This is a genomic window from Trichococcus sp. TS_SC_9, assembly GCF_056156325.1.
The window spans coordinates 115,343-230,685 of sequence record NZ_CM149591.1; the positions used below are offsets into that span (position 1 = coordinate 115,343).

The window sequence follows — 115,343 nt, forward strand, 5'->3', positions numbered from 1 at the left end:
GTACGATCCAGTTGCACTTCTTCACGTCCCAACAAATCGACAACATCGATAGTCCGAAGGCGGCTAACGGTTAGCTTCCCCTCGAGGACGTCTTCAATACGAGGCATCTGATTGACTTTTACATTTGCCTGATTACAGTAATCCAAAATGGCTTCCAGCTCAGGTGGCTTCAATGATGGGATGGCAATCGTCACTTGATCGATGGCAAATTCCTTCACCAATGCCGGGATGTCTTCTTTCGTACCGACTACCGGGATGTCGAATAAGCGGGAATTCGCCTTATTCCTGTCCCCATCCACGATGCCGACGATTTCGATTTCACTGGGCTGCCGCAGGATGCTGTTGATAAAGATGCTGCCTCCAGCACCGGCACCGACAACCAAAGTCCGGACAGCCTTATCCATTGGCAACTTGTTTTTTTTAAGCTTCTTATCATTCCATTCATGATAGAATCTCCAAAGCACACGCGAACCGGGTATGAAGACCAGGCTGAACATGTACATCAGGAAAATATAACGGAAGCTGACACCTTTAATGAAGAATAACGTAATGAATGCCGAAATGGTATAGGAAATCGTCATTAAAATCGTGGATTTACCGACTTCATAGATGCTCGTATAGCGGACAATCCTTGAAAATAAGTGACTCTGCAGTCCAAGCATAAGGTAACTTCCGATGCAGACACTTACCATGACGAAAAAGAACGTATTCGGCGGTGCAATATAAGACTGGACCAACCAGTAGGCCAATAATGCAGATACGAAAATAAAAAATGAATCCAGTAAAATTAAAACACTCGATTTTTGTTTGCGTGATAACTTAAGCGGCATATCTCAGTACTCCTCCTCATGAAACTTTTCTTGACTATGGATAGCTTCCCACAACAACTCTTATGCAGTTTCAATTCAATAGGAGCCGTCATGAAAACAATATTCCTATTGAAAGAATCTTTTGCATTTTTTTGGAAATAGGCGGCTTTCTCAGGACCAAAATCAGCTGCATACCGAGAAAATACGTCTTTTGATTTTGCGTGATTTGACTTACGGTGTAGCTGGTGCAAGACTGTCTGTCTGGACCCGGTATTGGAGATTAGATTCTTGATAATTCCCACTGTAGAAATTCGTAACTATACCATTATTGAAATAACTGTAATTATTTCACTTAAATTCCATTTAAAAGTTTATGCGTAATTCCGTATTTAATTTTGCAAATTTTTTGCAGATTTTATCGCTGTGATTAAATGCAGAATATTATCTGTACTCACTTTAACAATGCAGATACCATCCTAATTTGCTTGTTCCTTTATTCGATGGAGAAATTGATGCTAACAAGCAGACACTCGCTAAAGTATTAAGTAATTAATATTTTATTCTTAAGTAATAACATCATCAGCAATGTTTAAGAATGGTACACTTAAAAAAAATTTTTTTTTCATGATAAGAAAAAAGTATACTTCAAAAATTTTTGCAAAGACGCGCTGCGTTTGGCTTAATGTGTCAATGGTATCCGTCAGTTGGATCTCACCACCTGCTCCCGGAGCATAGGTCTCAAGAATCTCAAAAATTCCCGGTGTCAACAGGTACCGGTCGATGATTGCTAAATTGTTAGGCGCATCTTCCGTTTTTGGCTTTTCAACGAAACGGCTAACATTGTATAAGCCTGATTCCAATTCGGAGTCGATATGGATGATGCATATTTGGATATTTCTTCCTGAGGTACTGCCATCATCGCGATATTGGAGACGTGTGTGCGTTTATAAGCATTTATCAATTGCTTTCGTCAACGGCACTTCATCCTGCATCAGATCGTCTCCTAGCATGACAACGATTGGCTCATCGCCAATGAAAGCTTTAGCCTGAAGGACAGCATGACCCACTCCCAAAGGATATGCCTGGCGTACAAAATGAATACGAACGCCTGTAGACTCCTGCACTAGCGCTAATAGCTCATTTTTTCCCTTTTCACGCAAGTTCATCTCCAACTCGATATTAGAATCGAAATAATCTTCTATGGCACGCTTGCTCTTTCCTGTAACGATCAGAATTTCTTCAATGCCAGAAGCAATCGCTTCTTCGAAAATGAATTGGATTGTCGGTTTATCAACGATAGGGAGCATTTCTTTCGCCATGACTTTTGTGGCCGGCAAAAAACGTGTGCCCAAACCTGCAGCTGGAATAACAGCTTTTCTCACTTTCTGCATATGAGCGATTACTCCTTCAAAATAACATTAATTTTCTGACCAAATCAGAAATAACTATCACATAACACGCTTATTCACTGTATGAGAAAAATCCAAAATAAGTTTCGACTTCAAACATATTCTGGAGGCTAACTCACAAACTGTGATATAGTTTGTCCTACCGATTAATTTTCGTGGAAAAGGTCCCTAGTATAAACCTTCTCAGCCACATCAGACAATTCTTCCGCAAAACGATTAGATACTATCACATCAGAGATGACCTTGAATTCATCAAAGTCTTTGATAACTTTTGAGTTGTAGAAATCATCTTCGTCAAGTGCAGGTTCAAACACTACTACTTCTATCCCTTTAGCCTTGATTCTCTTCATAACCCCTTGGATTGCTGATTGACGGAAGTTATCAGAGTCCATTTTCATGGTTAATCTATAGATTCCGACTACCCTAGGATTTCGCTTGATGATCATATCTGAAATATGATCTTTCCTGGTTCTATTGGCGTCTACGATTGCAGACATAATATTTTGAGGAACGTCAGTATAGTTAGCCAATAATTGCTTAGTATCTTTTGGTAAGCAATATCCACCATAGCCAAATGATGGGTTGTTGTAGTGTGTTCCGATACGTGGATCCAAGCCTACACCTTCGATAATCTGTTTCGTATTCAATCCTCGTACTTCTCCATAGGAATCAAGTTCATTGAAGTATGCTACCCTTAATGCTAAATATGTGTTAGCAAATAATTTAATTGCTTCAGCTTCAGTAGAATCAGTATATAAGATATCAATACCTTCTTTTATTGCTCCTCCTGCTAGCAGCTCTGCAAATACCCTTGCTCGTTCTGATTGCTCCCCTACGACAATACGCGAAGGATATAAGTTGTCATACAATGCCTTTCCTTCTCTTAAGAATTCAGGAGAAAAGATGATATTATTGGTTTCGAATTTTTCTTTAATGCTCTCTGTGTAACCAACAGGCACTGTAGACTTAATAACCATAACAGCATCTGGATTGATTGATAAAACATTCGCAATTACGGCCTCGACCGTTCTGGTATTAAAATAGTTTTTCTCTGCATCATAATTTGTAGGAGTAGAGATAATAACGTATTCCGCATCTTTATAAGCTTTGTAGCTATCGGTGGTTGCCGTTAGTTTCAAATCTTTTGTTGCCAGATACTCTTCAATCTCAGTATCTGCAATAGGTGATTGACGATTGTTAATCAGATCAACCTTTTCTTGAATAATATCCAGTGCGATAACTTCATTGTTTTGTGCCAAAAGAACAGCATTTGATAACCCTACATAACCAGTTCCTGCAATTGTAATCTTCAAGTTGTACATCTCCCATTAACTAGATTCATTTATTATTTCACATTATAATAATCAACGTACCAATCCGTAAATTGTTGTAGGCCTTCTTCAATCGAAGTTTTCGGTTTGAATCCCACAGCTTTTTGCAGAAGATCAGTTGAGGCATATGTTGCCGGCACATCACCAGGTTTAATTGGTTCAAACACTTTATCAAAGAAAACTTCACGATTTAGTGATTTGCTTAGACATTTTTCTAATGTTCCAATAAATACCATAAGTTTCTCTGGATTATTATTACCGATATTGAACACTGCACTGGGAACATCCTCGACTGGTGGATGGTCTATCAGTCTTACAATTCCTTCAACGATGTCATCGATGTAAGTGAAATCGCGATACAAATCATTTTCAAAGTCACCATTATTGAAAATCTTGATAGGTTCTCCATTAAAGTATTTATCAGTAAAACCAAAATATGCCATGTCAGGTCTTCCCATCGGACCATATACTGTAAAGAACCTAAGGCCAGTAGAAGGGATTTTATAAAGATGACTGTACGTATGAGCCATTAACTCATTTGATTTCTTGGTTGCTGCATACAAAGATACCGGATGATCTACAAAGTCGGATTCCTCAAATGGAACTTTTTTATTGGATCCGTATACCGAACTTGAAGAAGCATATATCAAATGGTCTACCGGATGGAATCTGCATGCCTCCAGAATATTGAAAAATCCTATTATATTACTTTGAATATAAACAGCTGGATTCTCAATGGAGTATCTAACACCAGCTTGAGCTGCTAAATTAATAACGATATCTGGGTGATAAACTTTAAAGACATCATTTAGTTTTATACTATCTGAAATATCTATTTTCAAAAATTTGAATTTATCGAATTTCGCCAGTTTTTCTAAACGATCTTTTTTTAAATTAATATCATAATAGTTGTTAAGATCATCAATACCAAAAACATTATTTCCATTTTTTAATAATTCTTCGGATACAAACGAACCTATGAATCCAGCGGCTCCTGTAACTAATATATTCTTTTTTTCGTTTTTTCTCATAAATTTTCTCCACCTCTATTTCACTATTTAAGTTAACTAACTTCAAAGTGGTATTATTTAGTACGTATTCTCAAGGAAAGAATTTGTGCACTTAATTCGATATCTATTTCAACACACAAAACATATAAATATTATCTCGAATCACACATTTTCGTTACGTTGTACATTATAATTTTTATGTATTCTGATTTTTATCAAGATCGTATAAAAATTAGTAGTATTCTTTCTAACTATAAACTATGATTTTTCGAAATATATTATATTGTTCACTCAATTTCAACCGCTTTCTGAACACGCTGAGGAACGAATCTTTTAAAAATAAATCTTAACTCATTTTTCAATCCAGGAAACAGCATAAGAACTCCAAAATAAAATAAAACACAAAGAATAATTGAAATAAAACTCCATATAAATCCCTGGCTAATTTGTTGTAGCGCGAAACCAAAAATTCCCATCAATACCGCTGAAATCCCCATTGGAAAGACATTAGTTAGATTCTTATGAATTGGTATTCCTAATGCATACTTTAATAAAAGGAAATGAACAAATACTAGCTGCAATTGAATTAATGACCGGGCGTAAACTAACGTCCAAAAACCATATTTTGCACTTATAACACAAGTGGGTACCAAGACAATCAAATGTAAACACTGGGCTAAAAATGAAAGCTTAGGCTTTCCTTGAGATCGATAAACCTCACTACTCACATTACCAAATACTATTTTTACAGACCTAGTTAAAGCCCATATTCCAATAACATTACTAGCCTCCATCCATTGGTTACCTAGCAGAATACTTGTTACTAAATCTCTGTAAAGATATACGCCTATACCTAAGGGAAAAACTATTACAGAAATAAATCTTTGAAATTTGAAATATACTTCATTAAATAATTTTTTATCATCCTGAATACTAGATAAAGTTGAAAAAAGCACCGGAACAATTGACGCCGTTACTAATGCGGTGAGAGAATTTACCATCGATGTTGAATTTTTATATAAACCTAAGTAATAAGAACTCAACATATTACCTATTATAAATGTGTCTATCCATAAAGACAGCCAAATCGAAATAGCTTCAATTAATGACCACGAACTGAAAGAAAACATTTCTCTCAGTAATTTTATGCTAAATTTAAACTGAGGTTTCCAAGGAGATTTTGCTGTCATTATGATTGCATTCGAAATTTGAATAGCTAGATTTCCAATAATTAATGCCCAATAATTGAATCCCAAAATTGCCAGAGGAACAGTTAGAACAATAGGAATAAAAATAGAGATTATTCGGACAATAAAGAGAGTTCTGAAATCGAAAACTTTCCTATATAATGCTACCTGTATACTCGAAAATGAAGTTAATGGTAATTGTATACATGCAATAGCAAGTACATTTCCTAGTCCTGGATTTCCTACAAGAATTGCTATTTTCTCTCTAAAAATAAATACAATTATGTATATTATGATTGATAAGAAAAAATTAGTCCAAAATGCCACGTTGGCATTTTCATATTTTTCATTGTCATCTTTGAACTTATGCTGCACCAAATATTTTTGAAAACCTGAATCAGTAAACATATCTGCGAAGCTAATAATCATATTTACGGATGCAATAATACCAAACGCTTCTGGTGCAAGTAATCTGGCAAAAATCATATTAATCAAAGGGTTAATAATTTTTGCTGCTAACTCAGCTGCGGCGGACCATTTAGTTGCAGTAGTTATTTTATTATGAAGATTATTTTTATCACTCATGCTTTCTCCTTATTTTTTGCAATAACATTTGCATACTCAAGTTATGGTACCTTTTAACGCTATTTGATATGTCTGGAAATTAGACCCCAAACACCAACATCTGTATCCAATACTATTATGATAGTCAGAGTAAACAAACATTTCATACAAATAAAATTGCAAAAATACTTTTTTACCCTATTTCATAAATTTAAAAAGGAAATATGTTGATCAGTTTAGTTTTTATAATTTCAAAAAAACAAAATTGATTTAACCCTTAATAATTTAATAAAATACTCATTCTTACGACTAATATCAATAAAGTGAATTCCTGACATCCACTTTATTGACTTTTAATCATCTAAAATTTAAAATATCTTTAATTCATATTTTTCATCCACTGTAGTATTCTACTTGCTCTATTATCCAGGCTCAAATTTGTAGCTGCTTCCAATGAAGCTTGGGATAATTCCATTTGAAGGTGCTTATTTTCTTTTAAATTTAAAACAGATTGCCGTATTTCACTAATGTTTTCAGGGTTGATCCTTATCGAATTGTGCTCATTTAAGATATCGTCATTAAATGGTAGATTAGAAGAAATTATAGGTAAACCACATGCCATCGCTTCTATTATCGCATTACAGCATCCTTCATTTAATGTCGGTAATACAAAAACATCTGCAGCATTTAAAAAAATTGGCATTTCTTCGGGCCTCACAATTCCCTTAAATATACAATTATCAATATCAGGTTCGAGTTCACCTTTACCTGCAAACGCTACACCGACACCTTCGAGATTATTTAATGCTTCTGCTACTCTCATAACCCCCTTTCTTTCAGTAAACTGGCCGACAAATGCTACTACAAACTGCTCTTTTTCTATTCCCAACTTTTCTCTGCAGTAATCTTTATCATACTTTTTGAATACTGATAGATCTACTCCATTTGGGAATACTTGAATATTTTCATTTTCTGTAATTCCTAAATCTATTAATCTCTTTTTATTTTCAGTAGAAACACTTATAAAACCACTTATTCCACTTAATTCTTCTTTTATTTTAACTACACCATATCCTTCAATAGACCACATGTTACTTTCACCGAAAGCTACATAGGATTTTATACCCATTTTCTTTCCTATCCTCGATGCACAAATTCCTGCTGGCGATAGAAAATGACTGTAAACAAGATCTACTTTTGGGGATAGTGTTTTCAATATACGGTGTACACTTCTTGAATAATTAGCCATTGATATATTTTGAACGTTTAAAGACATTTTTTTTGTAAATCCAAACCCTAAATATCTAGGGAAATATAAATTTACTTTATTGTTATTATTTGTATATTCTACAGATTGTAATGGCAAATTACTCAATTTACGATTTCTATAATCTACCGGAGATACAACGGTACAAGAATGCCCTTTGTCCGCAAAAGTCCAAATTAATTTTTGTAAAAATACATGTTTTGTAGGTGTTAATGATGTAGGATAGCTACTAGCAATAACTAATATATTCATATTTTACTCCATCTTTTTTTATTAATTATTTTTCAAATATTCTTGGGAAATGACTCAATTAACTGAATTTTTTTACTTTCAACATCATTAAAATTCACTTCATAATTTTTTACAATATCACTCGGCGTTACATGAATAATATCGTTACGATTTATTTGATTACAAGTTAATCCATATGATGAATAATAATCATCAAATTTAAATCCATCCCCCATTAATTTATCTGTAACTTTAACATAAACATTGGGTATGCCGAAACTATCTGCCACAATTAAACCATGTAGACTACTAGAGATGACAGTCTCACATTGTGATATTTTCTTTATAACTTCGATTGGATCATCTTTTAAATCAATGAGTACTGAATCTGAATTAGAGTTAATCAATTTTTCAAAAACATCATCATCTTGTTCTTTGAAATGTGGTATTACACCTAATGTATATTTTTTTTCACTTGCTTCAATTAGTTTAGATGCTAGCAATCCTCCATCTGCAAGTGGCACATTGACCTCTTTATTAAGTATTCTTTCAACTCGATTTTTGGTTTTTTGTCCTCGCAGGGCGTGGATATTGATGTCTTTTCTAAAGAAGCCTTGAGTTAATTCTTCGTTTGAATGTATAAATCCAGTTCCCCATACATGTAGCTCTCCCATTAATAAATGAGATATAATTTGCGGTACCACTTTTAAAGATTTTTTTTCCCATTGAAAGGAACCCAAACCACTCCCAATAGCTACCATTTGAGTAGAATACTTGTTAGCCGAAACTACATTATATCCAAATAACTCTTCAATTATTAACGGATTTAGTAAATCCCCCATGTTAGGTATTTCAGGATAAATCACTTGTAATTTTTTCATATTTTTCATTACTCCTTTGTTGTGTTGGTTTTGAAAGTAGAACTAAAACGAAAATCAAAAAAACATTTTGAATAGTAAAAGTTGATGTTAGCCAGGTAAATGATGATCCTCTAGGTAGAAGGAGAATATACTTAATAATTGACATGTATAAAGCGATGTTAATAACTCCTCTTAAATGCATATTTTCTAATTCTATAATTAGTAACACCAAGATAATATTACCAATTACAATACCTATGTATCCAAAATCATGGAATAGCTCAGCATTGTAATTACTGCCCATTCCTCTTCCTTGTATATATGTATTTGGAAACCTTAAATATGATAATACTTGATTTAACGAGTATCCTGAGTAAGCCATTTCGGTGGTATTTTGTTTAACTTGTTTTGTTCGAAAAATAGCACGTGATAAAATATTTTGTGATGCATAACTTCTCGCTGCGCCGATAGTATATACAGAATTATTAATACTTCGAATTTCTTTTTCATAGTCATACCCGTAGGCTAGTAATTTAACCGAGCCTCCCTGTGATATAAAAAACTCTTCAATACCTTCACTAATACTCATATCAACACTTATATTGTTTCTCTCATAGTGCAATACTTGCATCTGATATATAAATATAGGGGACAATATTGCGAATAAAAACACACTTTTTTTAGAAATGACAATATCCTTTATATTTTTTTTATTTCTCAAAGCAATATAGATGATGTAAAGTGCAATATTAGATATCGGCTCTCCTCGTTCTCCAGAAATCAAAATCACCATTGAAATTAAAAAGTATCCAATTGTGATCATTTTCAAATCTTTCTTTGCTGGCATAGTTGCGAAGTATATATATACAGATATGTAATAAATAGATGCTATATATTGAATCAGAGAAGGAATGTTAGAACTATAAGTAGTAAAGTATTCATATCTACTTGTATCTTTTACAAATATAGCCATTTCCAAAACCGTAATTAATTTTGCTATAAAAGAAATCATTGTAATATAAAACGATAATTTTCTAATTTTTATTTTTCGTTTTTCTTGCCAATTTTTGTCTTCTTTTATTAGCTTAGCTTTCACTGCTTGTGGTGTTGGTTTCAGAATAAAATAAGAAATAGATAACGTAGATAAAATTAAGTATAGACTAAAATACACATGGTTTATTGTGTGTAAACTAAAACCTGATAAAACCTCTATATTGTTTCCTAATAAATAAGATGCGACAATGGAACCTAAAATAAATAGAAAGAGAGTACAGTTAAAAAGCAAAAAAACGAGTCTATTTTGCAAATCTTTACTTGAATAAGTTATGTTAACAATCAAATAAAATAATGTACTTCCAATGTATAATACACTTTCATTTTGAATATTATTAGCAAACAACATAATAACAGTGTTAATAAGAATAAAAAATATACTCAAAATTGCTTTGTTACTATTTATTTTACTGAATGTTTTAATTTTATTTCCCTCCCATCTTCAACGTACTATGTTCATTAACATACCTGTTAATCACAAAACGATATAATTTAAGCCATAATCTAACAATTTTTAAAAAATTGGATAACAGGTTTGAAGACTATAGACATGTCTGACTTGGATTGAATATAGTTTCTTATTTCATTTGCTATTTTACTTCTGTTTTCTATTCCTGAATATATCTCATCATAAAACTCAATAACCTCTTTTATATTTATGGGCGTTTCATCTGGGGATACTTTTAAAAGATATTTAAAGTCACTCTTTAAAATATCTATTTCACATGAATTGATAATGGGTAAGCCCTTTGCACCATATTCTCTACTTTTCAACGAACTCAATACTGAAATATTTGTTCTATGGCGCGCTAAGGAATCCACCCCTACGTCACATAAATCGTAAATATTATCAAGTTCAGTTCCATTTAAATTCCCATGAAAAACCACATATTTATCTAAGTTATTCTCACTAACTAATCTTTTATATTTCTTACTTTCTTTCCCATCACCAACTACATGGAATAATACGTTTCTCTCAGTGGCATCCTTATAATAATCTCTTAGACCAAGAATAAAACGTTCATACCCATGCCATTCCCTCATAGAAGAAACTCCAATTATATGTATTTCTGAATCATCGCGTATTAGATCAGTATTGATAATTTTCGTTCGGGAGAAATCAAATCCATTTGGTATAGTGATTGTATCAATGCCGTGAATATTCATGCCTTTATCATAGAAAGTTACAATTTTATGGACATATTTTTTTAATCTACTTGCATATAACTTGTCTATATAATATTTCCCTTTATGCAATATTGAACTGGAATACTCATTTTTGTAGGGAAATGTCGGAATTTCTAAAACAATTTTCGAGCCCTGTTTATGTAATAATTGAATCAACGATAAAAAGCTCATATCACTCAAGTCATATCTAATGTAGCAATAATCATATTGTTCATTAGATATGTGTTCTTTTATGCATTTAATTTGTGCATATCTATCTAGCACTGTCTGTAATTTTTTATTTTTAACTTGCCTTGTTCGTGTACTAAGTACCACCGCAGGTTTGTTTACTTTTTCTAGTATAATATCTGCGTTATTTCTTTGTATTAATGTTGTGTCAAATCCTTCTTTTTCAAACATATTGCATTGACTCATAACCTTTTTTTCTATGCCATGGTGTTTTGCAGATTTATCTTTAAAAGCAATATATAGTAAGTTACTCATTTAATCTCCTCTTATATGAAGCACTTCTATGTTTTTTTATATAGAATTCTAATAAAAACTTTGCTGTTTCCTTTATATCATATCCTCTATTAATAATTATATCTTCTGTGTTTTCTCTTTTATGAGCTAATCCCATCTTTAGAAGCTCCTTTGCCCAAATATCAGCACTTTGGTTTAATGACATATATTTAATAAAGCCAGTAACATCTATTTCACTTGTCACAACATCGGTAAATAAACACGGTAGCCCCGCCCCCTGAGCTTCAATTCCTACTACAGGTAATCCTTCAAAATGAGACGGTAGAACAAAGCAATCCATAGCTTGCATAAGATTTGCAATGTCTTCACGTGAGCCTAGGAATTTTACTTTATCCTGTATTCCCAAACTGTTAACTTTATTCTTTATTTCCGGTAATAGACTACCCTCACCGACTAACAATAAGACCGAATTTTCTTTTATTTTTAGTACTTCTTTAAATATATCAATTAAAAAGTCATGATTCTTCTCATAGTAAAATCTACCTACATGTCCTATTACAAATTGGTCGTCTAGTGCAAGTTCTTCTCTCATTTCATTTCTTTTCCCCTCATCAAATGCAAATAGTTGAGAGTCAATTGCATTATTAATAATTTTTACTTTTCCGGCATCAAAGTCGCTCTGTTTAAAAATCCATTTACCAGCATTTTCTGAACAGGCAAAATAGTCAGTTGAATTCTTTCTTAAAGATAATTGCAACACATTTGTAAGATATCCTGAAAGACCTTTTCTTGCTCTTGATAAGTGACTGTGGGCAATACAACATGTTACATTTCCGTATTTTTTGGCAATAGGCATATATATAGATGCGGTATTAGTCATATGTCCATGTATTACTCGGTATTCTGGATGTTCTTGAAAAAACTTGATCAATGACTTTCTGTAATGGAAAAATCTATGATAGTAAGTTTTTTCAGTAGTTTTGATTATTGGCATTTCATAGATGCGCCCTCCAAGTTCACGAATTTCACGGTTATAGTCAGCATCAATTTTTCCATAATGTGCTAGAAAATCGAACTGGACTTTATCCCTGTCAATATTTCTATAAACATTCATAATCATGGTTTCTATTCCGCCACGATCCATTCTCCCTACTACATTTAGAATCCTTATAGGTTCCATGGCTATTCCCCCTCTTCAATTAATCTTATTGAATTCGAAAAATCAACTATATTGTAATCATTCCGATAATATCTAAATGAATCTCTATCATAAATTAAACTGCCGAATACTTTATTAAATAAATTATTTCTTTTATGATAAATCATTAGGTTAAATAATTTAGTCTTCCATAAATACTTACCTCGTATCTTAGCTATTTGCGTCACTATTTCACTCGTATTTACATATTCATTGTTTTGGGGACAAAAAACTCCTCTATCACAATTTGCAATCAGTAATCTTATGAATTCACACAAATTATCTATAAATATCATACTACGTTGATTATCAACTATAGGAAATATAGGTGTGTAATTAACAAATTTTGCTAATCTAGCATAATTGCCTTTACATCCTTTCCCATAAACCATGGGTGGGCGAATAATTGCTACTCTAAAAGAGTCATTCTCCAAGCTCGAAATGCATTTTTCACCCTCAATTTTTGATTTTCCGTAATGATTTTTTGGATTAGGAACTGTATTATTATCAATCATTCCTACATCCAAACCATAAACACTCATTGAACTCAAATAAATAAACTGTTTAACTTTATTAGCCTTAGATTTTTCTGCAATCTCATAAGACAAGTCTCTATTAACGCTATAATAAAGGTTCTCATTTTTTTTAGTTTCTTTTGTATGTACAATTCCAGCTACATGCAAAACCACGTCATAACCTGAGAACTCTATTTTTTCCCATTCCCCATCTCTTGTGCTAACGGTATCTACATAGTAACTATCTGGCCATTGCGTCATCCATTTTTCAAAAGAGGTGCCAATGTAGCTATTGGCACCTGTAATCAATATTCTCTTCATTTCTATTGATTACCTCCTTCACTTAGCGAACCTGTGCCGCCTTCAATAACGCCATCGCTTTTCAAGACACTTGTTATGGTTCCGACAAAGCATTTCACATCGAAAACGAAATTCATTTTTTGGATATACTCGCCATCCAACTCAGACTTGACCTTAATCGGTAGTTCATCTCGGCCGTTGATTTGAGCCCAACCGGTCAAACCAGGGCGTATATCATTAGCCTTGTATTTGTCTCTTTCGGTAATCAAGTCGAATTGATTCCACAATGCAGGCCGTGGTCCGATGATGGCCATTTCGCCTTTGATGATATTGAAAATTTGAGGTAATTCATCAAGGCTTGTTTTTCTCAGGAATTTGCCGACCTTCGTGATGTACTGATCAGGATTTCCTAATAAATGCGTGGGTGTGTCCTTGGGCGTATCGATACGCATCGTACGGAACTTCAATATATTGAAATGCGTTTTGTTGATGCCAACTCTTTTTTGTTTAAAGAAGATAGGACCTGGCGTATCCACTTTTATCGCAATTACTAGAATTAAGAATAATAAAGATAAGATAACTACGGCCAATAACGAAAGAACTACGTCAATCATTCTTTTTACTTTCAAATACTTCATATGGCACCCCTAATATTATTTTACCTTCATATATTTACCTGATACATATAATTATATGAAGAAATTATCTTTCAGTATGTTTTATGATAACATTTCTACAAGTGATTTTGCACAGAAATCGAAGTTTTTCCACAGATTTACTTAAAATTTACTTTCAAAATCCGAACGATAAGAAAGCAAACGGATACAGTGTGAAGAAAGTGTGAACTCGAGAATCTCAAATTCTTGATTCAGCTAGTAGGCAACGAGTAATTTATCCTAGTTCCACGGCAATAATTCATTTATAATCATCCTTTGATTCATTGGAGTAAACAAAAAAACACTATTATTATGTCTCCGCTACAATAAACAAATCACACCGCCAACTTCATTCAGATTCCATAAACAGAGAACTAACAAGCACAAGTGATAGAGTTTCTATTTTAAAGAGTTTAACCTCCCCTGTATTTCGGTACACAATGACGACAACTTCATTGAACCACAGGATCAAAATGGCAGATTTACAAAGTCTTTTGGGGCATGTTAATCCAATAACAACGATTCGATAAGTCAAAATATCTGAAAAAAGTAAACAGAGCGCACATAAAAAGGGCGTTCGTTGAACTTTTAGGCTCGACATTTCACGAAAGTTAATAATTGCAGGTTTTTCATTTCTTTTTTTCTGGCATAGGTTCCACCCCCATTATAGAACTTTCCTCGTAGTTTCTTTATTTTATATTCCTATAATCATAACTTCAGGTAGCGCATATCTGGCACTTTCTGTTCATTTCCGCAAGGGGATTTAATCGAATTCAATATTCTTCAGGGGCTAAAAAAAACAAACCCCCAAAGAGAAAATCTCTTTGGGGGTTTGTTAATGCGGCTTCTTTATTTCAACAGATAAAGATCTCACCCTAACTATTTTGTCAGCGCGGCTTATTTATTCGGAATCTTCATTTATCGACAATCTGTTTTTTCCACTCGTCATACCAAGCCTTTATATTGTCCGAAGGCTGGGTGTCGTACTCTTCTTTTAGCATGGCGACGAGTTTTTTGTAGCAGCGGATGACGCTGTCGCGGTCGCCGAGTCTGTCGTAGAGTTGCATTAGCCTGAAGGAAGTGTCCTCCATGTAGGGGTAGCGCTCTTGGATGGTGCGGTAGACCGTGAGGGCACCAGTGGTTTCTCCACTCTCCTTCAGGTAGGCGCCTAGCTTAGTCACGTGGTGCAACCAGAGGGCGCGCAATCTTTCGCGCTCGGCTTCCGCCCAGAGGTAAGCATGCTCGGAGAGGTAATCCCCGCTGTAGGCTTCGAGTACGGCCAGGTGTTGCGGGAGAGTTTCTTTTGCAATCAATTCACAGTCCAGCAGCCGCTGTTCCCAGATATCCGCATCTACGGGCATCCCCTGCAAATCCAAAAGATAGCTGTTATTGTGGCTGTTGATTGTCAGCGGCAATGCCAGCTTTTCCATCAGTTTGCGGAGCTGGTAGATGGTTGAGTACAGTTGCGCAACGCTTCTGGCGGGATCGCTGCCGGTCCAGATGACATCCAGGATGTGGTCCTTCCGTATCGGTTTTTGGCGATGATGCAAGAGGAAGGCGAACAGTTCCTTAGCTTTCGCAGTCCGCCACTTGACTTCCAGCTGATTGCCCTCATCGCCAGCGAGTTGGAAGCGGAGCGAGGAGAGCATGCAGATCTGTTCAAGCCTGGGTTGCTTGGTTTTTTCTTCCGATTCTGGATTGTTACGAGTCAGCCGCTGGAGCGTTTTTTCCAGTCGCTCCTTTTGAATCGGCTTCAGCAAGTAGTCGATGGCGTTCAGCTCGAAAGCCTGGATTGCGTATTCCCGGTAAGCGGTCACGAACACGATTTTGGTCCGGGGAGCGAACGCTTGGATTTTTTCAGCCAGACTGATGCCGTTGATTTCTGGCATCTCAATGTCCAGGAACACGACCTCTGGTTTCTCTTCGGCCACGCTGGCTAGCGCCTGGTGTGGATCGGTGTAGCTCCCGATCAGCGTCACTTCCGGTCGTTCCGCGAGAAGCCTTTCGAAATAATCCAGGCTGAGTGGTTCATCATCTACTATCATCGCGCGCATCTATCCTTCATCCCTTCATTGCTGTCTCGTTTGCGTCGTGGGGTTTGACGTTGAAGTTGGCTCAAGTACCTTTCATCTGTAGGTTCTTTAGTTATTGTTCTTTCTGTCTTTTAAGAAAGAAGAATCCGCCTAGCAGCAACAGGACACCCACCAGCAGGTAATTGAACAAGTCGGTGGCGGTATCCGGAAGCAAGGAGCCTTTTTGCTTCGTCTTCTGTTTCTCTTTGTTGACCGGCGTCTTCGCGTTCGTCACGGTCAGTTGGACCGATTTTTCTTGGCTGTAGACGATCGTGAAGCTCACTGGGGTCGCATCCCGCTGATAGCCGGCAGGCGCTTGTGTCTCGACGAATTGATAGTCGCCTGGGCGCAGGCCGCTGATGCTGATTTTACCTTCCGCATCCGTGACAAGGTCGGTTTGGATTGTCTTGCCGGTTGCGTCCTGCAGTTCGAAGCGCGCTCCTGCCAATACGTGCTGTTTGTCTACTGCATCGACTTTCGTCAATGCCACAGCGCCGGTAATCAGTTCGTTCTTTGCCAGAACGGTCAGAGCGATTTCCTGTCCTTTCGCGATCGTGAAGGCGATCGGCGTTTCGTCCAGTTGATAATGCTGTGGTGCTTTCGTTTCGACGAAGCGGTAGTTGCCCGGCTTCAGATCATCCACATGCAGTTCACCGTCTTTGTCCGTCGTCAAGCTTTCGCGGATGATTTCTCCGGCTTCGGTCTCCAAGCTGAATTCCGCACCAGTCAGGACGCGTTCGGGATCGTGTTTGTCGACTTTCGTCAGGATAACGCCGCCGGTCGTCAATTCGTTCGTGGCTGTCTTAATCAGCGTCTCCAATTGACCTTTTTCGATTGTGAAAAGGATAGGCGTTTCGTCTAAATCATAACCGAATGGCGCTTTGATTTCAACGAATTGATAGTCGCCCGGTTTCATTTCGGTTACGCGGATGCTGCCGTCTGCATCGGTCATCAACTTCTCTTTTAGCAGCTTCCCAGAAGCATCGCGCAGTTCGAAGACAGCGCCAGCTACTGGGAGGGTCTCATCATCGAGGTCGACTTTGATCAGTTCGACAGAGCCGGTCGTTAATTCGTTTTCGGCTTGCACTTGGACGGTTGTCGTCGGTCCCAATTCGATAACAAACGGAATCGGAGTGGCATCCAGATCATAGCCGAACGGTGCTTCCGTTTCGACGAATTGGTAGTTGCCAGGTTTTAGTCCTTCGACCAGGATTTGGCCTTCTGTATCGGTGATGAGACCGGCCTGGAGTGTCTTACCGGTTGCATCCTGCAACGCGAAGACAACTTCCGCCAACGGTTGGCCGGCATTGTCGCGGTCCACTTTTGTCAGTTCGACTGCCCCTGTCGTCAAGACGTTCGACGCGGCTGCGTTCACGGTTTTCACATCCGCAGTCGTGCGGGCTTTGGCGATTGTGAACGGAATCGGAGTGGCATCCAGATCGTAGCCGAACGGTGCTTCCGTTTCGACGAATCGATAGTCGCCAGGCAACAGACTCTTGACGGAGATGGTGCCGTCTTTATCGGATGTGAGTTCCGCTTGGATCACTTTGCCATCCGCAGTTTGGAGCGCGAAGACGGCACCAGCAAGTGGGGCACCTGCGTTATCCGCATCTGTCTTCGTCAACAGCACTTGGCCGCGAATCAGTTCGTTTTCGGCCGTCAGTTGGAGTGCTTCCTCTTGACTGTTCTCGATCACGAACACGATTTTTTCTTTCAACAATTGGTAATAGTCAGGTGCTTTGGTTTCGACAAGTTGATAGCTGCCTGGTCTCAGATCGGTGATGCTGATCTGTCCGGCTGCATCGGTCGTCAAATCTTTCTGCAGCACGTTGCCATCCGCATCCTGCAGTTCAAAGACTGCGTCCGCAAGTTTGTCAGCGCTGTGTTTGTCGACTTTCGTCAATACGACTGATCCAGGGATCAATTCGTTTTCGGCTGAGACTGTCACAGCTTTCTGTTTCTCGGTCGACGCACTTCTTTCGATCGTAAAGGTCAGTTTTTCGGCATCCAACTGATAGTTGGTTGGTGCTTTTGTTTCTACAAAGTAGTAGTCGCCTGGCTTCAGGTCTTCCACAAGCACGTTGCCCTCAGCGTCCGTCGTCAGGTTTTCCTTGATGACTTCGTCTTTTTCATTGAAGAGTGTGAATACGGCTCCGGCCAATGCTTCGCCGCTGGTGCCGTCAGTTTTGGTCAAGAGAACGTTGCCTGTGACCAGTTCGTTCGGCGCTTCCACTTGTACTGTTTGCGTTTCACCGGCTCTCACTTCGAAAGCGATCGGATCGGCATTCAGTTGGAAAGCATTCGGAGCTTTCGTTTCAACAAATTGGTATTTCCCAGGTTGCAGGTTCGCCACGAAGATTTGTCCATCGTCGTCGGTGCGCAAGATTGGGTGGATGACTTTCCCGTCTTCACGGAGCAGCTTGAACTCTGCAGCTTTCAAGGTTTCTTTCGCATCGTCTGCATTGAATTTGATCAAGGTAACCGATCCGAGCTTCAGGTTTTCGGCCTTCACTATGGTCGCTTCGGTTTGTTTTTCCGCAATCGTAAACACAATCGGTTCGGCCAACTTTTGGTAGCCTTCCGGTGCTACGATCTCAACGAAGCGGTATTCTCCCGCTTCCAAGTCGCCTTTATAGATGATGCCATCCTTGTCGGTCGTTAGGTTTGCGACCGTCTTGTAGGTATCGCCGACTTTCTGTTGCAGTTCAAATACTGCGCCTTCCAGCACAGCGCCGGTTTCTTTGTCCGTCTTGGTCAGTTCTACCGCCCGGATGATCTTTTTGTTGGCGATCGTGAGTGTGCTCTTCTCAGCATCGACGGTCGCCGTCTGTTGATCCTTGATGCCGACCACATAGCCTTCCGGCGCGCCGGCTTCTTTCAGGATGTAGTCGCCGTACAACAGATTGTTGAACACAGCCTTGCCGTCTTCGCCGGTCACGTACGTGCGCAGCGCGATTGAGCCGGTCTTGTCGTACAAAGTGAAGGTCGCGCCAGCCAGCGTTGCTTTCGTCTTGGCGTCGACTTTGGTCACTTCCAGGCTACCGATTTTCCCGTCGATCCCGCCTTCGATACCGGACATCTGAATCCGTTCACGGACAGAACTGTCCGTCGGCACGCCAACGGTCTCTTCGCCGTTGAAAGTCGCATCATTCGAGATGTAGCCGTCGTTTTTGTAAAGGATGTATGTTTTGTATTCCAAAATATACGCTCTTTCGATCTGTTTGTCCGTGAAGGCCAGCGTGAAGGTCTCCGATCCGTCTGCATTTTCTTTGAAGACGATCGTATAGTCTTTGCCTTCCTCAAGAACGGCGCTCTTTTGGATCTGGGACGCAGTTGTCGTCGTGGCGTACAGTCGGAATGAATCCTTCTGGATGGCTTGATTCTTGCTCGGCGTATCTGTCAGAGTGACGTTGGATACGGTCGATTGCGCATAGTTGATGTTGACTGACCAGTTCACGACGCGCGGGTTTGCCGCATCCTGGGCTGCCTGTTTTTTCGTGTATTCGCCGCCATAGGATGGAGATACCGTTGTCTTCAACTCGAAGGCCGGTTGATCACTTTTCACGATAGCGGTATTTGTGTAGGTTTTCTCTACCAATTGCTCTTTGAGATCAGTCTGGTAGGTGATCAGGTACGGCGTTGTGATATCGCCGAGTTTGACGCGGAATGCTGGTTCACCGTTCAGACCGGTGTAGGTCACTACTTCATATTCGCCTTCGTTCTGGCTGTTGCCGCGCGTCAGTTCCGCGCCTGCCGTGTAGCCGTTCGCTGATCCGGTCAGGTTCATCCGGTAGACGTGGATCGAAGCTGAATCGAAGTTCTGGTTGCCGGTAATGACATCCTCCACAACGACATCCTGCAAGGTTGCCTTGTTGTAGTTGACGCCGATCTTCCAGTCGATGACTTTGGTCGCCAGGTTGTAAGCTGCGCCTTTGAATCCATTAGCCTTCGTATACGTATCCGGATTGAAGGTTGCCGAACCGTTCGCTTCGCCGGAACCGCTCGAACCGTCGTTGGCCCAAACCATGTGGACGCTGTTTTTGTAGGATCCGTTCGTGTCCGGTTCGGTTTGGTCGTGGTTGATGTCGGTTGTGTAACTGATGACGACTTTTTTGCTGATGGTTGCAGCGAAGGCAATCGTCAGTTGGCGGGTATTCGCGTCAAAGGCCCAAGTGTATTGGTCCCCTGCCGTCCAAGCTTGCCCATTATGGGTGATCACAGGATCCCTCGGGGTGAAGCCTGACGGAAGCGTGTCGGTTACGGTTACGCCTGTCATGGTGTACTCATCGCCGTTCAGCGCGATTGTCCAGGCGGTCGTTTTGTCGTTGTAGTTGGTATTGCCGGAATTGTTCGCTTTCAGCAGGACTTGTTGGCCGATGCCTTGGGTTGCTTCGTCCTTGTTGCCGAATCCATCGGTGATGCTGTTCTTGACGGAAAGTCCCGCTTCTACGCGGTTCTCGGCGGTCGTCTTGTAGACGATCTTGTAGGCGTTCGTCAAAGCATCGTCGAATTGTAGGCTGAAGCCGGTATCGGTTTTGGTGATTGTGTAATTGTCCACCGCAACTTGGCCCGTTTCCGCGCCCGTATTCGGATCGATCGTCACGCGGTAAACAGTAAAACCGTCCTTAGGCGTGCTTGTGTAAACAAGTTTTTGATTCGATCCGAAGGTGTCCGTCAAAAGGGCCTTGTCCTGCGGAATCGCTTTTTCATTGTAATTGTACTTCACTTCCCAGCTGATCGTCTGGGTCCGGCTGTCGTAAGCTTTTGCCGTTTTGTCGAGCGGTACTCCGCGTTTGACCGCGACTGTCGCTTGCGCAGATACCGGTTCCTGATTTGAGCCGCTCAGGCTGACATTGTTGCGGTAGCTGGTCCCGGCATCATCCTGAATGACAGTTTCATAGACCAAACGATAGGCCGAATCGATCGTGCCGAGTTGGAGCGGGAAAGCCTCGCCGAAACCGTGGTCGGTCACTTCAACCGTCTTCGTTTCGTCAATCGTGCCGTCCGCGTTCATGGAAAGCTTGTAGACTTTCAGCGAGCCTGCCTTGAAAGTATGCTCGCCGACTGCCGCTGCGTCGGTTACGACGGCATCTTCAATCACGCTCAGATTCTTGTTGAGATCGACGGTCCAGGTAATGGCCTTCGTATTGTAGGCCTTGTCCGGCACACCAATCTTGGCGATTGCGTTCGCGTTCGGGATGAACGTGATCGGATAAGTGATCGTCGCCCCGCCGGATACAGGGAAGTTGATTTCCGTGTCCGCCTGGCCTTTGTAGTGTGCATCGAACTCGGAGAACAGTTTGATGTAGCCGCTGATGTCGGAGTTCTCTTCGATATTCTCGTTGAACGTAATCACGATTTCGCGGTCGCTCGTGACGATGAACGATCCGAAGACGGTGCCGTCTTGGGACTTCAGCTCGGTTGCCTCCGGATTCGGCAGCACTTTGAACACTTCTGGGATGACGATCGTGTAAGTTGATCCGTCACCATAGCTGTGCCCGTTCGGCAAGGCGAACGAGTAGTTGATTGCAACTTGGAAGACGTCGAACGGATTGTCAACCGTGATCTCTTCACCTGGGACCAGGACTACTTCGGTCCCGTCAGGCAGCCGTTCCAGCAAGTCGACATCCGTGATCAGGTTTTCCGTGATCACCTGCGCTGAATAACCAAGGCTTCTTGCCATCAACGCTGGTGTTGCGGCTGCAGGTTGTTCCACTTCCACGTCAGCTGCTTCAGGCTGTGCTTCAGTCGCTTCAGGTTCTGCTGCTGGGGTATTTTGGTCAAACTGCAGCAGAACCGTTTTTTCTGTTTCGGCAAGCTGGAACAACAGTGTGGCCTCTGTGGCTTCTGCGAGGACGGTCGCATCAAAGCCTGCTCGGATCGTCAGACTACCGAAAGCTTCCGGATGAGCCGCGGCCGCTGCGTTGAAGAGGATGGCCACTGTTCCGTCCAAATTTACCTGATAGGTCGCTATTTCGACCCCTTCATCCGACAGCAGGCTGCCTTGCTGTGGTTCCTTCACTTGCAGCTGCATCGGCAGCAGATAACTGAAGGTATCGTCCGTCTGCGCATCCACCCCGGTCAGCGACCAGTCATATGCGATCAGGACGTCAGCAGCGCTGGTGATGCTGGCCGCCTCATTCTGGCTTTCGCCGAGGACATTGCCTGTTTCGTCGGTGACATGCACATCAGTCAGGATGCTTTTTGTATTCTCGCTTGCTGCATAAATCGGCGCGAGGGCACCGGTCAATGTATTCAGCAACAGCACAAAGACTAAGGCGAAGGCACCCATTCTTCTTGGCCTGTATTTCCTACTCAGTTTCATTCTCTCTTCTCCTTTTGGCTAAACTGTTCATCTGGTTGTATCTTTGAAAATATACAGCTTTGAACTGCACAATATCTGCACATTCGTTTCAAGCGGTGCGCTGATTGCTGACTTGCGGATTCACTGCAGGTTTTCAATCCTGAGCGACACTGTCCTCGTCCACCGGATAAGCATAAATGATGTAGCGTTCCGGGGCGGGGCCGATGTAGCTGAAGGGATAACAGGTCGACAGCGTCAGCATTTCTTCCCCGCGCGGCGTGATGACGGTTGTGTCGTCGGCGGAGACGATTTCCGATGTGCGCATTTCGTATTCGAAGCGGCCGTAAACCATCTCGACGATGAACCGGTCGCCGGCCTGCAGTTCCCCAAGCCGTTGGAAAACCGTTCCGCGGTGGCCCGACAGCAGAATCTGTTCATTGCCGCCCGGCACCGCGGTCGTCGGATAATGGCCGACGCCCTTCACGAGCATCTCCTCGTCCGTCCCTTCGATGATGGGATACGTTTCGGCGAGCGCCGGAATCTTCAGGATGCCGATGATGTCGTCCGTTTGATAGTTCGACTCGCTTGTTGCACTGGCTTGGCCTGTCGTTGCTGCTTCTGCTTCAAGCGCATTCTGTCCGCTTTCATCCCGAGCCGCAATCAGCTCTTCGGCAACGGCCAACGCTTTTTCCGTGCTGGTGTGTTGCCAATGGAGCTGGTAAACGGAAAATCCGATCAGAACGATTCCGATTGCAAACAGACCGAAGCCGATTATTCTTTTCATAACACTCCCCCTTTCGGAACGTTTTTCTCAATAAAGTTTAAATAAATATATAAATTCTTATATCTTACAAACTAGCGCATTCATCTGTACAAATTCTGCACATATTTGACGGCTTGATTATTCATGTGACACAAGGTATCTTTGTGTAAGAAAGGAGCGGAGATACACGGGTATTTCCCTATCAATGGACAATGACAAATAAAAAAATATTTTGGAGAATTGCCTTATTCCTGTCGCTATTGGCAGCCTGCCGTCTGCTATGGCTCAATTCCTTCACTTTGCCAGACTCCCCTGTCGCCGAAAACGGGACACTCGATCTGCGGGATTGGGGGCCACTCACTGAACACACGCTCCCCTTGGACGGCGAATGGGCCTTTTATCCGGAGGCATTCTTGTTGGAGGACACAGGCGAATCAAGTACCTCCCTTCCGGAATACGTTTCAGTCCCGAGTATGAGCGCTAATAAGGATGGCGCATCCGGAAACTTCGACTTTGGTACTTATCGTTTGAAAATTCTGCTCGAGCCGGGAGAGGATACCAGCATCGGTTTGCGCATCCTGAGTGTCAGCAGCGCCTCGGAAGTCTACATCAATGGGGAGCTCGTGGCCAAAAATGGTGTTATCGCGAAAACCGAAGCAGGCTACACACCGTTAAACCGGCCACAGAACCTGTACTATACCGTGAACGAAACGGGCATAGTTGATGTCGTCATCCATTATGCCAATTTCCATCACCCCTTTGAAGAAGGCATTACGCAGTCGATCACTTTCGGTCTGATCGCACCGTTCACCAGAAATTTGAGCCTTTCGATGAATATCGTCATCCTTTCCTGTATCATCTATCTTATCCATGCGATATACAGTCTGCTCGTTTACTTTTTGGGCGGTAATGACAAGCGCCTTATCCATTTTTCCAATATGATCATTTGTATCATTCTGGGAACGCTGATCAGTGAAAGGCTTTTATTTGAATGGATTCCGCTGAATTACGAGTGGCGGACAAAAATCATATTTATCACTGTGCTCATCGGGGGATATTCGCTTTTCCACACCATCAAACAACAGTTGCCGCCGTTTTGGACGGATATTTTTTCGCGATTCTACTCGATCGTTACTTATGCGGCGTTGGCACTTGTTTTGCTGCTTCGGGCCCAGTTGAACTTTCAATTGACTCCCTTTTACATCATTCTTACACTTCTTCCTTGCATGCTGACGCCGTTGATGCTCGTCTATGCGACGAAACGGATTGACGAGGATAATTTCTTCCTGCTTTTGGCTGGAGTCGCTTCTTTGTGGAGCCTGTTCTGGCTGATTGTCAATGAAATCTTTTCAATCAGGATGGTCTCTTATCCGTTCGATCTTATGATTGCGTTGTTTTGTTTTTCCGGTTATTGGTTCAAACGCTATTTCCGGATTTTACGGCAGTCACAGGAACTGACTAGTAAATTGCAGGCTGCGGATACGCAAAAGGATGAATTTCTGACGACCGTAGCGCACGAGATGCGCAATCCGTTGCATGCTATCCTGAACATCACTGACTCTGTGATCGAAAAGGAAATCGGCCGGATCAGTGCGCCAGCCAAGAACGATTTGGAGCTGCTGCAGGCGATTGGAAAGCATATGTCCACCCTTTTGAACCTCTTGCTGGATCTGGAGCAATTCAATCTGAACCTGATGCATCTGAATCAGAGGAATGTGTCTTTACAGAATACAACTGGAGCGGTTCTGGATATGATCGGCTACCTGACTGACGGTAAAACCGTCCGATTGGTAAGCCGGATACCGGAGGACTTTCCTCTTATCTACGCCGACCAAAACAGACTGATTCAGATTCTGTTCAACTTACTGCACAACGCGGTCAAATACGCTGACGCGAGTGAACTGGCCGTATCAGCGGCAGTCGTCGACGGGGTCGCGCAAATTGAGGTAAGTGACGATGGGGTCGGAATCGATTCTAACCAACTCGATGCTCTGTTCGACCGCTATACTCAAGCGTCAACACACAACCGTGTCACCGACAATAGCGGCATTGGCATAGGCTTAAACATCTGCCAGCGACTCGTGAACCTGCATGGTGGCGAACTCAACGTATCGTCGATCGTGGGTGAAGGTACGCTGTTCACCTTCACACTTCCACTGGCTGTAGCGATAGATTCAAATGGTTATGAGACCGCTATTGCGGAGCCAGCAGTAGCGGGGCGTGGACCAGTGGAATTTATGACTGTGGGCGTCCAAACGGTTGCTGAGGAAGACAGCAGTCCAATGATGCGTACTGCACAATTTGCGGAAACCATTTCGCAGAAGGGGCAGTACGGCGTGGCAGATGTAATCCGGTTGCTTGCGGTCGATGATGATCCGGTAAACCTTAAAATCCTTCAGACCCTCTTCCCAGCTCCCGACTACGCCGTTTCAACAGCAGCCAACGGTATAGAAGCTATAGCGCTCCTTGAGCGAGGCTCTTGGGATATCGTGGTGGCTGACGTGATGATGCCGCACATGTCCGGCTATGAACTGACGCGCCGGATCCGCAAACGATTCACTTTGTTTGAATTACCTATCCTCTTGCTTACGGCGCGTGGACAAGCAGAGGATATCGTTTCCGGTTTCCGTGCGGGTGCGAATGACTATGTGACGAAGCCGATCGAAGGATATGTGCTGAAGGCTCGGATCAACACATTGGTTCATTTGAAAGCCTCCATCAACGAACGGTTTCGGATGGAGGCTGCGCTTCTTCAGGCCCAGATCCAGCCACACTTTTTATTCAATACGATCAACTCGATTGTTTCCCTGGCTGAAAGCGACATCGGGAGGATGACGGAACTGCTGATTGCGTTCGGCGACTACCTCCGCTACAGCTTTGGTTCCGAAAATGCACAGCCGCTCGTCCCGATACGGCATGAACTTGACCTCCTGGAAGCCTACCTATTCATTCAAAAACAACGCTTCGGTGACCGAATCCATATTTTTTGGGACGTGGACGAGTCGCTTTCATTCAAAATTCCTCCACTCTCGATCCAGCCGATCGTCGAAAATGCGATCAAGCATGGTATCTTGAAACGCATCAAAGGTGGTACAATACAGATCCGCATCGCCAAAGAAGTGGACACCATTACGGTCACAATACGTGACGACGGCGTCGGGATGAGCGCTGATCAGGTCGACTTGTTGCGGAAAGGTCACTCCGACAATGGTATCGGCATCCACAACACCAACCGACGCCTGAAACAGCTATTCGGGAAGGAACTGACTATCTTTAGTATTGTGGATGATGGTACTACGGTGTTCTTTGAGGTACCGAAAGAGTGAGTGGATTTTTATGGTAGTGGTTGTCGTTGGGGTTCGCCGAGATCTCCGACGAAACAGGGTTTGGCCGGAGCAAGCCCGTTGGATTCGGATTGGTCTTCCGGCGGAGCTTGCGCCCGCCGGATTTGCTTGTCCGCTATCTGTCTGTACTCCTATGAGCTAGGCTTCATCGGAGTTACAGGCGTGGTTTTGGATGTGTGGTCAGACGCAGGATGTTTTTAGCTGATCAGCAGAAACCAATAATGCGCAAAAAAGCCGTAAAACACTGACAATCATAGTGTTTTACGGCTTTTGCTTTTGACCTTCTTTTTCAGACAGAATTGCCCCAGTCTTTCATTTTGTACTTCTTACGCAATTTGGCCGAAGTAGAATGCTTGGCGTTCATCGCAGGCGTTTATAGTTTCCTCGCTCCTTTGGACTACATTCATGACAAAGTTCCCAAGTAGCTTATCCTCGGAATTATTTATTAGCTGGCTAGGGTGGTCTCTCCAAAACAGAGATAACTCCCTTAAACGAACGTCAAAGGCATCATAAAGACAGATTCCGGCACATAAGTACGTCTTTAAAGTTTTGTCTATCACATTTTTACCAAATCACTCAATAAACGAGTGGACATTCGAAGCGATTGCAAGCTCCTCAATATAAGCATACACTTCATTTTCTAAGTATCCTTCTTTTAGTAGTGATGCTGCTACTAGCGAGTATTCGTTGATGAGATTCGTCTGAAAGATACTACTGTCATCCGTGTTTATAGAAACAGCTAATTGAATGCTATCTTGGTCACCCAACAATGCCGGTCCACTGATTGCTAATGCAGGAATTTCTGAATATTTAGTCATAATTGAGATTTTCTTATTAGATGTCGGATTTGCTTCAATATACACATGCATATTACGTATTTTTATTTTCAAAAGCCGTTGTGCAAGTTTTACACACTCTTTATATTTGTCAGTGACCTTTGTTTGAAAAGGCGATTCTGCACGTTCTCTATAATTTGGATCGAAAGAATAACGCAGAAAGAGCATGCGTGCCTTTTTATTCAAGAACGACTGTTTATGATGCTTGTTACTTGTATTAAACTTATATTCAAAAAATCGTAAGTTGTCATATGACTCATTTTTTAAATCAAAATGAGTATCTGGGCAGTCTCCCCTTAGATAAATGGATGCTAAGTAGTCATCGAAACTAGGAATATCCTCAGTAGGAAGCGTGGACTCAAATAACTGGAATTTGTATTTTTCAAATTCGTCACGCAAGTACAGCAATAGCGCTGCATTTGATCCTCCTTCTAACAGGATTGCATATAACCAAGCGAGGTCATCTAAATAATCACCCAGAGAACAAATAACATTATCTCGCTTCACCTTAAAATAATGATCTGGATCTATTCCTAATGCCAAAGCATGTCCTAGCCGATCATTTGCACGGTAATCCAAAAACTGCAGAACTTCGTCGATTGCCCTCAACCCGTTACACAACGTCGAAAATTCCTCTCCCACATGGAACGTTGCACCGATAACGCTCTCCGTTGGACTACAGTTTCTAATTTTCCGATAAGTCGGTCCATACAATTCAGGTCGATTATTTTTTTCAAAATTAGCGGTGTCAATTCCAACAATTTTATTTTCAGCATTTTTTTCGAGGTACGTTATCGCTTCCAGCAAAAATTCAGACTGACTATTCAAGTCCATGCGTTTGTTATATTGGTCAGTGATATGATTTTCGCTTGGTTTTTTCAACATTTTTATAAAATGAATAATCAATCCATACCGAATCTTATTTAGCGTCGCCCCTGTTCCATTTAACTCTCTTTTTGCTTCTTCAAATTCTTCTTCATTATATCGATCGATATCAGCAATTAATGAAACATATTCCGAGATATTCTCTTTTGGACCAATTCTCAACTCAATTTTCTTAATATATTTCTCCCTATAATATTTATGAAATACGCTCTGGATAATCGCACAATCACTATCTTTGTCATCCACAAAATGGTTTTTGTTGTCTTCTTTTTCCTTGAATCTGGAAAATCCCATTCCCAGATTGTCTTGCACGAATTGAAACTTTAATGCCGTCATACCAGCTATATATAGATTGAACAGGTAGCCAATAAAATTGGAATCTTCTTCAGATTTGTAAATAAATTCCATGATTTGTTTCATGAAATCACTCTCAGAAAGTGCAAAACTAGTTAAGTCATTTGAGGGATATTTTTGATCCTGAAGAAAGTTTTCATATTCTTCAAAATTACGAATTTTTTTGTATAGACCAACTACCGAGAGTGTGTTGATGACATCTTGCGACTTTAATATGCGATCAATATTCTTCTTGAATATTGTTGTTATCTCTTTAATTTTATCTTCATCTTCCCGTAGACTACAAGATAGGATTATTCGGATCACTTTGAACTTCAAAACAAATTGAAGCAATTCATTTTTATTTTCGGGGGTCTTTCGAAATTCTTTAAATATGCCGTCAGAGTTGACGAATTGCTCGTACCTGTTTATATCGCTTAAATCTTTTTTTACAAATGACCGCCAGTTAATTTCTTCTGTATAGCCTGATGCCTTTAAATGCATGTGATTCTCGGATAATCTGTTGCGCCGCATAATGTCATAAATCCGCTTATTGTTATGCGCTAACACACTATTTAAAGGGGCCTGATTCATTTTTAGATCTTTTTGGATTACGTAAGCTGATAAAAATAACTTAGTGTCCAGTTTATTTCGATAGCCATCCCATTCCAATAAATCAAAAAAATCTACGTACATTTCTTTGTTCGATTGATGAAAAATTTCATTTGAGACTAAAAAAATGAGGTAAACGGAATTTGCACTGCCATATTGTCTCTTTAATATTTCTGCTAAGTTGCTTAGAAGTACTTCCAAGTCCTCTCGGTTATAATTATCGGGATAAACCTGTAGATACTTGTTGATTACCTCCGTTTGAAACTCCCAGTTATTCAGATTGAATTTTTCCAGTATCTCACTGTAGTTGGTAATAGTAATTGGTTGGTTGAAATGTTCAAACACCAATTCACGGTAAATGATTCTGAGTACACGGTCTATGTCTCTATAAAAAAATTCATGACGTTTCATAACTAGTTATCCTGGCTTTCAATTTCTGAACGCTCAGGATTTGTGCTTAGATCTTCAATTATAAACTCCTCCAATTCTCTCATTATTTCCCAATCTTTATCTTTTAGTCCGTTCTTATTCCCTGGTTCAATTAAGAGCTCTGCTCTTTTTATATCATCTAAACTTAAAACTGTTAGCCATAATGAACCATATGTTTTTTTAAAACCTCTGAAAAAATTTTTGCCGTCTTTAGCAAGTTTAGAATCTATTGCTTTTTTGTAAAGCCCTATTAACTTATTATTTGCGAGTCGTTGATCGATTACTTCTCTAGCCTCAAGATATTCGCTAATTTCATTTTTTGAAAACAGAGGGATATATTCTGTAGAAATTCTACTTATATTTTCTTCAAATACTCCAAAAAGTGGTACAACCATTTTGTTGCGCATCGCTATCTCTTCTACAGTTCTAAGCTGGCTCCCAATTATACTCTCATTGACACAATCGTAAGCGTATTCCCACGCTTCAATTTCATTTTTTAATGACTGTCTTGTATAATTTTTCCGAACAAAGAAGTCTAAATCAAACATCGAATAAAATACGTACATCTTGGGATTTTCAGCAGAAAACTCTTTAATTACTTCCATTAAATAATCTAAATCAGTCAATTGAGCGTATGGATCAATATGATATTTTCTATTAAATTTAAAATTCTGCTTTTTGAAGAACTCCCTATATTGCATTTGACTCCATTTAAGCGTATAGGCTAATGCTGACTTTCCTTTAGTTTCTATCTCTCCTTTTGCTGCTATATCGCTGTATACAATTTTTCGGATAAATTCCTCCTGTTCTCCTGAATAGCTTAGAAATGTTTCACCGGAAACTATATAGTCATTATAATAATAAGAATCAGGCATTATTTTACCTCTCACTAAGCACCTATATTTATCCAATCCAATTCGATTTTCAATATCATCTAATGCATCTGATTCGCTTAGGCTATAGTAGTTCATGGATGCCTCAATAAAAGCAATTAAACTCTCCACTGAGTACATTATTTTAATGCCATATATCAATTGCAAGCGATCTTCAGAATTTCTGAACGCTGCTTTATAAGTTTCCAGCGCAGAGAAAACGTCACCAAGGCTCGAATTATAGGATTGTTTGTTCATTATTATTTCTTCAGAAGGAGATAATTCACGGTCTTTGCGCAACTCTTGAACCTTTGAAAATAATTTTGTGCAAATAAAAATATTCCTCGAGAAGGCGTCCCTTTTCAACCATTCATTCAATATTCCAAATGATTCTTTTGATAAGTCCTCGCTAAATTTTGAAATTATATAGTTTCTGTAACTAAAAATATTATCTTTTAGTGCTGTAAATTGATTAATTATTTCTACATGTTTTTTTTGTTCACTATTGTTCATTTCCACTATTTTTTGATAATTGTTCATTTTGTGTAATACTTCTAAGTACTGCAAAGCTCCCCTAATGCTGCTTGGATATACAAAACGTGTATACTCAAATTTATCAATAGGTTCAACCTGCAGCCTAATTTGCTCCATTACTTGCAACTGAACAAATTTTTGCAATGTTACGTCATCCCCATACTGATCAAAAAAGTCAGGGGTATTTTCAGTGATAAACGGACTCAGTATGCCCTTTACCTTAGTAGCAGAATCTATTTCAAGATAAACTCTTTGTGGTCGAGGTAAACTTTTCTCAACGAAATTGGCGCTTTGCTCTCTGAGCTCACTCAACTTGATTTCCTTATGCAGAAGCAAATGATCATTATCGACCGTTAGAGCATCCATTACTGAGTTAATGAGTTGTTCTTCTCGATACGCTATGAAAATGATTAATTTTTGTTGATTTTTCAGAAAATCAACTATATCATGCAACATTTGACTCATAACTGTGTTGGGTACTAAATCCAAATCATCGACTTGAAGCGCAATATATAAATATTTATTTTCATTATAATTTATCACATTCAAAAAATATTCAATAAGTTCATTTATTTTCTTGCGAAAATTTTGCTGATCTTGTATATGTGTCAGTACTTCCATCCCTGAATTTTTTTCTGAAAAGGCACTTTTTTCGATTCGTCTATTTTTTAGTACTGTGATTATTTCATTTACGATGCTAGTAAAACCGGTTTTATCCTGAAAATATTTATTATCCAAACGATTATTATCTCGGATATCTTCTACTTCACTTTTTAGCATTGCAACAAAAAGTTCTACAATATCTAATTTCCCATCAAAAATAGTAGGGTCTATCTTCGGTAAAACATATATTCCATCATTGTTATTCTCGGAGGGTAAATATTTATTCGTTGTTAGGGCCTCACCTAACGTTTCTTCAAAGGAACTTTTCCCTGTTCCACGGTCTCCGATTATACTAAAGATATTATTGATATTATTTTTTGTACTATTATTATCCTTACTTGTTACAGACTTTACCCACTCGAGGGCGTCTTTCAATTGGTTTTTGTATAAATAATCACTTTCCTTTAATTCATCCAAAGATGTAAACTGTGTAAATAGGTACTCCGTTGTCGCGTTATTCCAATTTACTCGAAGATCTTGAAAAAAAATGCGTTCTCTTTTGTCTTCTGTCATATTATCACTCCCATTCTTTTTTCGTATAATATACCACAAGAAAGTTCCTCTATTGTGAATTATTTTCAATATTCGCTCTGAAATATAGTCTTTATTGGTATAGTTTTCCTTGAAATGAAAATACTGCATCGAAGGTGGTGCCCATTTTTGGGACCCATTTTCCGGGGAACCTATCCTTCTCGGAGGAGAGAATGTTGAAGGTCGTTCTCATTCGAGAAGCGGATGCTCGTCGGATGAGGAATGCCAGGATGATTGTCACCTCCGGTCAGTGCGGCTTCACCGGAGATTAGGCGCCAGGGAAATGCTGTTCTTCGATGCAAAAGGCGATCATTCCGTGGTGCATGGGGCAGTTCGCGGTGTTCACACTGCAGGGTGCGCCGTTCAGGGTTAGCGGTTGATGTACCGGCGCCAATCAAGAAGGTGGTCGTTAAAGTGGGGATGCAGGATAAGGCAATTGAAAAGCTTCAGTCATGAGGTGGTTCGAAGATAAGTATCCTATCGAAGTGTATTATTAAGATCCAAATTGTTCTGCAAGGTCGTAACTTTTGTATCTGTAAGTGACAAGCCTGAAGTGTATTGGTTCAGCGCTTGCTGGATGCCAGCAGTGCCACTTGGCAGGTTTTCCCACTCGATAAATGCACCTTCTGAAAGTTTCACTGAAGAAACGGTTGGCACAAGTTAAATATTCTCTGAAAATAAAAATCTGAACGCAAACAGGCCAAGCAAGGTTAACTCTTGCTTGGCCTGTTTTACCTTCTCTAAATATAGAAATATAATGATTGAATCAAATAGTCTTCTTCATACTTCGTCGCCAACTTAAACAGCTGTCGTTTCATCGTTGCCAAGCTACCGGTAGTGTTGCGGTAATTTCCAATACTTTTCTCGAAAGCTGCGCGCTCCTGTGGTGTCGCTTTTTTTTTGAAATACCCCCATACATGCTGGGCTGCATTCTCGGCGGCACCAGTTTGTATCTCCTTTGTAAGAGCGCCCTCAATCAGGCTGTAGAATTCTCTTACCGGATAGGTAGTCTTGTCCTTCAAGAGCGTTCGGATAGCTTGGTAGTCGGCAGCAGATTTTTCGAGGATTGTATACTTGTATCGTCCCCACTCTTTTTCGAGCAACGCTATGCGATTATTATCAGTTGTTGCGTTTTGACATTTAATGGCGGAGAGGTTTTTGTCCTTCACTTCCAGCATGATATCGATGGCTTGGTCTTCTAGCTGGTTGTAAAACTGGAGGAAGGTTTCCAAGTCGATAGTATCGGTGTGGGCACCTGGTCGTTTGCTAGGAGCCTGCTGGGAGTAATGGATTTTCTGCTTGCCGTCCGCCTCTTTCCAGGTATTGTTGGCTTCGGCGATCCAGTACTGGTCATTTCCCCCTGAAGGCGGCGGATTGATGGCATGATGCAGGTTGTCGAATACCGACGGGATCTGGAGTCGATTCGCCAGTTCGAGGACTTCTTCGATATTGTAGAGCCGATCGTCGTTCTCAATGATAAGTCGGTTTTTGACACTTTCCGGCAGGCACTGGAAGTTCTCTGCAAAGCGATTGAGCGCCGCTTCTTTATCCCCGTAGATGCCGCCGACATGCAAGACGATTTTGTTCGTGGTATCAGTGCCGAGCGCGGTCAGGATTTTGGCATGATAAATCAGATCCTCGATGGCGCGCTCGACAACATCTTCGGTCGGCGAATTCAGGACGGTGTATTGGCCCGGGTGGAACGATACCCGCATGCTGCCTCTGCGGATTTTGGCACCGATGCGATCGAATACTTCCTTATGGGTTTCCGGCCAATCAAGTATGTTGACCGGACTCGAACCGAAAGGGATCAGGTCTGAACTGATGCGATAGAGCCGGATGTCATTGGCGATGTTGTAGTCGACCATTCGCTCTAAGGCGGCGATGTTGTGCGCGGTCACCTCCGTCAGTTTCTCCGGAGTTGCGTTCCGTTGCATCACGCTGCGGATGTTTGTGTTGGGTGTGCCAATGTTCAGGCAGGCATAGCCGATTGACATAGTGGTCCTCCTTTGGGTTTTCAGTTTGATATTTTTGGTTTCTTTGGATCAGCTCTCGTATCTTTTGCGGAAATCATTCAGTAATTCATCGAACATCCGGATGCCGTTGGCTGCGCTAGCGGCATCGGCTGGACTTTTCGCTGTTCCATTCAGTTCGTCGACGACAGTTTGGATGAACGTCATGGCGACATGTTCAGGGGTTTCGAAAGTATAGGTCGTTGTTTCTCCGTCCTTGATGAGGCGGATCCATTCGAAGCTCGTGCCTTCGAAGACCAAAGTCCCTTCCGAACCGATGATCGTCACTTCATCCAAGTCGAAGTCCGCGACATAGCACCAGGCGGCCGAGCCGACGACGCCGTTTGCGAAGCGGAAGGATGCCGAGACGGTGTCCTCCACTTCATAGAGGTCAGCCCGATTCTCGACGATTCCGGTCATCGCGGTGATATCCCCGAAGAAATAAGCCAAGTAATCGAGCACATGGACTTGGATATCCAAGTCCTTCCCGCCTCCAGCAGCCGGCAACAGACGCCAAGGCAAGTTGTCTTTGTCCAAGTCTTCCGGAGCCGGCTGCTGGTATTGGCGGATTTCCACCAGTTGCGTTTGCCCGATGGCGCCCTCATCCAGCAGTTCCTTTATTTTCTGGAATTTTTCGAGCGCTCGCCGATAGAAGCTGACGAATACCAGCAAGCCTTTCTCATCGGCCGCATCCAGTATCGCTTGGCATTCCTCGAACGTGCGCGCCATCGGTTTCTCGATCAACGGCATCTTGCTCGCCGCAATCACTTGCATGGCGTAGTCGAAATGGGTGGCCGGCGGTGTGGCAATGTAAACTGCCGTGATTTCCTCGTCCGCTAGCAATTCCTCTACCGTTCCATACACCTGACCATGTCCATGGCGTTTCACCCAATCATGCGCCTTGGCTTCCGTGCGGTTGTATACCCCTTTCAATCGGGACCCGTTCGCTTTGTAGAGCCCTGGCCCGCTCTTCTTCTCCGTTACGTCGCCGCAGCCGATCATTCCCCAAACTGTCTCTTTCATAAATGACTCTCCCTTTTCTTAGCGAATTCTTGATTCGATTATATCATTTCAATATTATTAGTGCCTTTAACTACTTCACGTGTTCAAGAAATCCTTTGGATTATTGGTTTTTTTATTCATGCTACCGTCTGTCACGGCGGATGTCGACTGTTCTTGCTTCATTCTGATTCATACACCCGACCGAAACGTCGGATTTCAGTTGTTCGGCATTCTTTCCTCCTCCAACGATCGATATTATCCCTCCTGTCAGGCGTTCGTCATTCTACTCTCTACCAACAACCGACATAATGTTAAACTAATATTCTGAATATTCCAGAACAAATAAATGAATGTGGGCTTCGCCGGAATACTTATAGATAGTATCCTCCAAGTTCGCTTCCCGTAGGTTTGGTTTTTTCAGCATCTGAGAAATTAAAATCCTTGTTTATGCAAAATAATTCCCTTTATCAGATTGCTAGTCCTTTCCGAAAAAGATATACTCAATTTATCAATCGATAAGGAGGCAATTACCATGAAACTGCCAGTTATAAAAGGTATTGTCGATAAAGAGGGAAATATCGTTGCAATGAAGGTCCAAATCATAAATGCCGGTAAAGTGGTGCGCAATCTCACCTTGAAAATCGGGGAAGAGTACGTTGTATCACCTTTGAATCCCAAAAAAATGAAGAATAGGGGCAGACGTGTTCTGATTCGAGACTTTAACACAAATCAGAGAGGCGATGCAGAGGTAAGAGTAAAATATTTGGACAATAACAAAGCTGGTAAAGCTTTTGCTGAGGATTTAGACGTTATCTAATAGAATAAATTCACACATACAGAGAGCAGTTTGACGGACTCTATGGATTTGGCAGACACTTCTATCATTAGGTTCTAAAAGCCGTATTCTACTAAGTGCATATTTTCTGAGCGTCCTTCTAGGCGCTTTTTATTTTGAGAAAAATTGGAACAAACTAGTATCTCTCTTAAAATTATTTTACACTCAAATTGTTCACCTCTCAAAATACCGTAATAAGCCCTACCAAGAATATAATAAGTGTTCTATAATTTTAATTATCTCATGAATAATATTTAGACGGAGGAATGCTTATCATGATTATTGATGCACTTGCAAACATGGAACTGTACCAGGATTTCAACGAAAAAATCTACAAAGGTCTCACCTTCCTGAAGGAAACCGATGTTGCGGCTCTACCTGCCGGAAGATATGATATTGATGGGGATAATATTTATGTTTTGGTCCAAGAATATGAGACAAAACCTTTGGATCAATGCCGTTGGGAAGCCCATTACAAGTACACCGACATCCAGTATGTCGTTATGGGCGAAGAAAAGATGGGCTACAAAAACATCGCCGGAACTGTCAAAACTGAGGACAGGCCCGCAGAAGATGTCTACTTCTTGGAAGCGGATGGGGACCAGTTCCTGGTAAAAGAAGGCTTTTTCGCAATCTTCACACCGCAAGACGCGCATATGCCGGGAATTGCCATCGCTGAACCGAAGCATATCAAGAAAGTTGTCATCAAGGTAGCCATATAGCCGATTCAAAAATAAGAAGCTGAAACAGGTGCTGGATCATCATCCAAGCCTACTTCAGCTTCTTTTTCGTTAACTTAGGGGATGGTTATTTGACGGCCCGATGGCCGCAGTTTTGGATTCTGTTTTCCGGATGGGAGTCTCGGCTGTTCGTGGTACCGTCCTGGTCATTCGCCCGACATTAGCGACTTGTGTCGGCTGTTCGGTAATCTTCGCTTTTAGTTCAGTCGACGTTCCTGTCTTTCGTTGGCTGTTTGGCATTCTTTGATTTTCATTCAGCCGACGCCTTCGCATTTCGTCGGCTGAACCAACCATCCAAAACAACTGAATGTCAACAGAAAAGGCCCCCGCCGCAGCGGGAGCCGTAAATGTGTTGCTTTATTAGATGAACAGGTTCAAGTTCGCATCCATCGTATCGCCGATGTAGGTTGCTACACCGCCGAAGTCCACGCCAGCGATGATTTCTTCTTCTTTGATGCCCATGATGTCCATGGACATTGTACAGGCTACCTCCTATTTTGGACCAATTCTCACAGTTTGTTGCTAGCATTTTGTTCTGCTGTAATTTACTATTTTCTCCTTTTTACGAACCAAAGCGTAAGGCCCACAGAAATAACAACTGCACCAATTACTGCCCAATAAGGAATTCCTTCTTGTGTTTGAGTAATGAGCTGATTCGCTCGTTCGCTGTATTCTTTAACTGATTCATTGTTGATTTCAAAATTTTCTTCTACAAGCATTTCCTTTCCCGCCACATCGGCAGTAATAGAAAGAGTATATTTTCCTGATTCCAGTGCAGAACTATCCCAGTTCATAGGGAAATTTATTTTTGTTTTCGGTGCCATGATTATAGGTTCAAAATTGCCTGAAAAAAGTTCTTGTCCCTCTTCGTCAGACACTTTATATTCACCAGCGATCTGTCTTTGGATGATGGGTGCATCATTGCGCATCTCAATGTAGACTTTTGGGCCGACTGCATTAAAGCCCGCTTCCCCAAATGAAAAGGCTGATTCTGCTTGTTCTGGCAAATCGAGCTGTATGGCTATTGCAAAGGTTGTTTTCGTTATAACTTTGAATTGAGCGGTATCCTTTTCAAGGGTTTCACTTGTCTGTTCACTAACTTCTACTTTTTCTTCAATAAGCACGCCCCCAATAATCGTACCCTTATTCATATTGGGGACGGTAATCTCAATGGGAACTTCGACAGTCTCATTTGCTTTTATTACGACTTCATTCTCCATTGAAATATTTTGGGATAACGCAAAAGCTTCATCTAATATTGTAGTATCAAGAGAGTCTACATCCACATCGTAAAATATGCCGCCGGTGGGTTGGGTATACGCATTTGTCGGTCTTAAGTTCACGAGAATGTCTTCGCTTTTATTATTTTTGATTTCAATATAAATTGTTTGCTTTTCCTCTGGATTTACCTGCAGATTAAAATACCCACTGACTCCATCTTTTTGGTTGGCAGGCAATATGGCTTTTATCGACATGGGCAGTTCTGTCGCCTCGGATGCTGTTACCTGTGGAGAAACAGTTGTGCATAAAACAGCCGTTAGCAGAAAGAAAAAAAAAGTACTATTTATAAAACGCTTCATAAATTCCCCTCCGTAAGTCTGTACAGTCATTTTTTTTATTTCAGTATTAAGAGGATCCAATTTAAACTTAAAGAGAGCGATCCAGAAAAATTTAGACCCGAATCACTACTGGAGCGGATAAGCGGAGATTGGCCACGGACCATCTGAACATTATTCGTGAAGTGGCGCCGGGTCTGCCTTCTTGAAACACGTTTAGGATTATTTGGTAGGCACAAGAAAGAGGCTGAGTCTTTCTCCCAGCCTCGTTAATAAATCGTGTTTAAGCTAGATTAGATACTTGGTCCTTGTGTAAGAGTCATCGTGATTGTCGAGGTATAAATACCAGCCTTGGCATCCTTAGGAAGCAAAGTCAATGTCATATCCCCTATACTTATCGTATAGGTTCCCATTCCCTCATTTATATCTGCATCTAAAATTGTGACACCGGTAAGACTATCTATTGAACCGCTTACATTCATTACATCGACAGCAGCTGAAGAACCTTCTGTCGCTACGATAGATACCGCTCCAAGCGCTAAAGAACCCTCGGGTAATGTCTTTAAGTCGGTGCCATTAGCAGCGAGAGCATTTGTCAATGTTGTTGCCTGCAATTTAACATCCCAACCAGCACCAGTACCTGTGGCATCAATGAGTGTCATATCGGTTACTGCGGAAGTTGTTGTTTGAGTCGTACCGTCTAAGGTTACGGCAGTAAAGTTAGCAGCTGCAAAATCTTGAATGCTAAGATTGCCACCTGTAATTCCTGCGGTAGGTTCTGCAGCAAAGGCTGTGCCCGTTCCCATTACACTTAACAATATTGTGAGAGCTGCTATTTTATTCATTTTCTTTAACATTTTAATCCCGCCTTTTCTTTTTCGATTTGGTCGTACGATTTTGTAAACTTTATACAGATTAACCAATTTTTTCTTATATTTTCTCAATGAAAACCCCTTTCGGTAACTGGCTACCACCCGTTTTTATACAGAAGGCCCTTTAGCTTTGCGTCCCACCTTTTCAGATGGTTTGCCTTTATCGTTGCATTTCCGCAATTATATACTGAGGTTTTCGGAAAAATCATTCAGCTCAACGCTTTGAGCTGTTTTTATCAATAATCGATCCGCCTAGTTATAATAATTCGAAAAGCAGGTTTATCGCAGAGAAACTATTTGAAAATATTTTGCTATTCAATGGAATAATCTGAATTTGTCATATATTTTGCCAAATAATCTTTCTATATTTACTATATTTCTAAATTGCTCAATTGTCAAATTAAGCTAGACAAAAGTGAAAATATCTGAAAATTATACCCAACACTTTTTCCGACACGAAAAAAAGCGTCCACGAGCGAGAGTCCGAATAAAAGACAAGCCAGTATCCAACAGGTGTGTTGATTTTTCGATACGAAACTACCATTTTCCGCTATGTGTTCAGCTGAGAGATCGACAGACTGCCGGGTGTTCCGGATACTGTCCTGGGTGTACACACCCGACAGATAAGCGTTCTGTCGACTGCTTGGCATTCTTCACGCTTCATTCAGCTGATGGGTTTAGCTTGTGTTGACTGTTCGGTATCATTCGCTTCACGATCAGCCGACGCCTTCGCATTTCGCCGTCCAAAACAACTGAATGTCAAAAGAAAAAGCCCCCGCCGCAGCGGGAGCCGTAAATGTGTTGCTGTGTTAGATGAACAGGTTCAAGTTGGCATCCATTGTGTCGCCGATGTAAGCTGCTACACCGCCGAAGTCCACACCATCGATGATTTCCTCTTCTTTGATGCCCATGATGTCCATTGACATTGTGCAGGCTACCATCTTGACGCCCATTTTTTGCGCTTGGGCGATCATGACCGGCAATGGATCGACATTCTTCTGTTTCATGACGGCTTGGATCATTTTCGATCCCATGCCGCCCATGTTCATTTTCGAGATCGGCAATTTTCCTGCGTGGTTCGGCAACATGATGTCGAACATTTTTTCCATGCCGCGTTTCGCTACGCTGACTTTCTCCGGACGCTTGATGACGTTCAAGCCCCAGAAGGTGAAGAACATCGTCACTGGCTTGCCGTAAGCCGCTGCTCCGTTGGCAATGATGAAGGAAGCCAAGGCTTTGTCCAAATCCCCACTGAAGACAACCATCGTTGCGCCGTCTTTCGTTTCCTGCAAGACGGGTGCTTGTGCCGCTTGGTTGAAGCCGGCTGGTGCTGCTGGAGCTGCTGCGCCCGCTCTGCCTTTCGCTACATGGGCACGGACGATTTTGCCGTCGATTTCTTTCGAGATCAAGGTGTTGCCAGTGTTCTTCGTCCAGGCAGCGATGTCCGCCAGGAAGCCGAAGTCGGATGCTTCGATGATCAGTTCCTGACCGTCGACCATCTTATCGATGTTTTCTTTCACTTTCAGGATCGGGCCCGGGCACTGCAGTCCGCAGGCATCTACTTGGATTGTGTTGGCTGCCGGTTGGGCTGGCTTCGCGTGTGTCGGTTCCACATGCACGGCCTCTTCCGGCGCTTCTTCTTTATAATTTAAAGTCGTGTTCGCTTGCTTGTAAGTTTTGTAGCCGCCGTCCAGGTTCTTGACGGTGAAGCCGTTCTGCATCAGGATGCGGGCTGCATTGTATCCGCGGTGGCCGACTTGGCAGAACACATGGATCGTTTTGTCTTTCGGCAATTCGCTCATGCGGGCACGGATATCGCCCAATGGGATCGTGTAGGCATCACCCAATACGCCGGTAGCCAATTCGAAATCTTCACGGACGTCCAACAGGAACGCACCGCTTGCGATCAGGCCGTCGACTTCATGCCATTGGAAAGTATCGATTGTGCCTTCCAAGATGTTGGAAGCCACATAACCAGCGATGTTGGCTGGATCTTTTGCGGATGAATACGGCGGTGCGTATGCCAATTCCAAATCCGGCAAATCGTAGACGGTCGCGCCCAATTTCATGGCTGTCGCGATGACATCGACGCGTTTTTCGACGCCTTCCATACCGACTGCCTGCACACCCAAGATTTTGCCGTCCAAGCCGAACAACAATTTGATGTCCAACGGCGAAGCCCCTGGGTAATAACCAGCATGCGAGTTCGGATGAATATGGACCACTTTATAGTCAGTGCCGCAACGTTTCAAGGTTTTCTCGTTGTTTCCGGCTGCCGCCACCGTCAATTCGAAGACTTTTGCAACGGATGTTCCCATTGTGCCTTTGTAGCGGACATTCATGCCGTTCAGGTGGTCAGCCACCAAGCGGCCTTGACGGTTCGCTGGCCAAGCCAACGGAACGATTGTCGGGCTGCCGTTGACGAAGTCAGTCACTTCGATGACGTCCCCTACTGCGAAGATGTCCGGATCGGATGTCTGCAATTGGTCGTTCACGACGATAGCGCCTCTGAAGCCTGTTTCCAGGTTGGATTCGATAGCCAAATCGTTTTCAGGTGTCACGCCGATGGAAAGGATTGTCATATCTGTATTCAGCACTTTGCCGCTGTTCAAGCGGACTTTCATGCCGTTCTCTTCGAAGGCTTTGACGCCGTCGTTCAAGATCAATTGGACGTTATGCATGTCGATGTGCGCATGCACAGATTGCGCCATTTCGAAGTCGATCGGAGCCATGACTTGGTCGCTCATTTCCACCAAAGATACGTGGATGCCCAATTCCCATAGGTTTTCCATCATTTCCAAGCCGATGAAGCCGCCGCCGATGACGGTCGCGCGTTTCACTTGGTGCTCAGTGATGTAAGCTTTGATCTTGTCCATATCCGGGATGTTGCGCAAAGTGAAGACGTTCTGCGCGTCCTCGATGCCTTCGATGGCCGGTTTAATCGGTTTTGCGCCTGTCGAGATGATCAGCTTGTCATAGCTTTCTTCTGTTGTAGCGCCCGTTTTTACGTGTTTCACTGTGATAGTCTTTTTGCCGCGGTTGATCTTCACGACTTCGCTGAAGTTCTTGATGCCGATGTTGAATTTCTTCGCCATGCCACCGACTGTCTCCAGGAGGAGGTTATCGCGTTCTTGGATGACGCCGCCGATGTGGTAAGGCAAGCCGCAGTTGGCGAAAGAGATGTATTCACCCTTTTCGAAGATGACGATTTCGTCCTCTTCATTCAATCTTCTCAAGCGTGCCGCTGCAGTCGCTCCGCCGGCTACGCCGCCGATGATCACAATTTTACGTTTCATTTATATTAATCCTCATTTCACAAAGTTTTTAGGTTTCGGTTGTATGCAGATAATAATACCCCGGTAGGTATAATTTGTAAAGGGAAATGTGTCTGAGATGTTAAAATAATTTTGCACAAACTTTCGGTGGCGTCCCGTCGGTGCCGCGAGCTCCTCCTCGCACCACCTCCGTCGAAGGCTGCGCTCCTCGGAGCTGCGCGGCCGCAGAACACCCTGTCGCAAATCTGCGATTATTTGATGCCAACCGGATGGAACTTTGGTATACTTTGAATAGAAAGCAATCGTGAGAAGAAAGAGGGAAATACAATGGCATCAGCATTGATCGTATACGCAAGTTTAACAGGGAATACCGAAGAGATCGCCGATATCGTCGCAGACCAATTGGAAGCATTGGGCGTGGACGTGGAAGTAAAAGAATGTTCGCAAGCCGCACCGGAGGACTTCTTGGCATATGACATGAACATCATCGCGACTTACACTTACGGAACGGACGGCGACCTGCCGGACGAATTCATGGATTTCTATGAAGAGATGGAAGACGTCGACTTCACAGGCAAAATTGTCGGAGTAGTCGGATCTGGAGATACGTTCTATGAATATTACTGCAAAGCAGTCGATGATTTCGAAGTTCAATTCAAAAAATTCGGCGCGACAATCGGCGCAGAAAACGTCAAGATCGACTTGAACGCCGAAGAAGAGGATATCGCGAACCTGCAAAAATTCTCTGAAGCAATGGTTGCAGCGCTGAGCAAATAAGCTCGGCTAAAACCATTCATTACAGCAATAACATAAAAGTAAGAGTCGGCAATCGGGAATCCCTGCAGTTGGCTCTTCTTTTTTTACAATAGAAAGGAGGCTTATTATGGATGTTGGAATGGAATATGAAATATTGATGCTCCAGTTAGGGTCATTGGCCCGTAAGCTTTTCAATGCCGAGGAGAATCTTTCGAAATACCAAGAAGCACTGGAAAAAGCCATTGCGACTCTGGAAAAGGAGAACCGCGACCTGGAACGGCTGCGCAATGACAGTTTCTCGAACACGCTCCTGAAGCTCTTCGGTAACTTCGACCGCCGTTATGACAAAGAGTACCGGGAAATCATCAGCGCCAAAGTCGAGTTCGACAAGACCTACGCGATGAAAATTGCCGCTGCGCGCAGAGTCAAAGAAGTCGAAGCGGATATTGAAGAGAAGAAACTGCGGCTGCGTAACATCAAGGAAGACGTCCTGCGCAAACATCCGGACATGAATAAAGTCATCAGCGAGCGCCAACAACAGATTCTGGCAATTCAGCACGAATGGCGCGAAACGAACGAAGCTGAACAAGCCGGAATAGCAGTATTGGAATCCCTCTCGGATATCATCAGTAGTCTCGATGCCGCCGATGCGATTTCGACCTGGGACCTCATCACCGATAGTAGCCTCATTCTGGATTTTCTGAAGCACGACAAGTTGGATGCCGCCGAAGCTTCGCTTCTGCATCTCGAACAGACAGTCTATACTTTTGCGCGCGAACTTCGCGATCTGGATTTCGTCTTCGAGAGCGACCTCGAGACCATCTCCTCCACCCAACGCGCCCTGGACATCTTCTTCGACAACCTTTTTTCCGATTGGGGAACAAAAGTAATTATTGAGAAAAATATCGAAAATTTGAAGAAGCTGCAGGACAGCACTGAAGATGTTATGGAGAGTTTGGCCGAGAAGAAACGCGAACTGGAGACGACGCTGGAAGTGTTAGCGGTTGAGGATGATAAAGTGGTTTGATGGGTACATGAATGCGAAGAACCGAGTGTTCTGAGGACTCTCGGTTCTTTTTTGTTTCGCCCTCTCCTCCGGCGAACGGACTCTCACCGGTGTTGCGGTTCCGGTGATACGCTCTGCTCCTGAAAGGGGCTGGTGGCCGGAGGTGAAAGCTGGGCAGCTCGCTCTTCTCCGGTGAGCAATCCCTCATCGGAGCTGACGGACCCTTACGAGCATCAGCTCCGGCGAAGACAACACTCATCGACGGAGCGAGGGTCTTACACCCTTCGCCGGAACTCCCTATTTGCTTAACTAATTTGTTGATTATGGCAAAAATATATTGCATTCTTGCGGGTCATATGAGAATATAGTACATGTAATCGATTTTATATCAATTACAGGAGCCCTTGTGGTTCCAGCTTCTGTTTAATCCCCCCAAGGTTAAATAGACAAAGCTCAGCTTAGGCTGAGTTTTTTTGTGTTTTGGGGTCAATTTCACACAAATACATGGGAGACTCCCCCTATTCTCTAGAGGTAAGTTGTGTTATGATAGTGCTATTACGTTTTAAAACATAGGAGTGAATACACAATGGTATTACCGAATTTCGAAGAAAATCTTCAAAAATACGCCAAATTGTTGGTTTCAAAAGGGATCAACGCTCAAAAAGGACACACGATCGTCATCAACATCGACGTCGAACAGGCACTTTTCGCGCGTCTATTGACGAAGGAAGCGTACGCGCTGGGCGCCGAGGAAGTCATCGTCAAGTGGACCGATGATTTCGTCACCCGCGAAACATATCTGCATACGTCCGAGCAAAGAATGACAAATATCCCCCAGTACAAAGTAGATGAAAGTCTCGACATGATTGAAAAAAAAGCGAGCCGTCTCTCTGTCCGCTCGGCCGATCCCGATGCGCTAAACGGCGTTGATGGTCAAAAGTTAGCTGCCGTCCAAAAAGCGAACAATATCGCTTTCGATGTGCAACGTATCGCGATCCAAGCCAACAAAGTGAGCTGGACTGTCGCTGCCGCAGCCGGCGCGAAATGGGCCGCGAAAGTTTTTCCTGATCTGGCGACAGAAGAGGAACAAGTCGACGCCTTGTGGAACGAAATCTTCAAGACATGCCGCGTCTACGAAGCCGACCCAGTAGCTGCCTGGGATGCGCATGAAGCGCGCTTGCTGTCGAAAGCCGATGTGCTGAACGCCGAGCAATTTGACACTTTGCATTATACAGCGCCGAACGGAACCGATTTGATGATCGGCATGCCGCAAAACCACGTATGGGAAAGCGCCGGGAGCGTGAATGCGCAGAACGAGACGTTCATCGCCAACATGCCGACCGAGGAAGTCTTCTCAGCGCCTGATTTCCGCCGCATCAACGGTGTCGTGAAGTCGACAAAACCATTGAGCTATGCCGGCAACATCATCGACGGCATGGCGTTCCGCTTTGAGAACGGACAAGTGACCGAAGTTTCCGCTGAAAAAGGCGAAGAAACGATCAAACGTCTGGTCGAAGAAAATGACGGCGGCAGAAGCCTGGGTGAAGTCGCCCTAGTTCCGGATCCATCTCCGATCTCGCAATCCGGCATCGTCTTCTTCAATACACTGTTCGATGAAAATGCTTCGAACCACTTGGCGCTGGGCTCCGCTTACGCATCCAGCATCGAAGGCGGGACTGAAATGACGCAAGCAGAGCTGGCCGCAGCTGGCTTGAACCGGTCGACTACGCACGTGGACTTCATGATCGGGTCCGCTGACATGAATGTCGATGGAATCCGTAAGGACGGATCTGTTATGCCAATCTTCCGTAATGGGGATTGGGCGTTTTAAAAGTTATTTTGTTTGGGTGGCCTCCCTGGTTGGGGAGGCTTTTTTTGTTGTGGTGGTTGGACGGCTGGAGGCCTCGGGGATATCGATGGTTGTTGATGGGGTTTACTGGCGTGACTGGGGTGTCACAGCTCTGGCGAGGTATTTGTGTGCCGGAGCTGGTGACCCACAGATGTTGCTTCCTCCTGCGAGCGCGGTCTGCCCGGAGGAGCCGAATCGCCCGCCGTCCCAGCTCCGGCCAACATTCTCTCACAGGAGAAAGATTGTTACCGGAAACCACTACTACGGCGAGCAGGCCTTTCGCCGGAGGTGACGGCGCCCCACCTTGTCCTCCGGTTAGGACTGGCTTCGCCGGATATACCGACGCGATTTCGCGAGCGCTTTCTTAAGTTTTCCTAGCGCCGCGGGACATTACTTTTGTTCTGATTTTGGATGGGCTATAATGTGGGTAGATAATCAGACAAGTCTTTACGAAAGTAGGGTGTTTACCGTGATCGATCGAAAGAAAACGATGGAGCAGCTCGAGGAGGTTTCGCATGCGGTGGAACCGGAAAAGCCGTCCAGCAAGAGTTGGCTGTATATTTTCGGGGCAGTTATATTGATTTTTGGCCTCACCTTCATCTTCCAACAGATGAGTGGCACAACGAACGACGAAGTCCGGCCGGCCGACATCGAAAGTCTGCACGCTGAAGTCAAAGAATTGAAAGGCATCGTCTCCGATTTGGAAGCGCGCATTGATGCATTAGAAAATGAATGAGGTTCCGGCAGCTGAATGGCTGCCTTTTTTATTCCCGCGCTTCCGTGAAAGTTTTTTTCAAAATGGGTGTGGATATTGCACGCATTAAGTGATACAATGAATAGTGTTCTGTTGGTCCTATAGCTCAGCGGATAGAGCACTCGTTTCCTAAACGAGGTGTCGGAAGTTCAATTCTTCTTAGGGCCGTAATATAAATTAAAAAAGTCGGGTATCCTTTGCGGATATCCGACTTTTTGCATGTTAATTGCTAGCGAAAGATGCCGAAAGACGCCATACTCGAAGGATTCTTGATATCGCTGACGATTTTTCCGAGTACTCAGTCGCAATGGAAAGTCAATATCCAGCAACAGCCAGATACATAATCGCCCAAGCCACGATTTCACCGAGCTCTTTGACGGCAGCATTTCTTGTGAGGTATCTCACTTGGTTCCCGCTGGCTTCAAAGTTTCCCCTGGTTTCCGTGCCCATGTTGTCTTCGCTAAAAATAATAATTTCAGCCATACTCCATTCCTTTTTCTGGATCTCAAGAAGCTGCACACTGACTTTTCGCAAACACTCTCGTCCTATTATAAATCCTTTCCAGGCGGGAAGAAGACGTTTGATCTTGGCCAGTGCTGTCGAATCGGGCAAAAAAAATGCGCCTATCCCTTCGAATTAAACAGACGAATATTTTAGTGCTTCTTTAACGGAACACTCTATTTCTACTGCAAAACCTATAGCTGAAGCGGACCTTTGTATCACATCTTCAAATAATGCGACACTTCTTTTTCTAAATCGCCTATCATCTTTGTTTCTTCAATTGCATTCAATATAGCATAAGCCTTCTCGATACACTCTGACCCTTCTTTAATTTTCCCGGTTTTTTTCAGTATGATCCCTTTTCTGGCATAGGCAATTGATAATTGATTGTATTTTTGATATTTCTTGCATAAAGGGATCACTTTTCCCAAATACGAAAGGGCTTCAGGATATTTTTGCTCATCGATCATCAAAACAGCTAAATTAACATTTATGTTGATCAAGAGAATTTCCCCTTCTTTCAGATTCTGGTAAGGTTCTAATTGTTTGGTTACTCTTTCCCCAATATGCATAGCCACATCAACGGGGAAAATAAACAAAATGGTGTTTATCAATCGGATATCCAATAAATACCATTTATCAAATTTCTCCATACGCTCCCATATTTTTTTTGCATAGAACTGTGCTTTTTCCAGATTTTGGGTTGCCGTCAACACGATCAAGCTTTCGCATGCGTAGAGAAGATCCCTTAACAAATAGTCCTCCTCTTCTTTTAGATGCTCCTTAATTTCATTTTTGAGCTTTTTTAAGTCATCCAAGTGATTGTAATTTAACGAGAAAAAGGCATTAATTAGCTTTTCTTTAGTGGTCAAATTTTCCTGATTCAGAATGTACCGGAACTCATCAACGGAAATATTTAATTTTTCCAGAATCGCTAACCATTTTCGAAAGGTGGGTTCCATTTCACTTCTTTCTATTTTTGAGTACGCAGATTGCCCCATAATTCCTTCTGCAACATACTGTTGAGAATACCCTCTATCTATCCTAATATCTTTAAGAACATCTCCGAATTCTTTCTTCACAGGTTTCACCTTCTTTTATTATAGTATTATACGACTAATTGGATCAGATTGCATTTTTCTACTTTATAATGTAGTTGTTAAGTAAAATATTTTTTAGAAAAGGGGTAACTGTCATGAAAAAGTTTATTGTGTTGTCCATAGCCCTTGGAGTAATGGTTAGTAATAGTTTAATTTTAAAGGAATTAGCTTCAGATGCCAACATGTCAAGCAATGAAATTCAACAAGAACAACTGGCAAAATCACCAGTATATTCTCCCACTAAAATCATCTGGTTTTTTTAAATTAATATACTGTGTTTATTGAGCCGCAACCCTTAGCGAACTATTCCCTTGGTATTAATTGATTATCAGATAAGTAAAGTTAATCAACAAACCTTTGCTCACAAACCCAAGGCAGACAGGCAGCCACTCACTTCAAGAGAAAAGGAAAAACAGGTTAGGACACGTGTCCTAACCTGCTGACTACCTGAAGCAGTTCTTTCTTCCACTTGCTTTCTCGATAAACTCATACAATAGATTACCTTATTCGGTTTTTCGCGAGTAGTTTCTTCATTGATTGAGGTTAATTATCTACGGGCGAAACAGAAAGAGGCCGGATTCGGACTCCGACCTCTGACAATTCACACGTGTTAGTAGTTTCTTCAGCGTCTTTCCGCTAAGCCCATCAGCTTAAACCTAAAAAGTTTTAGCGAGGAAATCACATTCGTTCATTATTAATTGGCGAAGTATTTAGTGCGATCAATTATTTTAAAATGATGGGGTAATGCGGGGTTGGTTTCAGCGACGGGATAGACAGAAGAGAAACTTCAGGCTCCTCCATTAGTGATTGATTGATATAAACCTACCTCCAGCAATTGATTAAAAATATGATATACTATTGACTTTGCACCATTACGACTTAAACACACCATTACGACTTAAACAAAAGTTACTTACATTAGCAAGAGAGTTCTTGCTAATGTAAGTATAGCACCCGTTCGCAATCTTTTCTATTTATTTTTTAATATTCAAAAAAAACGTGTTGTCAGTCAATATTGAACGCCATGAAATCACAAGTGGTGTTTAACGTTGCTCTGTCAATAAAATTAATTAGTTTTTCGAATTTACTTACTGTATAGTTAGTAAAATGCCGGTCATTATATTATTCATATGACTACAAAAAGTTCAATAACGCTACATTCATACAAAAGAAAATACAAAATTGTTTTTCGCTTAATAATCCATTTTACATGGTCATCTTGTCAAAAATATTGGTAAAAAATACACAAACTTTGTACAAGCCCGCCCAAAAATGGGTAGTCTTATGAATGTTCAAACTATTGTTTCCCTGATAGTCTATACTTTATATTATTATAAATGACTCTTCCCAAAAATCAAATAGACCCTCCAGCGACACCCGATTATTTCCGGACGCCGCTGAGGGCCTATTTTTATTTTCTATAGAATTGTGTCGCCTTCGCCATATGAGCTGCGGCCGGCTTCGATGATGCCTTGGTTGCTGTCACCGTTGTAGATGGAGTTCTTAACCAACACATAGTCGCATTTGCGGATCGCTGTGATGTCTTTTCCCCCCGCGTATGAGATGGATGACTGCAGGTCTTCACGCATTTCGTTCAACGTATCTGCAATCGTGCCGCGGTAAGGCGTCAAGATCTTTTTGCCTTCAACGTTTTTGCGTTGGCCTTTTTGGTATTCGGAAGCACTGCCGAAGTACTCTTTGTACAAGCGGCCGTTGATTTCCTTCGTTTCGCCCGGTGACTCATCGTGTCCGGCCAATAACGAGCCGACCATAACCATTGTCGCGCCGAAACGGATCGATTTGGCGATGTCTCCGTTTGTGCGGACGCCGCCATCAGCGATGATCGGTTTGCTTGCTGCTTTCGAGCACCAGCTAACGGCTGCCAATTGCCAGCCGCCTGTACCGAAACCGGTCTTGATTTTGGTCGTGCAGACTTTACCAGGTCCGATCCCTACTTTTGTAGCATCGGCTCCAGCATTTTCCAATTCACGGACGCCTTCAGGAGTGCCCACGTTACCGGCAATCAGGAATGTTGCCGGCATCACTGCTTTGACGTGTTTGATCATACGGATGACTTCATCGGAATGACCATGTGCCACGTCGATTGTTGTATATTCAGGAACGGCTTTTTTAGCCGCCAATTCATTTACGAAATCGAATTCTGCTTCTTTGATCCCCAAGCTGATGGAAGCAAACAAACCTTTTTCATGCATATGTTGGATAAACGGCAAACGGCTCGCTTCATCAAAACGGTGCATGATGTAGAAATAACCTTCTCTGGCTAACTTTTCAGCAAGTTCTTCGTCCAGGATAGTCTGCATGTTCGCAGGCACCACCGGCAATTTGAACGTGCGGCCACCAAGTACGACAGTCGTGTCGCATTCAGAACGGCTTTGCACGACGCTCTTATTCGGAATTAATTGTACGTCTTCATAGTCAAAAATTTTCATTTTCTATTTCCCTCTTTCTGTTAGTGCACTTTTCCTCTTGGGAATCGCTTTACACAGACACGGACGTGAAGGCAAAAAATGTCTTCTATCGTAAAGTCCCTATAGTAAGTTACACTACTCCCCCACGTTTGTCAAAGATTTATTGTTAATTAAAAGTTAGTTTTACTTTTGAGCATCACGAAAAACTGAGGAATGGCGCATCCCAGCATAGTTCGGCTGATACTCCTGCCATATTTTCATTTATACGCAAATTCAGGTAAAATGATTTATTGTACAGCAATAATATTGGAGGGCTTATCACTCATGAAAATAAATGCAATAAAAAAAGAACTCGATGGGATTCTGCCTGGCCTCGCAGTCAGCATCCTCATCTCTTTGGTCAGCCAGTTTTTGGCCCGCTTCCTTCCTGCTTTGGGCGCCGCGCTCATCGCCATCCTGTTGGGGATGCTGATGGGCAACACTCTCCTGAACCGGCCGGAACTGGAGAAAGGCACGAAATTCTCCGAGAAGCGGCTCTTGGAATACGCCATCGTCCTGAACGGGCTGATCCTGGATTTCCAAGTGCTGAAGTCAGCCGGAATCAAGGGCTTCGTCTTTATTATGTTGCAGATGGGGCTGACAATTTTTGTCACCTACAATCTGGGCAAATACTTCGGATTCGGCAAACGCTTCTCGCTGCTGATGGGCGCCGGCAACGCAGTCTGCGGTTCATCAGCCATCGGGACCGTCTCGCCGATCGTCAAAGCCGACAACAAGGACAAAGGAATCTCGATCACGATCGTCAACCTGACCGGAACCGCGCTGATGATCGTCCTGCCGCTTTTAGGCGCCTTCCTCTACGGGAACGACACCCTGCGCACCTCCGCCCTGATTGGTGGCACCGTCCAATCCGTCGGCCAAGTCGTAGCTGCTGCCAAACTCGTCAATGACGAAGTCGTCACGCTGGCGACCGTCTTCAAATTGATGCGCGTGCTCTTGATCATCGCCGTCGCTGTGATGTACGGGCGCATGAACATGAATGAAGGAGAATCTTTGTTCACGCGCAAGAACGCTAGGCTTTCTGGTGCAGAACTAACCGACCGTTCGGCCGCCGTCTCCTACGGCGTCCCCTGGTTCCTGACCGGATTCGTCGTCTTCTTCCTGATCCGCAGCTTCATCGGCGTTCCCGACAGCGTGCTGGCCGGATCAAAAGCCATCAGCACCCAATTCGAAGTTGCCGCCCTCGCCGCAATCGGCATGCGCGTCAAATTCGCCGACATCATCAAAGAAGGCCCCAAAGCCATGCTGTATGGGTTGACTGTTGGAGCAGTGCAGGTTGTTATGGCCATTGCGCTGATACGGGTGTTTTTCGGATAATCGGATAAAAGCAGTAAAAGCATCGGTTCCTATGGGAGCCGATGCTTTTTTGTCGTATATACGCCTTTCGTCGGCTCTTCGGTAACATTCGTTCTTCGTTCAGTCGACACATCCGGCTCTCTTCGGCTATTCAGCATGCCCCGCCCTTCGTTCAGCCAACATACTGCACCGACGTCGGCTCTTCGGTATCCTCCAATTTCCGTTCAGTCAACACATCACGCGGGCGTCGGCTATTCATTCACTGGGATGTAATGTCTTCCACGATCACTTCCAGCAGCCTGATATTCTCGCTTCAAAACCTTATACACGCGATTTGTATCTTCCGTGCCACACCAATCTGCCAAACGCTTTGTCGTTAGTTTTTCATTTGGAAAAAGAATCTGGAAGTCTGAAATGCTATTACTGATGGCTTTTTGAATAATTATCTTCTTGCCGCAACTTTCACACACGTGAGAGCGTCTGCAGAAATTTTGCACAAGCGTCCCACAAGCCGGGCAATTAATGCCTTTATTCATTTTCTCATACTCATATTTGACCAATTTGCTTGGGTAACCAAGATTATGACATTTAACAAGTGCTTGCGCCAACTTTTCCAGTTCCGGATTTGCTACGGATTTCATATTTTGTAGTTCACGGAAATGCTCTGAAATCTGTCCAGGAAGAATGCTGTCACCCTCGCATGGGGCTCCCCAGATAGAAAATTCTGGATTTACGTATACTATATATGCTTCAAGCTCCATCGAAGAGCCCATGCTCTTAAGGAGCTTCCGCATCCTCACTTTTGTTTTCATTAGCTGCAGGGAGGGATTTTCCAAAGTGGTGCCCGATTGCTTCGTAAATTCTTCCGGCCCCCAGTGGTGTACCCCACCGTAATTCTTGATTTCATATAACAATATTTTACCTTCACAAATCAACAATGCATCTATCTGTAATGATGAACGTCTAATTTCCAGCTGCAAATCATTCAGAATAATGCATTTCGTCCCAGTTTTTCCGTCAGACCATCAAATCTGCACTCACCCTCATATCCCTTTTTCAAATTGAGATAGTAATAATAATCTTCTTTATCCAATCGCATACGGCTGGATAAAATTTCATAAATGCGTAAATGCATAGATTTCTTGCGTTCCTTGAATGCCAATACATCCGCCTCCAATATTTCTTTTCGAAGGTAATATACGCATAATTTGCTTTACAGCTTCTATATTTGAAGAATCAGATATTATTTATGAAATTTAAAGTATGTTTAAACGCAAATGAGGCGTGATGCGGCATTGTGAAGTGTGGTGCCACATGCTGCGTCGGCTGTTCTGTGTTTTTCGCCCTTCGTTCAGTATATGATTTTTCTTTTTGTCGGTTCTTCTGTATCCACCAATTTCCGTTCAACCAACACATCGTACGGGCGTCGGCTCTTCGGTATTCTTCGCTCTTCGTTCAGCCGACATTCGTGCTCTTCAGGCTTATGCGAACTAAAAAAAAGGCAGCTGCCTCATCCCCTACGAGAGGTAGCTGCCTGGTTTTTGTATATTTGTAGAGCATATATGTTGTTCTATGGTGTTTTGTGCTTTAGATGGGCGTTAAGCCCGACATACATGGTTTCTCTCGACTGTTCGGTGTTATTCGCTATTCGTTCAGTCAACGTATCGCATGGCCGTCGACTGTTCGGTGTTCTTCGTCGTTCGTTCGATCAACGTATCGCACGGGTGTCGGCTCTTCGGTATCTTTCGTTCTTCGTTCAACCGACATCCTCAATCCATAAACGGTTATTCTCTATCATTTTCCCGGAATTTGCGTTTAAAGAGGATTCCCAGCACCTGCACGGCGATCAGCGGGGTTATTGCCGCCAGCGCGATCATGCCGAGGCTTTCGGCCAAGAGATTTTCCCTTCCCATGGCTTCGCCGGCACCTTGGATGAAGGACAAGATGAATGTCGCGGTCATTGGGCCCGAAGCGACGCCGCCGGAATCGAAGGCGATGCTGACGAAAAGCGTCGGGGCGAAATAGGTCAGCGTCAAAGCTAGCAGGTAGCCAGGCAGCAGATAGTGCCATAGTTGGATCTCGGGAAAGACGATTCCAAGCATCACGAGCGCCACCGCTAAGCCGATCACCACGGAAAGCACCGCCAGCACAACCCTTCTTTTCAGGAAGCCATCGGTAAGTTCCTCGATTTGATGTGACAAGAGGTGGACGGTGGGTTCGGCCAGCACGTTCACGAATCCCAAAGCGAAGCCGATTACGATCAAAAACCCCTTTTCATCCAACGAAGCGATGCCGTATCCGACAGCCTTCCCCACCTCCATAAAGCCGGCGTTGGCACCGAGCATGAACAGGAATAATCCTGCATACGTCAGCATCAGCCCGAACAGGATTCCCTTTTCATCCTGTTTTGACATGTCAAAAGAAATCCACTGGATCAGCAAAAAAATCAAAAAGATCGGCAGCAACACGACCATAACTTCCTTAGCGGTGATGGGCAGTTGGCCAATAAAGGGAGCAAGCACATTTTGATCCGAATTTCCCGCTGCCGTTCCGAAAGTAGCGTCTGCGCTGCTGTTTCCAAAAAGGTCCATGACCATCACTGAGATTAGCGGACCAATCGAAACGACACCGATCAAGCCGAAACCGCCTTTGTTGGAATCTTCATTTGCCTTTTTCACTTGCGAGTTTCCCAAAGCAATCGCCAGAATGAACGGTATCGCCATGACACCGGTCGTCGCGTTAGTGGCATCAAATGCCAACAGGAAAACGGCGGCATACAGCAGTGCCAGCATCTTGTAGAGTGAAAGGTTGTGAGCTATCCGGACCAGCCCCAAAGAAAGCAACATGGCCGTTCCGAACGTTCCGGCGAATATGATTCCCCACTTGATAAGCACTCCGGATGTGAGCCAATCAAGCTGTTCTACCAGGAAATGTAGATCAGGTTCGGCGATCGTGATGATAAAACCAAGGGCCAATCCGGCACCTGCCAAAAATGCGAGGTCGTCAGGCTTCGAAACCGTCGCCCCCATGGCGTTACCGATGCGGCTTACGCTCAAATTGGCCCCAAAAAGAAAAATAGAAAGACCGAAGACAATCAGCACAGCGCCGATCAGGAAACGGACGAGCTGCAAGTCAGCAAGCGGTGTCAAGGTGGCGTGCAGCAAAAGAACGATGACCGTGATGGGAAGGACCGCATACAGCACTTCCATAGCCTTTGACAGCAGCAGCTTCATCGGATTCACCCCTCTCCCAAAAAGCCTTTAAAATTGTGTAATTCCGGTGATTTATTCGTTTTGAGTGACAATTATTTTTATGATTGCTTTCCGATTGCCCACGATTGCTTCTGGCTGGCCGATGATTTCCCCTTCGATTTCGAAGGAGCCGGGTCTGTCGAGCTTGCTGAGTATAGTGGGCGTCAGCTCTTGCCATTTGACCCATTGCTGTGTATCCGTGCCGTCGTTGTATCGGAGTGTGACGTAGGACGGGAACCCGACGAGCTGGCTGTGCTCGATGGCATATTGGCCGGGCTCCAGAGTGAAAGTCGTTTCATCTTGGGAGACGATTTTCAGTTTATCGACTTTTTCGAAGTCTTCCGGTACATTTTTCCAGACTTTCATATAGTCAATCTGAAATACCTTAGGATACGGTGCAGCTGGGTCGAAAGGCGCGACCCACCAATTCTCCCGACCTTCATAGGCTGACAGAATCGAGATCATCGGATAGGCGACCTCTGCCTGAAACGTCCCGATTTCTTCGTCATCGAAATAAAAAACGAAGCCTTCCGGTGTCCATTCGAAAGTGTAGAGATGGAATTCATTGCTCAAATCGGCATCGCCGACATCATGGACGAAATGTTGTTCCCTCGCTGCCGGGTCCCGGTGCGCGTAAAGCGAAGCCGTGACTACATTGCCGAAATTGAGGGCATTCTCGAAGACATCCACTTCCACATCCTGTTCCGGCGTGTCCTGGATCCCGACGAGCCACCAGGCACACATATTGCCGAGGCTGTTCATCATTTTCGCCCGGATTTCGAAGACGCCATATTGCGAGATGAAGCCCATAAACGGCTCTATATCATTGCGGACTTCCAAACCAGCTTTGAATTCATGCAGCCCGGTCCGGTTACCGGTCATCACGCTCGAGGTGCGGACGGTCCCGTCAAACTCGGGATTCCACGGCTGCGTGTCCTCATTGATGATGAGATTCAGATTACCATCCTCCACCTCGTAGACGGCACGCGCTGCATCCATATCCGGCGTCCAGGAAGCCAAATACTGGTCGTTCCAGATGGCAGGATCGAGCGGACTTTCGTCAAAATTCTCGTCAAATATCAGGCGATAATCGCCGTTGTAGACCGGAATCGTGTATGTTTCATCCCTATTCGTCACCCATCTACTCAGATGGGACTCCAAAACAGCCGTCAAAGATGAAAAACCCGCCTGACGGAAACCGAAAAAGATTACCGCAGCAACAGTACAGCCAATCAGGAGTTTCGTTGTTTTTTTCACAGTAGATCATCTTCTCTCGTGGGATTTGCTTGCGATGATAATGATTTGCGAGATGATATTAAATGGATTGTTGGGGAAGTTGAATAAATGTACGCTTAGCGAAGTATCGTTCATCTCCATTATAAGTCCGCCTGATTCGGCACGCTAATTTTAGGACTTTTCCCGGCCATATTTTTGAGGCATATTCTAAATGCAAAAAGCATCGCAACCTTCAACGTTTGAAGGCCATGATGCTTTTTATGCTTTTATGTTCACGGAAGCATTTCATAATTCTCTGGAAGGGCAAAATACTCCGGTGCTACGGTGTCGCTCATATCGATCACATCGAGATTGAACTGATTTTCCCCGGAAGCTGAGCGGATCCTTTGCAGGACATCACCCTCGAAATAATAAAACATCCGGTCCCCATTTGCGGCATAGTATTCTTCATAGATGAGGTCTTCATCCTCCCAACTGCCCACATAAGTGCTGCCGATGTTCTTGAACGGCGGCGCTTCGATGATGCCATCATCTTTCGCTTCTTCAGTAGGATCCGCACTTTCATTCCGCGCAATCGTCTGATTTAAGTGATCGAGTTCATAGGCCAACCCGTTCAACGTGAGGTAAGTCATGTCTGTGTTCTCCCCGCTTATTCGGATTGCCTTATCCGCCCCGTCAACAGCGACTGTCATCGACCGGTCCTCCAGCTGATCCTCTGTAAACTCTTGAAAATGGTATTGCGCCACATACTGTTTGCTAGCAAAAATCGCGAAATAAGGATCGGCCAAATGGGTGCGGGAAATGCTCGTATCGGCCTCCGTAGATGCTTGGCTGTCGCTTCCCGCAATTGATTCGATTCGTTCACTTTGGCTGCTTGCCGTGATGCTGCTTGATTCGTTCGATGCAGTTCCGTCTTGTGCACATGCGGTTAAAAATACGGCAATTGCCGTCAACGTCCCTATTAAAGCAATTTTTCTTTTCATTTTTCATAACCCTCCTTACGCAAAGCAAAAGGTTCGGTCTGTTTTTCTGGCTTTCGTTTCCTTGTATTCATTATACGCCGGAATCATCCTGGTCACTATGAAAAGCCCTCGACATTCAAAAAGGTGGCGAATGCGGGTGGCCGAATCATGTCTTATCATTTGCATAACCCGCTCTATTGGGCGCACAATACAAGTGAAGAAACAAATGGTCTTGCGGAAGTCCGCAGCGATTATACTGTTACAGCCATCCCTTCGCCGTTTTACGGACTATCGCATCAGGTATCTTTTAAAAGTGCATTTCCAGTTAACGAAGGGGGATATTTTTCATGAACGATATCATAACCATTGCCTTGAAGGCCTTTCCGGTCATCGCTCTGATAACGACAGGGGTTGTTCTGGAGAAGACCGCCTTCATCAGCGCCGATGTCGTCAAAGGCATGAAGAAGCTGCTCATGAATCTGGCTTTGCCTTGCCTTTTGTTTCTGATTTTGTTGGATGCCGATCTGCAAGCGGACTATCTATGGGGATCAGTTGCGGTTTTTATCGCTTGCCTGTTGGCTTTTTCGATGGGTTTTTTGTTCAAAAAAATGTGGAAATCGCCCAATGCGTTCTTCCCGTCCGTCTATTCCAGCTTCGTCACCGGCATCATTGGCTATCCGCTCTTCATCTCCACATTTGGCGCCGAGCACCTGTACAGATTGGCCATCCTCGATATCGGCAATCTGTTATTCATCTTCATCGTGCTCGCGACATTTTTGGATAAAGTCGGCTGCAACCAAACGGGCAGAAAAAGGATGAGCCTGACAGATCAGGTCAAACATATAGTCAAATCCCCTTTCCTGATAACCATGTTCTTGGGAATCCTGGTCTCTATGCTTGGCGGACGGACGTTTTTCCACACGAACCCTGTGACCTCCGCCTTGGTGGCTGCTGCGGGAATGCTCGCGGACATCACTTTGCCGCTTGTTCTTCTGGTGATCGGCTATGAGCTCCACTTCGATCTGAAGCAGCTTTTGGTGCCCCTCCCGGCGGTATTGCTCAGGATCAGTATGATGCTCCTGTTCGCCTATCTGCTGAACACTTTCGTCATCGACAGAATGCTTGGCTTGGACCGGCTGTTCCAGATGGCCGTCTATACCATGTTCCTCTGCCCGCCCACTTTCATTATTCCAGTCTTCATCGAAGGCGATTGCCCCGACAAAAGCTTCATCCTGAACTTTCTTTCGCTGAACGTCGTCCTCTCCATCGTGACTTTTATTATTCTGATGACGGTGCTGCTCTGAAGAATTGAATATAGCGAGGCAACAGCAGTATTGAATGAACAGATATCCGATAGATGGAATGTTTACGCGCTACGCGCAGATCCGCGAGTGGTCGGCGGAGGGTTTTGGGTTTTCTGAGGCAGGTTTTGCCCGCCAAACAGTCTTTGGCGGGTTATTTTAGGTTGCGAGATGCTGTTTTAGCCCGCCGAACCTTATTCGGCGGGTTTTTCGGCCTCGCCGGCAGTCGATTTAGCCCGCCAACGGCATTTTGGCGGGTTTTCTGGTTTCTCTTCTCTTTAGGTATGTCCGAACTCTCGCACCCACCCCCCTTTAAAAATAACCAAAAAAAAGCAGCCGGTTACGGCTGCTCAACATACATATTTTTCTTGGTCAAGGTCCCGAACAGATCATAGAGGATATCATCCGTAATCTTGACTGGATTGTTATCGAGGTTCGGGTGGTGGGACAGCTGAACCAGCTCATCAATCTGCGCATCGGACAAATCCAGATCCGACAGATCCGACCGCAAGCCAATCTGTTTTTTCAGCGCTGTGATGGCGTCGGCCATTTCAGATGCATCGGCGAAGCCGAGTGCTTTGGCGAAGGCGGTCACGCGGCCGTCCGTCTCAAGCTGGGCGTTCACCTGGGCGAAGTAATCGATCGTCAATCCGCAAGCTTCTCCGTGCGGAATTCCGTAGAGGTTCGTCAGCGGATAGGAGACGGCGTGCGAAGAAGTCGTCTTCGGCAGAGCGAAGGCCAGTCCGGCGATAACCGAGGCTTCTGCCATCTTTTCGCGCGCCACGATATCGTTCGGGTTTGCATAGGCAATCGGCAGATACTCAAACACCAATTTGGCAGCATGAATCGCCAGCGCATCGCAAATCGGCTGGTGGTTCACGCTCCAGTAGCCTTCGACTGCTTGGCAAAGGACATCGATTCCGGAGCAGGCGGTCACGGTCGGCGGACAGCTGTAAGTCAATTCTGGATCGACGACGGCGTAGGCCGGGAAGAAGTTCGGCGAAAAGATCGGCGCTTTTTTCCCGGTTTCGTGGTCAGATAGGACCGCGACGCTCGTGACTTCGCTGCCGGTTCCGGAAGTCGTCGGTACGGCGATCAAAGGCAGAAATGTTTCCGGCAAAGCTTTGCCGGTGCCGTGGTATAACCTGACCGAATCGTCCACCATGGCGATTGTCGCGGCTGCCTTGGCTAGGTCCATCACGCTTCCACCGCCCAAAGCGACCACAAATTTGGAGCCCTTCGCACGCATCAGTTCCGCGCAAGCATCGACTTCAGCCACCTCAGGATTTGGCGAGACGTCACTGTAGACGGCGGTCAGCAAACCCTCCGCTTCTACGATGACTTTGTCGGCCAAACCGGATTTTCGGAAAGATCGCGAACAGATCAGGATGCCGTCCGTTTCTCCAAGCTCCGCGATGACCTCCTTCAAGGCGGAAATTTTGCCGTTTCCGAATATGATTTTCACTAGTTGTTGATAATTCCAATCCATTCCATGCACCCTTTCTATAGTTCATTTTGCTCTTTCAGACAGCTATGGGGCTGCCTCATGCGAGGCGCCCCATATTTTTGATGCTCATCTTAAATCAGATAGTCCACCTAGAATCGAAACCAGGGATTCATTACTGTTGTCCATGGTTTTTCCCGCGGGCTGGCCCGCTGAGACGGATACTTGCTCTTTATTCATCTTTTTGGGGCGCGATTAGTCAAAAAAGATGAATTCTTTTTAGTTATTCATCTTTTTTGCCATCGCCGGACCGAAGCCCGGCCTCACCTCTCATTATACCATCCAACCTAAACAGCCAGCTCTTCTTTTTGGTTGATGACGTTCAGGATCGATTCGCGCATTGTCATGTATTGCTTGGAATAGCGGGCGCTTTCGCTGTTGGCGCCGTCCATGTCGTAGGTGAAGTCGGTGTCGAGCACCTTCACGATGCGGCCGGGGCGGCTGGACATGACGATGACTTTCGTCGCCAGCGACAGGGCTTCGTCCACGTCATGGGTGATGAAGAAGACGGTGCTTTGGTTCTTCATCCAGATGCGGCGGATCAGCGCCTGCATCTTGTCGCGGGTTAAGGCGTCGAGCGCGCCGAACGGTTCGTCCATCAGGATCATGCCTGGTTCATTGACCAATACTTTGGCCAAGGAAGCGCGTTGCTTCATCCCGCCGGAAAGCTCATAAGGCTTGCGGTTGGCGAAGTCCGTAAGTCCGACGATTTCCAGGTATTCCTCCGTGATCGCCTCACGTTCCTTTTCCGGAATGTTGCGCATGCGCAATCCGAAATTGACGTTTTCTTTGATCGTCAGCCACGGATAGAGCGGCGGCGACTGGAAGACGACCCCTCGCTGCCAATCAGGCCCTTCGATCGGCTTGCCGTTCATCAAGGCTTGGCCGTCCGTCGGCTGCATGAATCCCGAGATGATGTTCAAAAGCGTGCTCTTGCCGCAGCCGGATGGTCCCATTACGCAGATGAACTCGCCTTCTTGGATGTCGAGATTGACTTGGGCCAAGGCCGTCACTGTTCCGATTTCGCTGTTATAGACCAGTTCGACATCCTCCAATTTTACCACTGTCTTTCCGTTGATTCCTTCATAAGTCCTCTGCATAATTGGTTCCCCCTACTCTTTCGAATCCAAGTAAGCTTGGATGTATGTTGTGTTGATTCCTTCAGCAAAATCTTCTTCGCTCGGCGATGCGGTAATGTTGCCTTGATCCAGGTAGAATTGGCCCATATCATACATTGTAGCGGCCATTGCGCCGACTGCATCGGATGTCCCCAAGTTGGCTGCATCCAATTGTTCCTCTGCGGAAATCCAGTTTTGACCTTCCATTTGCAGCTTCGCGGACTCTTCCGTGATGTTCAATTGCTTAGCGATGATCGCGATGGCTTGATCCGGATCTTCTCTGTAAAGCGTTACGGCTTTATCGACGGCAGCGATGTATTTCGAAACGATTTCCGGATAAGCCTCACCGAATTCGCTGTGGACGATTTCGACGTTGGCTGTCATATAGCCCATTTCGGCTACGTCACCGCTATGAAGGACGATGGTGCCGTCAGTCAGCAGTTCGCTGAGGGTAGGCTCCCAGATGTAGGCGGCATCGATGTCGCCACGTTGCCAGGCCGCAAAGATGTCGGAAGGCTGCAGATCGATCAGTGTGAAATCTGTCTCTTCAAAACCGCTGGCCGTGATGGCGCGCAGCAGGCTGTAGTGGGCCGTGCTGGCGAAAGGAACGCCGATGTTCTTGCCTTTCAGATCCTCCAGGGAGGTAGCGTTCAGTTCGTTCTTGGCAACCAATGATTCCACGGAACCCAACGTCTCATGGATCCAGATCATTTCGATCGGGATGCCAGATGCGATGCCCAATACGGCCGAGCCCGAACCGGTCAAGCCGAGGTCGACGGCACCGGAAACCATGGCCTGGTTGATCGCTTTTCCACTTTCAAATTGGACGATTTCGATCGGCACACCCATTTCATCCTCAAAATAGCCTTCCGCTTTCGCGATGCCTTCGTCGTTCGGCATTTCCAAAGTCGCGATGATGACTTTCTCAGGCAAATCGCCATCCGCTGATGCGGTGGAAGAGTCGGTCGCGCTGTCGGCGCCCCCGCAAGCCGCGAACAAAAGCGCGGAGCAAGATAAGAACAGTAGTTTAGAGAACATGTGGTTTTTTTTCATAAAAGCCTCCGATTATTTTCCTGCCCAAGGGACAAATTTATTTTGTACGATGACGATAATTTTATCCAAAAGAATGCCGGTGATGCCCATGATGATGATGCCCACGAAGACGATGTCGCTGCGCAGATAGTTGCTGGCATCCAGGACCAGCCAGCCAATCCCGGTCATGGCCGCAACCATTTCAGCCGAAACGAGGGTCGTATAGGCGACGCTGAGTGCGGTGCGCAGGCTCGTCAGGATATCAGGCAAGCAAGAAGGCAGGATGACATGGAAGAACACTTGGGTCTGGCTGGCGCCGACCGTTTTCGCACTGTTGATGAAGTCTATGTTGACTTTCGCAACGGCGGAGACGCAGCTGACGTAGATCGGCGCGAAGGCTGCCAAGAACAGCAAGGCGACTTTCGAAGCATCCCCAATCCCAAGCCCCATGACCAATAAAGTGTAGTAAGCCAATGGCGGCAGCGGGCGATAGAAGTTGATGATCGGATCCAAGGCCGCTTTGATCTTCGTGTTGTAGCCGCTGAGCAATCCCAACGGAATCGCGACGATGATCGCCAATCCGAAGGCACTGAGCAGGCGCCATAAGCTGGTGCCGATGTGCTGCAGCAAGGAGTAGCTTTTATAGCCGTTGAATAGGATCTCCACGAAGGCCGTCCAAACCGCCAATGGGCTCGGCAGCAGCATCGGGCTGACCAGCCCCAGCGCGGTAACGATATACCAGAGCACCATGATCGCTACGACGGTGCCGACGGTGATCATTTTTTCCGGCTGGATCCTCTTTCGTCTTTTCTTTACCGCGATCGCGGACGTGCTTTGCTCGGGAATCAGTGCATCGCTTGTGAGCGTATCTGCTTTCTTCATAAAATTGTCCTCCTTGGTCTCTTTTCGCCTAAACTGTTTCATGCGCGGCGTACCTGATATTCGCGGGCGATCGTTTGCACGAAAATCTTGCCGTCCCCCGCCTGGCCGGTGCTGTTGACCGCCAACAAGATGCCGATTACGTTTTCCACATTCTCATCCTCCGTCACGATCGTAAACATCCGTTTAGGCATCAGCACGCTGTGTCCGACTGCTTCGCGGAAGTCTCTCCCTATCAGCGGATTCTTGCCGCGTCCGAAGACTTTTCGGCAAGTGAAACCCGGAAAGCCGCCTGCAGCCAGTTTTTGTTTCGTTTCCGTCACCTTGTTCAGGCGAATGATCGCTGTCACTTCCTTCATACAATTCCCACCTTTACAGTCCTTCTGCGCCGCTACTGATCGTATAGGCATTTTCGATTGCGTGCACGAATATTCTGCCGTCGCCGTAATTCCCCAAATCGCTTGTGCGCGCTTGGGTGGTGATCACGTCTATGATTTCTTTCTCATGGGCTGCTTCGGCCACCAGGAACAGCAATTCCTTTGGTAGTTCGTCGTAGAAGACGTCGCCGATATGAATGCCGGCCTGTTTCCCCCGTCCGTACACGTCCATCCGTGTCACGGCGGTGTGCCCTTTTTCAGCGAGTTTCGCCAAAATCTGTTCGGTCTTCTCCGGCCTCACGATGGCCTCAATTTTCACTAGCATGCGCTCCACCCCTTTTATATAGTAGATTTTTTGAAATGTGGTGCGGCCGGGACCCGGCGCATTTTACATATAAGTCGCATCGACAAGCGTCAGCACTTCATCCAGGATCGGCATCACTTCAGCCAACTCTGCTTCGGTGATCGTAAGCGGTGGGCAGACACTGATCGTCGTTTCGCGGCCGAAAGTCGAGAAGCCTCGGTCCTTCAGTTCCTTGTAGATGGCCGGCATGATCCGGTTCGGCGTGTTGAACGGCACAAGCGGCTCGCGCGTTTCCTTGTCGAGCACCAGCTCCACCCCGCAGAAGAGGCCGTAAGTCCGGACATCGCCGACGCAAGGGTGCTTAGCTTTCATCTCTTCCAGGTAGTCCTTCAATAGTGCGCCGATCTTTTCGACGTTGGCGGCGATGTTTTCTTCCTCGTAGACTTCTAAAGTCGCCAAGCCGGCCGCGCAAGCCAAGGTGTGACCGCTGTATGTCAAGCCGCATTGGAGTTGATTTTCGGTGAAGTATTCGCTGATCCACTCGGAAACGATTACGCCTCCCAGCGGCACATAGCCTGATGTCACCCCTTTGGCGAAGGTGATCATGTCCGGTGTGAATCCATATTGCTGGAAAGCGAAGGCTGTCCCGGTCCGGTAGAAGCCGGCCATGACTTCATCGAGGATCATCACGATGCCATAGCTGTTGCAGAGGTTGCGCACCCCTTCCAGATACCCTTTCGGATAAGCGATGATGCCGTTCGCGCCGATGACCGTTTCCAAGAGGATGGCCGCCACATTGTACGGGCCTTCGTATTGGATCTGTTCGCTCAGTTTCTTCAGATAGAAGGCCGTCAGTTCCTCTTCGGTTTCAAATGGAAGATTGTCGCGGTAAGGAGAAGGATTGGAGAATTTCACGAAACCGTTCGCGCCGCCGATTTCCGCCGCGAACCTGCGGGAATCTCCGGAAGCGTTGGAAGCGGCAAGTGTAGCGCCGTGGTAGCTGTGGTAGCCGCTGAAAACTTTTGTGCGGCCCGTCGCAATCCGCGCCATCTTGATTGCATTTTCGTTCGCGTCGGCTCCGGCATTCGTGAAGAACACCCGCGCCATATCCCCGCCGGCCAGCTCGACCAGTTTCTTCGCCAACAAAGACTTCACATCGGTCGCATAACTCGGTGCCATGAAGCACATCTTTGCTGCTTGATCCTGGATTGCCTTCACGACTTTTGGATGCTGATGGCCGATGTTCGCGTTGACCAATAAGGAAGACATATCGACTTGACGGTTGCCTTCGTAGTCCCAGAAATAAATGCCTTCCGCCTTTTCGACTGCCATCGCGGCCTGTCCCTGCTTCGACCAGGCCCGCATCACGTACTGTTGATCCATCGCTATTACTTCTTCTCCGGTTAAAGTTGTTGCTTCCGTTGTATTCCATGTTGCGTTCACTGTCATGCTGTTCCCTCCCGATGAAATTCTTTTTTAATCGTTTTTTAATATGTCCCCATAATAGTGTGATTTTTACTTTCGGTAAACTGAAAGCTCTAATTTGATGATAGCATTTGTGACATTTCTGCTTTCATCCGGAAATTATTCCGCTTACAACGAGGCTTATTTCTTGTTGTTTGTCAGTTATGTAAGGTTTTTCTGAAAAGAAACTGACTTATTCTTCCGGATAATTGTTGGGGTTTTCAGGCCTGATATGGGTGGAATGAGGTGGATAGGCTATCGATATATTTATGTTTCCTTTTGGAAAATGACGCCAGTTTCCAGGAATGCGCGTCAGCTTTACTGACATGTTTTGATTGCGAAAGAGTTTTTTGGCGGTTATGAAGTGGAAGCATGTGAGGAAATCTGCCGTAAATAGGGTCGGGTTTGGGAGAATTGTCGGAAGTTTACCTAATAAATAAAAGACAACATGTTCAAAAGAACGCAAAAAAGCGAAGACAATCAGCATGCGGATGCTGTTCGTCTTCGTTTTTTGCGTGAAATGTATAAATTCCATGTTGTTGTCCAGTTTTCGCGTCTCACCATTGCGCTTTGAACATTTGGATCAAATGTTCAAAGGTTGTCCGATAACACCCATTAATCGGACAGCCAAACAACCCAGGCTGCTTTTACCAAAAAAGCAGGAGCTGCTGCCTCGGAATGAGGCAGCAGCTCCTACTAGTGTTCAACATTCTGTTATTTGGCTATGCCGGCAGTCCATTCTGCGACTAGATCCGGATTGGCTTCAACGAAGGCTGCAGCAGCGTCTTCGACTGATTCGCCTTCATAGATTTGGAGCATCAATGCTTCGACATCTTCGATGGTCCAGTGGAATTGATCCAATACTTGATAAGCTTCAGGCATGTCGGTTTCGAGTCCTTCACGTGCCATCGTGTGGATCGTTTCTTCACTACCGAAAGTTCCCTTGGGATCATCCAGGTATTTCAGGTCATAGGACGAGAACATCCAATGCGGGTTCCAGGCTGTTATGACGATGTCTTCTTTATTTTCGATTGCTTGTTCGAGTGTGACGGTCATTGCGCCGGATGAGGACGTTTCGATTGCCCAATCACTCAGATTCGAGTAATCCGTGATGGCACGCTCAGCAGCTGCCACGATACCTGCACCTGGCTCGATTCCGGTGATGGATTTGCCGGCTTGATCGGTCAAATCTTCGACAGAGTCGACATCCATATAGGTTGGAACGGCCAGACCGATTTTCGCGCCTTCAAGGTTTCCGCCTAAGTCGACCATCTTATCGCCGTATTCTTCCAATTGCGCACCGTGCGTTCCTGGCAGCCAAGCGCTCAGCATAGCATCCGCTTCGCCTGTGGATACAGCTTCCCACATGATCGCGTTGTCCAAAGGAGTCAACGTCACATCGTAACCAAGGTCTTCCAACACTTGGGCAACGACATAGTTTGTCGCCACTGCGTCATCCCATTCGACGTAAGCCAGTTCGATTTCCTGGCCTTTGCCGACTGTGTCTTCCATGGATACTTTATCTTCTGTCGCACCGCATCCGGCGGCGATCAGAGTGACTCCTAAGCCCAATCCGGCGGTAAGTCCGAGGTGTTTCCAGTTATGTTTTGTTAATTTTTTCATGGGTATGTTTCTCTCCTTTTTGTTTGGCAATTAGGAACGATTTAGTCTTTATGTTGAACTTTTTTTACTGAATTTCTGGGTCAAGCGGTCGATGATGATGGCAAGCACAACCAAGGCCAACCCGGACACGAAACCGGAACCGATTTTGGCGCGTTGCAAAGCGGAAAGGACATTCCTGCCCAATCCGGGTGCACCAATCATCGAAGCGATGACGACCATCGACAAGGACAGCATAACGGTTTGGTTGATGCCGGCCATGATTGTGGATTTCGCCAGCGGCAATTCGACTTTGAATAACCTTTGCGCGCCGGTGCTGCCGAATGATTCGGCTGCTTCAACCAATTCGGTGGAAACTTGTCTGATCCCCAGATTCGTGAAGCGCACGGTCGGCGGGATTGCGAAAATAAGTGACGCAAGCACCCCAGGAACCATGCCGATTCCAAAGAACGCTACGGCCGGGATCAGATAAACGAAAGCTGGCATCGTCTGCATGAAATCCAAGACCGGATTGATAATGTTGTTCGCGATTTTGTTTTTCGCCATCAGGATACCGAAAGGCACGCCGATCAAGACGGACAACAAGCTCGAAAACAGGACCAACGTTAAGGTGAACATCAAGTCTTCCCATAGTCCTTGGTTATGAACGAACCAGAGTCCGACGACAGAAAAGATGGCCAACCCGAATTTTTTACCCGAGGCAAAGAACGCCAACAGCGCCACTAATGCGATCAGAATGACTGCCGGGATGGCAGTCAGCGTTGAGGTCATCAAATCGATCAATGTCTGCGAAGACTCTTTGATTGGATCGAACAGAAAACTAAATGTATCGGCGGTCTTGTCTGTGATATATTCAGCAAAATCGGCAACCGGCAATTCAGGTATGAAATTCAATAGATTATCCATTTACGGACACCTCACTTTCTCCCGCCAAAGCAGCTATGACAGCTCCTCGGACAAGGACACCCACCAATCTGTCGTTTTCGATGACAGCGACCGGCGAGCTTGAATCATGAATGATCGGGAAAATATCGCTCAAGGTAGTATCTTTGGAGACGGTCGGGATATCTTCTCTGAGGATACCATCCACTCTAGTAGTGTTGGCTTTCAACGCTTTCGTAGCGTCCTCGGCAGTGATGTACCCTTTCAGTCTGCGGCGATTGTCCACCACAAGGATCGTAGAAATCCCTTCTTGGCGCAATAATTCCAATGCGAAGAGCGGACCATGTTTTTCGATATTCATGACGATTGGACGCTTCATGATGTGTTCGGCAGTCAGCACTTTCGAACGGTCGACGTCCTCCACGAATTTTTCGACATAGCGCGTTGCCGGATTGGTCAAAATTTCTTCCGGCGTACCGATTTGGACCAATTCTCCGTCTTTCAGCAGCGCAATTCGGTCTCCGATGCGCAAAGCTTCATTCAGGTCATGGGTGATGAAGATGATGGTCTTGCTGACGTTTGCTTGCAGATCCAACAATTCATCCTGCATCTCACGGCGGATCAGCGGATCCAAAGCCGAGAAGGCCTCATCCATCAACAGAATTTCCGGGTCATTCGCCAAGGCACGGGCCAAACCGACCCGCTGCTGCATCCCGCCTGATAATTGGTTAGGATACTGATGGCTGTAGTCGCCCAGACCGGAATTTTCCAATGCCTGTTGCGCTCTTTCCTTGCGCTCGGCTTTTGCGACGCCTTGCACTTCCAGACCGTACTCAGTATTCTCCAATATGGTGCGGTGCGGGAATAAGCCGAAGTTCTGGAAAACCATACTCATTTTTTCCCTGCGGACTTGGCGCAATTCCTTCTTGTCCATGATCGACAAATTCTCTCCGTCAATCAGGATGTTCCCCTTCGTCGGTTCGATCAGACGATTGAACATCCTCACAAGTGTCGACTTTCCGCTTCCGGAAAGCCCCATGATGACGAAAATTTCACCTTCTTCTATGGAAAGACTGACGTTGTTGACTCCGACCGTCGCCCCAGTGGCGCGCAGGATGTCCTGCTTGCTCTTGTTCTGTTCAAGCAGCTCCAGAGCCTTATCTGCTTTTTTACCAAATATTTTCGTTACGTTCTCTATTTTTATTTTCGGCAAGTTCATTTCTCCTCTCAAATTTTCGATGCTGTATGTGTGGATTCTGTTTCGTAATGGGAATGAAATCCCGAATCCGATTGTGCGTCTCCGTAATGTACAAATATAGTGTTACATTTTCATTTATTCCGAAAATATAAATTGAAGATAATTTCGTTACATCACAAAGGTATAACCACTATTATCCAGCTATGGCGCGGATATGCAAATCAAAAATGAATTATTTGTGAAATTCCCGTGAAAAAGGATGCGGTTACACATGCTTTCTAAAGGTAACCGTGAGGAATCCAATTTTTTTTTAAAACAGTTGTTTGAAGAATCTGTATGTTGCTATTTCACACTTTCAACATAAATACAATCTCGCGCTGATAGCTTTTATTTTGCACACGCAAAAAGGATACCCGTCTCTTAAAGAGCAGGAATCCTTTTTCCATCAGTTATTTTTCAGGTGACGTTTTTCACACTGCATGCAAGTCGGGCTTCATTTACGATCAGTGCAATTCTGGCCAGTAATCTTTGTTGGCTTCAATCAAGTCATCCAGAATGTCCTTAGCAACTTTTGCGCTCGGGATCGTTTTCGATAACGTCAAGGCTTGCCATAATTTTTGATAGCTCTGTTCGACATAGGCTTCCACCACTAATTTCTCGACCGTCACTTGTTGGAACATCAAGGCCTGTTCAAATGCAGGGATTTTCCCTTGGGCCAGTGGTTCCGGACCGTCATTCCCCACGATGCAGGGCACTTCCACCATCGCATCATCAGGGAAATTGGCGATGGCGCCATTGTTTTCCACAATCATCAGCATTCTTTCGTGCGTATTGAACGCAATCGCTCGGGCCAAGTCCACGATGAAGGAGGCATGGCTGTCGATATGGAATGCACCATCTACGGCTGTTCCTTTTTCGATGATAGTGCGTGCAGCAGTGAAGACTTCTTTTTCCCGACCATTTATTACTTCATTGGCACGCGTATAGTTGTGATCGGAATGCGCCACCTCATAATCCGGGTACAAATAATATTTCAAATAGGTATTCGGTAAATAACGCGGATTGACTGCTAATAAATCTTTTGCTTTTTTGTGCGTTTCCTGCCAGCTCTGATCCATGTGTTGCGTGTCGACTTCAACTTGGGTCAAGTACCCGTTCTCTGCCACATAGTCGCGGATCTGTTCAAGATACTCGTAGCCTTCCTTGTCTTTCACGCTTGTCCACCAGCCAAAGTGGTTCAGTCCAAAGTAACGGACTTCCAAGTCTTGCGGATCTTTTCCGATGATTTGGGACATTCGGCGCAACGTTCCCACAGGCATATCACAGATGTTCAGCACTTTCGAATTCGAGCGCAGGACGCGGCAGGCTTCGGCTACAATCGCAGCTGGATTTGAATAATTCAGCATCCAGCAATCAGGCGAATAGGTTTCCATGTGGTCGATGATTTCCAGCATCCCCGAGATGCTGCGCATGCCATAAGCAATACCGCCTGGTCCGCAAGTTTCCTGGCCGATTACGCCATGACGCAACGGAATCTTTTCGTCCTTTTCGCGCATTTCGTATTTGCCGACCCGGATATGTGCCATGCAGAAGTCTTTATCCGTGAACGCTTCTTTTGGATCTGTTGTATAGGAGAACTTCAAATCGGGCGCCTGTTCTTTCAATAAGATTTCCAGGGCCTCACCCAGTACGGCTTGACGTTCTCCATCGTTGTCGTACAATACCAATTCGCGCATCGGGAAACGATCTATATTATCCAGCATCATCATCACGATTCCTGGCGTAAACGTACTGCCACCGCCAGCAATGACTACAGAAAATTTTTTCATAAACAATTCATCCTCACTTTTTGAATTCAATTTATTCTTCTACAATTTCTCTATTTAATACTGTATCAACGGCTCTACGAATACTGTTCACCTGCAAACCATATACGACTTGAACATTTTGGCCTTTCTTGATGATGCCACTGGCCCCGGTCTCATTCTTCAAGATCCCTTCGTTCACTTTTTCAGGATCGGTTAAAGTAAGCCGTAAGCGCGAGTAGCAGTTCGTGACCGTCTCGATATTCGCTTCGCCACCGAGAGCAGCAACGATAGTATGCGCCATTCCCAACTCATTTGCGGGTGCTCCTGCTTTAGCGCTCTTCGATTGATAATCTTTTTTCGAATACAAACGTGTTTCTAAGCCCAACTCTTCTCTACCGATCGTTTTGTAATTAAACATCGTGATCAAGAAGCGGAACAGGAAGTAATACACTACAAAGAAGAATAAACCGACGACAATATACATTGGCCACGCTGTTCGTTCTGTTCCCAGCGGCACATTGTATAACAAAAAGTCTATTAATCCGTTTGGCCCTATTGCCCGCACGTTCAGAACATTCAGCAAGACCATGCTCAAACCACTTAAACCAGCATGTACAACAAATAATAAGGGAGCAACAAACATAAAGGAAAATTCGATTGGCTCTGTTACACCAGCAATCAAAGAAGTCGCTGCTGCAGGAATCAGAATGGCACGCGCTTTCGCTTTATTTTCCGGCTTGGCTGTATGGTACATCGCTAGGCAAGCACCAATCAGTCCGAACATTTTAGAAATACCGCGTGCATCCCAGATGACACTAGGCGCTAATAATCCGCCATCCGGATTTGCAATTTCAGCAAAGTAGATGTTCCGTGCCCCTTCAAAAATTTCGCCTCCCACCTCGACGACGCCGCCCAGTTCCGTGTATAAGAACGGTGTGTACACTAAGTGATGCAGTCCGGTCGGGATAAGCAAACGTTCCAATGAACCATATAGGAAGATACCGAAGTTACCGCTTTGATTGATCAAGGTTCCTAAACTGCTGATGCCTCCTTGGAAGAACGGCCAGATGTAAGTGAACAGGATGCCCAAGGACACAAGGATAGGAATCAACACGATGAAGACAAACCGCGTACCGCCATAAATTTGGAAAGCATTGTTGAATTCTTTGTTGGCATAGCGATTATGAACAATCGCGGTAACCACTCCTAGGAAGATGCCCAGAAAAACACCCATATCCAACACTTGGACACCTAAGACCATCGTCTGTCCAGTCCCCTGCAGATCGCCTTCGACAAGGATACCTTGCAGACCCATGAAACGATTCATAGCATTAATGAAGACAAGATAACCGAGCAGCGCGATAAATCCTGCTTCTGATTTTTTCTTGTTGGCTAACCCAACAGCCAAGCCGACGCAGAAGACGACGCCTAAGTTCACTAAAATCGAAACGAGTGATCCGGATAGGATCGTTCCGAATCCGGTTGTGACCGGATTGTCTAAAAAGGGTAAAACTTCCAACAGACGTGCATTGGTAAATAGATTTCCGATCGCGATCAAGATACCCGCTATCGGTAAAATTAAAACGGGAATAAACATCGCTTTGGAAAATTTCTGCATCGTATCCATGACTCTCTCTTTCATTTGTTTCCCTCCAATATATGATTTCTTTAAGATGTTTATAGTGTAGCGAGAATCGTCCGGAAATAAAAGGCTTTCATGACGTTAAAAAACGTGTTCCGCAAAGACGAAACACGTTTCACTGACTATTCTGTTTGCTTCTGTTGCCATGCTTTTTAAGCTTTGCCTTCTTCTGTCTGTTCATCAACTTCATTGATTTCTTTCAGGTAACGGCTCAATAGATACTCCACAAGCAGCAACGTAAAGGGAAAGAAAGTATTGGGCAATAGATTCCTGTCATCGAGCTTGTGTTGATCGGTAACCTTAAAATTCAGATCGCTGCATTCACCGAGGCGATTGGGTGTTTCCTTCGTGAAGGCTACTGTAAAAATGCCCGCATTCTTCGCTTTCAGCACTTTTTCGATGACACTTTGCGTTTCTCCCGATTTGGAAATGGCTACGAAAGCCCCGATGTTCTTCAGATTATTCTCCAACACCCCGACGGAATCCAATGTGGTGGCAAGGATGACTTGTTTCCCCAACAGCAACAGTTTTTTGTAGAGATATTCTGCTGCAATCGCCGAAAAACCGGCAGCATAGATGAAAATGAATTTCCCGTCCAAACTCAATACTTTTCCGATGAACTCGTCCATATCCTCTATTGAATTATGTTGTAGCACGAGCGCATGATCCAGTTGGAAAAATTCATCTTCCGAGGTTCCTGCAGGCACTGTTTCGACATTAACAAGCGGCAACAAGTGATAATACAAATCAATGAAGCCTTTATATCCTAGCTTTTTGGACAAGCGGATGACACTTGCCGGTGAGGTGTAATTTTCTTTGGCAATTTGGCGGACACCCATTTGCAAAACGGTATCCATGTTGCTGATGATGTAGGTCAACAGTTGCTGATCTGATTCGCTCAATTCCTTACCTTGAAATAACTTGGCAATATCTACCACGCACGGATCCACTCCTAAAGTTTTTGTCCCATCCAGTATAACAAAAAAACTAGCCCTTTTTTATTCCATCAAAAAAACCAGATACCTTAAGGCATAAGCTCCTCTCTGGTATCTGGTTTTAAGTTGTTAATGAAACCGTTTTACGTCTTCAAAAATCCTATCAACTCCAGATTATTCTTCTATGGAAGCATAGCGATAGCTGTCGGGGCCGAATACTGGAATATACAGATCCTTCACATAGTCTTTCAGCAAGTATGCTCCGGCAGATTGATAAGTGGGAATTTGAACATAATGCTCCCCAATCGCAACTTGTTCCGCTTCTACCAGTAAATCCCAACGCGCTTCTTCTTCATCATAAGCTGCTTTGGCAGTTTCAATCAGTATATCCACGTCTTCAAAAGCATAATTTCCGCGGTTGATATCCGAGTGGAACCGCTCGACATAATTCACGGGATCGGCAAAATCAGCAATCCAGTTAGCTGTGCCCATTTGGAAGGACCCATTGCGCAAGCTGTCTTGTTTAACGTTGAAGGGCACTTGGCGAATGGTGATCGTCAAACCAGGCAAGTTCCCCTGCAATTGGCTTTGGAAAAACTCCGCAAACTTTTTGGAATCTTCCGAATCAGTCGTCATTAATTCCAAGGAAATGGTTTCGACCCCCAACTCGCTGAGGCCTTTTTCCCAGGCCGTTTGAGCTTCTTCCAAGTTGTAGCTAGTCAAGTCGCCTGCGTCTTCACGGAAGTCTGCACCCGTTGCAGGATTCGCTGCCAAACCATTTGGAACATATCCGTAGATAGGAACTGACCCGTTCTTTAAGACATTTTCAGTATAATTGGCAGTATCCAGAGATTTTGTCAAAGCTTCACGAATGTTTTCATTCGCAAGCGCAGGAATTTCCTGATTCATTTCAATGAAGTTTGACGTTGTATTCATTTGGGAATGATAGTCTTCATTCGCTTTATTGGCCGCTACGTACTCCCCACTCAAAGCTGCATAATCCAGTTCATCCGCCTCATACAGATTTATGGCTGTCGAAGTTTCTTTCATGACTTGGACAATGACTTGATTTAAAGCGATCTCTTCTTTGCCCCAATACGAATCGTTTTTAGTGAACGTCCAACTGCCACCTTTTGCCTGATTCCAGTCGGTCATGATGAACGGACCATTATAGATAAGCGTGTCCGAACTCGACCCATAGGCATCGCCTTGTTCTTCCACATATGCTTGATTTTGCGGGAAGAAGAAGGGCATGGACAAAAGATCCAGGAAATAAGGAGCCGGTTGGGCTAATGTAACTTTCAGCTCTTTTTCACTGATGGCTTCCACCGCTAATTCTGCAGGGTCCATTTCACCGGCCAGAATTTCAGTCGCGTTTTTTATCAAACCGTCATACATGTAGGAATAGCCGGCAGCCATTGCTGGATCGACCATTTTTCTCCAGGCATATACATAATCCGCACTGGTTACTGGTTCCCCATTCGACCACGTGGCGTCGTCCCGGATCGTGAAGGTATAGACCAGCCCGTCCTCACTGACTTCTGGCATATTTTTAGCGGAAGCCGGCACGACTTCTCCGTTTAAATCCAAAGTGTAAAGCCCTTCAAAGGCATTATTCATAGCTGTGAAACTGACTAAATCCGTTGCTGCTATGATATCCATGGTGGGAATATCGGCACTTGCAGTCAATCTCAAAGCCTCGGAGGAAGCGTTTTCAATTCCCGTCGAAACTGTGCCCGATTCGGTGCTGTCCATACTGGTGCTCCCATTACTGTTACCGTTACCGCATGCCGCCAGTAATCCTACGGAAAATAAACCCAACATCAACTGTATTTTCTTGTTGATTCTTATCATAAGTTTTCATCTTCCTTTACTATTTTTTATATAACATTTACACGGTAAGTTTACTTTATTAATCTAATTATAGCAAGGCTGTCCTCTTTCTCCGAAAAACCGCTGTTAGCGAGGCTTCCTGCACCCCCGTGCCCCTGTCCTCCAACGTAAAAAAACGCACCACCCGTTAGCTCTTCACACAGAGCTGAGGGTGGTGCGTTCAACTATCATTTCTCACTTCTTTAGGCCAATTCCCAAAGTGCGAGGCTGTAATCGATTGTGCTGCCTGCCGCGAGCGACAGGCCGGTTTCTCCCGCTTGCGGGAATACGCGGGAGGTGAAGGTACCTTCGCCATCGTTGATGAAGATTTCGATGGAGCTGGTGTCAACGAATATCTGAAGCTTGACTGTATCCATCTGTTCGACCGCCAGCGTGCGGGTCGTGCCGAAAGCTTCGGCGAACGGGATGCCACAGCGGCTGCGGTCGATTGTGATTTTCTTGGTTGATGGATCCAAGGTGATGCGGAAACGTTTGTCATTGGCGGCATCTTCGCAAAGATCCAACGTTACCAGACCGTGGTCAGCTGACGCCGGTAAAGCCAGATCCAATTGGAGCTCATAGCAGTTTGCACCGACACGGTCAATTGTCTTTTCGCCAAACAACAAGCCGGATTCAGACACAGACTTCTCATTGCGCAAGGACACCAATTCGCGGACCGGTTGCTGGATCAGTTTTCCTTCTTTGATGGACAGTTCGCGCGGCAACGTCAGGCAGTGCGCCCAGTCTTCGCTGTCGGTCGGATACGCCACATCCGGCAAGCCCATCCAAGCCGTCAAGATGCGGCGGCCGTCTGGGCTTTCTGCGGTCTGGGTGGCATAGAAATCGAACCCGGCATCCAGTTCCTGGAAGCCTTGATGCTCCAATTTCAGCTCATCCATCCGGAAGTCATCAGAGATGACATAGCCCGTCTGGAAAATATTGTGGTAACGGTCGCCTTCCGGCTCCAGTCCTTGCGGTGAAAACAGCAGCACTGTTTTGCCGTCGATCTCGAACAGATCCGGGCATTCCCACATGAAGCCGAAGTTCGGCAAGCCGGCATCGACTTCGCCCATCAATTCCCATTCTAAGGCATCCTTGGAACGGTACATCAGGATTGTTCCGGTTTCGTCGGCGCGTTGGGCACCGATGACGGCGTAATAGATACCGTGCTGCTCCCAGACTTTCGGATCGCGGACATGGTCAGTGTAGCCATCCGGTTTGCCGGCGATGGCAGGCGGAAGGAACTTCGTGAAGCTGCCGTCCTCTTCCATACGGGCAACAATCTGGTTGGGTACCCTTTCCCATTCTTCCGTACGGACATTGCCTGTATACATGATGTGCAATTGGCCGTCCTTGACGAAACCGCTACCGGAATAGACACCATGGCTGTCATACGCCGTGTCAGGCAACAACGCGACGCCCTCTTCGTTCCATTGCACGAGGTCCGTCGAAGTCAGATGGAACCAGTGTTTCAAGCCGTGGACCGCGCCCATCGGAAACCATTGATAGAAGAGATGCCATTTGCCGTCGAAATAGGTGAAACCGTTCGGATCGTTCAAAAGGCCTGTGTTCGGTTGGATGTGGTAGTTTTGGCGGAAGGGCGACTGCGCCACCCTTTTCGCCAATTCTTCAAGATAGTTGTCGGAATAATCCGAGGTTTGTTTATAGCGCTCCTCGCGCGTCCATACTTTCATCGTTTATTCCTTTCCGTGTCAAATTAGTCGTATGTCCAGCAGTTCAAGCCTGCCTATCGGAAATTAGACCGATTGGGTCACAGTGTTTCCTTATTCAGAGTTGAATGAACTTGTTCCTCATTTTTTTTTTTCGCTTCGCTTTTTGTCCAGTCGCGTTTGCTGAAGACGTAGGTCATGGATACTGTCGTGAGTGTCGCGATCAGCATGCCCAAGACGTAGATCCACAAGTCTTCTTGTTTGATTGAGATGACGCCCGGCAGGCCGGCTGCGCCCATTGCGATCGCTTTAACCTTGAAGAAGGAGATGAACGCGCTGCTGACGCCGGAACCGATCATCGCTGCGTAGAATGGGTAGCGGTATTTCAGGTTGATACCGAACATGGCAGGCTCAGTGATCCCCAAGTAAGCGGAGATTGCGGAAGCGGAAGCCAAGCTTTTCGCTTTTTGTTCCTTGATAATGAAGAACATCGCTAATGCGGCAGCTCCTTGAGCCACGTTTGACATTGCTGCGATCGGGAAGATGAACGTACCGCCTGTTTTAGCGATATCAGCCAACAATTGCGTTTCAACAGCGATGAAGCTGTGGTGCATACCGGTAACGACCAGTGGAGCGTAGAAGAAACCGATGATGGCTCCGCCGATGGCACCTGTTGTGTCATACAACCATACTAGGCTGTTTGTCATCACGTCGCCGAGTGTACGCGTCAGAGGTCCAACCAATGTAAAAGTCAGGAAGCCAGTGATGATTATAGCGAACAGTGGTGTGACCAGGTTGTCCAATGAGGTGTGCACACGTTTGTGCAGGAATGTTTCGATTTTAGCAAGGATGTAAGAAGCGAACAAGATCGGCAGGACAGTCCCTTGGTAACCGACTTTCGCGATTTCGAATCCGAAGATATCCCAGAAAGGCACTTCGCCTGCAGCCAAAACGGCCGGATAGCTGTAAGCATTGACAAGATCCGGGTGGACCATCAACATCCCCAAAACAGCTCCCAAGTAAGGGTTGCCGCCGAATTTCTGCGTTGCGCTGAAACCGATCAGGACTGGCAGGAAGACATACGCCGCGTTGGAGAATGTGTTGATCATCGCTGCAAAACCTTCGATGGCCGGATAAGCTTCAATCAGCGATTTTCCGGTAACAAACAAATCCTGTGCCGTGAATACGTTGTTCAATCCCATCATCAAACCACAAGCTACGATGGCCGGAATGATCGGTACGAAGATATCCGAAAGCAATTTGACGCCTTGTTGGATCGGATTCAATTTTTGCGTGCCGGCTGTTTTGACTTCCTCTTTGCTCATGGCGTCGATGCCGGCCATCTTGATGAATTCCTTGTAGACTTCATTTACGATTCCGGAACCCAAGATAATCTGGTATTGGCCAGCCGTGGAGAACGTCCCTTTGACTTCGTCACGTGCGTCCAATCCCGCTTGATCGACTTTGCTTTCATCCCTCAAAACCAAGCGTAGTCGTGTCGCACAGTGCGTCGCCGCCTGTACATTGTCTTTCCCGCCGATATCCGTCAACAATTCTTCTGCAATCTTTTTGTAATCCATTTTTTCTCCCTCTTTCCTTTTGTCTGTTGTGCCTAAGAATAAGTGCAATAAAAACTTTGTTTCATCTCATTTCGGAACCGGTTCCTTTCTGGCTCAAAATGATAAGGAGCGGTTTTTTCATGTTGGTGAAACCGGTTCCTCTTGATATGAATAGTAAACCCTTTCAGAAATAAAGTCAAGCGTTTTCTAAAAATTATTTTGTATTTTTTTTGGATTAGCTGGCGATAGCCTCTCCTCGGCGAAAGCATTAAAATAAATACAAATAGCGACTTGATATATGTATGGGAGTTTTTTTGACCATGACTATAACTGAAAAAACGTCTGAGAAATTTGATGATTTGACGGCTCAGACCGGCAACACTGGCATCGCTTTTGCGGCCATCTTTACCGACGACAACAAGAAATATCTGTCCACCGATCTGATGTATGAAACAAACGTTTCTGCGGATCATTGGGCATACGAGGTCGAGCTGATTGGGATGCGGGCAATCCGGTGAATATACCCGCGGCATGCAAAAAAACTTCTAACTATTCTGAACGATTAGCTGGAAGTTTTTTTATTTGTAGTCGGGAACGGTTGGCACCCGCTCCTCCGGAGATATCCAGGTAGAGTCTTTCATCCATCATTCAAATACTTTCCACTCAGCTGCGACCGGATCGCTGCTGACGGCGACCCACTCCGAAGGCGAACCTACAACCTCCGTATACAGTCGAGCAGTATCACCTTTGAAGGCAGGGACATCTGACTTCGTCGGATCAGCGGTCACATAGATCAAACGATCACTGACGATTTTCGTCGTGCCGATCTGGCCTGCGCCGGCATAGCCGGCTTGCGAACTGTCCAACACCATATTCTTGAAAGTGACGGTCGCATAGGGTTTTGTATTCATATAATCCAAAAAGCGAAACGGGGTCACCGTTTTGGTGCCATACTCCACATTATCCAAGACGAAATTTTCGATCCGCGCCCAAGAGAGCGGCTGCATCGAGACCGCGGTTTCTGTGTCAAAATATACATCATTCAAGTAGCTTTCAGCCACGCCGAAATTGAAGTAGCCGGTAGTGAAACCGCTGCGGAACGTGCAGTCGTGGAGCGTCAGTTTACCGTAATAACCTTTCAGGGCGACGACTTTCTTTTCCGTCTTCAGCAAATCTCCCGCATCCGCGCGTTCGAAAATGCAGTCATTGAAAGTCGTTTGGTAGTCGTCCTTAGGCAGTTCATCGAAGATGTCGATGACGCGCACCATAACCCCATTCACATCTTTCGTCATGCTTGGGGTCACTGTGAAGGTTACGTCGTTGAACGTGCAGTTGGTGGCGTTAATCACTTCCACATTGCCGAGTATTGAGCGCTCGACCGTGATGTTGTTTTTGAAACCGTAAATCACCGTCGTACCACCGATGACTGTCGAATCGGTCATTTTTACAACGGACCCCTCTTGTGTCCCCAAGTCGACGTCGCTGTACGCCAGCATCCGCTCGATTGTCAGGTTTGTTTTACCGGGAGGTTTGGTATCGATTTCGATATCGATCGCTTTACCGAACTGCCCTTTTTCAGCGTGATAATCCGTCACAGTGATATTTGTAGGCGTTCCACTGGCGACGATGCCCCCCCGGAAACAATTGATTGCGGAACAGCCGGTGATTTCCACAGAAGCATTTGTATAAATATGCACGCCATCTGCACACCAATTCTGGAACGTACAATTTAGGACCTTGCCACGTAACATACCATCTTCTGCTGTCGAACCAGCAAACAAGATCCCGAACTGTTGCTCTTTCTCATAGTTTAAGAAGTCTCCCTGTTTCCAGGCGTTCCCATCAAAGGTCATACCTTCAAAAATCAGATAATCGGAGTCCTCAGAATCTTCCCATTGCCGATATTGGGTCGTGAACATCCTAGTAAATTTGGGTTGATCGTCTGCCAAAATGAAAGTTGCCCCATAGCCTACGAGCCGAAGTCCTGCCTCAACATTTACCGACCGCAGGATATAGGAACTTCCGCTTGGAAAGAAAAGGTCCCTATCATTTTCGATGCAATAGTCGACCGCCCGCTGAATTCTGTCAGTATCGTCTTTTTCCGTCTCTCGCTTCGGGAAATCTTCAATGCTGACTTCCGATCCATCCACCTGCACGTAGGACTGTTGGGCATTGTTGACCGAAAATGTTACACCCTCAATAGATTCCAGTCGAAGTTGCGTTACTTGGATCCACTGGACAAAATTAGGCATTTGGCTATTGAGAAACACCAGCAGCAGGAACGGCAGCAGCATGGCCATCCGTTTATTCATCTACGTTCCCCCTTTCAGAGGTACAGCCCCGCCTAATATCCACTAGCCATTTGGCAGCCTTGCCGCCTGTCTATTCCAATTCCAATTCGGTCTGCAATAGATCATGGACGCGCGTCAGTTCGGTTTCTTCCACAAAGTTATAGTAGATATCGTTCATCATCCCGCCCGTACCATCGAGTTGTTGTTGTTCGATGTTGCCGACTGCACCGAGGTAATCTTGGTTTTGGAGCGCGTAGAAATCGGGCATTTGGAAGCTTGTTTGCATATTAGCTGAAAGGGAGTCTAAGACAGTCTGATAGTTCAGCAAGGTTTCCGGTGTCGCTAATTTTCGGATGACGCCTTCGATGACCTGGCGTTGCCTGCCTTGGCGACCGGTATCGCCGGCTGGATCTTCATAGCGCATGCGTGAGAACGCCAATGCTGCTTCACCATCCAGTTGGTTCGTTCCCTCGACGAATTCAAAATCGTTTTGATTGAAGGCAAGTGGGCTCTCGACGGTGATGCCGCCGACAGCGTCAACGATTTCTTGGATACCGGCCATGTTGACCATCACGTAGAAATCGACGGGGATGTCCAGCATTTGCTGCACGGTATTGATCGACATCGTTGTGCCGCCTAATGCATAAGCGTGGTTGATTTTGTCCGAAGTGCCATTGCCGACGATTTCAGTGTACGTGTCGCGCGGGATGCTCAATAGTGTGGTTTTTTGGGTGTGCGGATTGATAGTGATGACCACCATAGAATCGGAACGGCCCTGATCCGTGCGGCCCAGGTCTCCTGTGTCGACTCCCAACAACAGGATGGAAACCGGCTCTCCAGCTTCCAGAAGTTCCGAAGGCGTCATTGCATCAGCTTCGGCCTGACTTTCTTCATCAGTCGCATCCGAGGAATCGGCTACAGTAACGGTATTTGTTGTCCGTAAGGTCTCGGCTGCGACAGGCGTGTAGGCTATGTCCATAGTGTCTTTCACATTTGCATAAATCGAGTAGGCATACCCGAGGATCCCGATCACCAGAATTGCAAAGATGCTGCCGACTATTTTCAAACCTTTTTTGTTTTCTTTATTCGATCGCATTTTTTTCTCCTCTCCTCTCCTTTGAAAACCATCCATAAGATAATTGTTTTTTTATTACATTTCCAGTTTTGTCCTGATGTGCTCATTCTGCGTGCCAACTGATGTCGCAGTCCGGCAGAGCGTTCTGAAGTATTTCTTGTTGTTCGGCGTTGATGCCGGCCTTACTGATATTCAGTTTCCCCAACTTAGCCAAGCCCGACAAAGGTGCAATATCACTGATTGGATTTCCCTTCAAATCGAGGTACCAAAGCTTGGTTAAATTCGCTAATGCGCTGGTATTGCTTATTTGATTTCCTGATAAATTCAGATGTCTTACTTTGGTGAGACTGGCCAGGCTGTCGATGGTGCTGATCCTATTCTGGGCCAGATCGAGGTAGACCAATTCCGTCAAGTTGGCCAATGCAGCGACGTCGCTCACTTGCGCCCCACTGATTTCGAGATGTGTCAGCTGGGTCAATTCAGCCAAACTGCCAATATCCTCAACTTGGGTGCCTTTCAAATCCAAGCGTGCCAGCTTTTTCAGGCCTGTGAACGGCGAAAGGTCGCTTATATTGGTGCCATTCAAGTTGAGCGTCAACAAATTTCCGAGCCTCGCAAACGAGCTTGTATCGGCTATTTCAGTACCACTCATATTCAACTCCATCAGTTGCGTCAAATCCGCTAAGGCTGCGGCGTCACGTATAGGCGTGTCGTTCATTTCCAAGACGGTCAGCTGAGTCAAGCCGGATAGCACCGTGATATCTTTGACTTTGGTATTCCCTAGGCTCAGATAGCGTAACTGAGTCAAACCTGCCAATTCGCTAACATCTTCCACTTCGGTGTTACCCAGCTTCAGAGACTGTAGGCTGGTCAATTCGGCTAACGGGCGGATATCAACGACTTGTGTGTCATTCAGATAGAGCACCTCAAGTTGCTTCAATCCGGCAAGTGCTGTGATGTCCTCCAATTGATTATTGTTGAGATAAAGGGTTTTTAGTCTCGCCAAATCCGTTAAAGCTATGATGTCGTTGACTTGGGTGCGGCTGATATCGAGATATTCCAGTTGCGTCAACCCTGCTAGCGCGCTGATGTCATTGATTGGCGTGTCATTCAGGTGGAGTATCCGCAAATTCGTGAAATATTCAATCCCGCTGATCGTGCCGATATCCTTATTGCCTAAATAGAGGGCATCAACCGACTCGATATCGCTTGTAGTCAGGTCGCCTTCTTCTTTGCCGATCAGCTTGCGGACATAAACTTCCATATCTTCATCGGCAAAAGTCAGAGAAACGTTTTGTGCTGCTGTTGTTTTGCCTGATTCTCTTTCCGCTGTGTTTTCAGATTGTCTTGTGCTCTCTTGCCTGCTTTTTTCTGGATCTTGGCCTAATTCCATTTTTTCGGCGCAGCTCGCCAAAAAAATCAAGGTAAAGAGGATCACCAGTATCTTTCTATTTCTCATATTAATCACTCCTCAAAAATGTGCATTGGAGCTGATGATGGAATCCAATATGGCTTAGATTCTCTCAGGAGATAGTCATGTGAACTTGGGTACGTTATAACATGATTATAAGCCTCCTATGCTCAGATCGCTAACTTTAGGGGCTTCTTAACATAGACACTTATTGGCAAATTTTATGCGACAACTATTTTCATTCAGAAAAATAGCCCGCGTTTTGGAGAACATCACTCCTCAACGCGGGTTATTTTCAATGAAATTTCTACTGGACAGTTTCCGTAGCAAGCTTGGTCGCGGATTTCCTGAGTGCTTAGACGAGGCTCAAGCCCAGTCCCATCAGGACGACAGCGATAGCGACATAGAAGGCTTTCGTGAAGTCGCCATTGTTCGCAGCAGCCAATGATGCCGTCACTTTCGGAGCAACGAAGGCAGCGCTCGAAAAACCGATGAAGACGATACCGTAGTTGACACCCTGATTCGCCGGGCCAAAATTATCCATGACCAATCCGGGGAAGACGCCCATCACACCGCCGAAGCAGAGCCCCAATGTGACAATTCCGACAGCGAAGACCCACACTTGGTTGACGCTTACAAGCAGTATGAAGGCAAAAATGATGGCACTGTAAATGATGATGACTGCGCGGATTTGGCCGATGCGATCAGAAATCGCGCCCCAGAATACCCGGCCGGACGTGTTGCTCAAGGAATAGAGGCTGACATAAGCGGCTGCGGCCGTTGCCGATAAACCGAACATGGACTGCCCGATCAGCGATGCATTCGAAGCGATCATCAGACCGGAAAAGGCACCCATCGCGAACATCAGGATCAACAAATAGAAAGGCGGGGTTGCCAACATTTCTTTCCAGTTTTTGCTTGCGGTGATGACTTTTGTTGGAGCTGTAGACTTTCCCTGGAACGCAGCCTCTTTAGGAACAATTTGTTTGGGAGCTGAGCGGAGTGCGCCGACCCCCAAAAATTAGACCTAAAAAGTCCAACTTTTGGGGGTCGCTATACAGAAACGGATGGTTTTGATTTTTTTCATTTTGACATTTTTTATCCCATGACCGCCAAAACGAGCGGCAGTGCAAAGATTCCGATCAAGATGGAGACGGAATTCATGAAGGCGGAGGTTTCGACGTCCCCGCCCGCTTCGTCGGTGAATCCGGTCGCCATGGATGCGATCGGCGAAAAGAACAGCATGCAGAGGATCGTCTTCACGACCATTGAGACCGGCAGGAAGAGCACGGTCAGGATGGAGAAAATCAGCGAAAAGCCGTAACGGATGGCCAAGTATTTGAAAGCCAGCTTAAAGCGGTGCGCATCCAAGCCCAATTCCAAACCGATACCGATCATCAGCATCGCCAGGAAAGTATTGGCGCCGCCCACAGTTGACGTAAAGGTGATGACTGCATCCGGCAATTGCAGCCCTAAGAGGCGCATCAACAACAGAATCAAGTAGGTATCGAACAGCGGCGAAAGGAACATGAGCTTGAGAAAGCCGCCTAAGGTCGTTTTTTGTTTCTCATCCGCCACCGACCGGGACCAACCATAGCCGATTCCGGCAGCGCCGAAAGAATTGCCGACATCGAAAAGGGATGCGAAAATGATCGACTGCGGGCCCATCAATCCGGCAATATATGGCATCGCAAAGGCCCCGACATTGTAGCTGCCGAGGTTGATGATTCCGAAAGCCTGCGCTACTCCGCCTTTCCGCTGATTCACCAGATAGCCGGTGATTTGCAGGACCAAGTTAGCGAGGAGGCCGATTGCGGTCAAAAACAGCAGATTGTAGGTGATGTTGAACGTGTTGAAACTGGTGATCAGTGCGCAGGGCAACGTGATCCGCAGTACGATTTTCGAAAATTTTGGAAAATCATCCGCACTTACCCACCCAATCCGTTTGATGACGTAGCCGATCACGATGATCAAAATCAGTGATGCGGCTTTTGCTGCTATTTCCCCCATTACGTTCCCCCTGCTCGCGTCTTTCCTTCAATTATAACAAAAAAATGCCATTGCATCCGATCTTTCTGTATTTTGTAATCGCGTTACGGTTTTCTTTGACTCCGGGCTGGGAATTGAAAAAAGTTCCACCTGCCCCAATACGAATGGGGAGAGGGAACTTTGAAAAAGGCTTGTTATTCTTCGTACTTCAAAATGGAACGTTCGCCCAATGGTTGGACCTCTCTATTGTTGCCTTCATAATATTCGTTGAAGGCAACAATCTGTTCCGCAGATACCTCAACAGGATTCGCCATCACATACCACTCGACATTTTCGGTCAGCGGCGGTGTGGTCAAGGAGCCTAGGTAATGGTAATAACTTTTGTTGGCGGGAAGCAGTTCAGCAACATTCAGGCTGAGTCCGCTCGCAACAGCAGATTCTTCGTTTGCCTGCACATCATCCAAAATCGCTTGAAAGGCCCCATTTTCTGCACCTTCTTTAAAGAAGACCGCGATGACCGCCAAGCGTCCGTCCTGTGCCTTGTGGACAAAATGCAGCTCGATCGGGAAATTTTCCCCATTTTGAGTATGCTCACTCGGGGAATGCAGATGGAATTGCTTCAGCTCAAAACTGCGTCCGGCGATCGTCGCTTGGCCGCCGTCTTCAATTTCGATACTGTGCCCGTTGTCGACCACATCGATGATCTCTTCCGCATAGTCCAATGTCAGGGAGCCGTCCGTGATCATCGATTCTGCTGCACTCGTCTCGATATTGATTGGGGATTGCATCTCGCCGGATTCGAAGTCCCATTCATCCTGGTTCTCGTAATCCAACTGTTCCTCAGTGGCTGGTTCGGTTGTTTCTTCAACTACCGCTTCAGAAGTCTGTTCCGTTGTCGTTAGGACGCTGCTTTCCGCTGCCACCGTTTCTTCTTGGCCGCAGCCGCTCAGTCCCAATAGGGTGAATGCCCCCAGAACTGCCAAAACTTTTTTATACCCTCTTGCATCATTCATTTTTTCTTTTCCTCCTCTAACGCAATATCCACTTATTATATAATAATTCACAATTAAATTATTAAATCAATTTGGAAAAACAACAAATCAACAGAGGGTCCCTTTCGTTCTCTGCATTCAAAAGGATATTGCGGTGAGAGGACTGGCGGGGCTATCCCGTCCCATGTGCGGTTTTGGATGCCGTCAACAACTAGCTGCCAAGGACTGCCTCGATGGCCTCGGCGCAGAGGACGACTGCTTCATCCAGTTCGGCTTCGGAAATCGTCAACGGCGGATTGAAATAGAGCACATTTCCGAGTGGGCGCAGGATCAGCCCCTTCTCCAAAGCCTTTTTGTAGATCTGATAGCCGATCCGCAGATCCGCGTCGAACCCGGTCTTCGTCTGCTTGTCGGTCACCAGTTCGATGGCGTGGATCAGGCCGATATGGCGGATTTCGCCCACATTCGGGTGATCCAGCAGCGATTCGTTCAGCCGCTGGGTCAGATAGTGAGCGCGGATCGCGGCTTTTTCGAGGATCCGCTCTTCGCGGAGCACCTTCTGGACCGCCAGCGCCGCGGAGCAGCCAAGCGGATTGCCGCTGTAGGTGTGACTGTGCATAAAAGCCTTGCCTTCGCTGTATTCAGCATAGAAAGCATCATAGATTTTGTCAGTCGTGATCGTGATCGCCATGGGTAGGTAGCCACCAGTGAGACCTTTGGAGACGCACATGATGTCGGGGCTGACGCTGGCATGGTCGAAGGCGAACATTTTGCCGGTCCGTCCGAATCCGGTCGCGATTTCGTCGGCAATCAGCAGGACGCCGTAGCGGTCGCAGAGTGCACGCAATTTTTCCAGATACAGCGGCGGATAAATGCGCATGCCCGCACTGCCCTGCACCAAAGGCTCGACGATCATGGCGCAGGTTTCGGCTCCGTACTCCACGAAAGCTTTTTCGGCGTAGTCGAAGCATTCGCAATTGCAGCTCTCCCGATTTTTCTGGAACGGGCAACGATAACAATCCGGCGCCTGGATCTGATTGGTGTCCATCAGCATCGGCTGGTACATTTTGGCATACAGATCCATGCTCCCGACCGCCAACGCACCCAAAGTTTCGCCGTGGTATCCCTCCGTCAGGCACATGAATTTTGTCCGCTCCTTGTGTCCGGTCTGGTATTGGTACTGGAAACTCATCTTCAGCGCGCATTCCACTGCCGCTGATCCATTATCGGAAAAATTGAACTTCGAGAGCCCGGCCGGGATGATTTCCATCAGTTGTTCGCATAAGACAATCGCTGGTTCATGGGAAAAGTTTGCGAAAATCACATGCTCCAGCCGCCCAATTTGGTTGATGAGCGCTTCATTGATCGTTGGGTTGCAGTGACCAAGCAGGTTGCACCACCACGAGCTGACGATGTCAAGGTAGGCTTTACCTTCTTTGTCATAAAGATAGACCCCTTCGCCCCGGTCGATGATGATCGGCTTGAGCTCCTCATAATCCTTCATCTGTGAGCAAGGGTGCCAGATGTATTTCAGATCCTTTTCGACTAAATCCATGCGACCGCCCCTATCCATACAATACCGCCAGCGTCGCTGCATCGATGTCGATGGCTGCTTCACCCTTTTTCACGCAGGCGATGACGGGCACGCGGGTGAGGATTTCGACCATTTTCTTGTTGTCGCGCATCATCGCATCGGCCGCGTCATAACGGTTCAGGATGATCCCTTTCACCGGGATGCCGCGCCTTTTCATGTAGTCGACTGTGAGCACGGTCGCATTGATCGTGCCGAGGCCGGCATCCGCGACGACGAGTGCGCCCAGCCCCAAAGCCGTGATGACATCCTCAAGCAAAAGCTGCGCATCGTTGTCGTAGCGGAGCGGGCAGACGATGCCGCCGCTGCCTTCCATCGTCACGTAGTCGTAATCTGGCCAGCGCTTGCTCATAGGCGGCCATCACGACCGCCATCTTGACGGGATTGCCCTCCAGCTTCGCAGCCAAGTGCGGCGATACGGCCTTTTCATAGACGTAAGAGACGAAATTCTCGGCTTCATCTTCGGCGATCCCCGCGACATACGCAACGTATCCCGCATCCCCCGCGCGGAAGCCTGCCGCTGTCTTTTCGACTCCGCTGAGCGCTGCCTTGTAATATCCAGCGGAATGACCGGCTTCGCGCAATTTTTTGACGATTAGCGCCGTGACATAAGTCTTCCCGACATCCGTGCCGGTCGCAGTGACGAACAACCCTTTTCCATCAGTCATCGCTCAGGACCACCTCGTAACCGAGTTCGCTCAGCATGCGCATGTCCTGCTCAATCGTGATGCCGTCCGTCGTCAGCATATCGCCGGAAATAGCCGCATTGGCGCCGGAAAGGAAACACTGTCTGCCTTTATCCCCAAGCAGCCCCCTTCCGCCGGCCAACCGAATATAAGCATCGGGAGCCAGCATCCGGAAAATCGCGATGATGCGGCTCATCTCGTCATCGCTGACGACTTCGTTTTCCTCGAACGGCGTGCCCGGGATGGGATTCAGCAGGTTGACCGGTATCGAGCGGATGCCCATTTCGCGCAGGTCGATGACCATATCGATGCGGTCCTCCATCGTTTCGCCCAAGCCGATGATGCCGCCGCTGCAGACGGTCAGACCGGCCTGTTGCGCGGCACGGATGGCGGCGATCTTGTCGTCGTAGGTGTGGGTCGTGCAGACATTCGGGAAATTCCTTCGCGAAGTTTCCAGATTATTGTGGACGCGCATCAATCCTGCCTGCTTCAGTTTGGCGAATTCCGTTTCCTCCAAAAGCCCGAACGATCCGCAGAGCGCGATGTCCGATTCCTTTTGGACGGCTTCCAGACTTTCGCAAACCTTGTCCACTTCCTTGCTGGACAAGGCCCTGCCCGAGGTCACGATGGAATAACGCAGCACGCCGCGCTCTTCATTGTATTTGGCTTGTTCGACAATCGTTTCCGATCCGATGAGCGAGTAGGCATCCACTTTCGTGCGGTAATAGCGGGATTGGGCGCAGAACTTGCAGTTTTCCGAGCATTTTCCGCTCTTGCTATTGATGATCGTGCAGACATCGAACACATTTCCACAGAAATGCTCGCGCACCTGATTGGCGGCTGCGCATAGTTCTTCGAGCGGCACTTCCGTCAAAGCCATAGCTTCCTCCTTAGTGAGGCGTCCGCCGGCGTAAAGCTTGTTTTTGAATATTTCCATTGTCGTCATTTCCACTGTCCTCCCTTTTCTAAAGCCCTTTTCTGATGACCGGAATCAGCCGTTTTCCGAGCGACGCGCCTAGGATGCACAACGCAATATCTCCCGGCACGGACAAAAGGAAACCGTACAGGAACAGCGGTCCCATCGCAATCGGGGCACCGATGACATAATTACAGATGATGTAATAATAGATCAGGCCGAACACATACACGATGCCGAGGCCGGTCAAGCTGGCCAGCAACAGTCGCTTGAACGACGGCTGCGTCACCTTATGCGCGATTACACCGGTCACATAGGTGCCGACGCAAAAGCCGATCAGATACCCGAAGCTCGGTTTCAGAATATAGCCGATGCCGCCGCCTTCAGCGAACACAGGCAAACCGGCCAGCCCCATCAGGACATATAGTGACACGCTTGTTGCCCCGAGCCTTCCGCCCAGCAATACGCCAGCCAGCATCGTGAAAAGGAACTGCAGTGTGAACGGCACAAGCGGAACCGGCACGCGGATAAAGGCGCCGACCGCGATCAGTGCAGCGAATAAGGCGCAGAGGACCATTTCCTTCGTTGTCAGTCTTCTGCTGGCCCGCTCTTCATTTTTTACGGATAATACAGTCTCTTTTTCGCTCATCATCATTCTCCATTCATTCTGATATTGTACTTGCCTCAATAATTACATAGGCGCAAAACTATGTCAACTATATAAATATCATGGGTTACAATGAAAAAGACGGAGAAAACGTGCGAGCTATCCATTTTGGGCATTTTAGGATCGGTTATTCGGGTTTGTATTTTTTCCGTGTTATTGCGGACGGCTCAAAAAACGACACCCCAGCATTAGTTTGCTTGGGTGTCGTTTTTTGTTGTTTATTGATTCTTGCATATGCTATGGCTGATCATTTTTTTGGGTCGATTCCCTGATCAACAGCTCATTATCCAATGTTTGGATTTGGGCGACTTCTTTTTTCAAGATCAATTCCATCAGGATTTTCGCCGCCAGTTCGCCGGACTCCTGAAAAGGATAATGGACCGTTGTGATGCGCGGATAGACCGCTTCGGTGATTTCGTAACCACCAAAACCCGCCAAGGAAAGCTGATCCGGTATTTCGATCTGCAGTTCGTGGGCTGCGCGCATGATTCCGATCGCGATGTTGTCGGTCGCGCCGATCACGAAAGTCGCTTTTGATTGCGGCAGGATTTCCAGTGCCTTCTCGTAGGCGTCCTTCATGGCAAAGCTCGTTTTGACGAAGGTATAGTCGATGTCGTGGCCTTCGAAAGCCAGCTCGATGCCGTGGCGACGGGTCACCCCGACCGCTTTATCGGATTCGTCGACCCCGAAGACAAGAATGTTCCGGTGCCCGTTTGCCACCGCGTAGGCCCCGACCGAATGGCCCGCCTTCTCGTCATCATGGATGATGCAGTGGAAATCGGGATGCGATTGCCCGACGATGACGACGGGAACATCAGCATCTTCGAACGCCTTCACATGAGCCGGCGTGATGGCCGCCGCGAAGAAGACGATGCCGTCGACGCGCTGCTTCGCCAAGGTGGAGATGGCTTCAATTTCGCGCTCGCGGCTCTGATCCGCATTCGTGATCAACAGTTGGTTTTTGGAAAGGCGCAGACTGTTCTCCAAGCCCCGCAACGCTTCATTCGTCGCAAAGGAATTCAGACGCGGAATGATCGTCCCGACCATGTGCGTGCGCTTCGCTTTCAGGCTTTGGGCAAATTTATTCGGTTTATAGTCGTTCTCGGCGACGATCTCATCCAGCTTCGCCTTTGTTTTTTCGCTGACCGCCCCGCCGTTCAGATAGCGGGAAACGGTACTCTTCGCCACACCGGCCATTTTGGCGATGTCATTGATGGTGACCATGGATAGCGTCCACCCCTTTCTTGTGCTGCATAGCGGACTTTGTTCCGTATCCGTATACAAAATGATTCTCTGTCTTTGATTATACAGGTGTGAGGGGGGCGCCGCAACGGACCGGGGAGAAAATCTGGCTATTGGGCTCGCGGATTGGCGAGCCGCGTGGACTTGTGGGACTGGGTCGCCCGGCTGGCCGGGGTTAGGGCCCCCATTTTGAGTGTCTGCTCCGACCAGGGGATGCGGCGCAGGAGGAGAGATCCGATGTTACCGGGCTCCTCCTGCGGCGACGGCCTCGCCGGAGCTGAGTACAGTTTGCGGGTGCTGTCCTCCGGCGAAAGCCGGCTTGGCCGGAGGTCCGGCCCGCATTCAAAAAAATGCAAAAATCCGCACGCCGCCGCGGACAGCCTACGCAAGCGCGGTTTGGGGCTGTCCTTCCGGCAGAATGCGGAAAATTCTTCAGTTATTCAGTTGGCTTTTGTTCTGTTGGCTTGCGGCGTGCGCCTTTGTTTTTCAGCGTTTTTGTGCGGACTTTTTTCTTTTTGATTTTCTTGGCTGGTATTGTTGGGGACGCCTCTTCCTCTTTCAAGGCAGCTTTTTTTTGGATTTTGGCTGCTTTGGCTGCGGCCGGTTTCTGCGCATCGCGGATGGCGTCACGTGATTCGCGGCTCGGAAGTTCGTTGACGAGCTCACCTCCGTAGATGAAGAATTCTTTTACTTCATCAGGATGCGGTGCGAAGCGTTTGATATCGCGACTGTTGCGGTCATTCACCAAGGACAGCACGACCCCTTTTTTGCCCATCCGGCCCGTACGCCCGGAGCGGTGCAGGTAAGTTTCCTTCGAAAGCGGCAGATCGTAATGGATGACGTAAGGCAGATCCTGGATATCGATCCCGCGGGCGGAAACGTCCGTCGTCAGCAGAAACGTCGCGTTGCCTTTGCGGAATTCATCCATGGCGCTCTTACGCTGTGCCTTGCCGTAATCGCTGTGCAGCATACGGACATTGATGTCCTCGAACTGCAGTTTCCCCGCCAAATAATCAAGTTCCTGCGTTGAGTTCACAAAAACGAGCGCCTGCATGCCTTCCAAGTTGCCCAAGCGGCGCAGCATCTCAGCACGCTTTCGCGTCGGCGCCTCGATGAAGCCATGGACAGTCTGGTCCATGAATTGACCTTCCTTGGTCGTGTCGAACCAAAGCGGCTCCGTGTTGAACCATTTCTGGATATCCTTCAGGTTTTCGCTGTTAGTAGCCGAAAAGAAACCCATCTGGCGGGATCCCGGCGTTTTTTTGATCAACTCGCGCAAGGCACTCAGATGCTCTTCCTGCATCAAGTAATCCGCTTCATCCAAGATGACCGTCTTGATGTTGTGCAGTCTGAGTTTTTTTTGGTTGGCCAATTCCAGCAATCGTCCCGGTGTTCCAACCACGATTTCTGGCTTTTCTTTCAACTTGTCGATCTGACGGCCTACGTTAGCACCACCGATGATCACTTGCGCGGTCAAGTCTTTCAGGGACCCCCATTCCGCCAAAACGTGCCCTACTTGGTGCGCCAATTCCTGCGAAGGCACGAGCACCAACAATTGCAATTCCTTGTTGGCATCCGTTTTTTGCAGCAACGGGATGGCATAAGCCAAGGTTTTACCGGTACCGGTCGGCGATAGGCCGACGACATCTTTGCCTTCCATCAACGGTTTGAAGACATTCTCTTGGATCGGTGTCGGCAACTGAAAACTCATCTCGTTCCAGTATTTCTCGAATGGCATTGCCATTTCTTCCATCATCATCATTTATTTCCTCATTTCTTATAGTGCAGCCTGTTCTTGGGCTGCGGTGCATGGCTCGCTCGGAAGCATCCGGCTGACCTACGCCTCATCTAAATCCGCTGGGTAAACGATGCCCGCTTTTTTGCGCAAAGCTTCCATTGTCCGGTTGACGTCTCGGCTAATCTGCGTCCAACGTTCATAGTCTTCTATAGTATCAGGATTTTCCGGATCATTCAAGACGCGCGCGAATGCACGGACTTCGTCATCCATGAAATGTCCTGAAGCTTTTTCGGCTAATTGGTACCGTTCATTGGTGTCACCGTCCATCAATTCGACAGATTGGATCAAATTGACGCCATCGAGAATCAACGTTTTTTTGCCGCTGTAGATTTCCGAATCAGCGAAGGAATTGTAGATTTTCGACGCGTGCAGGCTGATTGTGAAATATGGATATTTCAACAGCGATGTGCCGGCTCCATCCACGCCTGTCTGGATTTTCTTGGCGGCATAATCGACTTCCTCGGGCACGCCGAACCAAGCGATGGCGGCATACAGCAAGTATACGCCCAAATCGGAGAGCGCCCCGCCGGAAAAAGCGAGCGAGAAGATGTTCGGTTCCTCGCCGGCCAAGACCTGATCATAGCGGGAGGAGTATTTGGCATATGTGAAGCTGGCGCCGTCGATTTCGCCCAATTTGGCGATTTCATTCTTGACTAGCGCGAAGTTCGGTTCATGAAGATGGCGGGCTGCTTCAAATAGGAAGACATTGTTGGCTTTCGCTGCAGAGAAGGCTGCCTCCCATTCTTTCGTGTTCGAGAAGACCGGCTTCTCGACGATAAGATGCTTGCCGTTCGCAATGGCCGACATAGCTTGCTCGTAATGGAGGCTGTTCGGCGATGCGATGTAGATGGCATCCACTTCATCCAAGGCTGTGAATTTATCCAACTCCGTGACGAACAAATCCGCGCCGTAGCCCTCGCCGAAACTCTGGGCGCTGAACTGGGTGCGGCTGTAGACCGCTTTTATTTCAAATTGTCCGGATGCTTTAGCCGCTGTCGCGAATGCATGCGCAATGCTGCTCGTTCCGATGATGCCTAATCTGATCATGGCTTTATCCCCTCACTCACTGTTTTCTTTTGAACATTCTATTCCTATTCTACACTAATCAGGGGTGGATTGCTTAGCGATACCATTTTTTTAAGGCGCGGAATGACTGTTTTTTTTCGGGTGGGTTGGGCTTTCGTCCGGTTACTGCAAACCGCAATAGAAGTAAAAACAGCATCCCGATGCAGATGGGATGCTGGCGTTATACCTTATAATAGCTGCTTTTCCGCCCGTTTCAATTCTTGACGTTGCTTCAGGCGTTTCTTCTTTTCGGCTTCCGTCAGCGGCGCATAGTCCTTCAGATCCGGCAGGACGCCGACGGACACTTCCCACAGATAGAGGCTCGCGATCGAACCGTATGGCACGTAACGCCGTATATATTTTTGGAACAACGGTTTCGTGATTTTGCGGTGATGGTACACCATCCGCAGTCCGCGATGGATGGCGAGGTCGTCCCAGCTCAAAACATCCTGACGACCCATCGAAAAGATCAGCAGCATCTCGGCGGTCCATTTGCCGATGCCGCGCAGTTGCGACAGCTCGGCGATGACCGCTTCGTCACTCATGTTTTTCAACGCCTCCAGATTGCATTCGCCGGAAAGGACTTTTTCAGCTGCTTCACGGATATAGGTCGCTTTGCGGGTCGACAAGCCGCACTGCTGGATTTCTTCGACGCTCGCTCGGCAAATATTCTCCGGCGTGATCGCCCCGAAAGCGGCAAGCATCCTTTTCCAGACGGTCTCTTGGGCCTTCATCGAAATCTGCTGGCCGACGATATTATTGATGAGCGCCGAAAACAGATCTTCATCGATTGGCCGTTCGATGGGCCCAATCCGGTCGATGATGTCCGCCAAAATCGGATCTCTTGCCTTCAGATAGCGGATCGCTTCTTCATCATAATAATAATTCATCTTATCCATCCTTGTTCTGCATATTTACAACCATTATATCATTTTTGCGACATCCTCATAGCAATGGGACCCTAGTTTTCCGTGACCAATGTTCAAAGTGTTCAAAGTCAAAATAAAGCCAAGGACCCGAAAGTCCCCAGCTCTATCATTTTTTATTAAACAGTCTTATGCGTATCAGCAGTCTTATGCGTTTTAAGAGCCTTATTTGTATCGAACCCGATGCGTTTGCCCAAGTTGTGGTCTTGGTGGCCTTTTTCGAAATTAGTTGGCTTTTGGATGCGCGTGATCATTTCCATTTCCTGATCGGTAAGGGTGAAGTCGAAGATGTCGATATTTTCTTTCATGCGATCGGCATCCTTCGTTTTTGGAATAGGAATGAGGTCACGTTGCACACACCATTTCAATACAACCTGCACCGGCGTCTTGCCATATTTTTCACCGATCTTGATGACTTTGCTTTCCGAGATGACCCGGCCTTTTGCCAATGGGCTGTAAGCCATGGTCACGATATTGTTGTCATAACAGAAGTCATCGACGACTTCCATATTGTTGTAAGGGTTAATTTCAAGTTGGTTTACTGCTGGTTTGATCCGGCAATTTTCCAGTAACTGTGTCAGATCGCCGCGCATGAAATTGGAAACACCGATACTGCGGACGATTCCGGAGTCTGTGGCATCTTCTAAGGCTTTCCAGGTTTCAGCATTGACACTGTCACTTTCGCTAGGCGAATGAATCAGGAATAAGTCGATGTATTTCAGTCCGAGACGGTCGTAGCTTGCTCGAATCGCTTCCGTTGCTTTCTCAAAGCCCATGTCGTCTTTCCAGATTTTGGTGACGACGAAGATATCATCTCTGGAAATGCCACCGTTGATCGCTTTTTGGATACCGCGGCCTACGCCGACTTCATTTCCATACATGCTGGCTGTGTCAATCAGGCGGTACCCACGCATGATGGCCATGAAGACTAATTCTTCCGCTTCATCATCGCTCACATTCCAAGTGCCGTATCCGATTCCGGGGATTGTAAAACCATCATTCAGAGGCATTCTGTCCATTAAGCTCTTCACCATGATAACCCACACTCCTTCTACTTATTACCTTAAGTGTAACGCAATTCCGCCAGAAACACAAAAATTATTAATGCGCTTTCATAACAAACCGGAGGGAACGCTCTTCCCTCGCCGCTTCGGGGGTAATTAGAACGAGTGCCCCTAGTGTGCTTTGGAAACCAAGCCATTCGTCAAAGTCACGACGACCATTTCCGGTCGGTTGTTGATGCGGAACGGGAATGAAGCCCCGCCGATTCCTCGACTGACGACCAGTTTTTTTTCCTGATCTGTCGGCAACAGATAGACTCCTTCGGTATGCTGCGGCATCCGTCCTTGGCCTGGAGCGTAAAGGCCGCCCAGTCTAGGGATGCGGATTTGACCGCCGTGCGCATGGCCGGCAAACGTGATGTCAGCTGATTTCTCCGGATTGATATGGTACTTCAGGAAATGTTCAGGCCGGTGCGCCAGCAAAAGGCGCGTCTGGCCTTGCCAATCTTTGCGGAGCTTGATTTTTTTCAGGAAATCCTTCGTGATTTTCTGGATGGCTGCGCTTTTGTCGCTCAAACCCATGATGACGATAGGCTTTCTGCCTTTCGCCAGGACGCTGATTGCTTCATCGTCCAGAAATCGGATTCCTGTTTTCTTGTAAAGATCCAACGCAATGTGGAACATAGGCGAATGGCGGTCATGGTTGCCGTTGATGACATAGGTCGGTGCAATCGCCGCCAATTTCCGGAACAGCTTTTCCGCCACCGCGGGATCAAAAGGATGATCCCCTTGAATCTGGTCGCCGGTCAGAAAGATGAAGTCCGGTTCCGCTTCTTTGGTCATGTCGATCAGCTTGCTTAGATCGATTTTCTCTTTAGGCAGATGGAGATCAGAAAGCTGGACGATCTTCAGCCCTTCGTTTTCCGGCGCAAGGTTCTTTACCGGAATCGTGTACTCGGTCTTCTGAATCCAAGTATTTTGGAGATGCAGATAGGCCGCTGCGCCCGCCAAAACGGCAGTCTTCAGCAGGCTTTTGTTTTTTATGCTCATATTAATCATCCTTCATGAAACCCTATAGTTTCTTTTATTCTAATGCTTTGGAGCGCTTCCGTCAAAGTAAAACGTTTGGCTCTTGTAGCCGTCGGAGCAAGAAGAATTTTCTGAGAACATCGGGATATTGCCCGATGACCTTCAAACAGGTGTGTTTTACTTCCTATTTCATAGTAGTCATGTTATGTTTAATATATGAATATTACTCTTCAACATTATAACATCACTAGGAAAGGATTGAATCTATGCGTATATTTACAGAAAAATTAAGGGAAGTCCTGCAGTCCGTACTGCCAATTACGTCGCTTGTCGTCCTGCTCCACTTCACTTTAACGCCGCTCGAGACAATCGACCTGCAGCGGTTCTTGTTCGGCGCGTTATTGATCATCATCGGCCTGTCCATTTTCCTTTTCGGAGTTGATCTCGGCATCACACCGATCGGGAAATTTCTCGGAAGAGGCTTGGCCCGCAGCAACAGCATGAAATACGTGCTCGGGATGGGGCTTGTGCTCGGCTTTTTCATCTCGATCGCAGAACCGGATCTGCATATTTTAGCGACGCAAGTCTCCGAGGTCACGAACGGCATGTATCCAAAAAATCTGCTCTTGGTGGTCGTTTCTGTCGGCATCGCCGTGATGCTGACGATCGGCCTTTTCCGGATTGTTTACCGTTATCCGCTGAACAAAGCGTTCACTTTCCTCTACCTCGCCATCTTTGGCTTGGCTTACTTCAGCACAAACGACCTGTTCGCCATCGCTTTTGATGCCTCGGGATCGACCACCGGTGCTTTGACCGTACCGTTTATGTTGGCATTGGCGGTTGGGGTTGCATCCCTGAACCGGCGGACGCAATCAGCTGAAGAGGACAGCTTCGGCCTGGTGGGGATCGCTTCAGCCGGCGCCATTTTGGCCGTATTGATACTGGGTTTGTTCGTCCGCTCCGATGAACCACTCTCGGGTTCGATACCTGCCAGCACGGCTACTGTAACCCACTGGCTTGCGCCTTTCCTGCATGAGTTGCCGAAGATTGCGGGCGAAATCTTGTTGGCCGTTTCGCCGATATTGATCATTTTCGTGCTCAACCATGTTTTCTTTGCGGATGAAAAACTCTCGAAGCATGCTTTCCGTCGTATTTTCTTAGGGATGGCTTATCTGTTTGTCGGGTTGGTGCTTTTCCTGACCGGAGTGAATGCCGGTTTCATGGAAGTCGGACGCAAACTCGGCATGCTGATCGCCGGGATGGACAGCTCCATTCCGGTTCTGGTCGTCGGATTTGTGCTGGGGGTATTGGTCATTTTGGCGGAACCTGCAGTATATGTATTGACGCATCAAATAGAAGATGTTACAACTGGATATGTTAAGCGCGGTATCGTGCTGGGTTTCCTATCCATTGGAGTCGGGCTGGCCGTCCTGTTGTCGGTCGTGCGTGTACTCGTCCCTTGGCTGCAACTGTGGCACTATCTCGTCCCCGGCTATCTGATCATCCTTGCCCTCTCCTATAAAGTTCCGAAGCTGTTCGTCGGGATCGCTTTTGATGCGGGAGGCGTTGCTTCAGGGCCGATGACGGCCACTTTCATTCTGGCGTTCATCCAAGGGGTCGCGGAAATCACACCGGATGCTAATGTACTCTTGGAAGGTTTTGGGATGATTGCGATGGTGGCAATGATGCCAATCATCTCGCTGCAATTATTAGGCGCCATTTACCAGCGCAACAGTGTAAAGGAGGGTCTTTGATTGACCAAACAAGTTGAAAACACACGATTCTACGATATCATTTTTGTCGTCGTCAACATCGGAAAAGCCAGCCGAGTGCTTGAAGAAGCGAAAAAAAGTGGCATCACTGGTGGGACCATCATGCGTGGTTCCGGAACGGTTTCCAGCGCTTTATTGCGCACCATCGGTTTTTATGAAGTTAAAAAAGAGATCCTCTTTATGGTCTGCGCGCGAGAAAAGACGCAGACCACAATCGAACACATCAGCTCACTCTTCCATTTCGAGTTGCCGAATCGCGGCATCCTCTTCACAAGTCCGGTTTCGCACTTGATGGGTACGCACGGTGAACGCTTGCATCTGGACGAAAAGGACGCCCGTCCGTTTGCCGATCATGAGGCTTTCTTTACCATTGTTCCCGCCGGTTTGGGAGACGAAGTCGTCGAAGCAGCGGCAGCGGCAGGTGCACGCGGTGGAACCCTTTTCCACGGAACTGGTGCTTTTGCGGAAAAATGTCGGAAAGTGTTCGGGATCGAACTGGATACCGGCAAGGATATCATCATGAACCTCGTCACTTCCGCTGTTGCTCCTGCTGTTGAATCTGCCATTGTCGAGCGGATGCAGCTGGATGTGCCCGGAAACGGCTTCCTGTTCAGCTTTGATGCCGAGAACGTCCGCGGCGTGCGTTAAAAGTACTACTATTGATAGTCAGACATGAAAAACCCAGATTGGTAATTGATACCGATCCGGGTCTTTTTGTTTTTCCTACGGGGGGCTTGGGAGGTTGTCCGATTCTTGCTGCTTATCGGACAACTTACAGGCTTTTCTTTTTTCAGTTACTTTCGTTGCATATTGCGGGAGCTGTTCCCCACTTCACAAACTGTTTTGCGAACTGTACCAACATCTCATGCGAATGTTCGGAACCACGCAACAAGACATGCTCATTTTGTTCAATCTTTCCGTTGAAAATTATTTATAACAGCATGTGAAACTGTATTATTTTTATGAATAAAACGGTTGCTTTCAGCCCGGATACGTGCTATCTTATGTCTAGTTCTTATTCGAGGAAAAAGGAGAGGTTTCACGGATGGTTAAGAAAAAGAGAGTATTATTTGGCGGTTTGACAGCATTACTAGGTTTGACTTTGGCGGCCTGCGGGAGCGGCGAAACAACCGACAGCAGCGTTACTGATACAGCGGTGTTAACTGATTCAGAAACAGCATGGGACAAGATCGAGGAAGCCGGCGTTTTGAAGGCAGCCACTTCTGGAACGCTTTACCCTAATTCTTATCACGACAAGGAAACCGACGAATTGACCGGTTACGAGGTGGAAATCCTCCGTGAAATCGCTGAGCGCATCGGCGTGGAAGTGGAATTCACAGAAATGGGCGTGGACGGCATGCTTACTTCCGTCAACAGCGGCGCAGTGGATGTTGCAGCATTCGGGATCGACCGCAATGGTGAAAATGCCGACAAATACAATTACACGACCCCTTACAAATATTCATTCGGAGCCATGGTCGTCCGCGAATCCGATAATTCCGGCATCGCAACGCTGGAAGATTTGAAAGGTAAAATCGCTGCCGGTGCGGCAACGACAACTTACATGAAAGTCGCGCGTTACTTCGGAGCGGAAGAAAAAATCTACGACAACGCGACAAACGATATGTACTTGTCTGACGTTGCGAACGGACGGACAGACGTTATCCTGAACGACTATTACGCACAAAAATTGGCGACTGCCGCATTGCCGGATATCCCTGTAAAAGTGCATGACATTTTCTACAACCCATCCGAAACCAATTTCTCCATCAAAAAAGGCAATGACGAATTGACCGATAAATTCAACGAAGCCTTGGACGAAATGCGTGCGGACGGCACTTTGGCGGAATTGTCGAAACAATTCTACGACGGTGCGGATGTGACTGTACAGATCGAATATGATTTCCCTGTGATTGACGTAAGCGAAGTAGAATAGAAACCGTAAAATAGAAAGGTGGGCAAGACATGTCAGGCATCCAATGGCAGTATATCTTCAATCCGGAATTGGCTCTCGACAGCCTTCCGTACGTCCTGAAAGGGATGGGCTATACACTTGGAATCGCGTTGACCAGCATGGTGAATGGCACGCTGCTTGGCTTTTTCCTTGCCCTCCTGCAGCTGGCCAAGTTGAAACCACTGCGCTGGCTGGCGCGGCTCTACATCTCCTTCATGAGGGGAACCCCCACTTTGGTCATTTTGTTCCTGCTCTACTTCGGCTTTCCGTTCATCGGCATCCAATTCACTGCCGTCACGGCGGCCATCATCGGCTTCAGTATGAGCTCGGCTGCCTACAGTGCGGAAATTATCCGCTCATCGTTGAATTCCGTCAACCACGGACAATGGGAAGCGGCCTATGCGTTGGGGCTGAAATGGTCATTCATTATGCGGAAAGTGATCGTGCCGCAAGCATTGCGGATTGCCATTCCGCCGATGAGCAATGTGCTGTTGGACCTGATCAAAGGATCATCTTTGGCGGCGATGATCACCGTTCCGGAAATGTTCCAGAACGCCAAGATCGTCGGCGGCCGCGAGTTCGACTACATGACCATGTACATCCTGGTCGCGCTCATCTACTGGGCAGTCTGCAGCGTCTTCGCTGCTTTCCAGACACGCATCGAGAAGAAATTATCTTTGTATGTGGAATGACAAAAGAGGCAACCTCATTTTTTCGAGGTTGCCTCTTTTGCGTATTCTGGAAACAAAAGTCTTTTCTAATTTCTATTTTACCTTTTCACTATTCGCAACCTTCACCTCATGATTCAGCAAATATTCCTTCAAATGCAAACCGCCGGCATACCCTACCAGTTTCCCGTTTGTGCCGATGACGCGGTGGCAAGGGGTGATGACCGATATCGGGTTACGGTTGTTAGCCATGCCGATGGCGCGGACGCCTTTCGGATTTTCGACAGCGATGGCGATTTCCTTGTAGCTGCGCGTCTCGCCGTAAGGGATTTGGCGCAAAGCTTCCCACACTTTCAATTGGAAAGGCGTACCGGCTGCATCCAAAGGCAGCTCGAACTCCTGACGCTCACCATTGAAATACTCCTGCAGCTGACGTTCCCCTTCCAGCAACAATGGCGTGTCCGCCTCAACCATTTCTCCGGCCGCGATTTCCTTCTCGATCCGCGGATCCAATTCCAATACAACATGCTCCAGAAATGTGATGCCATTGCCGTTTTCAGCCAGCAAGTATTTCCCGAGCGGCGTCTGGATATATTTATATGCTTTCATACTGATCATCAGTCCTTTTTTCGTAATCACAAAATTTCTCTCTTTCATTATACACTGCGGTGGCGGCAACATGAAGCATTCGCACACTAGCCAAGCTATGAATGGTCTTTTGAAATGACTTTACAAACAAAAAAAGTAATATATAATTTACCTATAAGGAATATATATATTACACGGAAAGGGGACTGCCCGGTGGAAAATCATGTGAAAAAATTCAGAACAGAGAAAAATCTTTCACAAAAGGAACTTGCAGACTATGCGGGGATTACAAGGCAAACCTTAAGTCTTATCGAAAAATCCGAGTACAACCCCTCGCTCAAGCTCTGTCTTCAACTCTGCTATGCACTCAATAAAACATTGGATGACGTTTTTTGGATCGAACAATCGGAAGGAGCAACAGAAAATGAAAAAAATTAAAGATGAACGGCTAATCCTGAGGAATTTGATGAACATACGCATTGCTTGGATAGTTCAAAACTTAGCGATCCTTATTTTTCTGGTTTATCAAGTTATCAAGTCACAAGAAACAAGCGGTGTCTTTACATATGGCAATCCGCTCTGGGCAGTCTTTACGATAGGTACATACACGCTAGTTGTTCTGTCTGTGAATGTCAGTGGTCCTATGGAGGACAAGGAAAAAATGACCCACAAAAAAATTACTTTCATTAGTTTGGGCGTTTTTCTTATCACGACTATTTTTTTCTATTTTGCTTTCCTGCAAGTCCATCCGCTATTGGCTTTGATCAGTGGGACAGTAGTTGCAATTATTATTTACGGACTGCTAAGGTACGCTAATCGATTCAGAGATCAATAAGCTTTTATTTTGTACCAAATAAATATCCACCAGAATGTTTTGTCGCACGCAAGCGCGCGGGGGCTGTCCCTCTGTATCGTTTGCGTGCGTTTTTTTGTTTCCTCCGGTGAACGCAGGCTTCGCCGGAGTTCGCCCCGCATTCCGGGTGCTCACCTCCGGGGAGACGGGCTTCCTCGGAGCTGAGGCAATTTTTTTGAGCGTTCCTCCGACGAGGGAGCTCTCGTCGGAGCTGAAGCCCCTTCCGGCTACTCTCCTCCGAAGAGCGGCGCACGCCGCAAACATTTCTTATGAAATTATTTCAAGCATCTTCACGATTTCTTCACACACTAGCTCTATAGTAGGTTCACATCATTCCTGCTGAGGATGAACCTTTAGGATTTGCTTAAGAACAAGTTGAACCGCTTGCACAAATAATAGTTTTGATTTAAAATATTTTTACATCACAACTATTATCCGGAAAAGGAGCGGATTTCAAAATGAAAATTGATTTTTTAAAAAAAGAGATCTGGGATTTGATGCGGACCATCCAAGTTTCCAAGGATACCGTGATGTGCCCGGTCGCTAAAGACTATTGCATCACCCCGCTGCAATTGCGGATTTTGATGGAAATCAAGCTGAGCGAAGATCTGTCACTCAACCGTTTGGCGAAGGTGATGGACATGAACAACGGCAACGTCTCCACAATCTGCAAAAAGCTGGAACAGCAAGGCTATCTGACGCGGGAACGGCGCGCGGACGACGAACGTTTCATCACACTGAAACTCACCCCGAATGGCCAAGCGATCCTTCAGAAAATGGAGCAGGATATTGAAAGCAAATACTGCTTGCTGATGGAAGGCGTGTCCGAGGAGCGGCTTGAAAAAATTGCAGTCGGCATCAAGGAACTGCAGCTTTTAATACAGGAAATGAACGAACAACAAAGAGAGGATTGAACTGACATAAATGGCAGATGACAAAAATAAAAACAATCGAAAATGGAATGTGAATTTGAACAACGAAAACCCCGATAAACGCAGAACGACAGCCTATTACTTGTTGATGGCATTGAGCGTCCTGATGTTCCTGAACTATTTTGTATTGCCTAGCTATATGAACCGAAGCGTGGAGGAAGTGACTTACAGCACGTTCCTGAACCAGGTATCGACGGGTGACGTTTCCGAAGTCAAACTGGAGGAAACCCAGATCACCTTCGTCGCGACCGATGACGCGGGCGACAAACAAGTCTACATCACCGGCCTGATAGATGATCCGACACTCGTCACCCGTCTGGAGGAAGCCGACGTGACCTTCAGCAAGGATATCCCGACTGAAGCCTCCCCGATCCTTTCCATCTTGGTTTCTTGGGTCTTACCGCTCCTGCTGTTCTGGGGATTGGGTAGCCTGTTAGGGAAACAGATGGCGAAACGGATGGGCGGCGGAGCCGGTGGCGCATTGTCATTCGGCAAGTCGAATGCCAAAGTCTACGTGAAGGCAGGCGATTCGAAAACATTTAAGGATGTAGCCGGACAGGACGAAGCCAAAGAAGCGCTTAGCGAAGTCGTCGATTACCTGCATCAACCGAAAAAATACCAAGATATCGGTGCCAAGAATCCGAAAGGTATCCTGCTGGTCGGACCTCCCGGAACCGGCAAAACCTTGTTGGCCCGCGCTGTCGCAGGCGAAGCCGATGTGCCATTCTTCAGCATATCCGGTTCCGAATTCGTCGAAATGTTCGTCGGACGCGGCGCTGCCAAAGTCCGCGACCTTTTCAAGGAAGCCAACGAGAAAGCCCCCTGTATCGTCTTCATCGATGAAATCGATACGATCGGTAAGAAACGCGATAACGGCAGCTTCGGCGGGGGGAACGATGAGCGTGAGCAGACCTTGAACCAACTGCTGGCGGAAATGGACGGTTTCGAAGCCAACAAAGGCATCATTCTCCTGGCCGCTACCAACCGTCCGGAATCCCTTGACGCTGCCCTTCTGCGCCCGGGTCGTTTTGACCGTCGCGTACCGGTTGAACTGCCGGACTTGGCAGGACGCGAAGCCATCCTAAAAGTGCATGCAACGAACTACAAGATGGATCCTTCCATCAATTACAATACGATTGCCCGCGCCACATCCGGTGCTTCCGGTGCCGAATTGGCGAACATCATCAACGAGGGTGGCCTGAGGGCAGTCCGTGAGGGCCGCAACGCCGTCACCCAAAGTGATTTGGAAGAATCAGTGGAAACCGTCATCGCCGGTTACCAACGCAAAAATGCGGTCATTTCTCCGAAAGAAAAGGAAATCGTTTCTTACCATGAAATCGGCCATGCGCTGGTAGCGGCCAAACAGACGGAATCCGCGCCGGTCCACAAGATCACAATCATTCCGCGTACTTCCGGTGCTTTGGGCTACACGATGCAGATCGAGGAAGGCGAAAAATCGCTGATGACGAAACAGGAATTGTTCAATAAAATCGTGACGCTGGCAGGCGGTCGCGCCGCAGAAGAGATCGTCTTCGGGAGCATCACGACCGGGGCGTCAAACGATATCGAGCAGATGACCCGGATGGCGCGCGCCATGATCACGCGCTACGGGATGAGCGACACGTTCGACATGATGCAGATTGAAACCCAGACCAACAAATATTTGGGCGGCGACACTTCCATGAATGTGTCCGCCGGGATGGCCGAGCAGGTTGACCGCGAAGTGCTGGACATCATCAAGCAGGCCCACGAAAAAGCCATTGCCATATTGAACGAAAACAGCGAGAAGCTGCATGAGCTGTCCCACCACCTGCTGGTCGAAGAGACCATCACCGGTGCGGAGTTCATGAAGATATTAGGGGAATAATGTCTTCAACTGATACTCAACCACAAGAAACCGGGTTGCCTCAAACGAGGCAACCCGGTTTCTTGTGGTTTGATGATCTGAGTGTCTAATTGTTTGTTTTTGGGTTCGAGTTCGTCTCGAGATTCCCCGTGAAGGTGATTTTGATGGGGAATATTGAGGTTACTGTGGACAATTTCCCCATCAAGTCAGTTTTTGGCGGGTTTCCTGACTGTGATTCGAACTGATTTCCCCGCTAACATGGTTTTTGCAGGTTATTTCTGAGCATAAATTCAGTGCTGCATTTATTATACTTCTAACCCTAACACTTGCTGCATGGTCGGGATGGATTGCATGCCGCCTGGTCGCGTCGTCACCAACGCTGCCACACGATTGGCGAACGTGCCCATCTCGCGGATTTCATCCAAACTGCAGTCTTCCCAAGCATCCTTGCCGGCGATCTGATAGAGGAAGGCACCGATGAACGAGTCGCCTGCTCCTGTCGTATCAACCGTTTGGACGCTGATCCCTTGAACGCTGGCCTTATCGCCTTTGAAGTACAAGTCCGCTCCGTTTTTCCCTTTTGTATAGATCAACAGTTTCGGCTCCGTCTTCAGCAATGCCGCTAGCCCAGCTTCTTCTGAATCCTTGCCCGTTATGAACGCCAATTCATCATCGCTGATTTTCAAGATGTCCGCATACGGGAGGAATTCTTGGATCGTCTGTTTCAGCATTTCCGGATTCGGCCAGAGATTCAAGCGGAGATTCGGGTCAAAAACAATCGTCCCTCCTGCCTGCTGCATTTTCTCCAAAGCCGCAAGATGCGCATACTTTACTGGGGCTTCAATCAGATCGACCGAGCAAAAATGCAGAATGTCTGCAGAGCTGAAAACAAGCTCATTTAGCTCTTCCTTGTCCAACAGCATATCCGCGCTGGGATTGCGGTAGAAACTGAATTCGCGTTCCCCATTCTCCTGGAGCGACACAAACGCCAACGCCGTGTTTGCCTCAGCGGTCCTGTACAAGTGCCGGATGTCGACCTGGTTCTGTTTGAGGACATCTGTCAGATAATCCCCGAAGGCATCCTGACCAACTTTGCCGATGAAGCTCGCATTTCCACCCAGGCGGCTGACCGTCACAGCTACATTTGCCGGCGCCCCTCCCGGTTGTTTGGTGAAACTCTGGACATCTTTCAAGGGCACGCCGATTTCACTCGGGAAAAAATCAATCAGTATCTCTCCAATCGTATAAACTCTCCGCATAATGTCTCCTTCATTCCTAAACTATTTGTCTGGCACACCTAACTGCAACTCCGATTAGACGAAGGGCGTGAAAGTCGCTTCCTCAAAAACAGCTTTTCCGCTGCATTCAAAAGAAATGCCCGTCGCTTCCTCGGTCGGATAAACATTTGCGGTCATGACCGCTTCACCGTTTCGCTCAAATACTTCAATCGACGAATGGTCCAAGTAAATCGCGAGTTCAAGATAATCCCGATCTCCTGCCAATGTGACTTTCCGGCTGACAGGAGGTGTCGCTTCTTCACCTTTCAGTTCGATGCCGCTTGTGGATCGGTCGATTCCCAGTTCATTCTTTTCTTTATTGAAGGACACTACTGTTCTTTCGTTCTCGTTCTCACGGAGATGGATGGACATTTTTTCCAATCCAGACGTGTCCACTTTCAGCGTCAGCAATCCGCAATCCCCTGCGATACCAGGGATTGTTTCTTTGGCATCTGCCATAGTGATCACCGGGCTGATTTCTCCCTGATTGCCGCTGTTCGCTACAATGCCGATCGGATATTGCTTCAACTTGCCATCTTCCCATTTCAGCTCTCTCGGGATCGTCATCGATCCTGTCCAGCCGTGGCCCAGCTCATCTGTCGGGAAATTTCTTCCCCACATCTGCATCCAACCGATGCAGATCCTTCTGCCTTTGTCGTCCTCAAGGCTTTGGGGAGCATAGTAATCCAAACCGTGATCCAATTCTTGATAACTTTCCGGGTGGAACTGTTTCGTCGCCCAATCCACCTCGCCGACAGCCAGTACCGACGCATTCAGATTCTGATAGTCGTCCCCATCCTGCGGCCATTGCATCGGCGAGAAGATCAGGCAATCTTTCCCATCCAAGTGGAAGAAATCCGGGCATTCCCACATGATCCCTTGCTCTTTGTTCCCCTTCAGGAAGACGGAGGCAAACTCCCATTCCACCAAGTCAGCAGATTGGTAAAGCAAAATCTGCCCTGTCTCGTCGCTAGCCTTGGAGGCGACTACCGTATAGTACATGCCTTCGTGTTCAAAAACTTTAGGATCCCGGAAATCGATCTGGGAAGCATCCTCCGGTAAGGCAGCGATCGGGATGACCGGATTTTGCTGCACTTTATCGAAATGCAGCCCATCCTCCGACACCGCCAGGCACTGCACCTGGTGATGCACGCCTTCTTCATCGGCTTCCGTTACGCCTGTATACAGCAGATACAGTTTTCCGTCCCGTTCAATGGCGCTTCCTGAGAAACAGCCGAATCGGTCGTAAGCCTGATCCGGCGCCAATGCGACAGGCAAGTCTTCCCAATGGATCAAGTCCGTCGACTTCATGTGTCCCCAATGCATCGGGCCCCATTTCGCATCATACGGGTGAAATTGATAAAACAGGTGGTACGCACCTTGGTACTGGATGAAACCGTTTGGATCGTTCATCCAGCCCACTGGCGGTGATGCATGATAGCGATTCCGGTAAAGAGGATTCACTATTCCTTTATTTTCTGCTATATATCGGTTGGCCCGCTCTATTGAATAGACCACTTGGCTTTGAATGCTCACGCTATCCCTCATTTCTTGGATTTGATTTATTTTCTTTCTTGTTATTTGTTGTTTGACAAGTATGTATCATAAGCATCTTGTTTGATTTGCATCCATTCTTCCAATCCTAAACGGTTCAGCTCTTCTACATAGGCATCCCATTCTTCGGCAATTTTGCCGTTAGCGATCCATTCTGCACGTTTTCTGTTGACGAACGGCATCAAATCCGCTTCGATTTGAGCAATCCGGTCTGCCTGTTCCAATGACAAGAATACGCGTGGATAATTGAATTGATTATGAACATCAGCCAAGTACGTGTCTTTGAAGATGTCCAAACGCCATTGCGCATCATCCGGCATCGTCGTCACAGTTCCGTAGTATTCATCCAAGATTGCCAAAGGTCCGCCAGCTTCTGTTTTTTGGCGCAATTCGCCCGGTGCAGTGCCTTCCAGCGGCAGGTGTTTCAATGAATTGGTTGCTTCAACGTATTCAAAGATATTTTGCTGCGTCTCATCTCCGTAAGTACCCCAGTTGTTCTGCACAGATTGGATCGGTACGTACATTTGATCTGCCCATTTGGCAGTCAATTCCAGATTTTTGTTGGCGCTTGTGATGACGAAACGGTCACGGCTGAATCCGAAGCCGTTCGTACGCGTAACGTGTTTTTCTCCGCTCGGACCAGCCAGTGCAGGCAGCGGCTCGTAGGAATCGTTCGCTCCCGAAACGTTGGCTTTATCCCATGAGAAATACACGCCGAACAGTTGCTCTTTCCCTTTCGCAACGTACGCATTCCAATCTTGTTCGAAAGCTTCCACATCAATCAGATTTTTATTGTAAAGTTCGTTGAAATAAGTGACGCCATTTTTGAATTCTTCGTTGTCGGCAGTAAAGTCGATTGTGCCGTCATCATTGACTACCAAGTGATCATCGTTGTCGCCAATGCCAAATGCGCCGAAGAGGAACTTCATGTCTTCATTTCCGCCATCATTGATGAAAGACATCGGGATTTCATCCGCTTTGCCATTGCCGTTCGGGTCTTGGGTTTTGAATGCTTCCAATACCACCATCAATTCTTCCGTTGTTTGCGGCATCTCCAAGCCCAATGCTTCCAACCAATCCACATTGATCCACGGAATATCATTTACGGTATGGATGGACTCTTTATCCTGGCCCAATTCTTCGATCCATGGCAGCGAGTAGATATGGCCGTCCGGCGCTGTGATCATGGCCAGGTATTCCGGGTTTTCGTCCAATACCTTTTTGAAGTTCGGCATATGTTCATTGATCAGGTCTTCCAAGGGAATGATGATGCCGTCTTCCGCCCAAGAAAGCAGATCGTAGTCGCTGGCGCCGGCATTCCACATGGCATCAGGCAAGTCGCCGCTGGAAATGTCCAGATTTCTTTTTTCAATGTAATCCGAAGAATAGTTTTTCCATTCGACTTGCACGCCCGATTGCTCCTGCAAACGCTGGAAGATCAACTTCTCATTCGGATCAGCCGGTGCCAACGGAGAACTGGAAGTGGACATCTTCAAGGTAACTTCTTCCTCCAAAGGGAACGAGACATTGGTCAATTCGTAATCGGGGGAAGAGGCCCCGCCGGAAGAACCGCATGCTGCTAAAGTCAGGACTGTTGCTGTGGATAATAGTGCTGTGCCAAGGTATTTTACTCTCATTTTGTATTTCTCCTTTGTAGTGTATTTATTTTGTGTTGCGTATTGCCTAACCTTTGAGTGAACCTGCCATCATCCCTTTATCGAAGTACTTCTGGAAGAATGGATACATGATCAGAAGCGGTAAGCTGGAGATGACGATTGTTGAGTATTTAATCAGTTCGGCCAACTGGGCCATTTCCGCCATTTGAGTCGCCGATCCGATCATATCTTGTTGTGGTTGATTTTGAATCAGTATTTTTCGCAGCACAATTTGGAGTGGCTGCAGGTCCGCATCATTCAGGTAAATCATGGCATCGAAGTAAGAATTCCACTGACCCACGAAAGCGTAGAGGAACAATACGAAGATGATTGGTTTCGCCAATGGCAGCATGATCTTAAAGAATATCTGCAGTTCATTCGCGCCATCAATGATGGCTGCCTCCTCCAACTCGGCGGGCAATTGTTGAAAGTACGTCCGGGCCAAGATAATGTTCCAAACATTGATTGAGCCTGGAAGGACAATTGCCCAGACGGTGTTCAACATGCCCAGGTTTTTCACTAATAAATAAGTAGGAACCAACCCGCCACCTACGAACATCGTGATTATAAAAAAGATTGTTAGCGGTCGTTTGCCTACCAGTTTTTTTCTTGATAAAGGATAGGCAGTCAAGATCGATACCCCCACGGTCAATGCACTGTAAGTGAACGAATAGAAAATCGAATTCACAAAACCTCTTATGATTGCCGGGTCCTTCAGCACCCGATTATAGCCATCCAAACTCCAATTCGAAGGATTCAGACTCAGGCCTTGCGAGCGGAGAATGAAGGGATCCATGAAGGAAGCAATCAATACATACAGCAACGGCGATAGAGTGATCAATACCAGAAGCCCTATCAGAATGCGGTTCAGCAGCAGGACGCTGCGGTCAAATTTTGTCAACGTTATCATTTTGTTCTCCTCTCTCTATAAAGCCGCGTCATCATTGTTTACTTTGTTCGCTATCATGTTTACGGCCAACAGCAAGATGACATTGATGACTGTATTGAATAACCCGACTGCCGTTGAATATCCGTAATCCCCCATTTGCAACCCGACTTTGTAGACGTAGGTCGAGATGATCTCCGAAACAGGCAGGTTCATAGATGTTTGCATCAGGAAAGCTTTCTCATAACCAACGTTCATAATCCCCCCGACAGAAAGGATGAACTGAATGACCATGATCGGGCGCAGCGCCGGAAGATCGATGTACCAGATCCGGTACAAGATATTGGCGCCGTCCATGTGAGCTGCATCGATCAGATCTTGGCTGACGTTTGCCAGTGTGGCTGTGTAGAGGACCGATGCCCATCCCATGCCTTGCCAAATGCCGGATAGGATATACAAAGTCCGGAAATAATTCGGGTCGGTCATGAACGTGATCCGCGAACCGGTGATGGTTTCAATAAATCCGTTGATGGGGCCATCTGCGGCCAGGAACATGAACAGCATCCCCACAACAATCACCAAGGAAATAAAGTTCGGTGCATACAGAATCAGTTGGAATCGCTTCTTCCATTTTGTGCTGATCAGATGATTCAAGGATAATGCCAAGAGGATCGGCGGGAAGAACCCCAAGATCAGTCCGTAAATACTTATTTTGAGCGTATTCTCCAATAACACTGAGAAGTTCGGTGAGTCGATGAACTGTACGAAGTTTTCCACTCCCACCCATTCGCTTCCCATGATCCCACGCAGCGGGTTGTAATCCTTGAAAGCCAAGAGAATGCCGTACATCGGGAAATATTTAAATACCAGTGTGAGTAACAGTCCCGGCAACAGCATATAGTAGAGCATTCGGTGCTGTTTGATGAATTCCCATTTTGTTTGTGTGCCCTTTGGTTTGATGCTTGTCTGGCTTTTTTTCATGACTAATCTAACTCCTCCTTTTGAAAATTGAAACGTTTCCACTTTGCTTCAAAAAAATGTGGAAAGATTCATGCTCGATAATTGAAACGTTTCCACTTTAGTTCAAAAAAATAAATTCTGAAGAATCGGCATGCTACTTTTGAAATCGGTGCGGTTGATGGATCATCAAACTGCCCGCGATTTCAAAAATAGGGAAACGTTTATTCGATAATTGAAACGTTTCCACTTTGCTTCAAAAAAATATGTTTTTGATTTAAACATATAATAATTCAGTAACCGTTTTCTGTCAATACCCAAAACATATTATTTTAAAATTTCATTTTTCGTCGTCGGTCCTTCTACGTAATGGACTGGCAAAGTGATCTTCGTTTTGACGGGTTCGCCATCGATCACTTGGATGATTTTTTCGACTGCGGCTTTGGCCATCAAGTCAACGGGCTGACGGATTGTCGATACGATCTGTCTGCGACCGGCTTCCATCTTGATGCCATCGCATCCGATGATCTGCACTTCCTCCGGCACTTTGCGATTCATTTCTTCCAAAACTTCCAGAATATCCAAAGCAATAAAATCTGTGTGGGCAAATACGCCATCCACATCCGGATTTTCTTCGAGAAAGGTTCGTATCTCTTGCTTGAATTCCATAACTGGGTCTTCCCCATCGTAGATGGCATAAGGAATTTCCATAAGCTCAGCTTGCGCTACAAAGCCTTCTCTTCTCTTTGTCGTCTCGCTCGGAAAGCGTGAATGGGTTCCGATATACCCGAGTTTTTTACAACCCTTCTCAACCAACTTTGCTACAGCCAACTGGCCTGCATGAAAGTTGTCTGATGTGACGCAAACCGTTTCTTCCTTGAAATGACGGTCAATGGTGACGAAAGGCAAATGCGATGAGACAAAATTATCCAAATCCGAATAGGTGATGCCGATGATGCCGTCCACCTTGTTTTCTTGAACCATCTGAATATATTCCAGTTCCTTGTCATTGCTGACATCAGAGTTGCACAACAGCAGCTTGTATTTATGTTCAGACAAATTCCGCTCCACATAGTAGGCGAACTCCGAAAAAAATGGATGCCAAATCGTCGGAATGATCAATGCAATCGTGTGCGTCTTGTTCATCTTCAGGCCACGCGCATAGGCATTCGGAATATAATTCAACTCTTTCATCGCCGCTTCCACTTTTCTGCGCGTCGATTCTTTTACAGCTCCGGAATTGTTCAGCACACGCGATACGGTTCCGACGCCCACCTTCGCTAAAGCAGCTACGTCTTTCATTGTTCCCAATTGAAACACCTCCTTTCCTGTATACACTTACAATCTAATTATTATGATAGCAGAGTCAACAAAATAAGTATAGCTGTTCTTTGGGAGCATTGCTTTCTCAAGGATCGTGCCATGCTTGATTCCATTTTATTATTTTAGCGAATTTTTTTGGGAGAATGGGTTAACTTTATTCGATTGCTGCCGACTATTATAGAGGTATTTCTAATTTTGGTTTATAAGTTATTACATCGGCATTGTGCAAACAGTTTTTTTACACTGTATAAATACATCACTACTCGAAGGAGGCTAATTATGCGGAAACGAACGCTTTTCAAAAGAGGGTTGCTGATAATTATTATCGTCAGTACATTATCCATCAGGCTTGCACCCCCTGAGAGCGCATCTGTGTTGGATGATCTGGCAGCTGTAGCAGAAGCCCCAAAAGAAGTTTTATTGGATGTCCCTCTATTGAATCAAATGGATTATCCCGTTTTATATAACGGTTGTGAGGTAACCTCGCTTACAATGATACTGCAGTACAACAACGTTGATGTATCGAAAAATGATGTCGCTGCTTGGCTCCCTTCTGTTCCGATCATTTATGAAAACGGCCTGCGCGGCAACCCAAACGATGCTTTCGTAGGGGACATTACCGGTTATAATTCTGGTTTCAGTGTCTACCATGGACCGATAGCTATCTTAGCTTCAAATTTCGTGTCATCAGATCGCATAAAGGATATCACGGGCAGCTCATTTGATGCTGTGATTGATGCCTTGAATCAAGGATACCCAGTTTGGACAATCACCAGTACAAGCTATGCCGCTGTAGATGATATGGAAGTGTGGCAAACGCCTACTGGTGAGGTTAGCATCAGTTATAGTGAACACAGTGTCGTAGTAGTTGGCTATGATGATAATTATTTTTACGTAAATGATCCTTATGGCAAAAAAAACCAACCTGTGGAAAAAAGTGCATTCATTGCCTCTTGGGAGCAATTCGGCAATCAAGCCATCTATATACAATAAATAAATGAATGAATCATTCACAGATAAAAACTCTCCAGTAAGCTTGAGCGGCTTACTGGAGAGTTTTCTGTTTTTTGGATTAAAATTTAAATTCTTTGACCAATAGATTCAGCAGGTCGGCGAGGCCTGCGATTCTTTCGGAATTCATCGAAACTTCTTCCATGGAACTGCTGATTTCCTGGCTGGCAGCCGATGTCTCTTCTACTCCAGCAGCGGATTCTTCCGAGATTGAAGCAATCTCTTCGATGGACGTACTCATGTTATTTGTATTCTCAGCCAACCGCGCCAAATTATTGGTTACGCCAGAAATATTCGTCACCATGCTGTCCAATTGCATTTTCATCTCACTGAAGGTGTTACTTGTCTTATCAATCTGGGCAGCCCCCGACTTCACTTCGGTATAGCCCGACTGTAAGGATGAACTTACGTTTTTGGATTCTTTTTGGATAGTGTCCACAAAACCTGTTATGTCCATGACGGAAGTGGCGACTTGTTCAGACAGCTTTCTGACTTCATCGGCAACAACAGCAA

General features: G+C 46.1%; 88 protein-coding genes, 1 tRNA gene, 5 pseudogenes and 1 riboswitch (2 of these 95 running past the window's edge). Of the genes and pseudogenes, 22 read left to right on the top strand and 72 right to left on the bottom strand.

The window, feature by feature from the left end; translation table 11 throughout:
• The 15 genes and pseudogenes from AC0J5I_RS00470 to AC0J5I_RS00540 all read right to left on the bottom strand — a co-directional run.
• Positions 1 to 830 carry the beginning of a polysaccharide biosynthesis protein gene (locus AC0J5I_RS00470; RefSeq protein ID WP_475301965.1) on the bottom strand. The gene continues 994 nt to the left of window position 1, outside the view, so 830 of the gene's 1,824 nt are visible here — the first part of the coding sequence; the start codon lies at positions 828 to 830; its stop codon lies off the left edge, out of view.
• Between the two features lie 542 nt (positions 831 to 1,372).
• Positions 1,373 to 2,200: pseudogene (locus AC0J5I_RS00475) on the bottom strand (UTP--glucose-1-phosphate uridylyltransferase).
• A 164-nt stretch (positions 2,201 to 2,364) separates the two neighbouring features.
• Complete coding sequence (locus AC0J5I_RS00480; RefSeq protein WP_475301969.1) at positions 2,365 to 3,531, bottom strand: nucleotide sugar dehydrogenase; 1,167 nt, start codon at positions 3,529 to 3,531, stop codon at positions 2,365 to 2,367.
• Between the two features lie 32 nt (positions 3,532 to 3,563).
• Positions 3,564 to 4,580 (bottom strand): NAD-dependent epimerase/dehydratase family protein, encoded by a 1,017-nt coding sequence (locus AC0J5I_RS00485; RefSeq protein ID WP_475301973.1) that lies wholly within the window; start codon positions 4,578 to 4,580, stop codon positions 3,564 to 3,566.
• Positions 4,581 to 4,846: 266 nt separating this feature from the next.
• Positions 4,847 to 6,331 carry a lipopolysaccharide biosynthesis protein gene (locus tag AC0J5I_RS00490; RefSeq protein WP_475301977.1) on the bottom strand — a complete coding sequence of 495 codons (1,485 nt, stop codon included), beginning with the start codon at positions 6,329 to 6,331 and terminating at the stop codon, positions 4,847 to 4,849.
• Between the two features lie 358 nt (positions 6,332 to 6,689).
• Positions 6,690 to 7,829, bottom strand: a complete 1,140-nt coding sequence (locus AC0J5I_RS00495; RefSeq protein ID WP_475301979.1) for a glycosyltransferase family 4 protein — start codon at positions 7,827 to 7,829, stop codon at positions 6,690 to 6,692.
• A 32-nt stretch (positions 7,830 to 7,861) separates the two neighbouring features.
• Positions 7,862 to 8,689 (bottom strand): polysaccharide pyruvyl transferase family protein, encoded by an 828-nt coding sequence (locus tag AC0J5I_RS00500; protein WP_475301981.1) that lies wholly within the window; start codon positions 8,687 to 8,689, stop codon positions 7,862 to 7,864.
• Entirely contained in the window at positions 8,661 to 10,106 is a 1,446-nt protein-coding gene (locus AC0J5I_RS00505; RefSeq protein WP_475301984.1) for an O-antigen polysaccharide polymerase Wzy family protein, read from the bottom strand. The genes AC0J5I_RS00500 and AC0J5I_RS00505 overlap by 29 nt, the downstream gene beginning before the upstream one ends.
• A gap of 119 nt (positions 10,107 to 10,225) precedes the next feature.
• The gene (locus AC0J5I_RS00510) at positions 10,226 to 11,392 is read right to left on the bottom strand and encodes a glycosyltransferase (protein WP_475301989.1); all 1,167 of its coding nucleotides are present in this window, start codon (positions 11,390 to 11,392) and stop codon (positions 10,226 to 10,228) included.
• Complete coding sequence (locus AC0J5I_RS00515) at positions 11,385 to 12,551, bottom strand: glycosyltransferase family 1 protein (RefSeq protein ID WP_475301993.1); 1,167 nt, start codon at positions 12,549 to 12,551, stop codon at positions 11,385 to 11,387. The genes AC0J5I_RS00510 and AC0J5I_RS00515 overlap by 8 nt, the downstream gene beginning before the upstream one ends.
• A gap of 2 nt (positions 12,552 to 12,553) precedes the next feature.
• On the bottom strand, positions 12,554 to 13,405 hold the full coding sequence (locus AC0J5I_RS00520) for an NAD-dependent epimerase/dehydratase family protein (RefSeq protein ID WP_475301996.1): 852 nt from the start codon (positions 13,403 to 13,405) through the stop codon (positions 12,554 to 12,556).
• A 2-nt stretch (positions 13,406 to 13,407) separates the two neighbouring features.
• Positions 13,408 to 14,022: a sugar transferase gene (locus AC0J5I_RS00525; RefSeq protein WP_475301998.1), complete on the bottom strand. Its 615-nt coding sequence runs from the start codon at positions 14,020 to 14,022 to the stop codon at positions 13,408 to 13,410.
• Between the two features lie 932 nt (positions 14,023 to 14,954).
• Positions 14,955 to 16,094: a response regulator gene (locus tag AC0J5I_RS00530; protein WP_475302001.1), complete on the bottom strand. Its 1,140-nt coding sequence runs from the start codon at positions 16,092 to 16,094 to the stop codon at positions 14,955 to 14,957.
• 91 nt (positions 16,095 to 16,185) lie between these two features.
• Positions 16,186 to 22,437, bottom strand: a complete 6,252-nt coding sequence (locus AC0J5I_RS00535; RefSeq protein WP_475302006.1) for a SpaA isopeptide-forming pilin-related protein — start codon at positions 22,435 to 22,437, stop codon at positions 16,186 to 16,188.
• 133 nt (positions 22,438 to 22,570) lie between these two features.
• Positions 22,571 to 23,200, bottom strand: coding sequence for a class D sortase (locus AC0J5I_RS00540; protein WP_475302009.1), 630 nt, complete (start codon positions 23,198 to 23,200; stop codon positions 22,571 to 22,573).
• Between the two features lie 191 nt (positions 23,201 to 23,391).
• Here AC0J5I_RS00540 and AC0J5I_RS00545 point away from each other — a divergent pair, with 191 nt between their 5' ends.
• Positions 23,392 to 26,505, top strand: coding sequence for an ATP-binding protein (locus tag AC0J5I_RS00545; RefSeq protein WP_475302012.1), 3,114 nt, complete (start codon positions 23,392 to 23,394; stop codon positions 26,503 to 26,505).
• A gap of 590 nt (positions 26,506 to 27,095) precedes the next feature.
• Here the strand turns inward: AC0J5I_RS00545 and AC0J5I_RS00550 are convergent.
• From AC0J5I_RS00550 to AC0J5I_RS00570, 5 genes and pseudogenes are all read right to left on the bottom strand, one after another.
• Positions 27,096 to 29,600, bottom strand: a complete 2,505-nt coding sequence (locus tag AC0J5I_RS00550; protein ID WP_475302016.1) for a hypothetical protein — start codon at positions 29,598 to 29,600, stop codon at positions 27,096 to 27,098.
• A 2-nt stretch (positions 29,601 to 29,602) separates the two neighbouring features.
• Positions 29,603 to 32,200, bottom strand: coding sequence for a hypothetical protein (locus AC0J5I_RS00555; protein ID WP_475302019.1), 2,598 nt, complete (start codon positions 32,198 to 32,200; stop codon positions 29,603 to 29,605).
• A gap of 516 nt (positions 32,201 to 32,716) precedes the next feature.
• Positions 32,717 to 32,872 (bottom strand): annotated as a pseudogene (locus tag AC0J5I_RS00560) (PTS system mannose/fructose/sorbose family transporter subunit IID); the annotation flags it as partial.
• An 86-nt stretch (positions 32,873 to 32,958) separates the two neighbouring features.
• On the bottom strand, positions 32,959 to 34,215 hold the full coding sequence (gene uvsE, locus AC0J5I_RS00565) for a UV DNA damage repair endonuclease UvsE (protein WP_475302023.1): 1,257 nt from the start codon (positions 34,213 to 34,215) through the stop codon (positions 32,959 to 32,961).
• 48 nt (positions 34,216 to 34,263) lie between these two features.
• Positions 34,264 to 35,253, bottom strand: coding sequence for a Gfo/Idh/MocA family protein (locus AC0J5I_RS00570; protein ID WP_475302025.1), 990 nt, complete (start codon positions 35,251 to 35,253; stop codon positions 34,264 to 34,266).
• A gap of 511 nt (positions 35,254 to 35,764) precedes the next feature.
• Here AC0J5I_RS00570 and AC0J5I_RS00575 point away from each other — a divergent pair.
• Both AC0J5I_RS00575 and AC0J5I_RS00580 read left to right on the top strand, forming a co-directional pair.
• Positions 35,765 to 36,049: a hypothetical protein gene (locus AC0J5I_RS00575; protein WP_475302030.1), complete on the top strand. Its 285-nt coding sequence runs from the start codon at positions 35,765 to 35,767 to the stop codon at positions 36,047 to 36,049.
• A 293-nt stretch (positions 36,050 to 36,342) separates the two neighbouring features.
• The gene (locus AC0J5I_RS00580) at positions 36,343 to 36,789 is read left to right on the top strand and encodes a NanQ anomerase/TabA/YiaL family protein (protein ID WP_475302034.1); all 447 of its coding nucleotides are present in this window, start codon (positions 36,343 to 36,345) and stop codon (positions 36,787 to 36,789) included.
• A gap of 378 nt (positions 36,790 to 37,167) precedes the next feature.
• Here the strand turns inward: AC0J5I_RS00580 and AC0J5I_RS00585 are convergent.
• From AC0J5I_RS00585 to AC0J5I_RS00600, 4 genes and pseudogenes are all read right to left on the bottom strand, one after another.
• Positions 37,168 to 37,296 (bottom strand): annotated as a pseudogene (locus tag AC0J5I_RS00585) (DsrE/DsrF/DrsH-like family protein); the annotation flags it as partial.
• A gap of 59 nt (positions 37,297 to 37,355) precedes the next feature.
• Positions 37,356 to 38,387 (bottom strand): DUF916 domain-containing protein, encoded by a 1,032-nt coding sequence (locus AC0J5I_RS00590; RefSeq protein WP_475302038.1) that lies wholly within the window; start codon positions 38,385 to 38,387, stop codon positions 37,356 to 37,358.
• Positions 38,388 to 38,656: 269 nt separating this feature from the next.
• Positions 38,657 to 39,307 (bottom strand): WxL domain-containing protein, encoded by a 651-nt coding sequence (locus AC0J5I_RS00595; protein ID WP_475302042.1) that lies wholly within the window; start codon positions 39,305 to 39,307, stop codon positions 38,657 to 38,659.
• A gap of 11 nt (positions 39,308 to 39,318) precedes the next feature.
• Positions 39,319 to 39,404, bottom strand: a riboswitch (cyclic di-GMP riboswitch).
• Between the two features lie 640 nt (positions 39,405 to 40,044).
• Complete coding sequence (locus AC0J5I_RS00600) at positions 40,045 to 42,531, bottom strand: CoA-disulfide reductase (protein ID WP_475302045.1); 2,487 nt, start codon at positions 42,529 to 42,531, stop codon at positions 40,045 to 40,047.
• Between the two features lie 306 nt (positions 42,532 to 42,837).
• Here AC0J5I_RS00600 and AC0J5I_RS00605 point away from each other — a divergent pair, with 306 nt between their 5' ends.
• From AC0J5I_RS00605 to AC0J5I_RS00625, 5 genes are all read left to right on the top strand, one after another.
• Positions 42,838 to 43,287 (top strand): flavodoxin, encoded by a 450-nt coding sequence (locus tag AC0J5I_RS00605; RefSeq protein ID WP_475302049.1) that lies wholly within the window; start codon positions 42,838 to 42,840, stop codon positions 43,285 to 43,287.
• Positions 43,288 to 43,393: 106 nt separating this feature from the next.
• The gene (locus tag AC0J5I_RS00610; RefSeq protein WP_475302053.1) at positions 43,394 to 44,293 is read left to right on the top strand and encodes a hypothetical protein; all 900 of its coding nucleotides are present in this window, start codon (positions 43,394 to 43,396) and stop codon (positions 44,291 to 44,293) included.
• Between the two features lie 565 nt (positions 44,294 to 44,858).
• Positions 44,859 to 46,103 (top strand): aminopeptidase, encoded by a 1,245-nt coding sequence (locus tag AC0J5I_RS00615; protein WP_475302056.1) that lies wholly within the window; start codon positions 44,859 to 44,861, stop codon positions 46,101 to 46,103.
• Between the two features lie 439 nt (positions 46,104 to 46,542).
• A complete protein-coding gene (locus AC0J5I_RS00620; protein WP_475302058.1) occupies positions 46,543 to 46,857 on the top strand; it encodes a coiled-coil domain-containing protein in 315 nt (104 codons plus the stop codon).
• A 113-nt stretch (positions 46,858 to 46,970) separates the two neighbouring features.
• A tRNA-Arg gene (locus AC0J5I_RS00625) sits at positions 46,971 to 47,043 on the top strand.
• Between the two features lie 147 nt (positions 47,044 to 47,190).
• On the opposite strand, the gene AC0J5I_RS00630 is transcribed toward AC0J5I_RS00625, so the two are convergent.
• The gene (locus AC0J5I_RS00630) at positions 47,191 to 47,358 is read right to left on the bottom strand and encodes a hypothetical protein (protein ID WP_475302060.1); all 168 of its coding nucleotides are present in this window, start codon (positions 47,356 to 47,358) and stop codon (positions 47,191 to 47,193) included.
• A gap of 236 nt (positions 47,359 to 47,594) precedes the next feature.
• Positions 47,595 to 48,458: a helix-turn-helix domain-containing protein gene (locus AC0J5I_RS00635; RefSeq protein ID WP_475302063.1), complete on the bottom strand. Its 864-nt coding sequence runs from the start codon at positions 48,456 to 48,458 to the stop codon at positions 47,595 to 47,597.
• 113 nt (positions 48,459 to 48,571) lie between these two features.
• On the opposite strand from AC0J5I_RS00635, the gene AC0J5I_RS00640 reads away from it, so the two are divergent.
• Positions 48,572 to 48,739: a hypothetical protein gene (locus tag AC0J5I_RS00640; RefSeq protein WP_475302066.1), complete on the top strand. Its 168-nt coding sequence runs from the start codon at positions 48,572 to 48,574 to the stop codon at positions 48,737 to 48,739.
• A gap of 1,155 nt (positions 48,740 to 49,894) precedes the next feature.
• Here AC0J5I_RS00640 and AC0J5I_RS00645 read toward each other — a convergent pair.
• Complete coding sequence (locus AC0J5I_RS00645) at positions 49,895 to 50,926, bottom strand: GMP reductase (RefSeq protein ID WP_475302070.1); 1,032 nt, start codon at positions 50,924 to 50,926, stop codon at positions 49,895 to 49,897.
• Between the two features lie 303 nt (positions 50,927 to 51,229).
• Between AC0J5I_RS00645 and AC0J5I_RS00650 the strand changes: the two genes are divergently transcribed.
• The gene (locus tag AC0J5I_RS00650; RefSeq protein ID WP_475302074.1) at positions 51,230 to 52,282 is read left to right on the top strand and encodes a YeiH family protein; all 1,053 of its coding nucleotides are present in this window, start codon (positions 51,230 to 51,232) and stop codon (positions 52,280 to 52,282) included.
• A 230-nt stretch (positions 52,283 to 52,512) separates the two neighbouring features.
• Here the strand turns inward: AC0J5I_RS00650 and AC0J5I_RS00655 are convergent, their stop codons facing one another.
• The 5 genes from AC0J5I_RS00655 to AC0J5I_RS00675 all read right to left on the bottom strand — a co-directional run bounded on the left by AC0J5I_RS00655 (position 52,513) and on the right by AC0J5I_RS00675 (position 57,731).
• Positions 52,513 to 53,241 carry a nuclease-related domain-containing protein gene (locus AC0J5I_RS00655; RefSeq protein WP_475302079.1) on the bottom strand — a complete coding sequence of 243 codons (729 nt, stop codon included), beginning with the start codon at positions 53,239 to 53,241 and terminating at the stop codon, positions 52,513 to 52,515.
• 5 nt (positions 53,242 to 53,246) lie between these two features.
• Positions 53,247 to 53,423 (bottom strand): hypothetical protein, encoded by a 177-nt coding sequence (locus AC0J5I_RS00660; RefSeq protein ID WP_475302082.1) that lies wholly within the window; start codon positions 53,421 to 53,423, stop codon positions 53,247 to 53,249.
• 622 nt (positions 53,424 to 54,045) lie between these two features.
• A complete protein-coding gene (locus AC0J5I_RS00665) occupies positions 54,046 to 55,494 on the bottom strand; it encodes a DUF1538 domain-containing protein (protein ID WP_475302084.1) in 1,449 nt (482 codons plus the stop codon).
• Between the two features lie 51 nt (positions 55,495 to 55,545).
• Positions 55,546 to 56,769 (bottom strand): family 16 glycosylhydrolase, encoded by a 1,224-nt coding sequence (locus tag AC0J5I_RS00670; protein ID WP_475302087.1) that lies wholly within the window; start codon positions 56,767 to 56,769, stop codon positions 55,546 to 55,548.
• A 251-nt stretch (positions 56,770 to 57,020) separates the two neighbouring features.
• Complete coding sequence (locus AC0J5I_RS00675; protein ID WP_475302090.1) at positions 57,021 to 57,731, bottom strand: hypothetical protein; 711 nt, start codon at positions 57,729 to 57,731, stop codon at positions 57,021 to 57,023.
• 147 nt (positions 57,732 to 57,878) lie between these two features.
• Between AC0J5I_RS00675 and AC0J5I_RS00680 the strand changes: the two genes are divergently transcribed.
• Both AC0J5I_RS00680 and AC0J5I_RS00685 read left to right on the top strand, forming a co-directional pair.
• Complete coding sequence (locus tag AC0J5I_RS00680; RefSeq protein WP_475302094.1) at positions 57,879 to 58,061, top strand: hypothetical protein; 183 nt, start codon at positions 57,879 to 57,881, stop codon at positions 58,059 to 58,061.
• Positions 58,058 to 59,014, top strand: coding sequence for an AEC family transporter (locus AC0J5I_RS00685; RefSeq protein ID WP_475302098.1), 957 nt, complete (start codon positions 58,058 to 58,060; stop codon positions 59,012 to 59,014). The genes AC0J5I_RS00680 and AC0J5I_RS00685 overlap by 4 nt, the downstream gene beginning before the upstream one ends.
• A 337-nt stretch (positions 59,015 to 59,351) precedes the next feature.
• Here AC0J5I_RS00685 and AC0J5I_RS00690 read toward each other — a convergent pair whose 3' ends face one another.
• The 15 genes and pseudogenes from AC0J5I_RS00690 to AC0J5I_RS00760 all read right to left on the bottom strand — a co-directional run bounded on the left by AC0J5I_RS00690 (position 59,352) and on the right by AC0J5I_RS00760 (position 78,896).
• A complete protein-coding gene (locus tag AC0J5I_RS00690; RefSeq protein WP_475302102.1) occupies positions 59,352 to 60,500 on the bottom strand; it encodes an iron-containing alcohol dehydrogenase family protein in 1,149 nt (382 codons plus the stop codon).
• 302 nt (positions 60,501 to 60,802) lie between these two features.
• A complete protein-coding gene (locus AC0J5I_RS00695) occupies positions 60,803 to 61,615 on the bottom strand; it encodes an ABC transporter ATP-binding protein (protein WP_475302105.1) in 813 nt (270 codons plus the stop codon).
• A gap of 12 nt (positions 61,616 to 61,627) precedes the next feature.
• Positions 61,628 to 62,686: a taurine ABC transporter substrate-binding protein gene (locus AC0J5I_RS00700; protein ID WP_475302109.1), complete on the bottom strand. Its 1,059-nt coding sequence runs from the start codon at positions 62,684 to 62,686 to the stop codon at positions 61,628 to 61,630.
• Positions 62,687 to 62,698: 12 nt separating this feature from the next.
• Entirely contained in the window at positions 62,699 to 63,547 is an 849-nt protein-coding gene (locus AC0J5I_RS00705) for an ABC transporter permease (protein ID WP_475302114.1), read from the bottom strand.
• Between the two features lie 38 nt (positions 63,548 to 63,585).
• Positions 63,586 to 63,903: a P-II family nitrogen regulator gene (locus AC0J5I_RS00710; protein WP_107995749.1), complete on the bottom strand. Its 318-nt coding sequence runs from the start codon at positions 63,901 to 63,903 to the stop codon at positions 63,586 to 63,588.
• Between the two features lie 13 nt (positions 63,904 to 63,916).
• A complete protein-coding gene (locus AC0J5I_RS00715; RefSeq protein WP_107995748.1) occupies positions 63,917 to 64,246 on the bottom strand; it encodes a P-II family nitrogen regulator in 330 nt (109 codons plus the stop codon).
• 63 nt (positions 64,247 to 64,309) lie between these two features.
• Positions 64,310 to 65,674, bottom strand: a complete 1,365-nt coding sequence (locus AC0J5I_RS00720) for an aminotransferase class III-fold pyridoxal phosphate-dependent enzyme (RefSeq protein WP_475302121.1) — start codon at positions 65,672 to 65,674, stop codon at positions 64,310 to 64,312.
• A 729-nt stretch (positions 65,675 to 66,403) separates the two neighbouring features.
• Positions 66,404 to 68,215, bottom strand: a pseudogene (locus AC0J5I_RS00725) (ABC transporter permease/substrate binding protein).
• Positions 68,208 to 69,404 carry a quaternary amine ABC transporter ATP-binding protein gene (locus AC0J5I_RS00730; protein ID WP_107995793.1) on the bottom strand — a complete coding sequence of 399 codons (1,197 nt, stop codon included), beginning with the start codon at positions 69,402 to 69,404 and terminating at the stop codon, positions 68,208 to 68,210. The pseudogene AC0J5I_RS00725 and the gene AC0J5I_RS00730 overlap by 8 nt, the downstream one beginning before the upstream one ends.
• Before the next feature lie 488 nt (positions 69,405 to 69,892).
• Positions 69,893 to 71,218 carry a 6-phospho-alpha-glucosidase gene (locus tag AC0J5I_RS00735; protein ID WP_475302128.1) on the bottom strand — a complete coding sequence of 442 codons (1,326 nt, stop codon included), beginning with the start codon at positions 71,216 to 71,218 and terminating at the stop codon, positions 69,893 to 69,895.
• Positions 71,219 to 71,249: 31 nt separating this feature from the next.
• Positions 71,250 to 72,839 (bottom strand): PTS transporter subunit EIIC, encoded by a 1,590-nt coding sequence (locus tag AC0J5I_RS00740; protein WP_475302132.1) that lies wholly within the window; start codon positions 72,837 to 72,839, stop codon positions 71,250 to 71,252.
• Between the two features lie 152 nt (positions 72,840 to 72,991).
• Positions 72,992 to 73,777, bottom strand: coding sequence for a MurR/RpiR family transcriptional regulator (locus tag AC0J5I_RS00745; protein ID WP_475302136.1), 786 nt, complete (start codon positions 73,775 to 73,777; stop codon positions 72,992 to 72,994).
• A gap of 171 nt (positions 73,778 to 73,948) precedes the next feature.
• On the bottom strand, positions 73,949 to 75,628 hold the full coding sequence (locus AC0J5I_RS00750; protein ID WP_475302140.1) for a peptide ABC transporter substrate-binding protein: 1,680 nt from the start codon (positions 75,626 to 75,628) through the stop codon (positions 73,949 to 73,951).
• Between the two features lie 221 nt (positions 75,629 to 75,849).
• Positions 75,850 to 77,340 (bottom strand): glycoside hydrolase family 32 protein, encoded by a 1,491-nt coding sequence (locus AC0J5I_RS00755; RefSeq protein WP_475302144.1) that lies wholly within the window; start codon positions 77,338 to 77,340, stop codon positions 75,850 to 75,852.
• Positions 77,341 to 77,417: 77 nt separating this feature from the next.
• Positions 77,418 to 78,896, bottom strand: a complete 1,479-nt coding sequence (locus AC0J5I_RS00760; protein ID WP_475302148.1) for a sucrose-specific PTS transporter subunit IIBC — start codon at positions 78,894 to 78,896, stop codon at positions 77,418 to 77,420.
• Between the two features lie 299 nt (positions 78,897 to 79,195).
• On the opposite strand from AC0J5I_RS00760, the gene AC0J5I_RS00765 reads away from it, so the two are divergent.
• Entirely contained in the window at positions 79,196 to 79,393 is a 198-nt protein-coding gene (locus AC0J5I_RS00765) for a hypothetical protein (protein WP_475302152.1), read from the top strand.
• A gap of 126 nt (positions 79,394 to 79,519) precedes the next feature.
• On the opposite strand, the gene AC0J5I_RS00770 is transcribed toward AC0J5I_RS00765, so the two are convergent.
• The 17 genes and pseudogenes from AC0J5I_RS00770 to AC0J5I_RS00850 form a co-directional block, all read right to left on the bottom strand.
• Positions 79,520 to 81,187 (bottom strand): right-handed parallel beta-helix repeat-containing protein, encoded by a 1,668-nt coding sequence (locus AC0J5I_RS00770; protein ID WP_475302156.1) that lies wholly within the window; start codon positions 81,185 to 81,187, stop codon positions 79,520 to 79,522.
• A 70-nt stretch (positions 81,188 to 81,257) separates the two neighbouring features.
• A complete protein-coding gene (locus tag AC0J5I_RS00775) occupies positions 81,258 to 82,262 on the bottom strand; it encodes an LCP family glycopolymer transferase (protein WP_475302160.1) in 1,005 nt (334 codons plus the stop codon).
• An 82-nt stretch (positions 82,263 to 82,344) separates the two neighbouring features.
• Positions 82,345 to 83,700 (bottom strand): leucine-rich repeat domain-containing protein, encoded by a 1,356-nt coding sequence (locus AC0J5I_RS00780; protein WP_475302165.1) that lies wholly within the window; start codon positions 83,698 to 83,700, stop codon positions 82,345 to 82,347.
• 307 nt (positions 83,701 to 84,007) lie between these two features.
• Positions 84,008 to 84,562: pseudogene (locus AC0J5I_RS00785) on the bottom strand (MFS transporter); the annotation flags it as partial.
• 188 nt (positions 84,563 to 84,750) lie between these two features.
• Positions 84,751 to 85,662 carry an AEC family transporter gene (locus AC0J5I_RS00790; RefSeq protein WP_475302170.1) on the bottom strand — a complete coding sequence of 304 codons (912 nt, stop codon included), beginning with the start codon at positions 85,660 to 85,662 and terminating at the stop codon, positions 84,751 to 84,753.
• A 173-nt stretch (positions 85,663 to 85,835) separates the two neighbouring features.
• Positions 85,836 to 86,654 (bottom strand): carbonic anhydrase, encoded by an 819-nt coding sequence (locus tag AC0J5I_RS00795; protein WP_475302173.1) that lies wholly within the window; start codon positions 86,652 to 86,654, stop codon positions 85,836 to 85,838.
• Between the two features lie 190 nt (positions 86,655 to 86,844).
• Positions 86,845 to 88,188, bottom strand: coding sequence for an adenosylmethionine--8-amino-7-oxononanoate transaminase (gene bioA / locus AC0J5I_RS00800; RefSeq protein WP_475302178.1), 1,344 nt, complete (start codon positions 88,186 to 88,188; stop codon positions 86,845 to 86,847).
• Positions 88,189 to 88,198: 10 nt separating this feature from the next.
• A complete protein-coding gene (gene bioD, locus AC0J5I_RS00805) occupies positions 88,199 to 88,576 on the bottom strand; it encodes an ATP-dependent dethiobiotin synthetase BioD (RefSeq protein ID WP_475302182.1) in 378 nt (125 codons plus the stop codon).
• Positions 88,476 to 88,892, bottom strand: coding sequence for an ATP-dependent dethiobiotin synthetase BioD (gene bioD, locus AC0J5I_RS00810; RefSeq protein ID WP_475302186.1), 417 nt, complete (start codon positions 88,890 to 88,892; stop codon positions 88,476 to 88,478). The genes bioD (AC0J5I_RS00805) and bioD (AC0J5I_RS00810) overlap by 101 nt, the downstream gene beginning before the upstream one ends.
• Positions 88,885 to 89,856, bottom strand: coding sequence for a biotin synthase BioB (gene bioB / locus AC0J5I_RS00815; protein WP_475302190.1), 972 nt, complete (start codon positions 89,854 to 89,856; stop codon positions 88,885 to 88,887). Before bioB ends, bioD (AC0J5I_RS00810) begins: the two co-directional genes overlap by 8 nt.
• 19 nt (positions 89,857 to 89,875) lie before the next feature.
• A complete protein-coding gene (locus AC0J5I_RS00820) occupies positions 89,876 to 90,481 on the bottom strand; it encodes a biotin transporter BioY (RefSeq protein ID WP_475302194.1) in 606 nt (201 codons plus the stop codon).
• Between the two features lie 249 nt (positions 90,482 to 90,730).
• Positions 90,731 to 91,717: a LacI family DNA-binding transcriptional regulator gene (locus AC0J5I_RS00825; protein WP_107995728.1), complete on the bottom strand. Its 987-nt coding sequence runs from the start codon at positions 91,715 to 91,717 to the stop codon at positions 90,731 to 90,733.
• A 454-nt stretch (positions 91,718 to 92,171) separates the two neighbouring features.
• Positions 92,172 to 93,497, bottom strand: coding sequence for a DEAD/DEAH box helicase (locus AC0J5I_RS00830; protein WP_475302200.1), 1,326 nt, complete (start codon positions 93,495 to 93,497; stop codon positions 92,172 to 92,174).
• Between the two features lie 75 nt (positions 93,498 to 93,572).
• The gene (locus AC0J5I_RS00835) at positions 93,573 to 94,580 is read right to left on the bottom strand and encodes a Gfo/Idh/MocA family protein (RefSeq protein WP_475302205.1); all 1,008 of its coding nucleotides are present in this window, start codon (positions 94,578 to 94,580) and stop codon (positions 93,573 to 93,575) included.
• Positions 94,581 to 94,786: 206 nt separating this feature from the next.
• Positions 94,787 to 95,488: a DNA-3-methyladenine glycosylase family protein gene (locus tag AC0J5I_RS00840; RefSeq protein WP_475302209.1), complete on the bottom strand. Its 702-nt coding sequence runs from the start codon at positions 95,486 to 95,488 to the stop codon at positions 94,787 to 94,789.
• Positions 95,489 to 95,643: 155 nt separating this feature from the next.
• On the bottom strand, positions 95,644 to 96,558 hold the full coding sequence (locus AC0J5I_RS00845; protein ID WP_107995723.1) for an aldo/keto reductase: 915 nt from the start codon (positions 96,556 to 96,558) through the stop codon (positions 95,644 to 95,646).
• 141 nt (positions 96,559 to 96,699) lie between these two features.
• On the bottom strand, positions 96,700 to 97,575 hold the full coding sequence (locus AC0J5I_RS00850; protein WP_475302214.1) for a metallophosphoesterase: 876 nt from the start codon (positions 97,573 to 97,575) through the stop codon (positions 96,700 to 96,702).
• A 245-nt stretch (positions 97,576 to 97,820) separates the two neighbouring features.
• Between AC0J5I_RS00850 and AC0J5I_RS00855 the strand changes: the two genes are divergently transcribed.
• The 4 genes from AC0J5I_RS00855 (at position 97,821) to AC0J5I_RS00870 (ending at position 101,972) form a co-directional block, all read left to right on the top strand.
• Positions 97,821 to 99,308: a DUF1538 domain-containing protein gene (locus tag AC0J5I_RS00855; protein WP_475302219.1), complete on the top strand. Its 1,488-nt coding sequence runs from the start codon at positions 97,821 to 97,823 to the stop codon at positions 99,306 to 99,308.
• The gene (locus tag AC0J5I_RS00860; RefSeq protein ID WP_475302223.1) at positions 99,309 to 99,974 is read left to right on the top strand and encodes a P-II family nitrogen regulator; all 666 of its coding nucleotides are present in this window, start codon (positions 99,309 to 99,311) and stop codon (positions 99,972 to 99,974) included.
• 397 nt (positions 99,975 to 100,371) lie between these two features.
• Entirely contained in the window at positions 100,372 to 101,262 is an 891-nt protein-coding gene (locus AC0J5I_RS00865) for a transporter substrate-binding domain-containing protein (protein ID WP_107995719.1), read from the top strand.
• A gap of 29 nt (positions 101,263 to 101,291) precedes the next feature.
• Positions 101,292 to 101,972 (top strand): amino acid ABC transporter permease, encoded by a 681-nt coding sequence (locus AC0J5I_RS00870; protein ID WP_107995718.1) that lies wholly within the window; start codon positions 101,292 to 101,294, stop codon positions 101,970 to 101,972.
• A 72-nt stretch (positions 101,973 to 102,044) separates the two neighbouring features.
• Here AC0J5I_RS00870 and AC0J5I_RS00875 read toward each other — a convergent pair whose 3' ends face one another.
• Positions 102,045 to 102,587: a methylated-DNA--[protein]-cysteine S-methyltransferase gene (locus AC0J5I_RS00875; protein WP_475302231.1), complete on the bottom strand. Its 543-nt coding sequence runs from the start codon at positions 102,585 to 102,587 to the stop codon at positions 102,045 to 102,047.
• Positions 102,588 to 102,749: 162 nt separating this feature from the next.
• Between AC0J5I_RS00875 and AC0J5I_RS00880 the strand changes: the two genes are divergently transcribed.
• The 4 genes from AC0J5I_RS00880 (at position 102,750) to ftsH (ending at position 106,188) form a co-directional block, all read left to right on the top strand.
• Positions 102,750 to 102,974 carry a helix-turn-helix transcriptional regulator gene (locus tag AC0J5I_RS00880; protein WP_475302234.1) on the top strand — a complete coding sequence of 75 codons (225 nt, stop codon included), beginning with the start codon at positions 102,750 to 102,752 and terminating at the stop codon, positions 102,972 to 102,974.
• Positions 102,961 to 103,371: a hypothetical protein gene (locus AC0J5I_RS00885; RefSeq protein ID WP_475302236.1), complete on the top strand. Its 411-nt coding sequence runs from the start codon at positions 102,961 to 102,963 to the stop codon at positions 103,369 to 103,371. The genes AC0J5I_RS00880 and AC0J5I_RS00885 overlap by 14 nt, the downstream gene beginning before the upstream one ends.
• Positions 103,372 to 103,847: 476 nt before the next feature.
• Positions 103,848 to 104,303, top strand: coding sequence for a MarR family winged helix-turn-helix transcriptional regulator (locus AC0J5I_RS00890; RefSeq protein ID WP_475302239.1), 456 nt, complete (start codon positions 103,848 to 103,850; stop codon positions 104,301 to 104,303).
• 10 nt (positions 104,304 to 104,313) lie between these two features.
• Positions 104,314 to 106,188 (top strand): ATP-dependent zinc metalloprotease FtsH, encoded by a 1,875-nt coding sequence (gene ftsH / locus AC0J5I_RS00895; protein ID WP_107995708.1) that lies wholly within the window; start codon positions 104,314 to 104,316, stop codon positions 106,186 to 106,188.
• A 284-nt stretch (positions 106,189 to 106,472) separates the two neighbouring features.
• Here ftsH and AC0J5I_RS00900 read toward each other — a convergent pair whose 3' ends face one another.
• The 6 genes from AC0J5I_RS00900 to AC0J5I_RS00925 all read right to left on the bottom strand — a co-directional run bounded on the left by AC0J5I_RS00900 (position 106,473) and on the right by AC0J5I_RS00925 (position 113,798).
• Positions 106,473 to 107,426, bottom strand: a complete 954-nt coding sequence (locus AC0J5I_RS00900; protein ID WP_475302246.1) for a carbohydrate kinase family protein — start codon at positions 107,424 to 107,426, stop codon at positions 106,473 to 106,475.
• Between the two features lie 54 nt (positions 107,427 to 107,480).
• A complete protein-coding gene (locus AC0J5I_RS00905; protein WP_475302249.1) occupies positions 107,481 to 108,980 on the bottom strand; it encodes a glycoside hydrolase family 32 protein in 1,500 nt (499 codons plus the stop codon).
• A 41-nt stretch (positions 108,981 to 109,021) separates the two neighbouring features.
• Positions 109,022 to 110,635, bottom strand: a complete 1,614-nt coding sequence (locus AC0J5I_RS00910) for an ABC transporter substrate-binding protein (protein ID WP_475302253.1) — start codon at positions 110,633 to 110,635, stop codon at positions 109,022 to 109,024.
• Between the two features lie 46 nt (positions 110,636 to 110,681).
• Positions 110,682 to 111,563, bottom strand: a complete 882-nt coding sequence (locus AC0J5I_RS00915) for a carbohydrate ABC transporter permease (protein ID WP_475302258.1) — start codon at positions 111,561 to 111,563, stop codon at positions 110,682 to 110,684.
• Positions 111,564 to 111,578: 15 nt separating this feature from the next.
• Entirely contained in the window at positions 111,579 to 112,499 is a 921-nt protein-coding gene (locus AC0J5I_RS00920; RefSeq protein WP_475305765.1) for an ABC transporter permease, read from the bottom strand.
• A 324-nt stretch (positions 112,500 to 112,823) separates the two neighbouring features.
• A complete protein-coding gene (locus tag AC0J5I_RS00925) occupies positions 112,824 to 113,798 on the bottom strand; it encodes a LacI family DNA-binding transcriptional regulator (protein WP_475305768.1) in 975 nt (324 codons plus the stop codon).
• A gap of 300 nt (positions 113,799 to 114,098) precedes the next feature.
• On the opposite strand from AC0J5I_RS00925, the gene AC0J5I_RS00930 reads away from it, so the two are divergent.
• Positions 114,099 to 114,812: a C39 family peptidase gene (locus tag AC0J5I_RS00930; RefSeq protein ID WP_475302261.1), complete on the top strand. Its 714-nt coding sequence runs from the start codon at positions 114,099 to 114,101 to the stop codon at positions 114,810 to 114,812.
• A 79-nt stretch (positions 114,813 to 114,891) separates the two neighbouring features.
• On the opposite strand, the gene AC0J5I_RS00935 is transcribed toward AC0J5I_RS00930, so the two are convergent.
• Positions 114,892 to 115,343, bottom strand: the final stretch of a protein-coding gene (locus AC0J5I_RS00935; protein ID WP_475302265.1) for a methyl-accepting chemotaxis protein. It continues 1,306 nt past the right edge of the window; the window shows 452 of its 1,758 coding nt (coding positions 1,307-1,758); the start codon falls outside the window, past its right edge; it ends in the stop codon at positions 114,892 to 114,894.

What these genes read in the sequence shown, in the direction of transcription:
- AC0J5I_RS00605 (WP_475302049.1), top strand. Translation starts at nt 42,838, where the DNA reads ATGGCATCAGCATTGATCGTATACGCAAGTTTAACAGGGAATACCGAA.
- ftsH (WP_107995708.1), top strand. Translation starts at nt 104,314, where the DNA reads ATGGCAGATGACAAAAATAAAAACAATCGAAAATGGAATGTGAATTTG.
- AC0J5I_RS00770 (WP_475302156.1), bottom strand. Translation starts at nt 81,187, where the DNA reads ATGAATAAACGGATGGCCATGCTGCTGCCGTTCCTGCTGCTGGTGTTT.
- AC0J5I_RS00865 (WP_107995719.1), top strand. Translation starts at nt 100,372, where the DNA reads ATGGTTAAGAAAAAGAGAGTATTATTTGGCGGTTTGACAGCATTACTA.
- AC0J5I_RS00580 (WP_475302034.1), top strand. Translation starts at nt 36,343, where the DNA reads ATGATTATTGATGCACTTGCAAACATGGAACTGTACCAGGATTTCAAC.
- AC0J5I_RS00760 (WP_475302148.1), bottom strand. Translation starts at nt 78,896, where the DNA reads ATGGATTACAAAAAGATTGCAGAAGAATTGTTGACGGATATCGGCGGG.
- AC0J5I_RS00510 (WP_475301989.1), bottom strand. Translation starts at nt 11,392, where the DNA reads ATGAGTAACTTACTATATATTGCTTTTAAAGATAAATCTGCAAAACAC.
- AC0J5I_RS00715 (WP_107995748.1), bottom strand. Translation starts at nt 64,246, where the DNA reads ATGCTAGTGAAAATTGAGGCCATCGTGAGGCCGGAGAAGACCGAACAG.
- uvsE (WP_475302023.1), bottom strand. Translation starts at nt 34,215, where the DNA reads ATGTCAATCGGCTATGCCTGCCTGAACATTGGCACACCCAACACAAAC.
- bioD (WP_475302182.1), bottom strand. Translation starts at nt 88,576, where the DNA reads ATGAGCAAGCGCTGGCCAGATTACGACTACGTGACGATGGAAGGCAGC.
- AC0J5I_RS00675 (WP_475302090.1), bottom strand. Translation starts at nt 57,731, where the DNA reads ATGAAAAGAAAAATTGCTTTAATAGGGACGTTGACGGCAATTGCCGTA.
- AC0J5I_RS00740 (WP_475302132.1), bottom strand. Translation starts at nt 72,839, where the DNA reads ATGAAAGAGAGAGTCATGGATACGATGCAGAAATTTTCCAAAGCGATG.
- AC0J5I_RS00885 (WP_475302236.1), top strand. Translation starts at nt 102,961, where the DNA reads ATGAAAAAAATTAAAGATGAACGGCTAATCCTGAGGAATTTGATGAAC.
- AC0J5I_RS00680 (WP_475302094.1), top strand. Translation starts at nt 57,879, where the DNA reads ATGTCTTATCATTTGCATAACCCGCTCTATTGGGCGCACAATACAAGT.
- AC0J5I_RS00855 (WP_475302219.1), top strand. Translation starts at nt 97,821, where the DNA reads ATGCGTATATTTACAGAAAAATTAAGGGAAGTCCTGCAGTCCGTACTG.
- AC0J5I_RS00695 (WP_475302105.1), bottom strand. Translation starts at nt 61,615, where the DNA reads ATGCAGAGGACTTATGAAGGAATCAACGGAAAGACAGTGGTAAAATTG.
- AC0J5I_RS00775 (WP_475302160.1), bottom strand. Translation starts at nt 82,262, where the DNA reads ATGCGATCGAATAAAGAAAACAAAAAAGGTTTGAAAATAGTCGGCAGC.
- AC0J5I_RS00765 (WP_475302152.1), top strand. Translation starts at nt 79,196, where the DNA reads ATGACTATAACTGAAAAAACGTCTGAGAAATTTGATGATTTGACGGCT.
- AC0J5I_RS00930 (WP_475302261.1), top strand. Translation starts at nt 114,099, where the DNA reads ATGCGGAAACGAACGCTTTTCAAAAGAGGGTTGCTGATAATTATTATC.
- AC0J5I_RS00915 (WP_475302258.1), bottom strand. Translation starts at nt 111,563, where the DNA reads ATGATAACGTTGACAAAATTTGACCGCAGCGTCCTGCTGCTGAACCGC.
- AC0J5I_RS00690 (WP_475302102.1), bottom strand. Translation starts at nt 60,500, where the DNA reads ATGGATTGGAATTATCAACAACTAGTGAAAATCATATTCGGAAACGGC.
- AC0J5I_RS00870 (WP_107995718.1), top strand. Translation starts at nt 101,292, where the DNA reads ATGTCAGGCATCCAATGGCAGTATATCTTCAATCCGGAATTGGCTCTC.
- AC0J5I_RS00700 (WP_475302109.1), bottom strand. Translation starts at nt 62,686, where the DNA reads ATGAAAAAAAACCACATGTTCTCTAAACTACTGTTCTTATCTTGCTCC.
- AC0J5I_RS00545 (WP_475302012.1), top strand. Translation starts at nt 23,392, where the DNA reads ATGACAAATAAAAAAATATTTTGGAGAATTGCCTTATTCCTGTCGCTA.
- AC0J5I_RS00925 (WP_475305768.1), bottom strand. Translation starts at nt 113,798, where the DNA reads ATGAAAGACGTAGCTGCTTTAGCGAAGGTGGGCGTCGGAACCGTATCG.
- AC0J5I_RS00535 (WP_475302006.1), bottom strand. Translation starts at nt 22,437, where the DNA reads ATGAAACTGAGTAGGAAATACAGGCCAAGAAGAATGGGTGCCTTCGCC.
- AC0J5I_RS00530 (WP_475302001.1), bottom strand. Translation starts at nt 16,094, where the DNA reads ATGCGCGCGATGATAGTAGATGATGAACCACTCAGCCTGGATTATTTC.
- AC0J5I_RS00525 (WP_475301998.1), bottom strand. Translation starts at nt 14,022, where the DNA reads ATGAAGTATTTGAAAGTAAAAAGAATGATTGACGTAGTTCTTTCGTTA.
- AC0J5I_RS00900 (WP_475302246.1), bottom strand. Translation starts at nt 107,426, where the DNA reads ATGCGGAGAGTTTATACGATTGGAGAGATACTGATTGATTTTTTCCCG.
- AC0J5I_RS00835 (WP_475302205.1), bottom strand. Translation starts at nt 94,580, where the DNA reads ATGATCAGATTAGGCATCATCGGAACGAGCAGCATTGCGCATGCATTC.
- AC0J5I_RS00630 (WP_475302060.1), bottom strand. Translation starts at nt 47,358, where the DNA reads ATGGCTGAAATTATTATTTTTAGCGAAGACAACATGGGCACGGAAACC.
- AC0J5I_RS00555 (WP_475302019.1), bottom strand. Translation starts at nt 32,200, where the DNA reads ATGACAGAAGACAAAAGAGAACGCATTTTTTTTCAAGATCTTCGAGTA.
- AC0J5I_RS00820 (WP_475302194.1), bottom strand. Translation starts at nt 90,481, where the DNA reads ATGATGATGAGCGAAAAAGAGACTGTATTATCCGTAAAAAATGAAGAG.
- AC0J5I_RS00795 (WP_475302173.1), bottom strand. Translation starts at nt 86,654, where the DNA reads ATGAATGATGCAAGAGGGTATAAAAAAGTTTTGGCAGTTCTGGGGGCA.
- AC0J5I_RS00845 (WP_107995723.1), bottom strand. Translation starts at nt 96,558, where the DNA reads ATGGTGAAGAGCTTAATGGACAGAATGCCTCTGAATGATGGTTTTACA.
- AC0J5I_RS00515 (WP_475301993.1), bottom strand. Translation starts at nt 12,551, where the DNA reads ATGGAACCTATAAGGATTCTAAATGTAGTAGGGAGAATGGATCGTGGC.
- bioB (WP_475302190.1), bottom strand. Translation starts at nt 89,856, where the DNA reads ATGACGACAATGGAAATATTCAAAAACAAGCTTTACGCCGGCGGACGC.
- AC0J5I_RS00570 (WP_475302025.1), bottom strand. Translation starts at nt 35,253, where the DNA reads ATGAAAGAGACAGTTTGGGGAATGATCGGCTGCGGCGACGTAACGGAG.
- AC0J5I_RS00610 (WP_475302053.1), top strand. Translation starts at nt 43,394, where the DNA reads ATGGATGTTGGAATGGAATATGAAATATTGATGCTCCAGTTAGGGTCA.
- AC0J5I_RS00490 (WP_475301977.1), bottom strand. Translation starts at nt 6,331, where the DNA reads ATGAGTGATAAAAATAATCTTCATAATAAAATAACTACTGCAACTAAA.
- AC0J5I_RS00750 (WP_475302140.1), bottom strand. Translation starts at nt 75,628, where the DNA reads ATGATAAGAATCAACAAGAAAATACAGTTGATGTTGGGTTTATTTTCC.
- AC0J5I_RS00620 (WP_475302058.1), top strand. Translation starts at nt 46,543, where the DNA reads ATGTGGGTAGATAATCAGACAAGTCTTTACGAAAGTAGGGTGTTTACC.
- AC0J5I_RS00500 (WP_475301981.1), bottom strand. Translation starts at nt 8,689, where the DNA reads ATGAAAAAATTACAAGTGATTTATCCTGAAATACCTAACATGGGGGAT.
- AC0J5I_RS00720 (WP_475302121.1), bottom strand. Translation starts at nt 65,674, where the DNA reads ATGACAGTGAACGCAACATGGAATACAACGGAAGCAACAACTTTAACC.
- AC0J5I_RS00495 (WP_475301979.1), bottom strand. Translation starts at nt 7,829, where the DNA reads ATGAATATATTAGTTATTGCTAGTAGCTATCCTACATCATTAACACCT.
- bioD (WP_475302186.1), bottom strand. Translation starts at nt 88,892, where the DNA reads ATGACTGATGGAAAAGGGTTGTTCGTCACTGCGACCGGCACGGATGTC.
- AC0J5I_RS00650 (WP_475302074.1), top strand. Translation starts at nt 51,230, where the DNA reads ATGAAAATAAATGCAATAAAAAAAGAACTCGATGGGATTCTGCCTGGC.
- AC0J5I_RS00550 (WP_475302016.1), bottom strand. Translation starts at nt 29,600, where the DNA reads ATGAAACGTCATGAATTTTTTTATAGAGACATAGACCGTGTACTCAGA.
- AC0J5I_RS00645 (WP_475302070.1), bottom strand. Translation starts at nt 50,926, where the DNA reads ATGAAAATTTTTGACTATGAAGACGTACAATTAATTCCGAATAAGAGC.
- AC0J5I_RS00850 (WP_475302214.1), bottom strand. Translation starts at nt 97,575, where the DNA reads ATGAGCATAAAAAACAAAAGCCTGCTGAAGACTGCCGTTTTGGCGGGC.
- AC0J5I_RS00590 (WP_475302038.1), bottom strand. Translation starts at nt 38,387, where the DNA reads ATGAAGCGTTTTATAAATAGTACTTTTTTTTTCTTTCTGCTAACGGCT.
- AC0J5I_RS00665 (WP_475302084.1), bottom strand. Translation starts at nt 55,494, where the DNA reads ATGAAGCTGCTGCTGTCAAAGGCTATGGAAGTGCTGTATGCGGTCCTT.
- AC0J5I_RS00780 (WP_475302165.1), bottom strand. Translation starts at nt 83,700, where the DNA reads ATGAGAAATAGAAAGATACTGGTGATCCTCTTTACCTTGATTTTTTTG.
- AC0J5I_RS00540 (WP_475302009.1), bottom strand. Translation starts at nt 23,200, where the DNA reads ATGAAAAGAATAATCGGCTTCGGTCTGTTTGCAATCGGAATCGTTCTG.
- AC0J5I_RS00825 (WP_107995728.1), bottom strand. Translation starts at nt 91,717, where the DNA reads ATGGTCACCATCAATGACATCGCCAAAATGGCCGGTGTGGCGAAGAGT.
- bioA (WP_475302178.1), bottom strand. Translation starts at nt 88,188, where the DNA reads ATGGATTTAGTCGAAAAGGATCTGAAATACATCTGGCACCCTTGCTCA.
- AC0J5I_RS00575 (WP_475302030.1), top strand. Translation starts at nt 35,765, where the DNA reads ATGAAACTGCCAGTTATAAAAGGTATTGTCGATAAAGAGGGAAATATC.
- AC0J5I_RS00840 (WP_475302209.1), bottom strand. Translation starts at nt 95,488, where the DNA reads ATGAATTATTATTATGATGAAGAAGCGATCCGCTATCTGAAGGCAAGA.
- AC0J5I_RS00830 (WP_475302200.1), bottom strand. Translation starts at nt 93,497, where the DNA reads ATGATGATGATGGAAGAAATGGCAATGCCATTCGAGAAATACTGGAAC.
- AC0J5I_RS00685 (WP_475302098.1), top strand. Translation starts at nt 58,058, where the DNA reads ATGAACGATATCATAACCATTGCCTTGAAGGCCTTTCCGGTCATCGCT.
- AC0J5I_RS00520 (WP_475301996.1), bottom strand. Translation starts at nt 13,405, where the DNA reads ATGAAGAGAATATTGATTACAGGTGCCAATAGCTACATTGGCACCTCT.
- AC0J5I_RS00890 (WP_475302239.1), top strand. Translation starts at nt 103,848, where the DNA reads ATGAAAATTGATTTTTTAAAAAAAGAGATCTGGGATTTGATGCGGACC.
- AC0J5I_RS00910 (WP_475302253.1), bottom strand. Translation starts at nt 110,635, where the DNA reads ATGAGAGTAAAATACCTTGGCACAGCACTATTATCCACAGCAACAGTC.
- AC0J5I_RS00640 (WP_475302066.1), top strand. Translation starts at nt 48,572, where the DNA reads ATGAAAAAGTTTATTGTGTTGTCCATAGCCCTTGGAGTAATGGTTAGT.
- AC0J5I_RS00710 (WP_107995749.1), bottom strand. Translation starts at nt 63,903, where the DNA reads ATGAAGGAAGTGACAGCGATCATTCGCCTGAACAAGGTGACGGAAACG.
- AC0J5I_RS00735 (WP_475302128.1), bottom strand. Translation starts at nt 71,218, where the DNA reads ATGAAAAAATTTTCTGTAGTCATTGCTGGCGGTGGCAGTACGTTTACG.
- AC0J5I_RS00485 (WP_475301973.1), bottom strand. Translation starts at nt 4,580, where the DNA reads ATGAGAAAAAACGAAAAAAAGAATATATTAGTTACAGGAGCCGCTGGA.
- AC0J5I_RS00600 (WP_475302045.1), bottom strand. Translation starts at nt 42,531, where the DNA reads ATGAAACGTAAAATTGTGATCATCGGCGGCGTAGCCGGCGGAGCGACT.
- AC0J5I_RS00790 (WP_475302170.1), bottom strand. Translation starts at nt 85,662, where the DNA reads ATGGGGGAAATAGCAGCAAAAGCCGCATCACTGATTTTGATCATCGTG.
- AC0J5I_RS00705 (WP_475302114.1), bottom strand. Translation starts at nt 63,547, where the DNA reads ATGAAGAAAGCAGATACGCTCACAAGCGATGCACTGATTCCCGAGCAA.
- AC0J5I_RS00755 (WP_475302144.1), bottom strand. Translation starts at nt 77,340, where the DNA reads ATGAAAGTATGGACGCGCGAGGAGCGCTATAAACAAACCTCGGATTAT.
- AC0J5I_RS00615 (WP_475302056.1), top strand. Translation starts at nt 44,859, where the DNA reads ATGGTATTACCGAATTTCGAAGAAAATCTTCAAAAATACGCCAAATTG.